The 84366-nt window shown below is 66.5% G+C and carries 73 protein-coding genes, 6 tRNA genes and 1 other RNA gene; 59 read left to right on the top strand and 21 right to left on the bottom strand.

Translation table 11 applies throughout. The features are described from left to right. Positions 1–46: 46 nt before the first annotated feature. The 7 genes from QMX82_RS06150 to QMX82_RS06120 form a co-directional block, all read right to left on the bottom strand. A complete protein-coding gene (locus QMX82_RS06150) occupies positions 47–598 on the bottom strand; it encodes an ATP-dependent Clp protease proteolytic subunit (RefSeq protein WP_133859313.1) in 552 nt (183 codons plus the stop codon). A 148-nt stretch (positions 599–746) separates the two neighbouring features. Continuing rightward, a complete protein-coding gene (locus tag QMX82_RS06145) occupies positions 747–1547 on the bottom strand; it encodes a universal stress protein (protein WP_133859312.1) in 801 nt (266 codons plus the stop codon). Between the two features lie 138 nt (positions 1548–1685). After that, positions 1686–2837 (bottom strand): acyl-CoA dehydrogenase family protein, encoded by a 1152-nt coding sequence (locus QMX82_RS06140; RefSeq protein WP_282281537.1) that lies wholly within the window; start codon positions 2835–2837, stop codon positions 1686–1688. A 10-nt stretch (positions 2838–2847) separates the two neighbouring features. Next, a complete protein-coding gene (locus QMX82_RS06135) occupies positions 2848–3900 on the bottom strand; it encodes an enoyl-CoA hydratase/isomerase family protein (RefSeq protein ID WP_282281536.1) in 1053 nt (350 codons plus the stop codon). After that, positions 3897–4793: a 3-hydroxyisobutyrate dehydrogenase gene (mmsB, locus tag QMX82_RS06130; RefSeq protein WP_282281535.1), complete on the bottom strand. Its 897-nt coding sequence runs from the start codon at positions 4791–4793 to the stop codon at positions 3897–3899. The genes QMX82_RS06135 and mmsB overlap by 4 nt, the downstream gene beginning before the upstream one ends. 13 nt (positions 4794–4806) lie before the next feature. Continuing rightward, on the bottom strand, positions 4807–6321 hold the full coding sequence (locus QMX82_RS06125; RefSeq protein ID WP_282281534.1) for a CoA-acylating methylmalonate-semialdehyde dehydrogenase: 1515 nt from the start codon (positions 6319–6321) through the stop codon (positions 4807–4809). Further along, the gene (locus QMX82_RS06120; protein ID WP_282281533.1) at positions 6318–8051 is read right to left on the bottom strand and encodes an AMP-binding protein; all 1734 of its coding nucleotides are present in this window, start codon (positions 8049–8051) and stop codon (positions 6318–6320) included. Before QMX82_RS06120 ends, QMX82_RS06125 begins: the two co-directional genes overlap by 4 nt. Before the next feature lie 208 nt (positions 8052–8259). Here QMX82_RS06120 and QMX82_RS06115 point away from each other — a divergent pair, with 208 nt between their 5' ends. Both QMX82_RS06115 and QMX82_RS06110 read left to right on the top strand, forming a co-directional pair. Next, a complete protein-coding gene (locus QMX82_RS06115; protein ID WP_187979071.1) occupies positions 8260–9216 on the top strand; it encodes a LysR family transcriptional regulator in 957 nt (318 codons plus the stop codon). A 98-nt stretch (positions 9217–9314) separates the two neighbouring features. Continuing rightward, complete coding sequence (locus tag QMX82_RS06110; protein ID WP_208694852.1) at positions 9315–9761, top strand: hypothetical protein; 447 nt, start codon at positions 9315–9317, stop codon at positions 9759–9761. Positions 9762–9786: 25 nt separating this feature from the next. Here the strand turns inward: QMX82_RS06110 and QMX82_RS06105 are convergent, their stop codons facing one another. Both QMX82_RS06105 and QMX82_RS06100 read right to left on the bottom strand, forming a co-directional pair. Further along, a complete protein-coding gene (locus tag QMX82_RS06105) occupies positions 9787–10737 on the bottom strand; it encodes a 2-hydroxyacid dehydrogenase (protein ID WP_208694853.1) in 951 nt (316 codons plus the stop codon). Positions 10738–10790: 53 nt separating this feature from the next. Next, complete coding sequence (locus QMX82_RS06100; RefSeq protein ID WP_133859304.1) at positions 10791–12098, bottom strand: Nramp family divalent metal transporter; 1308 nt, start codon at positions 12096–12098, stop codon at positions 10791–10793. Between the two features lie 281 nt (positions 12099–12379). On the opposite strand from QMX82_RS06100, the gene tig reads away from it, so the two are divergent. The 5 genes from tig (at position 12380) to QMX82_RS06075 (ending at position 20366) form a co-directional block, all read left to right on the top strand. After that, complete coding sequence (tig, locus tag QMX82_RS06095) at positions 12380–13690, top strand: trigger factor (RefSeq protein WP_282281532.1); 1311 nt, start codon at positions 12380–12382, stop codon at positions 13688–13690. Between the two features lie 90 nt (positions 13691–13780). Next, on the top strand, positions 13781–14422 hold the full coding sequence (clpP, locus tag QMX82_RS06090; RefSeq protein ID WP_007162222.1) for an ATP-dependent Clp endopeptidase proteolytic subunit ClpP: 642 nt from the start codon (positions 13781–13783) through the stop codon (positions 14420–14422). 109 nt (positions 14423–14531) lie between these two features. Beyond that, positions 14532–15812, top strand: coding sequence for an ATP-dependent Clp protease ATP-binding subunit ClpX (gene clpX, locus QMX82_RS06085; protein WP_133859302.1), 1281 nt, complete (start codon positions 14532–14534; stop codon positions 15810–15812). Between the two features lie 126 nt (positions 15813–15938). Continuing rightward, on the top strand, positions 15939–18335 hold the full coding sequence (gene lon / locus QMX82_RS06080; RefSeq protein WP_282281531.1) for an endopeptidase La: 2397 nt from the start codon (positions 15939–15941) through the stop codon (positions 18333–18335). A gap of 174 nt (positions 18336–18509) precedes the next feature. After that, positions 18510–20366 carry a SurA N-terminal domain-containing protein gene (locus tag QMX82_RS06075; protein WP_282281530.1) on the top strand — a complete coding sequence of 619 codons (1857 nt, stop codon included), beginning with the start codon at positions 18510–18512 and terminating at the stop codon, positions 20364–20366. Positions 20367–20470: 104 nt separating this feature from the next. Here QMX82_RS06075 and cysK read toward each other — a convergent pair whose 3' ends face one another. After that, positions 20471–21445 carry a cysteine synthase A gene (cysK, locus tag QMX82_RS06070; protein WP_187979077.1) on the bottom strand — a complete coding sequence of 325 codons (975 nt, stop codon included), beginning with the start codon at positions 21443–21445 and terminating at the stop codon, positions 20471–20473. A gap of 110 nt (positions 21446–21555) precedes the next feature. Here cysK and QMX82_RS06065 point away from each other — a divergent pair, with 110 nt between their 5' ends. Both QMX82_RS06065 and QMX82_RS06060 read left to right on the top strand, forming a co-directional pair. Beyond that, complete coding sequence (locus tag QMX82_RS06065) at positions 21556–22389, top strand: AAA family ATPase (protein WP_133859298.1); 834 nt, start codon at positions 21556–21558, stop codon at positions 22387–22389. An 8-nt stretch (positions 22390–22397) separates the two neighbouring features. Next, positions 22398–23585, top strand: coding sequence for a vWA domain-containing protein (locus QMX82_RS06060; protein ID WP_282281529.1), 1188 nt, complete (start codon positions 22398–22400; stop codon positions 23583–23585). 39 nt (positions 23586–23624) lie between these two features. On the opposite strand, the gene htpX is transcribed toward QMX82_RS06060, so the two are convergent. Together htpX and QMX82_RS06050 are read right to left on the bottom strand one after the other, a co-directional pair. Beyond that, on the bottom strand, positions 23625–24503 hold the full coding sequence (gene htpX, locus QMX82_RS06055; RefSeq protein WP_007162229.1) for a protease HtpX: 879 nt from the start codon (positions 24501–24503) through the stop codon (positions 23625–23627). Between the two features lie 193 nt (positions 24504–24696). Next, entirely contained in the window at positions 24697–25908 is a 1212-nt protein-coding gene (locus QMX82_RS06050; protein ID WP_133859296.1) for a pyridoxal phosphate-dependent aminotransferase, read from the bottom strand. A 155-nt stretch (positions 25909–26063) separates the two neighbouring features. Here QMX82_RS06050 and msrB point away from each other — a divergent pair, with 155 nt between their 5' ends. From msrB to QMX82_RS06030, 4 genes are all read left to right on the top strand, one after another. Beyond that, positions 26064–26465 (top strand): peptide-methionine (R)-S-oxide reductase MsrB, encoded by a 402-nt coding sequence (gene msrB / locus QMX82_RS06045; RefSeq protein WP_208690859.1) that lies wholly within the window; start codon positions 26064–26066, stop codon positions 26463–26465. Beyond that, entirely contained in the window at positions 26462–26947 is a 486-nt protein-coding gene (locus QMX82_RS06040; protein WP_208690860.1) for a glutathione peroxidase, read from the top strand. The genes msrB and QMX82_RS06040 overlap by 4 nt, the downstream gene beginning before the upstream one ends. Positions 26948–27052: 105 nt before the next feature. Beyond that, a complete protein-coding gene (locus QMX82_RS06035) occupies positions 27053–27940 on the top strand; it encodes an ATP-binding protein (protein WP_187979080.1) in 888 nt (295 codons plus the stop codon). Then, a complete protein-coding gene (locus QMX82_RS06030) occupies positions 27937–28425 on the top strand; it encodes a GAF domain-containing protein (protein ID WP_208690861.1) in 489 nt (162 codons plus the stop codon). The genes QMX82_RS06035 and QMX82_RS06030 overlap by 4 nt, the downstream gene beginning before the upstream one ends. Positions 28426–28450: 25 nt before the next feature. Here the strand turns inward: QMX82_RS06030 and QMX82_RS06025 are convergent, their stop codons facing one another. Beyond that, the gene (locus tag QMX82_RS06025; protein WP_252977105.1) at positions 28451–29218 is read right to left on the bottom strand and encodes a hypothetical protein; all 768 of its coding nucleotides are present in this window, start codon (positions 29216–29218) and stop codon (positions 28451–28453) included. A 171-nt stretch (positions 29219–29389) separates the two neighbouring features. Here QMX82_RS06025 and QMX82_RS06020 point away from each other — a divergent pair. The 6 genes from QMX82_RS06020 (at position 29390) to QMX82_RS05995 (ending at position 29987) form a co-directional block, all read left to right on the top strand. Continuing rightward, positions 29390–29465, top strand: a tRNA-Glu gene (locus QMX82_RS06020). Between the two features lie 6 nt (positions 29466–29471). After that, positions 29472–29547 (top strand) — tRNA-Gly (locus QMX82_RS06015). A 64-nt stretch (positions 29548–29611) separates the two neighbouring features. Next, positions 29612–29687 (top strand) — tRNA-Glu (locus QMX82_RS06010). Between the two features lie 4 nt (positions 29688–29691). Then, positions 29692–29767: transfer RNA gene (locus QMX82_RS06005), tRNA-Gly, on the top strand. 64 nt (positions 29768–29831) lie between these two features. Further along, positions 29832–29907 (top strand) — tRNA-Glu (locus QMX82_RS06000). Positions 29908–29911: 4 nt separating this feature from the next. Beyond that, positions 29912–29987, top strand: a tRNA-Gly gene (locus QMX82_RS05995). 91 nt (positions 29988–30078) lie between these two features. Here QMX82_RS05995 and QMX82_RS05990 read toward each other — a convergent pair. Next, complete coding sequence (locus QMX82_RS05990; protein WP_208690862.1) at positions 30079–31074, bottom strand: sulfate ABC transporter substrate-binding protein; 996 nt, start codon at positions 31072–31074, stop codon at positions 30079–30081. Positions 31075–31241: 167 nt separating this feature from the next. Here QMX82_RS05990 and smc point away from each other — a divergent pair, with 167 nt between their 5' ends. From smc to QMX82_RS05935, 11 genes are all read left to right on the top strand, one after another. After that, complete coding sequence (gene smc / locus QMX82_RS05985) at positions 31242–34727, top strand: chromosome segregation protein SMC (protein ID WP_282281528.1); 3486 nt, start codon at positions 31242–31244, stop codon at positions 34725–34727. A 205-nt stretch (positions 34728–34932) separates the two neighbouring features. Continuing rightward, on the top strand, positions 34933–35820 hold the full coding sequence (gene zipA / locus QMX82_RS05980; RefSeq protein ID WP_282281527.1) for a cell division protein ZipA: 888 nt from the start codon (positions 34933–34935) through the stop codon (positions 35818–35820). Positions 35821–35934: 114 nt separating this feature from the next. Further along, complete coding sequence (ligA, locus tag QMX82_RS05975) at positions 35935–38319, top strand: NAD-dependent DNA ligase LigA (RefSeq protein ID WP_282281526.1); 2385 nt, start codon at positions 35935–35937, stop codon at positions 38317–38319. 286 nt (positions 38320–38605) lie between these two features. Next, positions 38606–38702: signal recognition particle sRNA small type (ffs, locus tag QMX82_RS05970), an RNA gene on the top strand. A 170-nt stretch (positions 38703–38872) separates the two neighbouring features. After that, the gene (locus QMX82_RS05965) at positions 38873–39154 is read left to right on the top strand and encodes a hypothetical protein (protein WP_208690866.1); all 282 of its coding nucleotides are present in this window, start codon (positions 38873–38875) and stop codon (positions 39152–39154) included. A gap of 178 nt (positions 39155–39332) precedes the next feature. After that, entirely contained in the window at positions 39333–41324 is a 1992-nt protein-coding gene (dnaX, locus tag QMX82_RS05960; RefSeq protein WP_282281525.1) for a DNA polymerase III subunit gamma/tau, read from the top strand. A 33-nt stretch (positions 41325–41357) separates the two neighbouring features. After that, positions 41358–41684, top strand: coding sequence for a YbaB/EbfC family nucleoid-associated protein (locus tag QMX82_RS05955; protein ID WP_007162246.1), 327 nt, complete (start codon positions 41358–41360; stop codon positions 41682–41684). 62 nt (positions 41685–41746) lie between these two features. Further along, positions 41747–42346, top strand: a complete 600-nt coding sequence (gene recR / locus QMX82_RS05950) for a recombination mediator RecR (protein WP_133859285.1) — start codon at positions 41747–41749, stop codon at positions 42344–42346. A 98-nt stretch (positions 42347–42444) separates the two neighbouring features. Then, positions 42445–42954, top strand: a complete 510-nt coding sequence (locus tag QMX82_RS05945) for a sigma-70 family RNA polymerase sigma factor (protein ID WP_133859284.1) — start codon at positions 42445–42447, stop codon at positions 42952–42954. Then, positions 42951–43883, top strand: a complete 933-nt coding sequence (locus tag QMX82_RS05940) for a DUF4880 domain-containing protein (RefSeq protein ID WP_282281524.1) — start codon at positions 42951–42953, stop codon at positions 43881–43883. Before QMX82_RS05945 ends, QMX82_RS05940 begins: the two co-directional genes overlap by 4 nt. Before the next feature lie 77 nt (positions 43884–43960). Further along, positions 43961–46378 carry a TonB-dependent siderophore receptor gene (locus tag QMX82_RS05935; protein WP_282281523.1) on the top strand — a complete coding sequence of 806 codons (2418 nt, stop codon included), beginning with the start codon at positions 43961–43963 and terminating at the stop codon, positions 46376–46378. Positions 46379–46422: 44 nt separating this feature from the next. Here QMX82_RS05935 and fnr read toward each other — a convergent pair whose 3' ends face one another. Together fnr and hemN are read right to left on the bottom strand one after the other, a co-directional pair. Continuing rightward, entirely contained in the window at positions 46423–47154 is a 732-nt protein-coding gene (gene fnr, locus QMX82_RS05930; protein WP_007162251.1) for a fumarate/nitrate reduction transcriptional regulator Fnr, read from the bottom strand. Positions 47155–47217: 63 nt separating this feature from the next. After that, positions 47218–48600 (bottom strand): oxygen-independent coproporphyrinogen III oxidase, encoded by a 1383-nt coding sequence (gene hemN / locus QMX82_RS05925; RefSeq protein WP_208690872.1) that lies wholly within the window; start codon positions 48598–48600, stop codon positions 47218–47220. 112 nt (positions 48601–48712) lie between these two features. On the opposite strand from hemN, the gene QMX82_RS05920 reads away from it, so the two are divergent. Then, positions 48713–49360: an alpha/beta family hydrolase gene (locus tag QMX82_RS05920; RefSeq protein WP_282281522.1), complete on the top strand. Its 648-nt coding sequence runs from the start codon at positions 48713–48715 to the stop codon at positions 49358–49360. Here QMX82_RS05920 and QMX82_RS05915 read toward each other — a convergent pair. Beyond that, positions 49357–50925, bottom strand: a complete 1569-nt coding sequence (locus tag QMX82_RS05915) for a rhodanese-related sulfurtransferase (RefSeq protein WP_282281521.1) — start codon at positions 50923–50925, stop codon at positions 49357–49359. The genes QMX82_RS05920 and QMX82_RS05915 overlap by 4 nt on opposite strands. Continuing rightward, positions 50922–51524 carry a cysteine dioxygenase gene (locus QMX82_RS05910; RefSeq protein ID WP_282281520.1) on the bottom strand — a complete coding sequence of 201 codons (603 nt, stop codon included), beginning with the start codon at positions 51522–51524 and terminating at the stop codon, positions 50922–50924. Before QMX82_RS05910 ends, QMX82_RS05915 begins: the two co-directional genes overlap by 4 nt. A 251-nt stretch (positions 51525–51775) precedes the next feature. On the opposite strand from QMX82_RS05910, the gene QMX82_RS05905 reads away from it, so the two are divergent. The 7 genes from QMX82_RS05905 (at position 51776) to QMX82_RS05875 (ending at position 58353) form a co-directional block, all read left to right on the top strand. Further along, on the top strand, positions 51776–52555 hold the full coding sequence (locus QMX82_RS05905) for a class II aldolase/adducin family protein (protein WP_282281519.1): 780 nt from the start codon (positions 51776–51778) through the stop codon (positions 52553–52555). Beyond that, a complete protein-coding gene (locus QMX82_RS05900) occupies positions 52552–53505 on the top strand; it encodes an ABC transporter substrate-binding protein (protein ID WP_133859276.1) in 954 nt (317 codons plus the stop codon). Before QMX82_RS05905 ends, QMX82_RS05900 begins: the two co-directional genes overlap by 4 nt. Before the next feature lie 5 nt (positions 53506–53510). Next, positions 53511–54476: an ABC transporter substrate-binding protein gene (locus QMX82_RS05895; protein WP_282281538.1), complete on the top strand. Its 966-nt coding sequence runs from the start codon at positions 53511–53513 to the stop codon at positions 54474–54476. Between the two features lie 205 nt (positions 54477–54681). Beyond that, on the top strand, positions 54682–55710 hold the full coding sequence (locus tag QMX82_RS05890) for an ABC transporter substrate-binding protein (RefSeq protein ID WP_282281518.1): 1029 nt from the start codon (positions 54682–54684) through the stop codon (positions 55708–55710). 63 nt (positions 55711–55773) lie between these two features. Beyond that, complete coding sequence (locus tag QMX82_RS05885) at positions 55774–56616, top strand: MetQ/NlpA family ABC transporter substrate-binding protein (protein WP_282281517.1); 843 nt, start codon at positions 55774–55776, stop codon at positions 56614–56616. Next, positions 56613–57707: a methionine ABC transporter ATP-binding protein gene (locus QMX82_RS05880; protein ID WP_282281516.1), complete on the top strand. Its 1095-nt coding sequence runs from the start codon at positions 56613–56615 to the stop codon at positions 57705–57707. The genes QMX82_RS05885 and QMX82_RS05880 overlap by 4 nt, the downstream gene beginning before the upstream one ends. Further along, entirely contained in the window at positions 57700–58353 is a 654-nt protein-coding gene (locus QMX82_RS05875; protein ID WP_044342295.1) for a methionine ABC transporter permease, read from the top strand. Before QMX82_RS05880 ends, QMX82_RS05875 begins: the two co-directional genes overlap by 8 nt. Here QMX82_RS05875 and QMX82_RS05870 read toward each other — a convergent pair. Beyond that, entirely contained in the window at positions 58350–59363 is a 1014-nt protein-coding gene (locus QMX82_RS05870; protein ID WP_282281515.1) for a GntR family transcriptional regulator, read from the bottom strand. The two genes, QMX82_RS05875 and QMX82_RS05870, sit on opposite strands and share 4 nt — an antisense overlap. A 285-nt stretch (positions 59364–59648) precedes the next feature. Here QMX82_RS05870 and QMX82_RS05865 point away from each other — a divergent pair, with 285 nt between their 5' ends. The 10 genes from QMX82_RS05865 (at position 59649) to QMX82_RS05820 (ending at position 69448) form a co-directional block, all read left to right on the top strand. After that, positions 59649–61004 (top strand): amidase, encoded by a 1356-nt coding sequence (locus QMX82_RS05865; protein WP_282281514.1) that lies wholly within the window; start codon positions 59649–59651, stop codon positions 61002–61004. 73 nt (positions 61005–61077) lie between these two features. Then, a complete protein-coding gene (locus QMX82_RS05860) occupies positions 61078–61959 on the top strand; it encodes a polysaccharide deacetylase family protein (protein WP_133859270.1) in 882 nt (293 codons plus the stop codon). 25 nt (positions 61960–61984) lie between these two features. Further along, on the top strand, positions 61985–63343 hold the full coding sequence (locus tag QMX82_RS05855; RefSeq protein ID WP_133859269.1) for an MFS transporter: 1359 nt from the start codon (positions 61985–61987) through the stop codon (positions 63341–63343). A gap of 11 nt (positions 63344–63354) precedes the next feature. Then, on the top strand, positions 63355–64125 hold the full coding sequence (locus tag QMX82_RS05850; protein ID WP_282281513.1) for an SDR family NAD(P)-dependent oxidoreductase: 771 nt from the start codon (positions 63355–63357) through the stop codon (positions 64123–64125). Positions 64126–64135: 10 nt separating this feature from the next. Next, on the top strand, positions 64136–64885 hold the full coding sequence (locus tag QMX82_RS05845; protein ID WP_133859267.1) for an SDR family NAD(P)-dependent oxidoreductase: 750 nt from the start codon (positions 64136–64138) through the stop codon (positions 64883–64885). Positions 64886–64894: 9 nt separating this feature from the next. Next, the gene (locus QMX82_RS05840) at positions 64895–65194 is read left to right on the top strand and encodes a hypothetical protein (protein WP_158897133.1); all 300 of its coding nucleotides are present in this window, start codon (positions 64895–64897) and stop codon (positions 65192–65194) included. Further along, positions 65191–66180, top strand: coding sequence for a CobW family GTP-binding protein (locus tag QMX82_RS05835; protein WP_282281512.1), 990 nt, complete (start codon positions 65191–65193; stop codon positions 66178–66180). Before QMX82_RS05840 ends, QMX82_RS05835 begins: the two co-directional genes overlap by 4 nt. Further along, positions 66177–67361, top strand: a complete 1185-nt coding sequence (locus QMX82_RS05830; protein ID WP_133859264.1) for an ABC transporter substrate-binding protein — start codon at positions 66177–66179, stop codon at positions 67359–67361. The genes QMX82_RS05835 and QMX82_RS05830 overlap by 4 nt, the downstream gene beginning before the upstream one ends. A gap of 226 nt (positions 67362–67587) precedes the next feature. Beyond that, positions 67588–68679, top strand: a complete 1092-nt coding sequence (gene sfnG, locus QMX82_RS05825; protein ID WP_133859263.1) for a dimethylsulfone monooxygenase SfnG — start codon at positions 67588–67590, stop codon at positions 68677–68679. 166 nt (positions 68680–68845) lie between these two features. Further along, positions 68846–69448 (top strand): class I SAM-dependent methyltransferase, encoded by a 603-nt coding sequence (locus QMX82_RS05820; RefSeq protein ID WP_208690889.1) that lies wholly within the window; start codon positions 68846–68848, stop codon positions 69446–69448. A 24-nt stretch (positions 69449–69472) separates the two neighbouring features. Here QMX82_RS05820 and QMX82_RS05815 read toward each other — a convergent pair whose 3' ends face one another. Together QMX82_RS05815 and QMX82_RS05810 are read right to left on the bottom strand one after the other, a co-directional pair. After that, the gene (locus QMX82_RS05815; protein ID WP_282281511.1) at positions 69473–70258 is read right to left on the bottom strand and encodes a MetQ/NlpA family ABC transporter substrate-binding protein; all 786 of its coding nucleotides are present in this window, start codon (positions 70256–70258) and stop codon (positions 69473–69475) included. Beyond that, positions 70255–71643 carry an LLM class flavin-dependent oxidoreductase gene (locus QMX82_RS05810; RefSeq protein WP_282281510.1) on the bottom strand — a complete coding sequence of 463 codons (1389 nt, stop codon included), beginning with the start codon at positions 71641–71643 and terminating at the stop codon, positions 70255–70257. Before QMX82_RS05810 ends, QMX82_RS05815 begins: the two co-directional genes overlap by 4 nt. Positions 71644–71976: 333 nt before the next feature. Here QMX82_RS05810 and QMX82_RS05805 point away from each other — a divergent pair, with 333 nt between their 5' ends. The 11 genes from QMX82_RS05805 (at position 71977) to QMX82_RS05755 (ending at position 84241) form a co-directional block, all read left to right on the top strand. Beyond that, entirely contained in the window at positions 71977–72714 is a 738-nt protein-coding gene (locus tag QMX82_RS05805) for an ABC transporter substrate-binding protein (protein ID WP_208690892.1), read from the top strand. A gap of 162 nt (positions 72715–72876) precedes the next feature. Continuing rightward, positions 72877–73560: a TerC family protein gene (locus tag QMX82_RS05800; protein ID WP_133859258.1), complete on the top strand. Its 684-nt coding sequence runs from the start codon at positions 72877–72879 to the stop codon at positions 73558–73560. 165 nt (positions 73561–73725) lie between these two features. After that, positions 73726–74736 (top strand): ABC transporter substrate-binding protein, encoded by a 1011-nt coding sequence (locus tag QMX82_RS05795; protein WP_442969374.1) that lies wholly within the window; start codon positions 73726–73728, stop codon positions 74734–74736. Positions 74737–74762: 26 nt separating this feature from the next. Continuing rightward, positions 74763–75644 carry a TauD/TfdA dioxygenase family protein gene (locus QMX82_RS05790; RefSeq protein WP_282281508.1) on the top strand — a complete coding sequence of 294 codons (882 nt, stop codon included), beginning with the start codon at positions 74763–74765 and terminating at the stop codon, positions 75642–75644. Between the two features lie 158 nt (positions 75645–75802). After that, positions 75803–76684 carry an ABC transporter ATP-binding protein gene (locus QMX82_RS05785; protein WP_273807014.1) on the top strand — a complete coding sequence of 294 codons (882 nt, stop codon included), beginning with the start codon at positions 75803–75805 and terminating at the stop codon, positions 76682–76684. A 15-nt stretch (positions 76685–76699) separates the two neighbouring features. Then, positions 76700–77566: an ABC transporter permease gene (locus tag QMX82_RS05780; protein ID WP_282281507.1), complete on the top strand. Its 867-nt coding sequence runs from the start codon at positions 76700–76702 to the stop codon at positions 77564–77566. Between the two features lie 1049 nt (positions 77567–78615). Continuing rightward, a complete protein-coding gene (locus QMX82_RS05775; RefSeq protein ID WP_133859253.1) occupies positions 78616–79704 on the top strand; it encodes an LLM class flavin-dependent oxidoreductase in 1089 nt (362 codons plus the stop codon). A 70-nt stretch (positions 79705–79774) separates the two neighbouring features. After that, a complete protein-coding gene (locus tag QMX82_RS05770) occupies positions 79775–80722 on the top strand; it encodes an ABC transporter substrate-binding protein (protein WP_282281506.1) in 948 nt (315 codons plus the stop codon). Then, positions 80719–82044, top strand: a complete 1326-nt coding sequence (locus tag QMX82_RS05765; RefSeq protein ID WP_282281505.1) for an LLM class flavin-dependent oxidoreductase — start codon at positions 80719–80721, stop codon at positions 82042–82044. Before QMX82_RS05770 ends, QMX82_RS05765 begins: the two co-directional genes overlap by 4 nt. Then, on the top strand, positions 82045–83226 hold the full coding sequence (locus tag QMX82_RS05760; protein ID WP_282281504.1) for an acyl-CoA dehydrogenase family protein: 1182 nt from the start codon (positions 82045–82047) through the stop codon (positions 83224–83226). A 121-nt stretch (positions 83227–83347) separates the two neighbouring features. Beyond that, the gene (locus tag QMX82_RS05755) at positions 83348–84241 is read left to right on the top strand and encodes a LysR family transcriptional regulator (protein ID WP_282281503.1); all 894 of its coding nucleotides are present in this window, start codon (positions 83348–83350) and stop codon (positions 84239–84241) included. Positions 84242–84366 lie beyond the last annotated feature (125 nt).

The raw sequence follows: 84366 nt of genomic DNA, 5'->3' as shown, positions 1-84366 counted from the left end.
ATAAAAAACCCGGTGGCCGTGGGCCACCGGGTTTTTTATTGCCCGCTTAAAGGTGGATGAAGGTGGTGACCTCGTCCGGCTGCACTCGGCACTCGTCCACCGCATGGATCACCCCGGTGGTCAGGGCCGCTTCCGGACTCAGCAGCCGGGCGTTGGCCTTGAGGCAGCTGTAGATGTCCAGGGCTTCGGCGGCACCGGCCGTACGCTCGGCGACGATGCCGGCGTAGAGGTCCAGGTCGTAGTCCAGGCACATGGCGTATTCCGCCATGCGCGCATGGTCCACCGAGTTGTTCAGGTTCCAGTAGAAGGAATGGTAGAGGAACTTGCTGTGGCGACTGGCGGTGCGGTGTTCGCCGGCCAGGAAGAGGATGTTGCCCATGGATTCGACCGTGCCCAGGTTGTGGGTATGCACCGGCAGCGGCAGGGACAGCAGGAAGTTGTACATCGTGAAGCCGTAGCTGCAATCGCCGCCCATGGTGGCGATCTTCAGCAGAATCCGCGAGGCATCCTGCTGGACCGCCTGGGAGCACTGGGCGATCAGCTGGCCGCAACTGGTGGAATTGATGGGACCGGTGAAATGGATGACATGGGTGCTCATGGGACCTACCGACGCGCCGGGGAGCCCGGCGGAGGGCGGGGCTCTATGAGAGTTGCTTCGGCGACTTTCGGACGGGCTTGAGCGCGGAGGTCGGCTGGCCGACGAAGCGCGTCCCGGACGGATGGACTGTGCCTTGTAGCAACCAGGATCAGCGCAGCAGCAGCATAGGCACTTCGGTCTTGTGCAGCAGCTGGGTGGTGCGACTGCCGCGCAGGAAGCGCCAGACCGAGGAGTGGCTGTAGGCACCCATGATCAGCAGGTCGGCCCGGCGTTCGTCGAGGTGGCGGGGGACGATGCGCTCCACGTCGCCATGGGCGACGGTGGTGTCGACCCGGCACCCGGCGCTGCGCAGCAGCAGCGCCAGGTCTTCCAGGCGCTTGCGCAGGATCGGATCGTCTTCGCCGACCCGCAGCAGGGTGCCGCTCATGCCGGTCAGCAGCGGACTGCGCGCCAGCGCCAGGATGCCCTGGTGGGTGGCTTCCCGGCCGTCATAGGCGATGGTGAACTGGCGCGGCGGCTTGAAGGGGCCCGAGCAGATCAGGATCGGCCGGTGCACGGCGCGTACCACGGCTTCCAGCTGGCTGCCGATGCCGCTGTCCCCGGAGCGCTCGCCGCGCTTGCCAATCACCAGCAGGCGGGTATCCCCTTCGAGGGTCTTGAGCGTATCCACCAGTCCCTCGGGGCGGCGCAGGATCTGCGGTGCCGAGGTCAGGCCCTGCTGGAGGAGGCGCTGGCGGGCATTGAGCAGCAGCGCCTTGGCCATGCCGGCACCGACATCGTCGTCCAGATAGACCGGCGCGCCATTGGCGACCTTCTTGCCGCTACTGGCCGACTCCTGCACATGCAGCAGGGTGACGGGCGCATCCAGGCGTCGCGACAACCAGGCGGTGTGGTCGCAGACGCTTTCGGCGTGGGGGGATCCATCGATGCAGGCGAGCAGGGAGGCCATAACGGTATTCCTTGGCAAGACCGGGACCAGACACGATCCCTGTCCGGAGCGTAGCACCCGCCCGACACTGTCCAGATGACGCCTGGATGTCATCTTCGGCTTTTGCTGGACAGGTCACGGCCGTCATCCCGTACGCCCTCACATTTCGTAGCGATCGAGTTCCCGGGTGATCAGCAGGCGCTGGATTTCACTGGAGCCTTCGTAGATCTGGGTGATGCGGATATCGCGGTAGTACTGCTCCACCGGATAGTCCTCCAGGTAACCATAGCCGCCATGGATCTGGATGGCCTTGGAGCACACCCATTCGCCCGTCTCGGTGGCGAACAGCTTGGCCTGGGAGGCTTCGCTCAGGCACGGCTGGCCAGCCGTGCGCAGCCGCGCGGCGTGCAGGATCAGCAGTCGCGCGGCGTTCAGGCGGGTATGCATGTCGGCCAGCATGTTGGCGATGCTCTGGTGCTGGATGATGGCCTTGTCGAACTGGATGCGCTCGCGGGCATAGCCCAGCGCCGCCTCGAAGGCCGCGCGGGCGATGCCCAGAGCCTGGGCAGCGATGCCGATGCGACCGCCCTCCAGATTGGAGAGCGCGATGGCCAGGCCCTTGCCGCGTTCGCCCAGCAGGTTGGCCGCCGGGATGCGGCAGTTGTCCAGGGTGACCGCGCAGGTGTCGGAGGCGCGCAGGCCCATCTTGTGCTCGGTGCGCTCGACGCGAAAGCCGGGGGTGTCGGTGGGTACCAGAAAGGCCGACAGGCCCTTCTTGCCCAGTTCCGGATCGGTCACCGCGAAAACGATGGCCAGGCCCGCGCGGCGCCCGTTGCTGACGAATTGCTTGCTGCCATTGAGCACCCAGCTGTCGCCGTCGAGTACCGCGCGGGTGCGCAGGTTATGCGCCTCGGAGCCGGCCTGGGGTTCGGTCAGGCAGAAGCAGCCGATGACCTTGCCGGCGGCCAGGTCGGGCAGCCAGTGATCCTGCTGCGCGGCGTTGCCGTAGCGCAGCAGCGGGCCGCAGCCCACCGAGCTGTGGATGCTCATCAGGGCGCCAAGGCTGCCGTCGCCGGCGGAGATCTCTTCCACGGCCAGGGCATAGGCGACGTAATCCAGGTAGGTGCCGCCCCATTGCTCGGGCACCACCATGCCTAGCAGGCCCAGCTCACCCAGCTGGGCGACCACGGCGTCGTCGATCCACTCGGCCTTTTCCCAGGCGCGGGCGTGGGGCGCGACCTCGCGGCGGGCGAAGTCGCGTGCCAGGTCGCGGATCATGCGTTGTTCTTCGGTGAGTTCGATGTCGTGCATGGAGCCTCCCTCAGGAATGGCGAAAGTCGGAGAAAAAGGCCGCGACGCGACGGGGGTCCAGATCCTGCCAGCGGGCCGGATTCCAATGTGGCGTGCGGTCCTTGTCCACCAGCATGGCGCGCACCCCTTCGATGATCTCGCCCTTCTCGAACCAGCGGCGATCCAGGTGCAGCTCCAGGGCGAAGCACTGCTCCAGGGACAGCCCACCGCCCTGGCGCAACAGCTCCAGGGCGGTGGCGACCGCCAGCGGTGAACGAGCGTCCAGGGTGGCAAGAGTTTCCTGCGCCCAGTCGCGATAGGCAGGGCGCTGCTCCGCCTGCAGGCCGCTGCGCAACTCTTCGACGGTGGCCGCCGCGAAGTGCTCGGCGATGGCCGGGCGCAGCTCGGTCAGGCGCGCGACGTCGGCCGGCGCCGCGGCGAACTCCTGCAGCAGCGCGGCCAGATCGGTCGGGCCCTGGGCGGTGGCCGCCTCCAGGCGCCGGAGCAGGTCGTCGTTCGCCGCTTCTGGAATGAAGACATCGGCCAGGCCGGCGGCCAGGGCGTCGGCCGGGCCGATCTGCACCCCGGTCAGGCCCAGATAGAGACCCAGCTGGTCGGGCAGGCGTGGCAGGAAGTGACTGGCGCCGACGTCGGGGAAATAGCCGATGGCGGTTTCCGGCATGGCCATCCGGGTGCGCTCGCTGACGATCCGCAGCCGCGCCGCCTGCACCAGGCCCATGCCGCCGCCCAGCACCAGCCCATGGGCCAGCGCCAGGATGGGCTTGGGATAGCGGTGCAGCGCCAGGTCGAGGGCGTATTCCTCGGTGAAGAAGCTCAGGTGCAGGTCGTCGCCGCGCTGGTAGCTGTCGTACAGCGCCCGGACGTCGCCACCGGCGCAGAAGGCCTTGGGTCCGTTGCCGCGCAGCACGATCACCCGCACGGCCGGGTCCTGCTCCCAGTCGCGCAGCGCCCCGTGCAGGGCGCGCACCATCTGCAGATCCAGGGCATTGAGCCCGGTCGGGCGATCAAGGGTCAGATAGCCGACCCCGCCGCGTCTTTCCAACAGCACCTTGGCGTCGCTCATGCACCGTCCTCGTCCAGGTAGTCCTGGATGATGGCCGAGAAATCCAGGCTGCCGCCACCCGCGCGGCTGAATCTCTGATAGAGCTGCTGCGCGACCGCTCCAAGGATCACCGGCTGGCGCACGGCACGCGCCGCCTCGGTGGCCAGGCCCAGGTCCTTGAGCATGAGCTCGGCGGCGAAGCCGCCCTGGTAGCCGCGCGAGGCCGGCGCCTGGGGCAGCACGTCCGGATAGGGGTTGTTGACCTCCGAACTCCAGCAGCGCCCGCTGCTGGTATTGATCACCCCGGCCAGGGTCTTGGCGTCCATGCCCAGGCGGGTACCCAGGGCCATGGCCTCGGCCACCCCGATCATGGAGATGCCCAGCAGCAGATTGTTGGCGACCTTGGCCACCTGGCCGTTGCCACTGGCGCCGCAGTGCACCAGGTTGCGACCCATGGCGGCCAGCAGCGGCTGGGCACGCTGGAAGCCCGCCTCGCTGCCGCCGACCATGAAGGTGAGGGTGCCGGCCGCGGCGCCGCCGGTGCCGCCGGAGACCGGGGCGTCCAGCACTTCCAGGCCGCGCTCGGCGGCGGCGCTGGCCACCGCCCGGGCGCTGAGCGGATCGATGGTGGAGGAATCGATCAGCAGGGTGCCCGGGCGGGCCCGGGCGATCAGCCCGTCGTCACCGAGATAGACCGTCTTTACATGGGCGGCCGCGGGCAGCATGGTGATGATCACTTCCGCGCCACTTTCCGCCACGGCGGTAGGCGAGGCGGCAACCTCGGCCCCTTCGGCGCGCAGCGCTTCCAGCGCGGCGGTGGAGAGGTCGAAGACGGTCAGCTGATGACCGGCCTTGAGCAGGTTGCGGGCCATGGGCGCGCCCATGTTGCCCAGTCCCAGAAATCCAAGATGCATGCTGGCGTCTCCCTTACTTGAGGGTGATGGTGGTGTTGACGACCCCGGCGCTGCCGACGTCCTGCTCGTCGGGCCAGCGCGTGGTGATGGTCTTGGTCTGGGTATAGAAGAGCACCGCCTGCTTGCCATAGGGCCCCAGGTCACCCAGCTTGGAGGCGCGCGAGCCGCTGAAGGAGAACAGCGGTACCGGTACCGGGATGGGCACGTTGATGCCGACCTGGCCGACGTCGATGTCTTCCTGGAAGCGCCGCGCCGCGGCGCCGGAGCGCGTGAAGAGGGCAACGCCGTTGCCGTTGGGGTTGGCGTTGATCAGGGCGATGGCCTCGTCGAGGGTGGCGGCGTGCATCACGCAGAGCACCGGTCCGAACAGTTCTTCGCGGTACAGGGTCATGTCGGTGGTCACCCCGGAAAACAGCGTCGGGCCGACGAAGTTGCCCTTCTCGTAGCGCTCGACCTGGATGTTGCGGCCGTCCAGCTCCAGGGTCGCGCCCTCGCTCAGCCCGCGCTCGATCAGGCCGCTGACCCGATCCAGGGCCTGGCAGGAGATCAGCGGGCCGACGTCGGTGCCGTGCTCGTGACCCGCACCCACCTTGAGGCTGCGCGCCTTGGTCACCAGGTCCGGCACCCAGCTGTTGGCCTCGCCCACCAGCACCACCACCGAGACCGCCATGCAGCGCTGACCCGCCGCCCCGAAGGCGGCGCCCACCAGATTGGCCAGGGTCTGCTCGCGGGGCGCGTCGGGCATCACCACCGCATGGTTCTTGGCGCCCATCATGCACTGCACGCGTTTGCCGGCTTCGCTGGCGCGGCGATAGACGTGGGTGCCGACACGGGTCGAGCCGACAAAGGACAGCGCCTTGATGTCCGTGTGATCGCAGAGGGCGTCCACCACCGCCGGTCCGCCATGGACCACGTTGAGCACCCCGGGCGGCACCCCGGCTTCCAGCGCCAGCTCGGCCAGGCGCATGGTCACCAGCGGATCCTGCTCCGAAGGCTTGAGGACGAAGGTGTTGCCGCAGGCGATGGCCATGGGAAACATCCACAGCGGAATCATCGCCGGGAAGTTGAAGGGGGTGATGCCGGCGCAGACGCCCAGGGGTTGCAGCAGGGTATAGGTGTCCACTCCGCTGGCGACGTTGTTGGCCAGCTCGCCCAGCTGCAGATTGCCGATGGCCGCGGCGTGCTCCACCACCTCCAGGCCACGGAAGACATCGCCCTCGGCATCGGCCAGGGTCTTGCCCTGTTCGGCGGTGAGCAAGGCGGCCAATTCGCTCATGTGCTCGCGGATCAGCTGCTGGTAGCGCAGGAAGATGCGCGCCCGCGCGCCGATGGGCGTCTTGCGCCAGGTGGCGAAGGCCGCCTTGGCACTGGCCACGGCGCGCTGCACCTCCTCGGCGGTGGCGAAGGGTACCCGCGCCAGCACTTCCTGGGTCGCCGGATTGATTACCTCGCGGCCTTCGCGGCTGGTGGAGGCGACGAATTGGCCGTCGATCAGCAGCGGCACGTCTTTGATGGCGGTCTGGGTCATGACAGGGATTCCTGAGCGGTGGCCGGGGTGGCCGGGGCAGGTTGAGCGGCGAAGTCTTCTTCGGCGTAGTCGTGGACATCGGGGGTGCCGCTGGCGCGGCGCTGGGCCTCGCCGAGGCGCAATTCGATGCGGCGGATCTTGCCGGACAGGGTCTTGGGCAGTTCGCTGACGAATTGCAGGCGCCGCACCCGCTTGTAGGGCGACAGGCAGCCACGGGCGAAACCGAGCAGCTCCCGCGCGAGCGCGGGCGAAGGCGCCTGGTCGGCGGCGAGGATGACGAAGGCCTTGGGTACATTGAGGCGCAGGGGATCGGGGCTCGGTACCACCGCCACCTCCATCACCGCCGGATGCTCGATCAGGGCGCTCTCCAGTTCGAAGGGGCTGATGCGGTAGTCCGCCGACTTGAAGACGTCATCGGCGCGGCCAACGAAGGTGATGTAGCCATCGGCGTCGCGCACCGCGGTATCGCCGGTGCGGTAGTGACCGTCGCGCATCACCTCGGCGGTCTTTTCCGGACTGTCTTCGTAGCCCAGCATCAGCCCGGCCGGCCGCGGTTGCAGGGACAGGGCCACCTCGCCGTCGTCGCCCGGTCGGCCATCGGCATCCAGCAAGTCGACGTGGCACCCGGGCAGCGGACGACCCATGGAGCCCGGCTTGAGCGACTGTCCGGGGGTGTTGCCCACCAGCGCGGTGGTTTCCGACTGGCCGAAGCCGTCTCTCAGGGTCAGCCCCCAGGCCGCCTGCAGGCTGTCGATGATCTCGGGATTGAGCGGCTCGCCCGCGCCGACCAGCTCGCGCAGGTCGAGTCGATCGCGATAGGCGGCGAGGTCCTCCTGGATCAGCATCCGCCATACCGTGGGCGGCGCGCAGAGGCTGGTGACCGGATAGTGCGCGAGCACCTCCAGCAGCGCCTGGGGCTTGAAGCGCGGCACGTCATGGATGAACACGCAGGCACCGGCGTTCCAGGGCGCGAAGACGCAACTCCAGGCATGCTTGGCCCAGCCGGGGGAGGAGATGTTGAGGTGCACATCGCCGGGTTGCAGACCGATCCAGTAGAGCGTGGACAGGTGCCCGACTGGATAGCTGCTGTGGCTGTGCAAAACCAACTTGGGCCGCGAGGTGGTCCCCGAGGTGAAATAGAGCAGCAGCGGATCCGTCGCGAGGGTAGGGCCGTCCGGCAGGAAATCGCTGGCACAGGCGCCCGGCGCATAGGGCTGCCAGCCGGCCACCGACGCCCCGACGCAGATACGGGTAAGGTCGGGATCCAGACTGGCGCAGCGCTCCGTATGGGCGCTGCCCACCACCAGGTGGGCGATACGCCCGCGCTGCACGCGATCCTGCAGATCCGCATCGCTGAGCAGGGTGGTGGCGGGCACCACCACGGCGCCCAGCTTGAAGGCGCCGAGCAGCGTCTCCCACAGCGCCACCTCATTGCCCAGCATCACCAGGATGCGTTCGCCGCGACGAACACCCCGGGCACGCAGGAAATTGGCGGTGCGATTCGACGCCTGGCGCAGCTCGGCGAAGCTGTAGCGCTCCTCCCGGCCTTCGGCATCCAGCCGCCACAGCGCCGGACCGCTATGCTCCTCGGCCAGGCGATCGAAATGGTCCAGCGCCCAGTTGAAGTGTTCCAGCTCCGGCCAGCGGAAATCGCGGACGGCCGTGGCGTAGTCGGTGCGATGGCGCAGCAGGAAGTCGCGTGCTTCACGGAAGGCGTCGCCGGCGGTCATGGGCGATCCCCCGCGGCCGGCAGGGGCGGGAAGGAAGGGCAGCGTCCGGCCTGGCGCCGGGATGGGGCGTGCGGGTGGGTCATGGTGGTCTGCTCTTTATTGTTGTTGGCTGGCAGAGATTCGCGCCGTCACCGCTCGTGACGCGACCTGGTAAGCAGTATAGTTCCGGCAAAAGTCCCCTGGCTTCCGACAAAAACGCCCGACCGATATGCAGAAATCCAATAACCCGGCGGGACGTCTCGACTGGGACGATCTCAGATTCTTCCTCGAAGTGGCGCGCACCCAGAAGGCCAGCGCCGCGGCCCGGCGGCTGGGGGTGGACTACACCACCGTCTCGCGGCGGATCGCCGCCCTGGAAAAGGCGCTGGGAGCGCTGCTGTTCGAGAAGTCGCGCAGCACCGGTTTCAGCCTCACCATGGAGGGACAGCGCCTGCTGGTGCACGCGGAAACCCTGGAAAGCACCCTGCAGACCGCCTGCGAGCAGATCTCCGACACCCGACTGGCGCCGTCCGGCCAGGTGCGCATCGGCGCCACCGAAGGCTTCGGCAGCTACTTCGTCGCGCCCCAGCTGAGTTTCTTCCAGGATCGTTATCCCGGCATCACCCTGGAGGTGCTGCCGGTGCCGCACTTCGTCAACCTGTCGCGTCGCGAAGCCGACATCGCCATCACCCTGGAGCGCCCCGAGCGCGGGCCCTATGTCTGCCGCAAGCTGTGCGACTACCGCCTGCGGCTCTATGCCACCGCCGACTACCTGGCCAGCCATCCGCCCGTCACGCAGCTGGCGGACCTGCAGCGCCACAGATTCATCACCTATGTCGACGATCTCGCCTTCAGCCCTGAACTGCTCTATCTGGAGCGGATCCTGCCCGAGGCCAGCAGCGGCCTGCGCAGTACCAGCGTGATCGCCCAGTACCAGGCGGCCCTGTGCGGGCACGCCCTGGCCATCCTGCCGTGCTTCGTCGCCGAGCCCGATCCGCGGCTGGTGGCGCTGTTGCCGGAGCAGATCCAGATCACCCGGCAATTCTGGCTCTATTACCGCGAAGACCTGCGCCGCCTGCGACGCATCACCCTGGTGACCGACTATCTGCGCGCCTGCACCGACGCCAATCGGGGCTTCCTGCTCGGTGAAACCCGCGCCCCGGTGCTGGGCTGGCCGGCATCCTGAAGCCCGTCGCCAATCGCTGCGGCACCCCGGGACCCGGCTGGGGTCTCAGAGCTGTCGGTCGTCCGTCGACGGCCTCCAGTGAACAGATGGGAACGGCAATGGAACGATATCAGGCATTGAGTCAGGCGCTGAGCAAGGCGGCCGAGCGGGAAGAAGCCTATTGGCAGGGACTGGAGCGCCGCCTGCATGAATTGCCGGACTGCTTCACCCGCTACCTGGGGCTCACCCCGGCCGATCAGGTGGATGCCGGCCTGGGCCTGGAAAAGCGCGTCGATGGCAATATCGTGCGCGAACTGGAGGTCTATGCCCGCTATGACCTCACGGTGATCATCGATGACCTCGCCGGCACTCCCCAGACCTTCGCCATCGGCCTGTCCCTCTTCTATACCAACGACCATTTCGTGCTGAAAGAGCGCGATGGCGAGTTCTCCGTCACCCTCGAACCCCAGGACGATCCCGATCGCTTCTGGGCCGAAGGCTGCCGCGAGATCTACGACTCCCTGGCCCGACGCATCCGCGGCAAGACCCTGCCGGCCATCGAGTAGCATGCCGGCCGGCAGGTGATTGCGGTCAGACCGGCGTGACCAGGCGACCCTCGGCGAAATAGCGCTCCACGTTGGCCAGCACCAGGTCGGCCATGGCCTGGCGGGTCTCGTGGGTACCGCTGCCGAGGTGCGGGGTGAGGACCACGTTGTCCAGTGTCAGCAACTCGGCGGGCACCGCCGGCTCCTCGGCGAAGACATCCAGGCCGGCGCCACCCAGGCTGCCGGCCTGCAAGGCGGCCACCAGGGCGGGTTCATCCACCACGCTGCCGCGGGCGATGTTGATGAGATAGCCACGCGGTCCCAGGGCGGCCAGGATTCGCGCATCGATCAGTCCATCGGTGGCCGGTCCGCCGGGCAGCGACAGGACCAGGAAATCCGCTGCCTTGGCCAGGTCTTCCAGCTCGGCGTGATAGCGATAGGGGATGTCCGCTTGCTGCTGGCGACCGTGGTAGGCCACCTCCATGCCGAAGGCCTCGACCCGGCGGGCGACGCTCTTGCCGATATTGCCCAGGCCGACGATGCCGCAGGTCTTGCCGGCCAGGCGCGAGGTCAGCGGAAACTTGCCCTGCTGCCAGTCGCCGCGACGCACGAAGCGATCCGCGGCGCTGATGCCCCGCGCCACATCGATCAGCAGGGCGAAGGCGGTGTCGGCGACGCAGTCGTCCAGCACGCCCGGGGTATTGCTCACGACCACGCCCAGATCCCGGGCGGCGGCGATGTCGATGCTGTCGTAGCCCACCCCGAAACTGAACACCGCCTTCAGGCCAGGCAGGGCGCTCATCAGCTCGCGCGTCGCGCCATGCACCCCGGAGGTGACCAGAGCCACCACGTCCTGACCACGCGCGGCGAGCAGGGCGGACGGGTCGGGTGCTTCCCAGAGCCGCAGCACCTCATGGCGTGAAGTGAGGGCGTCCTGCAGGGCAGGCAGCAGCGGACCCACCTGCAGCAGCAATTGACGTTCGTTCTGTTCAGGCATCTCTAGACTCCTTGAAGAAAGCGGGGGCGGCGGATCCGCCCCGAAACGGCGGCTCAGCCGAGCAACTGCAGGCCCAACTGGATCGCGACCCAGATCGCCAGCAGGGTGGCGAAGCCCAGCGCCAGATTCTCGAACCAGTTGTTGCGGTACTTGTCGCCCAGCAGCGACTTCTGGTTGGACATGATCAGCAGCCCCAGGGAGATCACCGGCAGGCCGACGATGTTGAGGGCATTCACGCCGATGGTCAGGGTCACGAAGTCGGGCATGCCCGGCAGCGACCATACCAGCGGCGTCACCAGGATGAAGAGCAGGAACCACCTGTGCGCCGGGTCCTTGTGAAAGGTCTTGCCATAGCGTTCACGGCGTTCCGGACGGATGTGCTGCAGGGCATCGGTGATCAGCATGGGGAAGGCCGTGGTCTTGCCCACCACGCTGGCGAACAGGGTGGCGAAGACCCCGGTGAAGAAGATCAGCCAGCCGCCGGTGCCGAAGAACAGCTCCAGGGCCGCGCCCAGGTCGCTCAGGGTATTCACCTGCAGGCCATTGGGTCTGAGGATCTCCACCCCGACCACCCAGATGGCCAGATTGATGATGATGCCGACCACCACCGCGAAGAGCAGGTCGTTGCGCTGCATGCGCTTGTGTTCCGGGCCGGTCCAGCCCTTTTCCTTCATCACATAGGGATGCACGAAGTTGGCGATGGAGCCGGCCACGGCGCCTATGACCGAAACCGCCACCAGCAGGGCGCCATGCACGCCTTCGTCCGCCGGGATGCTGAAGCCGATGGTGCCGCGCAGGATGCCGCCCAGGTCCGGCCCCGACATCACCGCCAGGGTGATGAAGGCCAGGGTCATGACCGCCAGCAACACCTTCATCACCCCTTCGATCAGCGCATAGAAGTTGCGACCCACCAGCAGCCAGACCGCGATCACTACCGCCACCGAGCAGAGCAGCGGCTGGTCGAGGTGGAGCAGGGTGGCCAGGGCTTCGCCGGCGCCCTTGAGCATGTAGGCATTGGTCAGGTGCCCCATGATCAGCGCGTAGCCGAGCATGAACCAGGCGAACACCGGGTGCAGCTGGGCATAGCCTTCGAGGATCGACATGCCGCGGTTATTGCACAGCTGGAAGCGGGCGATGATGTTGACGATGAGAAAGCGCAGCAGCAGGGACACCGCCAGCACCCACATCATGGCGTAGCCGTAGTTGGCCCCTGCCACCGAGGAGGTGATGAGGTCCCCGGCGCCCAGCCAGGACAGCACCGCAATGACGCCAGGGCCCAGCAGCTTCGCCAGGCGGCGCAGGCCGGAGCTCTGCTCCTTGCTCTCGGGTATGGATTTCTCGACGGAACCAGATTGGTCCATTAGGGCGGTTCTCCTAACGATTGTTGTTGTTGTGAATAGGGCCGGAGGCGGCCTTTTCGTTAGCTTGCCCTTCAGGGTTTAGCACTACATACGACGTCGTACAACTCAAGGCGGGCAACAAAATGTTGCTTTCGATCCGCTCGGTCGGGCTCGCTGCGGGAGCCTCCGGGCGCGGCGCGGGATCAAGCCAGGTGACTTCCCCTGAGACTGTCTCTAGAATGGTCGCCCTTGATTCTGGGGGGTCGGAGTGCCGGCCTGTTTCTGTGCCACGAGGAATATCCATGCAAGTTTCCGTTGAAAACACCTCTGCTCTCGAGCGTCGCATGACCATTGGCGTGCCGGCCGAGCGTATTGAAACCGAAGTGAACAAGCGTCTGCAGCAGACTGCACGGCGTGCCAAGGTTCCCGGTTTCCGCCCGGGCAAGGTACCCATGAGCGTCATCCGCCAGCGCTACGAAGCCTCGGCTCGTCAGGAAGCCTTGGGTGATCTCATTCAGGAAACCTTCTACGAAGCCGTTGTCGAGCAGAAGCTCAACCCGGCCGGCGCACCCGCCGTCGAACCCAAGGTGTTCGAAAAGGGCAAGGACCTGGAATACGTTGCCACCTTCGAAGTTTTCCCCGAGTTCGAAGTCAAGGGCCTGGACGGCATCGAGATCGAGCGTCAGGACGCAAGCGTCGAAGACGCCGACATCGACAAGATGCTCGACGTGCTGCGCAAGCAGGGCACCCGTTATGAAGCCGTTGACCGCGCTGCTGCCAACGATGACCAGCTCACCCTGGACTTCGTCGGTACCCAGGACGGCGAAGCCTTCGCCGGTGGTTCCGCCGAAGGCACCAAGCTGGTGTTGGGCTCGGGTCGCATGATCCCCGGTTTCGAAGACGGCCTGGTCGGCGCCAAGGCGGGTGACGAGCGTGTGCTCGACCTGACCTTCCCCGAGGACTACCAGAACCTGGATCTGGCCGGCAAGGCCGCCCAGTTCAAGATCACCGTCAAGGAAGTGGCCGCTCCCGAGCTGCCCGAACTGAACGAAGCCTTCTTCAAGCAGTTCGGCGTGGAAGAGACCACCGTCGAAGGTTTCCGCGCCGAAGTGCGCAAGAACATGGATCGCGAGCTGCGCCAGGCCCTCAAGACCAAGGTCAAGAACCAGGTCATGGACGGTCTGCTGGCCGCCAACCAGATCGACGTCCCGGCTGCCCTGATCAGCAACGAAGTGGATCGTCTGCGTGTACAGGCCGTCCAGCAGTTCGGTGGCAACATCCAGCCCGAGCAACTGCCGGCCGAGCTGTTCAGCGAGCAGGCCAAGCGCCGCGTGCTGCTGGGTCTGATCATCGCCGAGATGGTCAAGCAGTTCGAGCTCAAGCCCGATGACGCCCGCGTTCGCGAGCTGATCGAGGAAATGGCTGCGGCCTATCAGGAGCCCGAGCAGGTAGTGAAGTGGTACTACCATAACGAGCAGCAGCTGAACGAAGTGCGTTCGGTTGTACTGGAAGAACAAGTCGTGGATACTGTCCTCAAGCAGGCAAAAGTCACCGACAAGCAGGTCTCCTACGAGGACGCGGTCAAACCGGCCGAGGCTCCGCAAGCAGCCTGATCTGCCTCCAGTTGCTAGTTCACATAAGCCAGCCTCGTGCTGGCTTATGTGTTTTTGACAGGTCATCCAGATAGGGAGCTAGTGCAGGACATGTCCCGCAATTCATACATGCAATCCATGCCCGATATTCAAGCCGCTGGCGGTCTGGTACCCATGGTGGTGGAGCAATCCGCCCGGGGCGAGCGCGCCTACGACATCTACTCCCGGCTGCTCAAGGAGCGGGTCATCTTCCTGGTGGGTCAGGTCGAGGACTACATGGCCAACCTGGTCGTCGCCCAGTTGCTGTTCCTGGAAGCGGAGAATCCTGACAAGGACATCCACCTCTATATCAACAGCCCGGGTGGTTCGGTGACCGCTGGCATGTCGATCTACGACACCATGCAGTTCATCAAGCCCGACGTTTCCACGATCTGCATCGGCCAGGCCTGCAGCATGGGCGCCCTGCTGCTGGCTGGTGGCGCCGCCGAGAAGCGCTTCTGCCTGCCGCACTCGCGGATGATGATTCACCAGCCCCTGGGCGGTTTCCAGGGTCAGGCGTCGGACATCGAAATTCACGCCCGTGAAATTCTGACCATCCGCGAGCGTCTGAACAAGGTGCTGGCGCATCACACCGGTCAGCCCATGGACGTGATCGCCCGCGATACCGACCGTGACAACTTCATGAGTGGCCCCGAAGCCGTTGCCTACGGCCTGATCGACAAGGTCCTCGAGAAGCGCAACATCCCCGCCTGACCCCGCCTCGACCACCTGCCCAGGCGCCGTCGTTTGGGCAGGTAGGCTTGAAAAACCGTGCAATAGGCTCCATCTTGTTGATGTAAGCACATTCCATTGGATCGATCGAATGACAGATACGCGCAATAGCGACGATAACGGCAAGCTGCTTTACTGCTCCTTCTGCGGCAAGAGTCAGCACGAAGTACGTAAATTGATCGCTGGACCCTCCGTCTTCATCTGCGACGAATGCGTCGACCTGTGCAATGACATCATCCGCGAGGAAGTCCAGGAAGCTCAGGCCGAAAGCAATGCGCACAAGCTGCCAGCGCCGAAGGAAATCAGCGCTATCCTCGACCAGTATGTCATTGGTCAGCAGCGTGCCAAGCGGGTCCTCGCCGTTGCCGTCTACAACCACTACAAGCGTCTGAATCAGCGCGAGAAGAAAGACGACGTCGAACTGGGCAAGAGCAACATCCTGCTCATCGGTCCGACCGGTTCGGGCAAGACCCTGTTGGCGGAAACGCTGGCGCGGCTGCTCAACGTACCTTTCACCATCGCCGATGCCACCACGCTGACCGAAGCCGGTTATGTGGGTGAGGACGTCGAGAACATCATTCAGAAGTTGCTGCAGAAGTGCGACTACGATGTGGAAAAGGCCCAGATGGGCATCGTCTATATCGACGAGATCGACAAGATCTCGCGCAAGTCCGATAACCCCTCCATTACCCGTGACGTCTCGGGTGAGGGTGTGCAGCAGGCCCTGCTGAAGCTGATCGAAGGTACCGTGGCGTCGGTTCCGCCCCAGGGTGGCCGCAAGCATCCCCAGCAGGAATTCCTGCAGGTCGATACTCGCAACATCCTGTTCATCTGCGGTGGCGCCTTCGCCGGCCTGGAAAAGGTCATCCAGAATCGTTCCACCAAGGGCGGCGGTATCGGCTTCAACGCCGAGGTGCGCAGCGTGGAGCTGGGCAAGAAGATCGGCGAATCCCTGCGTGACGCTGAGCCTGAGGATTTGGTCAAGTTCGGTCTGATTCCGGAGTTCGTCGGTCGTCTGCCGGTCATCGCGACCCTGGACGAGCTGGACGAGCCGGCGCTCATGCAGATCCTGACCGAGCCGAAGAACGCCCTGACCAAACAGTACGCCAAGCTGTTCGAGATGGAAGACGTGGATCTGGAATTCCGTCCCGACGCGCTCAAGGCGGTTGCCCGCAAGGCGCTGGAGCGCAAGACCGGTGCCCGGGGTCTGAGATCCATCCTCGAAGGCATCCTGCTCGAGACCATGTACGAGATTCCTTCGCAGAAGGAAGTCAGCAAGGTGGTCATCGACGAGAGTGTCATCGACGGGAGTTCCCAGCCGCTGCTCATCTACGAGAACAGCGAGCCCGCGAAGGCGGCGCCGGACGCGTGACAAAAGGGGCTTCGGCCCCTTTTTCATTTCAGCGACGGTTGTATTTTGCGGCGGCCAACCTCATGTTAGGAAAAACCGAGGCCTTAACCGCATCTGCGGCCGATTATTTGCCGAGACCCGTATCCCATGACTACGACGATAGAACTTCCCCTGCTGCCCCTACGTGACGTAGTGGTCTATCCCCACATGGTCATCCCATTGTTCGTCGGAAGGGAAAAGTCCGTCGAGGCCCTCGAGGCCGCCATGGCTGGCGACAAGCAGATCCTGCTGGTCGCGCAGAAGAATCCCGGCGATGACGATCCCGCCGCGGATGACATGTATCACATGGGTACGGTGGCAACCGTTCTCCAGCTACTCAAGCTGCCCGACGGCACCGTCAAGGTCCTGGTCGAAGGCGAGCAGCGTGGCCGTATCGAGTCCTTCGTTGAAAGCCAGGCCTATGCCCGTGCGCTGGTCACGCTGATCGAGGACAGCGAAGCCCCGGATCGTGAATCCGAGGTGTTTTCGCGCAGCCTGATGAGTCAGTTCGAGCAGTATGTGCAGCTCGGCAAGAAGGTCCCCGCCGAAGTGCTGTCCTCGCTCAATAGCATCGAGGATCCCAGCCGCCTGGTCGATACCATGGCCGCCCACATGGCGCTGAAGATCGAGCAGAAGCAGGAGATCCTCGAGATCACCGAACTGGGCGCGCGCGTCGAGCACGTGCTGGCCCTGCTGGATGCGGAAATCGACCTCCTGCAGGTGGAGAAGCGCATCCGCGGCCGCGTCAAGAAGCAGATGGAGCGCAGCCAGCGCGAGTACTATCTCAACGAACAGATGAAGGCCATCCAGAAAGAACTGGGTGACATCGACGAGGGACATAATGAGGTCGATGACCTCAAGCGTCGCATCGAAGCGGCTGGTCTGCCCAAGGATGCCCTGACCAAGGCCAATGCCGAGCTGAACAAGCTCAAGCAGATGTCGCCGATGTCGGCGGAAGCCACCGTGGTGCGCTCCTACATCGACTGGCTGGTGAATGTGCCGTGGCAGGCCGAGAGCAAGGTCCGCCTGGATCTGGCGCGCGCCGAGGAGGTCCTCGACAAGGACCACTACGGTCTCGAAGAGGTGAAGGAACGCATCCTCGAGTACCTCGCCGTGCAGAAGCGCGTTAAGAAGGTGCGCGGCCCGGTGCTGTGCCTGGTCGGCCCGCCCGGCGTGGGCAAGACTTCCCTGGCCGAGTCCATCGCTCGCTCCACTGGTCGCAAGTTCGTGCGCATGGCCCTGGGTGGCGTGCGCGACGAAGCCGAGATCCGCGGTCACCGTCGCACCTACATCGGCTCCATGCCGGGTCGCCTCATCCAGAAGATGACCAAGGTCGGGGTGCGCAATCCGCTGTTCCTGCTCGACGAAATCGACAAGATGGGCAACGACATGCGTGGCGATCCTGCCTCCGCATTGCTCGAGGTCCTGGATCCGGAGCAGAACCACACCTTCAACGACCATTACCTCGAAGTGGACTATGACCTGTCCGACGTGATGTTCGTCTGCACCGCCAACTCCATGAACATTCCTGCGCCGCTGCTGGACCGCATGGAAGTCATTCGCCTGCCGGGCTATACCGAGGCGGAAAAGGTCAACATCGCCATCCGCTACCTGATTCCCAAGCAGGTCAAGGCCAATGGCCTGAAGAAGGGCGAGGTGGAGTTCGATGAAGATGCCCTGCGCGACATCATCCGCTACTACACCCGCGAAGCGGGCGTTCGGAGCTTGGAACGGCAGGTCGCCAAGGTCTGCCGCAAGGTGGTCAAGCAGCACGCCCTGAGCAAGGAGCGTACGGCCAGCGTCACCGTGGACACCCTGGAGCACTGGCTGGGCGTGCGCAAGTTCCGCTACGGTCTCGCCGAGCAGCAGGATCAGATCGGCCAGGTGACCGGCCTGGCCTGGACCCAGGTGGGTGGCGAATTGCTGACCATCGAGTCCGCGGTCGTTCCCGGCAAGGGCCAGATGATCAAGACCGGCTCGCTGGGCGATGTGATGGCCGAGTCCATCACCGCGGCCCTGACCGTGGTCCGCAGCCGTGGCCGCAGCCTGGGTATTCCCAAGGACTTCCACGAGAAGCACGACATCCATATCCACGTTCCCGAAGGCGCGACGCCCAAGGACGGTCCGAGTGCCGGTATCGGCATGTGCACGGCGCTGGTCTCGGCGGCTACCCGGATTCCGGTACGGGCCGACGTGGCCATGACCGGCGAGATCACCCTGCGTGGTCAGGTCCTGGCGATTGGCGGGCTCAAGGAAAAGCTGCTCGCAGCCCACCGCGGCGGCATCCGTACCGTGATCATTCCGGAAGAAAACGTCCGGGATCTGCGGGACATTCCGGACAACATCAAGGCCGACTTGCAGATCAAGCCAGTCAAATGGATTGACGAGGTCTTGGAGGTTGCGCTGCAATACACGCCGGAGCCGCTTCCGGACGATGGTCCGGAGCTCGTCAGCAAGGACGAGAAGCGGGATCAGGAAGGCAAGGAGCGCGTCAGTACCCACTGACGGCGCACCTGGGCTTGATGGGCGGGCTGCCAGACAAGGTTGCTGGTGCTCCGCCGTCCTGCTGGATGCAAGGTCCTTGATCGACGAAAAGGCGCATCTCGAGATGCGCCTTTTCGCTATTTGCTATTCGACGATTTCGCCATGGCCGGTCCGGCCACAGCTCGTGGGGGGAACATGCTACAAAACATCAGGGACCGTTCGCAGGGATGGATTGCCAAAGTCATCATCGGATTCATCATCCTGCTGATGGCACTGACCGGCTTCGAAGCGATCATCCGCGCCACGGGTCACCAGGGCGCCGTCGCCTTGGTCAACGGCGACGAGATCAAGCAGACGGAGCTGGCCCAGGCCGTGGAAATGCAGCGTCGCCAGCTGCAGCAGCAATTGGGTCAGGGCTTCGATCCGTCCACTCTGGATGATCGTCTGCTGCGCGAGTCCGCGCTCAAGGCACTGATCGACAAGCAACTGCTGCTACAGAGCGCCAAAACCGATCGCTTCGCCTTCTCCGAGCAGGCGCTGGATCAGCTGATCCTCAATACCCCCGAATTCCAGACCGAAGGGCGTTTCGATCCTCAGCGCTTCGATCAGGCCGTTCGCCAGATGAACTACAACCGCCTGCAATTCCGCGATCTGCTGCGTGACGAGATGGTGATCGGTCAGCTGCGCGCCGGCATCGTCGGCAGCAACTTCGTCACCGACGCCGACATCGAAGCCTTCGCCGCGCTCGAACGTCAGACCCGTGATTTCGCCATGCGCACCGTCAAGGCCTCGCCGGCCGGCATCACGCCGACCCAGGACGAAGTCCAGGCCTACTACGACAGCCACAAGAACGCCTTCATGACGCCCGAACAGGTGGTCATCGATTACGTCGAGCTGAACAAGTCCGCCTTCCTGGCCAAGGCCAAGGTCGACGAAAGCCGCCTGCAGGCCGCCTACAAGTCCGAGATCGCCAACCTGTCGGAGCAGCGTGACGCTGCGCATATCCTCATCGAGGTCAACGACAAGCAGAACGACGACCAGGCCAAGGCCAAGATCCAGCAGATCCAGGAGCGCCTGAAGAAGGGTGAGGACTTCGCCAAGCTGGCCAAGGAGTTCTCCCAGGACCCCGGTTCGGCGGCCAACGGCGGTGACCTCGGCTTCGCCGGTCGCGGCGTCTATGACCCGGCCTTCGAAGAGGCCTTGTATGCCCTGGCACCCCAGCAGGTGTCGGCCCCGGTGCGCACCAGCTTTGGCTGGCACCTGATCAAGCTGCAGGGCGTGCAGGCACCGGAAGTACCCACCCTGGCCAGTGTCCGGCCGCGTCTGGAGCAGCAGCTCAAGGCGGAAGATGCCGACCGCCTGTTCGTGGAAGCGGGCCGCAAGCTGGAAAGCTCCGCCTATGAATCCTCCGACCTGAGCCAGCCGGCCCAGGAACTGGGTCTGCAGGTCAAGACCAGCGCTCCCTTCGGTCGTGAAGGAGGCGAGGGACTGACCGCCAACCGTCAGGTGATCGAGGCGGCCTTCAGCGAGGACGTTCTGCGCAACGGCGCCAACAGCACCGCGCTGCAGCTCGATCCGGAGACCCTGGTGGTGATCCGCGACAAGGAGCATCGCACGCCGCAGCTGCAACCCCTGGATGCGGTCAGGAAGGAGATCGTGACCCGCCTGACCCAGGAAAAGGCCGCAGCCGCAGCCAAGCAGGCTGGCGAAGAACAGCTCAAGACCCTGCAGGCAGGTGGCAAGGCCGCCGCGGGTGACTGGCGTACCGTCGAAGCCGCCACCCGCAACCAGGAGGGTGTCGATCCCCAGGTGTTGCAGGCAGCCTTCCGCATGGCCAAGCCGGAAGCCGACAAGCCGTCCTATGCCGGCATCAGCCTGCAGAACGGTGACTTCGTGCTGATCCGCCTGCAGGGCGTAGGGGTACCCAAGGAAGCCCTGAGCGCCGAGGACAAGGCGCTGTACCGCCGCTACCTCGCCTCGCGCGCCGGACAGGTCGATTTCGCCGCCTACCGTCGGGCCCTGGACGCCAAGGCCGAGATCAAGCATCTCTGATACGAAAAAAGCCCGGGAAACCGGGCTTTTTCTTGAGTGGTGACAAGGGGTTCGCTAGCTGGAGAGCAACCCAGCAATGGGGGAGGGCAGTTACCCCCAGGGTCCTACTGGACCAGGTCCTGCTCGTCGAACAGACCGTCGAAGAGCATCGTCGACAGGTAGCGCTCACCGGAATCCGGCAGGATGACCACGATGGTCTTGCCCTGCATCTCCGGCGTCTCGGCCAGTCGGACCGCCGCGGCCATGGCGGCGCCGCAGGAAATGCCGCAGAGAATGCCTTCCTCGCGCATCAGTCGCTGGGCCATCAGCTTGGCCTGCTCATCGCTCACCTGCTCGACGCGATCGACCATGGCAAGGTCCAGATTGCCGGGCACGAAGCCGGCGCCGATGCCCTGAATCTTGTGCGGGCTGGGTTTCACCTCGGCACCGGCGAGGGTCTGGCTGATGACCGGCGAAGTCTCCGGCTCGACGGCCACCGACAGGATCGGTTTGCCCTTGGTGTTCTTGATGAAGCGCGAGATACCGGTCAGGGTGCCGCCGGTACCCACGCCGGCCACCAGCACATCGATGGCGCCATCGGTGTCGTTCCAGATTTCGGGGCCGGTGGTCTTCTCGTGGATGGCCGGATTGGCCGGGTTGTCGAATTGCTGCGGCATGAAATAGCGAGCGGGCTCGCTCTCGGCGATTTCCCGGGCCTTTTCGATGGCGCCCTTCATACCCTTGGCCGGCTCGGTCAGCACCAGCTCCGCACCCAGCGCCTTGAGCACCTTGCGCCGCTCCAGGCTCATGGAAGCGGGCATGGTCAGCACCAGGCGGTAACCCCGGGCCGCGGCGACATAGGCCAGGCCGATCCCCGTATTGCCCGACGTCGGTTCCACCAGGCTCATGCCCGGCTTGAGCAGGCCCTTGGCTTCGGCGTCCCAGATCAGGTTGGCGCCGATGCGGCATTTGACCGAATAGCCCGGATTGCGTCCCTCGATCTTGGCGAGCAGGGTGACGCCCTTGGGGCCGAGACGATTGATGTAGACCAGCGGCGTATTGCCGATGGACTGGGCATTGTCAGCGAAGATACGGCTCATGACGGATCCTGTGCGGCGCGGAAAACTCGCAGCCTAGGCCTTGCGTCCGATGACGTCCAGCCCGGGCGCGGCATGCTATCGTCAGGCGAAACAGCTGCCGAGGATCAGTGATGGCCTTTCAGGGTACCGAGCGTTATGTGGCCACGGCCGAACTCAGTCTGGCGGTGAATGCGGCCATCCGGCTGGGGCGTCCGCTGCTGGTGAAGGGTGAGCCGGGTACCGGCAAGACGCTGCTGGCCGAGCAGGTGGCCCAGAGCCAGGGCGCGCGGCTGATCACCTGGCATGTGAAGTCCACCACCAAGGCGCAGCAGGGCCTCTATGAATACGACGCCGTGAGCCGCCTGCGCGATTCCCAGCTCGGCGATCCCCGGGTGCAGGAGGTGGCGAACTACATCAAGCCGGGCAAGCTGTGGGACGCCTTCACCGCCGAGGATCCAGTGGTGCTGCTGATCGACGAGATCGACAAGGCCGACATCGAATTTCCCAACGATCTGCTGCTGGAACTCGATCGCATGGAGTTCCACGTCTACGAGACCGGCGAGACCATCCGCGCCCAGCGACGCCCGATCATCATCATCACCTCCAACAACGAAAAGGAGTTGCCGGACGCCTTCCTGCGCCGCTGCTTCTTCCACTTTATCCGCTTTCCCGAGCGCGAAACCCTCGAACGCATCGTCCAGGTGCACTATCCCGATCTCCAGCAGCGTCTGGTCCAGGAGGCCCTGGATCTATTCCTTGACCTGCGCAGCGTGCCGGGGCTGAAGAAGAAACCGTCCACCTCGGAGCTGGTGGACTGGCTGGCGCTGCTGCTGGGCGATGAGGCGGCGCAGCGGGCACTGCATGGCGAGAGTGGTCTGCCGCCGCTGGCGGGCGCCCTGTTGAAGAACGAGCAGGATCTGCAGTTGCTCGAGCGCCAGGCCTTCATGCGTCGTCGGCGGAGCTGAGGAGAGGCATGTTCCTCGATTTCTTCACCCGACTCAGGGCGGCGGGCATCCCGGTGTCCCTGGGCGAACTGCTGGATCTGTATGCGGCCCTGGATGCGGCCCTGGATGCGGGCCTGGTGGTGGCCGATCCCGACGCCTTCTATCTGCTGGCCCGTGTGGTGCTGGTCAAGGACGAGCGCTTCTTCGACCGTTTCGATCAGGTCTATGCCGGCGAGCTGGCCAGGTCGGAGCGATCGGCGGATACCAAGGCGATTCCCGCGGACTGGCTGCGACTGGAGCTGCAGCGGCGGCTGTCCGAGGAGGATCGCCAGCGGCTTCAGGCGCTGGGTGGCCTCGATGAATTGCTCGCCACCCTGCAGCAGCGCCTCGCCGAACAGCGCGAGCGGCATGCCGGTGGCAACAAGTGGGTAGGCACGGGAGGCACCAGTCCCTTCGGCAGCGGTGGCTACAATCCCTTCGGCGTGCGCATCGGCGAGGCCGGTACTCGGCAGGGACAGGCGGCCAAGGTCTGGGAGCAGCGCGACTACCGTAACCTGGACGATCGCGCGCCGCTGGACCGCCGCAACCTGCAACTGGCCCTGCGCCGGCTCAGGCGCTTCGCCCGCCAGGGCGCGGCGGCGGAATTCGATCTGGAGGGTACCGTCGCGGCCACGGCACGCGAGGGTGGTCTGCTGGACGTCCGCTATCGACCGGAACGGCACAATGCGACCAAGCTGCTGCTGCTACTCGATGTCGGCGGCTCCATGGACCTGCATGTGCGCCTGTGCAGCGAATTGTTCAGCGCCTGTCGCCTGGAGTTTCGCCACCTGGAGTACTACTACTTCCACAATTGCGTCTATGAACGCGTCTGGCGTGACAATGCCCGGCGCCATGAGGAGGGGCTGAACACCGCCGAGCTGTTGCGCCGCTATGGCGCGGACTACCGCCTGGTGATCGTCGGCGACGCCAGCATGGGGCCCTACGAGATCACCCATCCAGGTGGCAGCGTCGAGCACTGGAACGAAGAGCCCGGTGCCCTGTGGATCCAGCGACTCTGCCAGCACTTCCCACGGGCGGCCTGGCTCAACCCCTATCCCCAGGAGGGCTGGGCCAGCAGTACCTCGATCCAGCTGCTGCGCGAACTCATGGCCCAGCGCATGTTTCCCCTGACCGGCGAGGGGCTAGGCGAGGCCATTCGATCCTTGACCCGCCCATGAAAAAACCCGGCCGAAGCCGGGTTTTTTCATCGCTCGCGCTTAGCGCTGACCGTAGCGGCGCAGGGCCTCGATGCGGTCTTCCAGCGGCGGGTGGCTCATCAGCAGACCGGCCAGGCCGTTCTTCAGCGAGCCGTTGATGCCGAAGGCGTTCAGGGTGTCGGGCATCTGCACCGGGATACCCTGCTCGGCACGCAGGCGCTGCAGGGCGCCAATCATGGCATTGGGGCCGGCCAGGCGCGCACCGGCTTCGTCGGCGCGGAATTCGCGTTTGCGCGAGAACCACATGACGATGATGCTGGCCAGGATGCCCAGCACCAGTTCGGCGACGATGGTGGTCACGAAGTAGGCGATGCCGTGGCCTTCCTCGTTCTTGAAGATGGCCTTGTCGACGAAGTTGCCGAAGATCCGCGCGAAGAACATCACGAAGGTGTTCACCACGCCCTGGATCAGCGCCAGGGTCACCATGTCGCCATTGGCGACGTGACCGATCTCGTGGGCCAGCACCGCGCGCACCTCTTCAGGGGAGAAGCGCTCCAGCAGGCCCTGGCTGACCGCGACGAGCGCGTCGTTGCGGTTCCAGCCGGTGGCGAAGGCGTTGGCCTCGTAGGCCGGGAAGATGCCGACCTCGGGGGTCTTGATGCCGGCTTCGCGGGCCAGCTCCTCGACGGTCTGCAGCAGCCACTGCTCATGGCGGGTCCGCGGCTGGCTGATGACCTCGGTGCGGGTGCTCATCTTCGCCATCCACTTGGAGATGAACAGCGAGACCAGCGAGCCGGCGAAACCGAACACGGCACAGAACACCAGCAGACTGCCATAGTTCTGACCGGTGTAGCGATCCACGCCAAGCACCTTCAAGGTGATGCTGGCAACGATCAGCACCGCCAGGTTGGTAGCCAGAAATAACAGAATGCGCATCATGGTGGGGTACAGCTCCTCACAGGTTTATCTGCCGGCTATATAAGGTTCGGCCCCGATCCATTCAACGTTTCCTCTATTGCAAACTGTGTCGTCGATGGTCTGGCCGGTCAGCCGATGACGGTCACGCAAGGGCCGGCGCTGGTTGACGCCGCGGGTGGCGCCAACCGATGAAAGACCCCGAAATGCTTTACCGCTACTGGGAGTAGCCACCGAGGAAGTTGCCGATGCGGCCGATGGCCTGCTCCAGGTCATCGACGCGGGGCAGGGTGACGACGCGGAAGTGATCGGGCCAGGGCCAGTTGAAGGCCGTGCCCTGGACCACCAGCAGCTTTTCCGAGAGCAGCAGGTCGAGAACGAATTTCTCGTCGTTGTGGATGGGGCAGACCTTGGGGTCGATCCGCGGGAAGGCGTAGAGCGCGCCCATCGGCTTCACGCAGCTGACCCCGGGAATGTCGTTGAGCAGCTCCCAGGTGCGATTGCGCTGTTCCAGCAGGCGGCCGTGCGGCAGCACCAGGTCGTTGATGCTCTGGTAGCCGCCCAGCGCGGTCTGGATCGCATGCTGCGCCGGCACGTTGGCGCACAGGCGCATGTTGGCGAGGATGTCGAGGCCTTCGATATAGCTGTGGGCGCGATGCTTGGGGCCCGAGACGATCAGCCAGCCCGAGCGGAAACCGGCGACGCGATAGGACTTGGACAGCCCGTTAAAGGTCAGGCACAGGACGTCCGGTGCCAGGGAGGCGGTGGAGATGTGCTGGGCTTCGTCGTAGAGGATCTTGTCGTAGATCTCGTCGGAGAACAGCACCAGGTTGTGCCGCCGCGCCAGTTCGACGATGCCTTCCAGCACCTCCTTGGAGTAGACCGCGCCGGTGGGGTTGTTCGGATTGATCAGCACCAGCGCCTTGGTGTTGCTGGTGATCTTGGCTTCCATGTCCGCCAGGTCGGGGAACCAGCCCGCCTGCTCGTCGCACAGGTAGTGCACCGGCTTGCCGCCGGCCAGGCTGACCGCGGCGGTCCACAGCGGATAGTCCGGCGCCGGGATCAGCACCTCGTCGTTGTTGTTGAGCAGCGCCTGCATGGCCATGACGATCAGTTCGGAGACGCCATTGCCCAGGTAGATGTCCTCGATGCCGACACCCTCGATGCGCTTCTGCTGGCAGTACTGCATCACCGCCTTGCGCGCGCTGAACAGACCCTTGGAGTCGCTGTAGCCCTGGGCGGTCGGCAGATTGCGGATGACGTCCTGCAGGATCTCCTCGGGCGCCTCGAAGCCGAAGGGTGCCGGATTGCCGATGTTGAGCTTCAGGATGCGGTGGCCTTCTTCTTCGAGGCGCTTGGCATGCTTGAGGACCGGGCCGCGGATGTCGTAGCAGACATTGGCGAGCTTGTTCGACTTGGAGACCTGCATGGGGAAATGAATCCTGGAAAAGGGCGAGAAAGACTCGGCGGGAACGGACGCCGACCGGCGCTTGGCAGCATCCGGGGGCGGATGCCAGACTGAGCGGGAATCATACGGCCGCATCGCCTGTTACAAAAGATGCGCCGGCATCCAGCGAGGTCATCATGGAAAAAGTACAGCGTAGCCCGGAAGACTGGCGTGAGCGCCTGACCGACGATCAGTTTCGCGTCTGTCGCCTGGCCGCGACCGAAAGACCCTACACCGGCGCCTACTGCAATACCAAGACGCCCGGCGTCTATCACTGCGCCTGCTGTGAGCTGGAACTGTTCGACTCCAGTACCAAGTTCGATTCCGGCTGCGGCTGGCCCAGCTATTACGCGCCCATCGCCGCCGAGGCGGTAAGGGAAAAGGAGGACTTCAGTCACGGCATGCACCGCGTCGAGGTGCTCTGCGCCCGTTGCGATGCGCACCTGGGACACGTCTTTCCCGACGGTCCGCCACCGACCGGCCTGCGCTACTGCATCAATTCGGTGGCCTTGCAGCTGCAACCCAGGGCCTCCGCGTGATCAAGGACCTTCTCAGCCTGCCGTTCGAAACGGCTGACGGCCAGCGGGCCTGCCTGGCCGACTGGCCGGCGCGGGCCTATCTGGTGGTCAATACCGCCAGTCGTTGCGGCTTCACCCGCCAGTACGATGGCCTCGAGCTGTTGCAGCAGCGCTATCTGGCCCAAGGGCTGCGGGTGATCGTCTTTCCCTGCAATCAGTTCGGCGGCCAGGAGCCCGGCAGCAATGCCGAGATCCAGACCTTCTGCCTGACCCGCTTCAACGTCAGCTTTCCAGTGATGGCCAAGCTCGACGTCAACGGCGACGGCGCCCATCCGCTGTTCGTCGCCCTCAAGCAGGCGGCCCCGGGCCTCCTGGGCGGCGCGATCCGCTGGAATTTCACCAAGTTTTTGGTCACCCCGGCGCAGGGGCGCGTGCAGCGCTTTGCGCCCATCACCCGGCCGTCGCAGCTGGAAAAGCACGTACGCCAGGCGCTGGCGTCCTAGCCCCTGGTTCGTCCGGCCTTTGTCTGGAAGGTGAAGGTCATACGATAATGCGCGGCCTGGCTGGCGGCTGGCCCGTTTCTCTTCTTGTCGTCAAGGATCATCCCTGTGAATGCCTCCCTAGAAGACTTTCTGCTCCACGCGCGGCAGGTGCTGGAGCGTCTCGAACCCCTGTTGCCCCATCGTCGCGAGCCGCTGGACTGGCAGCGCTGCTATGCCGCGCGCTGGCGCCGGGAAGGCCATGGCGGCTATTTGCAGCCGCTCGAGGTCAATCTGGAACTGCGCCTGGCCGATCTGCTGGGTATCGAGCGCCAGCGCGACCAGCTCGCCCGCAATACCCGGCAATTCGTGGCTGGACTGCCGGCCAACCACAGTTTGCTGTGGGGCGCGCGGGGCACCGGCAAGTCGTCGCTGATCCGGGCGTTACTGGCGGAATATGCCGGAGAGGGTCTGCGGCTGATCGAAATCGAACGTGACGATCTCGCCGATCTGCCCCGCGCCGTGGAGCAGCTCGCCGGTCAGCCGCAGCGCTTCGTGGTGTTCTGTGACGACCTTTCCTTCGATTCCGGCAGCGACGACTACCGGGTGCTCAAGAGCGTGCTGGATGGCTCCCTGGAGCAGGCGCCGGACAACGTGGTGCTCTATGCCACCTCCAACCGGCGTCATCTGGTGGCCGAGCGGCAGAGCGACAATGCCAACTGGGAGCACGTTGACGGCGAATTGCATCCGAGCGAGGCGGCCGAAGACAAGATCGCCCTGTCGGATCGCTTCGGTCTGTGGCTGTCCTTCTATCCCTTTACCCAGGATCACTATCTCGCCGTGGTGCGCCACTGGTGCGCGACCCTGGCCGGCAAGTCCGGCCTGCAGCTGGAGTGGTCCGAAGAAGCCGATCGCGAGGCCATCCGCTGGGCTTCCGGGCGCGGCAACCGCAATGGCCGCTGCGCCTATCAATTCGCCCGGCAATGGGTCGGGCTCAAACTGTTGGAGAAAGCATGACCGTAGAACTGACGGGCGTAGGGGCGGGACTCGAAGGCTACGCCATGCTGGCCGCCCAGGTGGAAGCCCTGCTGGCCGGTGAGCGCAATCTGGTGGCCAATGCCGCCCAGCTGTCGGCCTTCATCTATCAGGAGGTGCCGGACTTGAACTGGGCCGGCTTCTATTTCGTCGAGGATGGGGACCAGCTGCTGCTCGGGCCTTTCCAGGGCAAGGTGGCCTGCATGCGCATTCCCTTCAGCAAGGGCGTGTGCGGGGCCGCCGCCCGCGAGCGGCGTACCCAGCGCGTCGAGGATGTCCATGCCTTTCCCGGACATATCGCCTGTGACGCCGCTTCGCGCAGCGAGCTGGTGGTGCCGCTGGTCCATGGCGGTCGCCTGATCGGCGTACTGGATCTGGACAGTCCGCATCCGGGGCGCTTCAGCGCAGCGGATCAGGCCGGTATCGAAGCGCTGGTAGCGGCCTTTCTGGTCGCGACCGACTGCTGATCGCCGGAGGAGGGCAGGGAAGCCCTCACTCGTAGTCGTTCTTCTTGCGCCAACTGTCGTCCTTGAGCGTGTCCACGCTGTCCGACAGCTCGTTGGAGCTGCTGCTGGCCTGCTCGACCATTTCGCTCTGCTGGCGTTTCACCTGGGTGATCTGCTCTTCCAGATGGGCCAGCAACTCGGTATAGCGCTCGGGTTGCTGCTGCTTGCGAATCTGCATGATCGCCCGCTCGTACGACTGCCGCGCCTGGATGTAGTGCTCGCTCTTGATCTGCTGTTCGGCCTGGTAGCGGAAGAATTCCACATAGGTCGCCGTGAGCAGGTAGCGCATCTCGCCGACCCAGCGCTGCGCTTCCTGGCCGTCGAGAATGCCGATCTGGTTGGCATGGGCGACGAGTGCATGGAGCATTTCCAGATAACCGCGGACTTCCTTGACCCGCGCCTCGGTATGCACCGGCCGGGCAGCGTTAGCGACTTCGATGTCGTCGCCCTTGGCCAGGGCTTCTTCCAGTTCGGTCTTGCGTGCGGTGAGGCTGGCGGAAGGCGTCTGCAGGGCGGCGAGGCGGGCGATCAACCCCAGCTCGATGCGGTGAAACAGCTGCTTGAGCGCCGGGGTCATCAGCTGGCCGGGCAGGCTGCCGCCCAGCTGGGCGCAGCGCTTGATGCGGTCGGTGAGATCGGCGACCAGGCGCTGCTTTTCCAGGCGTCCCGCTTCGAGCTTCTGGTTGACGAAGGCGATCATGATCAACACGAGGATGCCAAGTCCCACTACCGCTGCAATCATCGTTGAGGACATGACCTTCTCCATGGTGCTTGCCCGCCGTTTGTCGTGCGAGCGAAGTCGTTGATTTGAAAAGTATTTAATCAGCTATTGACGCCCAGGGTAAGGCTCCCTAGAATGCGCGCACTCCCAACGGCGGCAAGCGCCAGCCGAGTGGTAGGTTAGGGTCCTCAGGGATTCTACCTGGTCCCCTTCGTCTAGTGGCCTAGGACACCGCCCTTTCACGGCGGTAACAGGGGTTCGAGTCCCCTAGGGGACGCCAAAAATTGCGGGAATAGCTCAGTTGGTAGAGCACGACCTTGCCAAGGTCGGGGTCGCGAGTTCGAGTCTCGTTTCCCGCTCCAAATACAATCCGGTTGCCCTCGGGCAGGCGGATGCAAGGTGAAAGGCCTTGCGGAAAGAGGTTTCGTCCCCTTCGTCTAGTGGCCTAGGACACCGCCCTTTCACGGCGGTAACAGGGGTTCGAGTCCCCTAGGGGACGCCATATTGCGGGAATAGCTCAGTTGGTAGAGCACGACCTTGCCAAGGTCGGGGTCGCGAGTTCGAGTCTCGTTTCCCGCTCCAAACACAATCTCACGGTTTCATGACAGTGGGATGCAAGGTGAAAGGCCTTGTGGAAAGAGGTTTCGTCCCCTTCGTCTAGTGGCCTAGGACACCGCCCTTTCACGGCGGTAACAGGGGTTCGAGTCCCCTAGGGGACGCCATATTGCGGGAATAGCTCAGTTGGTAGAGCACGACCTTGCCAAGGTCGGGGTCGCGAGTTCGAGTCTCGTTTCCCGCTCCAAACACACAAAAACACCGCCTCAGGGCGGTGTTTTTGTGTGCGCGTCTTTCCGGTCCGCCAGACGCCCGGCATCAGGCCGGGCGCGAGCCGCTCACTGGGGCGTATAGATCTGGTCGAAGACACCGCCATCGGCGAAGTGGGTCTTCTGGATGCCGCTCCAGGCACCGAATTCCTTCTGGGCATCGATCAGTTCGAGCTTGGGAAAGCGATCGCCGTACTGCGCCAGAATCTGGGCATTGCGCGGACGCAGGAAGTTGTCCGCGGCGATCTTCTGGCCTTCGTCGGACCAGAGATACCTGAGGTAGTCCTCGGCCTCGGCGCGGGTGCCCTTCTTGTCGACGACACTGTCGACCACGCTCACCGGCGGCTCGGCCTGTACCGAGATGCTCGGATAGACCACCTCGAAGCCGCCGCGACCGAATTCCCGCGCGATCATCTCGGCTTCGTTCTCGAAGGTCACCAGGACATCGCCCTGCTGGTTCTTCATGAAGGTGGTGGTGGCGGCGCGACCGCCGGTATCCAGGATGGGTACGTGCTTGAACAGCTCGGCAACGAAGCCGCGGGCCTTCTGCTCATCGCCACCGGGTTGGCGCAGGGCGTAGGTCCAGGCGGAAAGATAGGTGTAGCGACCATTCCCGGAGGTCTTGGGATTGGGCACGATCACCTGGACGCCGTCCTTGAGCAGATCGGACCAGTCATGGATGCCCTTGGGGTTGCCCTGGCGGACGATGAGCACCGTGGCCGAGGTGAAGGGTGCGCTGCGATCGGGCAGGCGGCTTTCCCAGTCCTTGGGCACCAGGCCGCGATCGGCGAGGGCCTGGATGTCGGTCGCCTGGTTCATGGTGATGACGTCGGCCTGCAGACCGTCGATGACCGCGCGCGCCTGCTTGCTGGAGCCGCCATGGGACATCTGGATCACCGGCGTTTCGCCGTGCTCGGCTTTCCAGTGCGCCTGGAAGGCCGGGTTGTAGTCCTTGTAGAAGTCACGCATCACGTCGTAGGAGACGTTGAGCAGCGGCGGGGCAGCCAGGATCTGGGGGCTGGCCGCCAGGGCGGCGGCGAGCAGGGTGAGGCGAAGGATCTGCATGGGGGCATCCTGCGAGTGGGGGTGCGGGACTATAGCCTGTCGTCCCGGCAGCGTGCAGAACGCCTGGAAATAAGCTCATGCGCGGCGACGGCAGTCGTGGTCGCCAGTGGTAGACTTTCACCCTTTCGCCTGCGGTTGGCACGGCGCGGTGGACAAGGGCTCCTGATATGCGGTTGAGGTCGATCAAGCTGGCGGGATTCAAATCCTTCGTCGATCCGACGACGGTGAATTTCCCGAGCAACATGGCAGCGGTGGTCGGCCCCAACGGTTGCGGCAAGTCGAACATCATCGACGCCGTGCGCTGGGTGATGGGCGAGAGTTCGGCCAAGAATCTGCGCGGCGAGTCGATGACCGACGTCATCTTCAACGGCTCCAACAGCCGTAAGCCGGTGTCCCAGGCCTCCATCGAACTGATCTTCGACAACTCCGACCACACCCTGGTGGGCGAGTACGCGAGCTACGCGGAAATCTCCATTCGCCGGCGGGTGACCCGCGAAGGCCAGAACACCTATTTCCTCAACGGCACCAAGTGCCGCCGGCGCGACATCACCGACATCTTCCTTGGTACCGGCCTCGGCCCGCGCAGCTATTCGATCATCGAGCAGGGAATGATCTCCAAGCTGATCGAGGCGCGTCCCGAGGATCTGCGGCACTACATCGAGGAGGCCGCCGGCATCTCCAAGTACAAGGAGCGGCGGCGCGAGACCGAGAATCGCATCCGCCGCACCCAGGAGAATCTCGCCCGCCTGACCGATCTGCGTGAAGAGCTGGAGCGTCAGCTGGAGCGGCTGCACCGTCAGGCACAGTCGGCCGAGCGCTTTCAGGCGTTCAGGCAGGAGGAGCGGCAACTCAGGGCGCAGTTGCAGGCGGTGCGCTGGCGCGAACTGGATGGTCGCGTCGAGCAGCGCGAAAAGGTGATCCGCGACCAGGAGACCGCGCTCGAGGCCCTGACTGCCGAGCAGCGACAAGCGGATGCCGGTATCGAGCGGCTGCGCGATGGTCATCACGAGCTGAGCGAAGCCTTCAACCTGGTGCAGGGTCGCTTCTACTCCCTGGGGGGTGACATCGCCCGCCTGGAGCAGACCATCCAGCATGGTCAGCAGCGCCAGCGGCAGTTGCAGGACGATCTGCGCGAAGCCGAACAGGCCCGCAGCGAAGCCGAGTCCCACCTGGAGCACGATCGGGTGCTGCTCGCCACCTTCGAAGAAGAGCTGGCGATGCTCGAACCCGAGGAAGAGGCGGCCCGGGAGCTGGGCGAGGAGGGCGGTGCCGCGCTGGAAGAGGCGGAGCTGGCGCTGGCGGACTGGCAGCAGCGCTGGGAGGCGCTCAGTGCGGCGAGCGTCGAGCCGCAGCGGGAGGCGGACGTGCAGCAGGCACGCATCCGCTCGCTGGAGCAGAGTCTGGAGCGCGGCACGGAGCGCCGGCGTCGACTGCGCGACGAGCGCACCCTGCTGGGCGAGGACGGTCCGTCCGAGCGCCTGGTCATGCTGGAAGAGCAGATCGCCGAAGACGAGTTGCTGCTGGAAGGCCTGGCCGAGCAGGAATTGCAGGTCGCCGAGGGCCTGCAGCGGCTGCGGGAAGAATTGCTGGGGCTGGCGGGCGAGCAGAGTCAGCGTCAGGTCGAATTGCAGCGGCTGGAAGGTCGCATCGCCTCGCTGGAGGCCCTGCAGCAGGCGGCCCTCGCTCCCGCAACCGGGGTAGCCCAGTGGCTCGCAGCCGAAGGGCTCGACCAGGCGCCGCAGCTGGCCGACGAGGTGCAGGTCACCCCGGGTTGGGAACTGGCCGTGGAAACCGTGCTGGGTAGCGATCTGCAGGCGGTCTGCCTGGATGATCTGGCGTCCCTGCGGCTCGACACCTTCGCCAGTGGCGCCCTGAACCTGGCGCTGCCCGGTTCGGTAGCGGTGGCGGTGGGTAGCCTGCTGGAGCAGGTGCAGGCACCGCGCGACTTGTCGCCCTGGCTGGGTCAGGTGCTGATCGCGAACAGTTACGACGAGGCGCTGGCGCGGCGGCCGGCCCTGGCCCCAGGGCAGAGTCTGATCACGCCGGAAGGCTACTGGGTCTCCCGGTATTTCCTGCGCGTGCGGCGTGCTCAGGCGGCCGAGGGCAGTGTCCTGGCCCGCGGACGCGAACTGGAAGAGTTGCAGGCACGGCGCCTGGAGTTGAGCGAGGCGCTCGCCCTCCAGGAAGAACGGCTGGAAGAGCGTCGCGCGGCCCAGCAGCGGCTGGAAGGCGAGCGTGAAGAGGCGCGGCGGCGCCAGCAGCAGGAGCAGCAGCGGCTGGCCGAATCCCGCGCCCAGCTGTCCGCGCAACAGGCAAGGGCTGAACAGTTGAGCATCCGTCGTCGGCAGCTGGAGGCCGAGCTCAAGGATGTCGAGCAGCAGCTGGCGCATGAACAGGAGGAGTTGGGCGAATGCCGGTTGCGCCTGCAGGACGCCCTCGACGCCATGGCCGTGGATACCGAGCAGCGCGCGCTATTGCAGGAACAGCGCGACCGTCATCGGCAGGCGGTGGAAGCGGCGCGCCAGCGCCAGCGCCAGGCGCAGGAACAACTGCATCAGCTGACGGTGCGGCTGACCACCCTGAGAGCCCAGCGTCAGTCGACCCTCCAGGCGCTGGAGCGGCTTGAGTTGCAGACCGCGCGCCTCGGCGAGCGCTGCGAGCAGCTCAATCTCAATCTGGAGGAAGGCGGCGAGCCCCTCGACGAATTACGCCTGCGCCTGGAAGAGTTGCTGGAGCGGCGCCTGCAGGTGGACGAGGAGCTGCGCACGGCGCGGCTGGCGCTGGAGGATGCCGATCGGGAGTTGCGTGATTTCGAGCGGCGGCGCCTGCAGGCGGAACAGCAGGCCACGCTGCTGCGCGGCCAGCTGGAGCAGCATCGCCTGGAGTGGCAGGGCCTGGCGACCCGGCGCAGTGGCTTCGCCGAGCAGCTGGCGGCCGACGGCTACGACCTGCCGACGGTGATCGTGACCCTGCCCGCGGAGGCCAGCGAAGCCGCCTGGGAAGAGCAGCTGGAGGCGGTTGCGGCGCGTATCGCCCGACTCGGGCCGATCAACCTCGCGGCCATCGACGAATATCAGCAGCAGGCCGAGCGCAAGACCTATCTGGATGCCCAGAACGCCGATCTGGTGGAGGCACTGGAGACCCTGGAAAGCGTCATCCGCAAGATCGATCGGGAAACCCGCAATCGCTTCAAGGACACCTTCGACCAGATCAATCATGGCCTGCAGGCCCTGTTCCCAAAAGTTTTCGGGGGTGGCAGCGCCTACCTGGAACTTACTGGGGAAGATTTACTCGATACCGGGGTTGCGATCATGGCGCGGCCGCCGGGCAAGAAGAACAGCACCATTCATTTGTTGTCGGGCGGCGAAAAGGCCCTGACGGCGCTGGCACTGGTCTTTGCCATCTTCCAGTTGAATCCGGCGCCGTTCTGCATGCTCGATGAAGTGGATGCACCCCTGGATGACGCCAACGTCGGTCGCTATGCGCGGCTGGTCAAGAGCATGTCGGAGAAGGTGCAGTTCATTTACATCACGCACAACAAGATCGCCATGGAGATGGCCGATCAGTTGCTGGGTGTGACCATGCACGAACCGGGCTGTTCACGGCTGGTGGCGGTGGATGTGGAAGAGGCGGTGGCCATGGTCGATGCCTAGTGCCCCACAGCCTCGCGGCTAGGCGGTGTAAAGTTGGCAGCAGTCGTGCTAGCTTATGGCCGCGCTAGCGGTAAGTGGAAAAAGCTAGGAAGAACACTGACTTGGCGTAGGTTTCGGAGGTTTTGGAAAGACCTCGCAAGCGTCGACTTTCCAAAGTTTCCCGACGGGTGTCGGTCCATTATTTTCACAGGGGTATGTCTTTTTCATGGATATGGGTCTGCGCGAGTGGCTGATCATCATCGGCGTCATCGTCATCGCCGGTATTCTGTTCGATGGTTGGCGTCGCATGAGCGGCAAGGGCAAGCTCAAGTTCAAACTTGACCAGTCGCTGAACAGCCATCCGGAACACGAGGACGAGGATCCGGAAATCGTTGGCCCGACACGGGTGATAGAGCCCAGGGAGCCCTCCCTGGATGATCCGGGCGAGCCGACGCCACCGCGCTCCACCCAGCGCAAACGCCGCGAAGAACCCAGTGCCGAAAGCTTCGACCTGTCCGCCAGCGATGAAAGCCTGGCAGGCCTGGCCGTCGATTCCGATGAAGTCGCCACCCGTGGTCGCGACAAGCCGCGCAAGGAAAAGCCACTGAGCAGCAAGGCGCCCGAGCGCGAGCCGGTCAGCGAGCCCGTAAGCACGAGCAGCAGTCAGGCCGCCATGGCGCCGGTGGACGAGGTGCTGGTGATCAACGTCATCTCCCGTGACGAGAAGGGCTTTTCCGGGCCGGCGCTGCTGCAGAGCATCCTGGAAAGCGGACTGCGCTTCGGCGACATGGATATCTTCCATCGTCACGAGAGCATGTCGGGCAATGGCGAGGTGCTGTTCTCCATGGCCAACGCCGTGCGTCCGGGCACCTTCGATCTGGATGCCATCGACGACTTCCATACCCCGGCGGTGAGCTTCTTCCTGGGTCTGCCCGGTCCGCGCCATCCCAAGCAGGCCTTCGACCTGATGGTGGCAGCGGCGCGCAAGCTGTCGTCCGAGCTCAATGGCGAGCTGAAGGACGAGCAGCGCAGCGTCATGACCGCCCAGACCATCGAGCACTATCGCCAGCGCATCGTCGATTTCGAACGCAAGAGCCTGATGCTCAAGCGCTGATCGCGCCGGAGCGAACCAAGAGCAGCCTCGGCTGCTCTTTTTGTTTGTGAGTTTTGCCGCGGCGCCCCGGGTGCCGCCAGGGCCACCCCTGGGTGGCGACAGTGAGAGACCGCCATGACCGACGCCCAAGATGCCGTCAGCCGGATCGCCGCCCTGCGCAGCGAGATCGACGCCCACAACTACCGCTACTACGTGCTGGACGAGCCGAGCGTGCCCGATGCCGAGTACGACCGGCTGTTCGGCGAACTCAAGGCGCTGGAGGCCGAGCATCCCGAGTTGGTGACACCCGACTCGCCCACCCAGAGGGTGAGTGGCTCGGCCCTGGCCGCCTTTGGCACCATTCGCCATGAAGTACCCATGCTCAGCCTGGGCAATGCCTTCGCCGACGAGAACCTGCAGGATTTCGACCGCAGCGTGGGCAAGCGCCTGCGTGAGGAATTCGGCGAGACCGACTTCGCCGGACCGGATTCCGGTGTCGAGTACACCTGCGAGCCCAAGCTCGATGGGCTGGCGGTCAGTCTGCTGTACGAGAACGGCCTGTTGACCCGCGGCGCCACCCGCGGCGACGGTACCACCGGCGAAGACATCACCACCAATGTGCGCACCATCCGCAACGTCCCGCTGCGCCTGCAGGGCGAAGGGTGGCCGGCGGTGCTGGAGGTGCGCGGCGAGGTGTTCATCTCCCGCGCCGGTTTCGAGACGCTCAATGCCCGGGCCATGGAGAGCGGCGGCAAGACCTTCGCCAATCCGCGCAATGCCGCGGCCGGCAGTCTGCGCCAGCTGGATTCGCGGATCACCGCCCAGCGGCCGCTGGAGTTCTGCTGCTACGGTTTCGGACGGGTCGAGGGCCGGGCGCTGCCGGACACCCAGTACGACATTCTCCAGCAGCTCCGGAAATGGGGCATCCCCATCAGTCGCGAGCTGCGCAAGGTGCAGGGCGCGGAAGGTTGTCGTGCCTACTACCAGGACATCGGCCAGCGCCGCGATGCCCTGGCCTACGAGATCGATGGCGTGGTCTACAAGGTCAATCGGCTCGACTGGCAGGGCGAGCTGGGTTTCCGCGCCCGGGAACCGCGCTGGGCGCTGGCGCACAAGTTTCCCGCCCGGGAAGAGCTGACCGAATTGCTCAATGTCGAATTCCAGGTGGGGCGTACCGGTGCCATCACCCCCGTGGCGCGACTCAAGCCGGTGCAGGTGGCAGGCGTCACCGTGACCAACGCCACCCTGCACAACATGGACGAGATCGCCCGGCTGGGCGTGATGATCGGCGACAGCGTGATCGTGCGCCGCGCCGGCGATGTCATCCCGCAGATCATGCAGGTGGTGCCGGAGCGGCGACCGGCGGATGCCCGGCCGGTGGCGATCCCCACGCAGTGCCCGGTGTGCGGCTCGGCGGTGGAGCGCACCCAGCTGATCAAGCGCGGCAAGGGCAGGGAGTCGGTCAGCGAAGGCGTGGTCTATCGCTGTGTCGGCCGCCTGGCCTGCCAGGCGCAACTCAAGCAGGCAATCATCCACTTCGCCTCGCGGCGTGCCATGGACATCGACGGCCTCGGCGATCGCATCGTCGAGCAACTGGTGGATCGCGACCTGGTGAAGTCGCCGGCCGATCTGTACACCCTGACCTACGAGCAGGTGGTCGCGCTGGAAGGCTTCGCCGAGGTGTCCAGTCGCAACCTGCTGGCGGCCATCGAAGCCAGCCGACAGCCGGCGCTGGCCCGCTTCATCTTCGCCCTCGGCATCCCCGAAGTGGGCGAAGAGACCGCCAAGCGCCTGGCACGCGCCCTGGGCAGTCTGCAGCGCATTCGCGAGGCGCTGCCGGAGGTGCTGGTCTATCTGCCGGACATCGGGCCGGAGGTGGCCTTCGAGATCCACAACTTCTTCCAGTCCGCGCACAACCGCGAGGTCCTGGAGGCGCTGCTGGCCAACGGCATCGCGCTGGCGGACGAGGGTGAGGTGCACGCCGAATTCTCCGGCTATGCCGCCTTCGCCGACTTCCTCGACCAGTTGCACATTCCCTCTCTGGGCAAGACCGGCGCCAAGACCCTGGCTGCTGCCTTTCCCAGCCTGGCGGCCCTGATCGAAGGCTCCCAGGACTGGCTGACCTTCAAGACCCTCGCGGGTCTCAACGAACGGGCCAAGCAGGGGCTGCGCGAGTACTTCGCCGAGGCGGACAACGTCGCCCGGGCGCTGGCCATCGAGGCCCAGCTCAAGGCCTTTGGCATGCACTGGGAAAGCACCCGGCAGGCCGTGCAGGGCCTGCCGTTCGCCGGCCAGACCTGGGTGCTCACCGGAACGCTGGAGGCCATGAGCCGCGACGAGGCCAAGGAACGCCTGGAGGGCCTGGGCGCCAAGGTCTCGGGTTCGGTCTCGGCCAAGACCGCCGTGGTGGTCGCCGGTCCGGGGGCGGGGTCCAAGCTGACCAAGGCGAACGAGCTGGGAGTGAAGGTGCTGGACGAGGACGCCTTCCTGCAGATCCTCGAGGCCCAGGACGTTCGCTAACGAGAGGAGCAAGCTCCGGTCGTGCGGACAATCCCTGCGGCCGAGGCGGCTCGTCTTCACTGGATCTGGTACGGGTGGTCCTATCCTGGGGTCGCCTTGCTCAATACCCTTGTCTGGCTATCGCGGGCAGCAGGTCGTAGGCGTTTGATCCGGAGCGGGACAGTTTTGCCGTTCCGGGTATCATCCGTTGTCCCTTGGCGAACCTAAGTCCTTGTATGGCTTGCAACTTCGCCCCAACCGCGTAGAATGATGCACCTCACCTCAGGGTGAGGCGTTATGGTGGCTCTGTCGGTCCCCCCGCAACGATCAACCGTGAACCCGGTCAGGCCCGGAAGGGAGCAGCCGCAGCGGTGATGTCGTGTGCCGGGGTGTGGCTGGCGGGGCCACCTCCATTTCTGCCCCCCGCTTTTCCCCTTCCTTTTTGTCTCGCCGCTCAGCGCTCCGCGAAGCACGCCACACGGCTTTCGTGACGAAATGCACTGTTCTGGTTCATGGCTCTATGCCATCATGCGCGCCGCACCATCATTACTGGACGAATGTCCAAGGATTCATCGTGAAGAACGGACTCGAAAGCGCAGGACGCGCCCTGAGCAATGGCCTCCATCCGTATCGCGTCGACTGCCGGCGCGACACCGAGGCGACGCTGGTCGCTCAGATCCACCATCCCTCCGAGCCCCTGCTGCTGATCAGGATCGACCTGACCAACGAGGAGGCGAACAACCCCTTCAAGATGAACGCCACCGTGAGCCGCCTGCGCGGCCAGCTGGATGCCCTGGCAGCCTATGTCTCCAGCGTTGTCCTGGCCGACGGCGAAGACCACTGCCGGCGCGCCTGAAACGGCTTTTTCACTGCCGCTTCCCCTCCTGATCGCTTGAAAATCCGCCTGGCTGCCTCCATCTGGGGAGGTAGCGGCAGTCCGCGTGGCGGCGTTCCGATGCCACGCTGCGGGATGCATTCGCCGCCCCTCTTCGTTAGCATGTGCTCCCCCCACGTCTTCTCCTGATCAGGTCTCGATGAGTTACCAGGTTCTTGCGCGCAAATGGCGCCCGCGGTCGTTCCGCGAAATGGTCGGCCAGACCCATGTGCTCAAGGCGCTGATCAATGCGCTGGATAACGAGCGGCTGCACCATGCCTATCTGTTCACCGGCACCCGCGGGGTGGGCAAGACCACCATCGCGCGGATCCTGGCCAAGTGCCTGAATTGCGAGACCGGCGTCAGCTCGACGCCATGCGGCAGCTGCTCGGTATGCCGCGAGATCGATGAAGGCCGCTTCGTCGACCTCATCGAGGTGGACGCCGCCAGTCGCACCAAGGTGGAAGACACCCGCGAGCTGCTGGAGAACGTGCAGTACGCGCCGTCCCGCGGTCGCTACAAGGTGTACCTCATCGACGAGGTGCACATGCTTTCCACCCACAGCTTCAACGCCCTGCTCAAGACGCTGGAAGAGCCACCGCCCCACGTCAAGTTTCTGCTCGCCACCACCGATCCGCAGAAGCTGCCGGTTACCATCCTCTCGCGCTGCCTGCAGTTCTCGCTGAAGAACATGCCGCCGGAGCGGGTCGTTGCCCACCTGCAGCAGGTGCTCGCCGCGGAAGGCATTCCCTTCGAGGACGATGCGCTCTGGCTGTTGGGTCGTGCGGCCGATGGCTCCATGCGCGATGCCATGAGCCTGACCGATCAGGCGATCGCCTTTGGCGAGGGCAAGGTGCTGGCCGCCGATGTGCGCGCCATGCTCGGGACCCTCGATCATGGCCAGGTCTACGACGTACTCCAGGCCTTGCTGGAAGGCGATGGTCGCGCAGTGCTGGACGCGGTTCGCCATCTGGCCGAGCAGGGCCCCGACTGGAGCGGGGTGCTGGCCGAGCTGCTCAATGTGCTGCATCGCGTGGCCATCGCCCAGGTGCTGCCCGATGCGGTGGACAACGGCCAGGGCGATCGCGAGCGGGTGCTGAGCCTGGCGCAGACGCTGCCGGCGGAGGATGTCCAGTACTACTACCAGCTGGGTCTGGTTGGCCGGCGCGATCTGCCGCTGGCACCGGAGCCGCGCCATGGCTTCGAGATGGTCCTGCTGCGCATGCTGGCCTTCCGGCCGGCTGGCGCGGCGATTACCGAGCGACCGGCACTAAAGACGACGGGAGCCAGCCCGGCCACGGCTGACTCCAACCCCCGTCCGGTGGCCGCGGCGGTTCCGGTGGCCTCAACGCCTGCCCCCAGGCCTCAGGCAGCCCCTGCGCCTGCTCCCGAGCCGTCACCTGCAAGCAATACCACCCCTGTGGAAGTGCCGGTCGATCTTCCCTGGGAGGAGTCTGGGCAAGCAGAGGTCAAGGCGGCAGCGGCGCCAGCCCCCGCATCGGTGACACAGGTCGCTGCGCCCGCCGCTCAGGCGGCGCCCAGCGCCGCGCCCACGCCACGGGTCGAGACGACGCCGGACGCCACGGTGATCGCCGAACTGCCGGCGGACACCGCTGGTGACGATCTGGATGGTGACGAAGAGCCGCCACCCGCCGAGGATTACTACGAGGTGGGGCTGGACGACTATCTCGACAGCCTCGGCGAGCCGACTGCCGAAGCGGTGGCCGCGGCGCCGGCGCCGGCGGTGCAACCGGCTACGGGCCTGGCAGCCGATTGGCAGGCGTTGTTCCCCGATCTCAAGCTGGGCGGACTGACCGCCAGCATCGCCGCCAACTGCACCCTGGTGGCCATGGACGGCGATCGCTGGCACCTGCACCTGGATCCGGCGCAGAGCGCCCTGTTCAATGCCAACCAGCAGCGCCGGCTCAACGATGCGCTGAACCAGCAGCAGGGACGCCCCATTACGCTCGAGGTCACCATCCAGACCCCCGAGCAGGAGACGCCCGCCCAGGCCGCCGCGCGGCGCCGGGCGGAGCGGCAGCGGCAGGCGGAGTTGTCGATCCAGGACGACCCGCTCATCCGCCAGATGATGCAACAGTTCGCCGCCACGGTGCGCGCGGGTACCATCGAGCCGGTCGACACCCAAGCCTGACCGGTTCTCCATTCATAGTTCGAGGTAGCAGACATGATGAAAGGTGGCATGGCCGGCCTGATGAAGCAGGCCCAGCAGATGCAGGAGAAGATGCAGAAGATGCAGGAAGAGCTGGCGAACGCCGAAGTGACCGGTCAATCCGGCGCCGGCCTGGTCAGCGTCGTCATGACCGGCCGACACGACGTCAAGCGCGTCAGCCTGGATGACAGCCTGATGCAGGAAGACAAGGAAATCCTCGAAGACCTGATCGCCGCCGCGGTGAACGACGCCGTGCGCAAGATCGAGCAGAACAGCCAGGACAAGATGTCCGGCATGACCTCCGGGATGCAGCTGCCGCCCGGCTTCAAGATGCCTTTCTAAGACGCTCCAGCTGCGGGTGTCCGTCGGGCACCCGTTTCTCCCGCCTTCCAGTACGGTAGTCCATGAGCTTCAGTCCCCTGATTCGCCAATTGATCGATGCGCTCCGGGTCCTACCCGGGGTCGGCCAGAAGTCCGCCCAGCGCATGGCCCTGCAACTGCTCGAACGCGAACGCCAGGGTGGCCAGCGCCTGGCCACTGCCCTCAGCGCCGCCATGGAAGGGGTCGGGTACTGCAAGCGCTGCCGCACCCTCAGCGAAGACGAGATCTGCGGCTTCTGCGCCGACAGCCGCCGTGATGACAGCATCCTCTGTGTGGTGGAAGGCCCCATGGATGTCTTTGCCGTGGAGCAGACCGGCTATCGCGGGCGCTACTTCGTGCTCAAGGGGCACCTGTCGCCCATCGACGGCCTGGGTCCGGACGCCATCGGCGTACCCGAGCTCGAACGGCGTGTCAGCGAGGGCGGTTTCCAGGAAATGATCATCGCCACCAACCCCACGGTGGAAGGCGAGGCGACCGCCTACTACATCGCCCAGCTGCTGGCGCCCAAGGGCCTGACCATTTCCCGCATCGCCCATGGCGTGCCCCTGGGTGGCGAACTGGACCTGGTCGACGGCGGCACTCTGACCCACGCCTTTGCCGGGCGCAAGCCGATAGCGCTCTAGCACTGCGCTGTCCCGTCGCTGCGAGACGGCGACAGGCCTGTATCTTGTGATCGAGAAGCATTATCATTATCGGAAGTCAGCTGCTTCCGAGGATGGTGATGCAGACGCTCGAGTCCGACCGGCACGGACATATCCGGACCCTCTACCTGGACCACCATGGCTGGCTGCGCGAGCGGCTGCAGCGGCGGCTGGGTTGCCTGGGGCAGGCGGCCGATCTGGCCCAGGACACCTTCGTGCGGCTGCTGGCTCGGGAAGCCGAGCTGGAACGCCTGCGTGAACCCCGTGCCTTCCTGGCGACCGTCGCCCAGGGCCTGCTGGCCAACCACTGGCGGCGCCAGGCCCTAGAGCGCGCCTATCTCGATGCCCTCGCCGCGCAACCGCAGGCCGTGCAGCCTTCGCCGGAAGCTCAGGCCCTGATCCTGGAAACCCTCACCGAACTCGATGCGCTGCTCGACCGCCTGCCCGGCCGGGTGCGCCAGGCCTTCTTGCTGGCGCAACTGGAGGGGCTCACCTATGGCGTCATCGCCGAGCGGCTGGGGGTATCGGAGCGGATGATCAAGAAGTACATGGCCCAGGCCATGCTGCACTGCCTGGAACTGGTGTCTTGAGCGCGCTGACCCCCGGTCGTGGCGGACCTCTGGAGGAAGCGGCGGTGTGGTTCGCCGAACTGGCGGCCGACGAGGTGGACCCCGTCATCGAGCGGGCCTGGGAACGCTGGTTGCAGGCGGATAGCCGCAACGCCGTGGCCTGGGCGCGGGTGGAGGAAATCAGTGCGCGCTTCACCGGTCTGCCTGCGTCCGGGCGAATGGCCCTGGCGCGGCGTGACTCCCTGGGACGGCGCCGGGCGCTCAAGGTGCTGGGATTGGCCCTGGGTGGTCTGGCGCTGGGCTGGGCGCGGCCGGACGACTGGCGGCTGGGGCAGGGCGCCGACCTGAGCACGGCGGTCGGCGAGATCCGTGCCTTCGACCTGGCCGCCGGGGTGCGCGTCTGGCTCAACACCGACAGCCAACTCGCGCGCGGGGCCACGGCGGATCACTGGCGCTTGCTGCGCGGCGAGGCGCTGTTCGAAAGCCGAGAGGGGACGGCTCCCAGGGTGCTGGAGGCGGCGCCAGGTCGGATGCGCTTCGGGGCGGGTTGCTGCGCGGTCCAGGCGCGTGACGAGGGATTGGAGGTGGCAGCCTATCGGGGGGCTCTGCAGCTGCTGCCACGCCAGGCGCGGCCCGAGAGCCTGGCGCAAGGGACCCGGGCGCTGATGACGGCTACCGCCATACAGCCGCTAGGCCCGGTCGATCCGGGGCGGCAACTCTGGCGCCAGGGGCGGCTGGTGGTCGACGACTGGTCGCTGGCGGCGCTGGTGGCGGAGCTGGGTCGCTATCGACCGGGCCTGCTGACCTGCACCGCCACGGTCGCCCAGTTGCGGGTGGTGGGGAGCTATCCCCTGGCGGATACCGACCGCGCGCTGGCGGCCCTGGCCGAGAGCCTGCCGGTACGGGTGGAACGGCGCCTGCCCTGGTGGGTGCAGATCGTGCCCGCCTGAAAAAATATGGCGCGGGTGGTTCCCCTTTTTCGCGCTCGCGGGGCTTAGGGGAAACGATCTCCGTTTCGAGGCCCTCCATGTATCGCGATACCCGTTTCACCCTGCATCCGCTGCGCCGCGCCCTGCGCGTCTTCGCCCTGGCCATGCCGCTGGGCATCACCGGCCTGGCCATGTCCCCGGGCCTGGTCCAGGCGGCGCCCCTGGCGCAGGAATACCGCATCGAGGCGGGCAGTCTGGCCACGGTGGTGAGTACCTTCGCCGCCCAGAGCGGCGTACTGCTGTCGGCGCCCGCCCAGGGGCTGGAAGGTCGGCGCAGTCCGGGGCTGCAGGGCCGCTACACACCGGCCGACGGCTTCCAGCAGATTCTCCAGGGCAGTGGCCTGCAGGCGGTGCGGCAGGCCGATGGCAGCTATCGCCTGGAGGCGGTGGCCGCGACCGGCGTGACCTCCCTGAGTGATACCACGGTGACTGGCTTCGCCCTGGGCAATGCCCTGGGCGAGACCGATGGCTACCTGGCGACCCATAGCGACGTGGCCACCAAGACCAGCAAGGGCCTGCTGGAAACCTCCCAGTCGGTCTCGGTGGTGACCCGCGAGCAGATCGATGACCAGGGTGCCAAGACCGTGCAGCAGGCCATGAGGTACACCCCGGGCATCTTCACCGGCCAGATCGGCGCCTCCAATCGTTACGACTACGTGGTGATGCGCGGCTTCGCCGACAACAGCGTCGACAATGTCTTTCTCGACGGCCTCAAGACCATGGGCGACAGCGGTACCTTCAGCTCGCTGCAGGTCGATCCCTATTTCCTCGAGCGCATCGACGTGGTGAAGGGCCCGGCGTCGGTGCTCTATGGCCGCAGCCTGCCGGGCGGTCTGGTGGCCCTGACCAGCAAGAAGCCGCTGTACCAGCCCTATCACCAGGTCCAGGCCACCCTGGGCAATCTCGGCCAGCATGGTGCCGGCTTCGATTTCGGCGGACCGCTGGACGAGGAGGGGCGCATCGCCTATCGCCTGGTGGGTCTGGCGCAGCACAGCGACACCCAGTTCGACCATGTGGAAGAAGAGCGTTACGCCCTGGCGCCCAGCCTGGCCATCGACCTGAGCGACGAAACCACCCTGACCCTGCAGGCCTATCTGCAAAAGGACCCGGATGGCGGCTACCACAGTGGTGTACCAGCCGAAGGCAGCCTCTATCGCCGCAATGGCCGCTACATCAGCAACCACTTTTTCGACGGCGAACCCGACCACGACAAATTCGAACGCACCCAGCAGATGGTCGGCTATCAGTTCGAGCACAGGTTCAATGACGTCTGGAGCGCGCGGCAGAACTTCCGCTACGCCAAGTCGCGGGTCGAGCTGGAGCAGGTCTATGGCTACGGCTATGTCGGCGACAGCAACCTGCTCAATCGCTATTACTCCGGCGGCCGCGAGAACCTGCACGCCTATACCCTGGACAACCTGGTGCAGGCGGACTTCGACTGGGCCGGCAGCCGCCATACCCTGCTCGCCGGACTGGATTACCAGCGTCGCTGGACCCATGTGGATTGGCCCAGCGGCACGGCGGATGCGCTGGATGCCTTCGCGCCGAACTACGGTGGCCAGGTGACTATTTCCCCCGGCAGCGAATACCGCCGCGAACTGCAGCAAACCGGCGTCTACCTGCAGGATCTCATCGAACTGGATCGCTGGCGCTTTTCCCTGGGTCTACGCCAGGACTGGGTGGAGATCGGCATCGAGGATCGCCTGGCGGGCACCCGCAGCAGCGCGCGCCGTGGCCAGGCCAGCGGCCGTGCCGGAGCGCTCTATCTGTTCGACAACGGCCTGGCGCCCTACCTGAGCTATTCCACCTCCTTCAATCCCAACGCCTACAACGACGCGGCGGGCAATCCCCTGGAGCCCACCGAGGGCAAGCAGTGGGAGCTGGGCCTGAAGTACCAGCCGCCGGGCAGCGCCAGCTTCTATACCGCCTCGCTGTTCCATATCACCCAGGAAAACGTGGCGACCAAGTTGCCCCAGGAGGACTTCTATTCCTCGGTGGGCGAGATCCGCTCCCGTGGCCTGGAGCTGGAAGGCCATCTGCAGCTGGCCGAGCGCCTCAAGCTGCTGGGTAGCTACACCTTCACCGACATCGAGTACACCCAGGCGCTGGACGGCACCCAGGGCAATACGCCGAACCAGGCGCCTCGGCACCAGGCGTCGCTGTGGGGTGAGTACGAGCTGGCCGGACCGCTGGCAGGGTTCAGCGTCGGCGCCGGCGCACGCTACGTGGGCACCAGTTGGGCGGACAAGGCCAACACACTCAAGGTGCCGGCCTACACCCTGGTGGACGCCATGCTCGCCTATGACTTCACCCGTCTGGGGTTGCCGGGGCTGACCGCGCGGGTCAATGCCAACAACCTCATGGGCAAGGACTATGTGGCGTCCTGCTACAGCCTGGACTTCTGCTATTTCGGGGAGGAGCGCAACGTGACCGCGACGGTCAGCTACAGCTTCTAGACGGGCCGGGCGCCTGTCGCTGACTGAGCGGCAGGCACCAGCCGTCAGCCTTCCAGCTGACCACCCGCGAGGGCGCAGAGGCGGGCGGAGTCGAGGATGCGTACTTCCTTGCCTTCGGCCGCCAGCACACCGCTCTGCTGGAAGCGGGTGAACACCCGCGACACGGTTTCCACTGCCAGGCCGAGGAAGTTGCCGATCTCGTTGCGCGACATGCTCAGGCGGAATTGCTGGGCGGAAAAGCCGCGGGCATGGAAGCGTGCGGAGAGATTGACCAGGAAGGTGGCGATGCGCTCGTCGGCACTCTTCTTCGACAGCAGCACCATCATCTGCTGGTCGTCGCGGATCTCCCGGCTCATCACCCGCAGCAGCTGGCGGCGCAGTTGCGGCAGCTGTTCGGAGAGTTCATCCAGGCGCTCGAAGGGGATCTCGCAGACGGTGGTGGTCTCCAGCGCCCGGGCCGAGACCGGATAGCGCTCGGTGTCCATGCCCGACAGGCCGACCAGTTCGCTGGGCAGGTGGAAGCCGGTGATCTGCTCCTCGCCGGCATCGCTCAGGCTGCTGGTGCGCAGGGCGCCGGAGCGCACCGCATAGACCGAGCCGAAGGTATCGCCCTGGCGGAACAGATGGTCACCCTTGGCCAGCGGCCGGCCGCGCTTGACGATCTGGTCTAGGGCGTCCAGGTCTTTCAGATCGAGCGACAGCGGCAGGCACAGCGATGCGAGGCTGCAATCCTTGCAATGGGCCTGGGCGTTGCGCAGCTTGAGGGGCTCGGTCATGGGGGAAGATCGCTTCTCGTCTGGTTCCAAAAGTCTAACTTTAGCAGTGGTGGCAGGCATGGGTCATATCACCCGGGAAAAGCGCTGCTTGTCATGGTCCGCCAGGTAGCGGTCGAACAGCATGCACAGGGCACGGATCAGCAGGCGGCCCGGCGCCAGCACCTGCAGGCCGCGGGCATCGAGACGGATCAGGCCGTCGGCGGCCATGGCCTCGAGGTGCGGCCAGGCATCGGCGAAGTACTGGCGGAAATCCAGTTCGCAGCTGCGCTCGATGGCGGCGAAATCCAGCTGGAAATGGCAGATCAGCTGGGCGATCACCGCGCCGCGGATGCGATCGTCCCGCGAGCGACGCAGGCCGCGGGCCACCGCCAGTTCGCCCTGGCCCAGGCGTTCTTGGTAGCGGGCGAGGTCGGGGGTGTTCTGGCAGAGCACCTCGCCCACCTGGCTGATGGCGGAGACGCCCAGGCCGAGCAGGTCGCAATGGCCGTGGGTGGTGTAGCCCTGGAAGTTGCGCTGCAGGGTGCCGTCTTCCTGGGCGATGGCCAGGTCATCGTCGGGCAGGGCGAAGTGATCCATGCCGATGTAGCGATAACCCGCGGCCAGCAGCTGTTCCACGGTGCGCTGCAGCATCTCCAGCTTGGCCGCGGGGTCCGGCAGTTCGCTGGCTTCGATGCGCCGCTGCGGCGGAAAGCGCTGCGGCAGATGGGCATAGTTGAACACCGACAGCCGATGCGGCTGCAGTTCCAGCACCCGCTCCACGGTGTGGGCGAAGCTGGCCGGGGTCTGCCGCGGCAGCCCGTAGATGAGGTCCAGGTTGATGGAGCGATAGTCGAGGGCGCGAGCGGCCTCCACCAGGGTGCGGGTGTCGTCGAAGGGCTGCAGGCGATTGATCGCCAGCTGCACCTGCAGGTCGAGGTCCTGGACGCCGAAACTGACGCGGTTGAAGCCCAGCTCGCGCAGCAGGCCCATGGTGCTCCAGTCGGCTTCGCGCGGATCGATCTCGATGGAGTAGTCGCCGCGGTCGTCGTCGGCCAGGGTGAAGTGGCGGCGCAGGTCGGCCATCAGCTCGCGCAGCTGCATGGGATTGAGAAAGGTCGGGGTGCCGCCGCCGAGGTGCAGTTGTTCCACCCGCTGCCCGCCATCCAGGTGCCGGCTGGTGAGGATCATCTCCTGGCGCAGGGCGTGGAGGTAGGCGGCGCTGCGGCTGCGGTCCTTGGTGATGACCTTGTTGCAGGCGCAGTAGTAGCAGATGTTGGCGCAGAAGGGCACGTGCAGGTAGAGCGACAGCGGGCGTCCGGCCTGGCGGCTCAGGCGCAGGGCGCCGAGCAGGTCGAAGGGGCCGATGCCGTCGTGGAATTGCACGGCGGTGGGGTAGGAGGTGTAGCGGGGGCCGGCGCGATCGTAACGGGCGATGAGGTCGGCGTCCCAGGCGAGGGCGGCTGTCATGCCGGGCTCCAGTGGTTTCGAGGTGCCCAGTGTGAGGGGCAGGCTCCGGGCTTTATTGATCCAGATCAATAAAGCCCGGGTTAAGCTCTGGCGTTTGGACGAGGAGTGGCCCATGGCAGACGAGTTGTACCTCGACAGCTTTCGCGAATGCCGACCCGCGGGTGAGCCCTTGGCGACCCTGTTGCTGGCCCATGGGGCGGGGGCTGGGATGGACAGCCCCTTCCTGCAGCAACTGGCCGAGGCGCTGGCCCGGCGCGAGATCCGGACCCTGAGATTCGACTTTCCCTACATGGCGCGAGCATGCGCCGAGGGCAAACGGCGCCCGCCGAATCCGGCCCCGGTCCTGCTGGAGCACTGGCGGGCCATAATCGCCACCTGGCGCGCGGCGGAAAGCGGACCGCTGTGGCTGGCGGGCAAGTCCATGGGCGGGCGGATGGCCAGTCTGCTGGCCGACGAACTGGGCGCGGCGGGCCTCATCTGCCTGGGCTATCCCTTTCACCCGGCGGGCAAGCCCGAACGGCTGCGCACCGACCACCTGGCGACCCTGGCAACACCGACGCTGATCGTCCAGGGCGAGCGGGATGCCTTGGGCTCGCGGGAGGAGGTGGCGGGCTATGCCCTGGCGCCAAGCATCGAGGTGCAGTGGCTCGCCACCGCGGACCATGATCTCAAGCCGCTCAAGCGCAGCGGCCTGAGCCATTCACAGGCGCTGATGGAGACGGCGGCCTGGGTGGCGGCCTTTGTGGGGACCAGCGGCTAGATGACCCGGAAGCCGCTGGTGCCATCCCGCCGCAACTGCTCGACCAGGCCGAATTCCCAGTCCAGGTAGGCCTGCATGGCCTCGCGCGGGGCGTCGGTGCCCTCGTAGGGGCGTCGGTAGCGATCGCGCCGGGTCGACAGCAGCCGCGTCTCGCCTTCTTCCACCGGCAGGCCGGCGGCCAGCCAGGCCGCGGTGCCGCCTTCCAGCAGCAGGACCGGCCGGTCGGTGGTGGCCTGGACGTCGAGGGCGGCGAAGGCGGCCAGTTGGCCACTGCCACAGGTGAAGACATAGCGCTCGGCCGGTGGCAGCACTGCCGGCAGATCGGCGCGCAGCACCCAGGCGGCGCCCGGGATGTGCCTCTGCACATAGTTGGCGCTGGCGGTGACATCCACCACCAGGGTGCCCGGCTCGGCCAGCCATTCCTGCAGCCGCGTCACCGAGATGCGCTCTACCGGCCCCGGCGTGGGCGCCGGTGCCTGCCAGGGGCCAGTGGCGCTCAGGGCGCCGGGCGGGATGGCGTCGACCACCGCCACCGTCCAGCCCATCTGTGCCAGCCAGGAGGCGCTCATGTTGGCGCGCACGCCGTCGTCGTCCACCAGCGCCAGGCGGGCGCCACGCACCGGGGCGCTGTGATCGGTCTCCTGGACCAGCTGGCCACCCGGTGTCGAGCGGGCGCCGGGCAGGTGGCCGGCGGCGAATTCCTCGGGGGTGCGCACATCGATCAGGTAGTTCGTGCGCTGGGCGTCGCTGAGCCAGGCTGCCAGTTCGCTGAAGGGCAGGCGGGCGACGCCGGCGCGATCGGCGACCTGGCGGGCGCGGGTCGCGGCGGTCGCCCGGGTCGCCGGACTCACCGCACCGAAGCGGCGTTGCTGGCCATGTTCCAGGGTCTGGCCGGCCAGGGTCCAGCCGATGGTGCCATTGCGCAGGGCGGCCACCGGATTGGGAATGCCGGCGTTGATCAGCGACTGGGCGCCGATCAGGCTGCGGGTACGGCCGGCGCAATTGACGATGACCCGGGTGCGCGGATCAGGTGCCAGCTCGGCCACCCGTAGCACCAGTTCGGCACCCGGCACGCTGACCCCGCCAGGAATGCTCATGGTCTGGTATTCCTCGAAACGGCGGGCGTCGAGGATCACCAGATCGGCGTCCTGATCCAGCAGCGCCCTGACCTCCTCGGCGGGCAGCGAAGGGGTATGGCGCCGGGCTTCCACCAGTTCGCCAAAGGCCTTGCTCGGCACGTTGACGTCGATGAAGAGTTCGCCGCCGCTGGCGCGCCAGCCCGCCAGGCCACCTTCGAGCAGGGCCACGTCGGTATAGCCCAGGGCGTGCAGGCGTTCGGCCGCGCGTTCCGCCAGACCCTCGCCATTGTCGTAAAGGGTAATGGCCACGTCGCGCCGCGGCAGCCGCGACCAGGCCTCCAGCTCCAGGCGCGACAACGGCAGATTGGCGGCCCACAACGGATGGCCGGCGGCAAAGGGGTCTTCCTCGCGGACGTCGAGCAGGGCGACCTCGGTGCCGGCGAGCAGGGCCTGGCGGATGTCCTCGGCGGTGCGGATGGCGGTCATGGTGTGGCGGTCTCCTGGGACAGGTCCCACAGGTTGGGCAGCTGGCGATTGGTGTAGCCGGAGATGAAGGGCTTTTCCTGGCCATCCGCGGCATAGACGGCGCGGCGCACGGCGCCGATGTTGCCGCCATAGACGTGGATGCTGATGGAGGTGCGGTCGGCATAGGCGTTGCTGACCTGGTGGATGTCACCCACCCGCGGCGAGACGGCTTCCACCTGGCCCGGCTCCAGGCGCACGGGCGCGCCTTCCGCCAGCAGGCGGCCGGCGGGATCGCGGATGAAGCCCTGGGCGATCTCGGCGCCGCGCAGCATGCCGATCAGGCCCCAGGTGCGGTGGTCATGCACGGGCGTGGCCTGGCCCGGACCCCAGACGAAACTCACCACCGAGAAGCGCTGGCGGGCATCGGCATGCAGCAGGTACTGGCTGTAGCGCTCGGGGCGGGGCAGGGCGCAGTCCTCGGGCAGCCAGTCGTCATGGCGCACCAGCTCGCCAAGCAGGGCGGCGCCGCGCTGCAGCAACTGAGCTTCGGCAGGGTGTTCGTCGACCAGGGTGGCGAGGTCATGCAGGAACAGGCGCAGGCGGTCGAGCATAGGGGGCATGGCGAGCTCCACGGAGAAGGCGGGTGGGCAATGATCGCCATTAAAGCAAGGTCAGGGCCCAGCGCCTTAGATCGATTGGTTCTGTGCTGAAAACAAGTTTTCGCATATTTGGCTATTTTGGTTATCCAGAATGCGCATATTAGGTTATGCGTAATCGATATTTCCGTCTCGGCGACTCACAACGTTAGGTTCTAAGCAGATCAGGGCAACGCCAGTTGCCCTGGCGCCTCTTCTGCTTTCGGAGCCGCTGCATGACCACCTTCCAGAACGCCCTCGCCAGCGTCCGCGCCCAGGTATCCGCCGCCGAATGGGAGGCGCGGGTCAAGCTCGCCGCCGCCTATCGCCTGGCTGCTCGCGAACGCTGGACCGACCATATCTACACCCACTTCTCGCTACGGGTGCCGGGCCCGGAGGCGCACTTCCTGATCAATCCCTTCGGCCAGACCTTCGACGAGATCACCGCCTCTTCGCTGGCAAAGGTGGACCTCGATGGCGAAATCGTCCTCGACCCCACCGGGCTCGGCATCAACCCGGCCGGCTACGTGATCCACAGCGCCATCCACCGTGCCCAGCCGGACCTCCATGCGGTGCTGCACACCCATACGGCCGCGGGCATCGGCGTCTCCGCTCAGCGCGGTGGGCTACTCATGCTTTCCCAGCACGCCATGAGGTTCTTCGGCCGCCTGGCCTATCATGGCTACGAGGGCGTGGCCCTGGATCTGGACGAGCAGAGTCGGCTGGTGGCCGACCTCGGGGCGCACCCGGCGATGATCCTCTGCAACCATGGGTTGCTGACCGTGGGCGCCAGTCTGGAAGAGGCCTTCTGGCACCTCTATTACCTGGAGCGTTCCTGCACGGCGCAGCTGGCGGCCCAGAGCGGCGGTGCCGAGCTGGTGATCGCCGCGGACGCCGTGGCGCAGAAGGTCAGCGACCTCATCCCCGGCAACCTGGCGCGCGGCGCTCATGTCCGCCACTGGGAGGCGGCGGTGCGCCAACTGGAGCGCCACGAGGGCCGGGAGTACGCGCAATGAAGCGCTTGCTTGCCACGCTGGGCCTGGCGCTGCTGCTGGGGCAGGCCCAGGCGGCGCCGGATCTCTCCGGGGTGACCCTGGTGCTGGGCGACCAGGCCCGCGGTCTGCGCGCCATGATGGAAGCCGCCGGCACCCTCGAAGGCGCGCCCTACCGCTATCGCTGGGCCAACTTCCAGGGCGCCGCGCCGCTGTTCGAGGCCCAGCGCGTCGGCGCGGTGGATACCTCCTACGCCGGGGACCTGCCGGTGCTGATGGCCGCGTCCGGCGGCGTGCCGCTCAAGCTGATCGCCACCAATGTCGGCTATCCCCAGGCCAATGGCCTGCTGGTACAGAAGGATTCGCCGATCCGTTCGGTCAGGGACCTCAAGGGGCGTACCGTGGTGGTGTCCTCGGCCAAGGGCAGCATCTCCCAGCATCTGCTGTATGCCGCCCTCGAAGAGGCTGGCGTCAGGCGCGACGAGGTGACGGTCAAGTTCGTGCTGCCCACCGATGCCAGCGCCGCCTTCAATGCCGGGCAGATCGACGCCTGGGCCACCTTCGATCCCTATCTCGGCATCGCCGAGCAGCACGGCGCCCGGCTGCTGCGCGATGGCCAGGGGCTGACCACCGCCCTGGGCTTTCTCACCGCCACGCCAGCGTCGCTGGAGGACCCGGCCAAGCGCGCCGCCATCGCCGATTTCGCCGGGCGCCTGGCCCAGGCGCGGGCCTGGGCGGTCGCCCATCCGCAGGACTATGCCCGGGTCTACGCCGAGCTGACGCGCCTGCCGGAAGGTGCCGCGGTGGCCATTTCCACCCGCACCTCCCGTGGCCTGCGTCCGGTGCAGCCAGCAGACGTCGCCGCGGTGCAGCAGGTGGCCGATCTCTTCAGCGAACTCCAGGTGCTGCCCAAGCCGGTCGACGTCGCCGCCCTGGCCGATGCCAGTGTCTTTACCCAGGAAGCCAAACCATGACCCTCATCCGCCGTACCCTGCTGGCGCTACCGCTGCTGCTCGCCGCCAGCGCGGCCCTGGCCGCCGAGACCCTGACCCTGCGCATCGCCGACCAGAAGGGCAACATGCGCGCCCAGCTGGAGGCGGCCGACGGCCTGCGCGACCTGCCGGGCTATCGCATCCAGTGGGCGGAATTTCCCGCCGCCGCGCCCCTCGCCGAGGCGCTCAATGCGGGCGTGGTGGATGCCGGCATCATCGGTGATGGCCCGCTGCTGTTCGCCCTGGCCGCCGGCGCGCCGGTCAAGGCCATCGCCGTGGACCAGTCCGATCCCTATGGCACGGCGGTGATCGTGTCGCGCGACTCGCCACTGCGGAGCGCGGCCGATCTCAAGGGCAAGCGCATCGCCACCGGGCGCGGCTCCATCGGCCATTACATCGCGCTCAAGGCGCTGGATTCCGTGGGCCTGACCGCCCGGGACGTGAGCTTTCGCTTCCTTGGTCCGGTGGACGCCAAGATGGCCCTGGCCAATGGCTCGGTGGATGCCTGGGCGACCTGGGAGCCCTATACCGCCCAGGCCGAGCAGGTCGACGGCGCCCGGGTGCTGGTCAGTGGTCGCGGACTCTGGGCGGGCAACAGCTTCCTGGCCGCCACCGATACGGCCCTGGCCGATCCGGCCCGGCGCGCGGCGCTGCAGGACTACCTCGAGCGTCTGGCCGCTGCCCAGCGCTGGGGCTACGCCCACCTCGACAGCTATGCCAGGACCCTGGCGCAGATCATCGGCTTTCCCGAGGCGGTGGCCCGGCTGCAATTCGAGCGCCGCCAGCTGCACTGGGAACCCATCGACCAGCAGGTGGTGGCCGACCAGCAGGCGGCGGCGGATTTCTATCATCGCGGCGGCCTGATACCGCAGCGCCTGGATACGCAGGGGACCTTCGCCGAGGGGTTCCGGGTGGCCAAGCCGGACGCGCCGCGGCAGGCGGCGCGGGAGTAGGGCGGGATGCAGGGTGGTGTTGGGCTTCGCTTCGCTCAGCGCCAACCTACGTCCGGCGGGGCGCCCTCTCTCTCTCTCTGGGAGAGGACTGGGGTGAGGGAAAGCCCACACGCCACTCGACCTATCCATATAACCCATCCTTATTTCAAAAACGCTGAACATCTTGATTAGGCTATAAGCCAATTCCATGGATGAGCGCACCCCGATGTCCCCACGTCTCCCCTTCACCCGTCGTCCCCTGGCCCTGGGGCTCGCGGCCAGCCTGCTCACCGGACTGGTCACCGCACCCCAGGCGGCTCAGGCCGAGGGCACCCTGCGCATCTCCGAACAATTCGGTGTGTCCTATGTGATCCTGCACGTGCTGCGTGACCAGCAACTGATCGAAAAGCACGGCAAGCAAGAGGGCGTCGACATCAAGGTCGACTGGATCAAGCTGTCCGGTGGCGCGGCCGTCAACGAGGCGGTGCTGTCGGGCGCGGTGGACGTCGGCTCCGCCGGGCTCGGGCCGCTGTTCACGCTCTGGGACCGCACCCATGGTCGGCAGAACGTCAAGGCCGTGGCTAGCCTGGGGGCCTTTCCCAATTACCTGGTCACCAACAATCCGCAGGTAAAGACCCTGGCCGACTTCACCGCCAAGGACCGCATCGCCGTGCCGGCGGTCAACGTCTCGGTGCAGTCGCGCTTCCTGCAGTACGCCGCCGCCCAGGCCTTCGGCGAGAAGAACTGGAATCGCCTGGATCCCCTGACCGTGGCGGTGCCGCATCCGGATGCCACCGCGGCGGTGATCTCCGGCGGTACCGAGATCAACAGCCACTTCGCCAATCCGCCGTTCCAGGAACAGGAACTGGCCAGCGGCAAGGTGCACAGGGTGCTCAGTTCCTATGACGTGCTCGGTGGGGCCGTCTCGCCCAATCTGGTGTTCGTCACCGAGAAATTCCGCCGGGACAATCCCAAGACCTACAAGGCCTTCCGTGAGGCCCTGGTCGAAGCCGGGCAGATCATCGAGAAGGACAAGGCCGCCGCCGCCCGGACCTACGTGAAAGTCGAGCATTCCCGCCTCGATCCGGCCCTGATCCAGCGGATCATCGAAAGCCCCGAGGTCAACTTCGACACGGCGCCGCAGAACACCCTGAAGCTGGCGGAATTCATGTACCGCATCGGCGCCATCCGCAACCAGCCCAGCGGCTGGCAGGACTATTTCTTCGTCGACGCGCCCGATCAGAAGGGTAGCTGATCCCTTTTCCCTTACGGGTTCCACCGGACCACCGGACGAGCCCTCGACATCTCGAGGTCTCCCATGGCTATTCCTCCGTTTTTCCTGCGCCTCGGGCTGCTCCTGGCGAGCACGACCCTGGTGCTGTCCGCCCAGGCCGCCGAGCCGCAGAAGATTCGCCTCGGCATCAACGACAGTCCGCAGAATGCCGCCCTGGAGCGCGCCGCCGAGGTGGCGCGGGAACGGGGCGTGGCGGTGGAAATCGTCGCCTTCAGCGACTGGAACACGCCGAATCTGGCGCTCGCCCACGGCGACATCGACGTCAACTACTTCCAGCATCAACCCTTCCTGGAAAACGCCAACGCCCAGAACGGCTACGGCCTGGTGCCCATCGCCTATGGCGTGGAAAACAAGGTCGGCCTCTATTCCAAACGCGTGAAAAGCTTTGCCGAGGTGCCGGACGGCGCCACCGTGGCGGTGGCCGACGATCCGGTCAACCAGGGCCGCGGGCTGCACCTCTATGCCCGCGCCGGCCTGATCCAGCTCAAGCCGGACACCGGGCCCAAGGCCAGCCTGCAGGACATCGTCGCCAATCCCCGCCAGCTGAAATTCATCGAACTGCCCGGTCCGCAACTGGCGCGGGTGCTGGACGACGTGACCCTGGCGCAGAGCTATCCCTCGCATATCCTCGCGGCCGGCACCACGGACCCCAACAGTGCGCTGCTGTTCAGCGACGACGAGGCCAGCGGCCATCTCTATGCCCTGAGGTTCGTGACCAGGCCGGACAAGGCCGATGACCCGGCGATCCGCACCTTCATCCAGGTGTTCCAGAACGATCCGCGGGTGCGCGAGGCCATCGCCCAGGCCTATGGCAATCCGCAGCTCTACAGCCTGGCCTGGCTGAACCGGCAGGAGGCCGCCCGATGAGCAACGCGCTGCTCAGCACCGCACCGGCGCAGCCGCCCGTCGAGCCCCAGGCCGCTCCCGCGCGCGACCATCTGCGCCTGAGCGGGGTGCAAAAGATCTACACCGGCGGTGCGCTGCCGGTGACCGCGCTGGCCGACATCGACCTCAGCATCGCCCGTGGCGAGATCTTCGGCATCATCGGTCGCAGTGGCGCCGGCAAGTCCAGCCTGATTCGCACCCTCAATCGCCTGGAAGACGTCAGCGCCGGCCAGGTACTGGTCGATGGCGTCGACCTCGGCACCCTGGAGGGCGACCGGCTGGTGGCGCTGCGACGGCGCATCGGCATGATCTTCCAGCACTTCAATCTGCTGGCCTCGCAGACGGTGCTGGAGAACCTGGCCTTGCCGCTCAAGGCCGCCGGTTTTCGTCGCGACGAGATCGAAGCCCGGGCCCGGGAATTGCTCGAGTTGGTCGGGCTGCAGGGCAAGGAGCAGGTCTATCCCTCGCGGCTGTCCGGTGGGCAGAAGCAGCGGGTGGGTATCGCTCGCGCGCTGATGCTCAAGCCCGAATTGCTGCTCTGCGACGAGGCCACCTCGGCGCTGGATCCGGAGACCACCCAGTCGATCCTGGCCTTGTTGCAGGACATCAATCGCCGCCTGGGGCTGACAATCGTGCTCATCACCCACGAGATGGCGGTGATTCGCCAGATCTGCGATCGGGTGGTGGTCCTGGAGCATGGCCGCATCGTCGAACAGGGCCCGGTGTGGCAGCTGTTCGGTGCGCCCCAGGCAGAAGCCACCCGGGCGCTGTTGGCCCCCCTGGCGGCCCAGCTGCCGGCGGATCTGGCCAGGCGGCTCGCTGCCACCCGGCAACCGGGCGCCCGGGCCGTGTTGGAGCTCAGCTACGACGGCCAGGGTGCGGAGCCTGACTTCCAGGCGCTGGGCCAGGCCCTCGGCGCACCGGTCGAGCTGCTGCATGGCGGTATCGACCGCATCCAGGGCCATGCCCTGGGTCGCCTGCTGGTGGCGACCGCGGCGCCGGAACGACGGCTGGCCAGCTTCCTGTCACAGACCGGGCTGTTCGCCCGGGCGGAGGTGCTGGGCTATGTCTGACTTCATGCTCAAGGCGCTGTGGAAGGCCTTTCTCGATACCCTGACCATGGTCAGTGTGTCCGCGGCCATCGTCTGGTTCGCCGGCATCGCCCTGGCGGTGGTGCTGGTCACCACCGGGCGCGGCGCCATCTTCGCCGCGCCCACCCTCAACCGGGTGCTGGGCACCCTGATCAACGCCTTTCGCGCCACGCCCTTCATCATCCTGCTGGTGGCCCTGATCCCGCTGACGCGGCTGATCACCGGGACCACCATCGGCGTCTGGGCGGCGGTGGTGCCCATCACCCTCAGCGCCACGCCGTTCTTCGCCCGCATCGCCGAGGTCAGCCTGCGCGAGGTCGGCGGTGGGGTGATCGAAGCGGCCCAGGCACTGGGCTGCGAACGGCGGCACATCGTCTTCAATGTGCTCCTGCCGGAGGCGCTGCCCGGCATCATCGGCGGCTTCACCGTGACCCTGGTGGCCATGATCGGCGCCTCGGCCATGGCCGGCGCCATAGGTGCAGGGGGGCTCGGCGACCTGGCGATCCGCTATGGCTACCAGCGCTACGACACCCAGGTGATGGCCGTGGTGATCGCCATCCTGGTGGTGCTGGTGTGCGGCATCCAGTTCATCGGCGACCGCTACGTGCGGCACCTGCGGGCGCGCTAGCTGAGGCGCTCCAGATAGGTCGGCAATTCCGGGTCGGGCAGCACCGAGAGCACCTTGAGGCGCTGCAGGGTGCGGTCCCGACCGCGCAGCAGGTGATTGCGTAACTGGCTGGCGGCCGAGTCGGGACTGCCCACCAGCAGGGATTCAAGCACCAGGCGATGCTCCACCAGCACCGCCTCGTCCAGCGGGGTGCCGAGGGACTGGTGGAAGATGCGCGAGACATTCAGCGGACTCTGGCTGTGGGCGATCAGCTGGGCCAGCTTGCGATTGCGCAGGCCGGCCAGGCAGCGCCCATGCAGATCCGCCTCGATGCGCTCCACCGCGATCCAGGAGGTGGGGGCAGGGTGGGCAGCCAGCTGCTCCAGTCGTTCGAGCATCGCCAGCAGCTCGCCGCGCGCCAGCCCCGGCGCCGTCTGCAACAGCGCCTCGGGTTCCAGCAGGGCGCGGATCTCGTAGTCGTCGCGGATGGCCTGGGCGGTGAGCGGACCGGCCAGCCACTGGCCATAGGGTTCCTTTTCCATCAGGCCACGATCGCGCAGGCGCATCAGGGCTTCGCGCACCACGGCGCGACTGACGCCCAGGTGATCGGCCGCCTGCTGCTCGTCCAGGCGGAAATGGCCGAAGAGCAGGGCGTGGCTGACACAGGCGGCGATCTCGTCGCCGACCCGTTCGCCCAGGGAGCGCGTATCGATCAGTTCGTCACCGCTGTCCAGCCCGAGCAACTGGCGGGTCAGCGGCTGGCGCTGCGGCTCGCCCGCGGTGCCGGCCGGATCGATCAGATAACCACGCCCTTCGAAGCGGCGGATCAGGCCTTCCTCCTGCAACAGCGTCAGCGCCTGGCGCACCGGTACCCGACTAGTGCCGAACAGCTGTGCCAGCGGCGCCTCGACCAGGACCAGCCCCGGCACCGCGCGACCGGCCAGGATGGCTTCGCGCAGCGCATTGCGGATCATCGCGTAGCGCGCGGCGGTACGACTGTCATCGAGGGGGGCGGGGACTGCTGCCGACATCGGGGGCCTTCCGGAAACGAGATGAGAATTGTGGCACAGGCCTGCGGCCTTTCGCGCGTTACCGCCGGGGTCAGGTGCACGCACGGTAACGGGGCAGGCGTTACGGTTCTGCACAAAGATGGATCTATTTAATTTAAGTACATTTTATTGACCGCGGGTGAAGAAAGGATCGAGCGACCGCTAAGCGCTGGCTTTGCGATTAAGTAGCAGCCTTTTTCTCAAGCTGGCACAAAGCCTGCTCTATCAAACGTACCAAATTATAAAATGTACGTTTAAGGAGCAGCCATGGATTCTGCCCACGCCCTGTCCCTGGATGCGGTCGGTCTCGGCGAGGCCTATGCCGCCGGTACCCTCGATCCGGTCGCGGTCTTCGAGGCGGCGCTGGCACGCGCGCAGGCATCCTCGGCCGTATTCATCAGCCTGACCGCCGCGCGTGGACGCGCCGAAGCCCTGGCCGCGCGCGAGCGCTGGCAGACTGGGCAGCCGCGTTCGCCGCTGGATGGCGTGCCGCTGGCCTGGAAGGACCTGTTCGACCTGCAGGGCGAGGTCACTACCTGCGGCGCCGAGCTGCGCCGCCTGGCGCCACCGGCGGCCACCGACGCCGAGCTGGTGCAGCGCCTGAGCCGGGCCGGGCTGGTCAGCCTGGGCAAGGTCAATCTCAGCGAGTTCGCCTATTCCGGCGTGGGATCGAATCCCCATTTCGGCACGCCTGCCAATCCCCGGACGCAGGGTGAGGTGCGCATACCTGGCGGCTCCTCCTCGGGGTCGGCGGTGGCTGTCGCCGCCGGCATCGTGCCCCTGGCCCTCGGTACCGACACCGCCGGTTCGGTGCGCCTGCCGGCCGCGCTTAATGGGCTGGTGGGTTATCGCCCCAGCCTGGGGCGCTATCCGGCGACCGGCATCTTTCCGTTGGCCGCATCCTATGACGTGCCGGGTCCGCTGGCGCGCAGCCTGCGCGATGTGCAGTGCCTGGATCGCCTGCTGACAGGCGCAGCCGCCCGACCGCTGCCGGCGCTGACGGCGTTGCGCGTGGTGCTGGACCTGAGCGTGCTGGACGACGCCCGGGTGGAGCCGGCGGTGCGGGCCAATCTGCTGGCCGCCGCCGAGCGGCTGACCCGCGCCGGGGTGCGCGTGGAGCGCCGCGCCCGCACGGTCTTTGCCGAGGCCCTGGAATTTCTCGCCGCAGAAGGTTGGCCAGGGGCCTTGGAAGCCTTCGCCCTGCACCGCGAGGTGCTCGACGGTCCCGCGGCCGCACGCCTGGACCCACGGGTACGGCAGCGCCTGGAGCGGGCACGGGCCTTGCCCGATGGCCATCAGGCCGTTCTGCATGAACGCCGCGATCAGCTGCGAAAGCGCTTTGCCGCCGAATTCGCCGAGGCGCTGCTGTTGGTGCCGACGGTGAGCCGCGTGGCACCGCTGCTGGCTCCTCTGGAAGCCGGCACAGACCTCTTCGCAGCCACCAATCTGGAGCTGCTGCGCCTGACCATGGCCGGCAGCCTGCTCGGCGCGCCGGGTGTCTCGCTACCCAGCGGCCGCGATGCCCAGGGCCTGCCCACCGGCCTGTTGCTGGTGGCCCCCGCCGCCACGGACGAGCGCCTGCTCGATGCCGCCACGGCCGTGGAAGCCCTGGTCAGCGCCTGATTTCAAGTGGCGGTGGCGGGGGCCCGGCTCCGTCATCGACCTGGGTTTCTTCCGGGTACTGGAGAATGCAACGATGGCCAAAGAAATCTTCGTTTCCATCGGCGTCGACGTCGACGCGGTGGCGGGCTGGCTCGGTTCCTATGGCGGCGAGGATTCGCCCGATGACATCTCCCGCGGCCTGTTCGCCGGCGAGGTGGGGTCGCCCCGGCTGCTCAAGCTGTTCGAGCGCTACGGCCTCAAGACCACCTGGTTCATTCCGGGCCATTCGGTGGAGACCTTTCCCGAGCAGATGCAGGCGGTGGCCGCGGCAGGCCACGAGATCGGCATCCATGGTTACAGCCACGAGAATCCCATCGCCATGACCCCCGAGCAGGAGGAGGCGGTGCTGGACAGGTCCATCGAGCTGATTACCGCGCTGGCCGGCAAGCGCCCCACCGGTTATGTCGCGCCCTGGTGGGAATTCAGCCGGGTGACCAACGAGCTGCTGCTGAAGAAGGGCATCAAGTACGACCACAGCCTGATGCACAACGACTTCAGTCCCTACTACGTGAGGGTCGGCGACAACTGGACCAAGATCGACTACAGCCAGCAGCCCGAGAGCTGGATGAAGCCGCTGGTGCGCGGCCAGGAAACTGATCTGGTGGAGATCCCGGCCAACTGGTACCTCGACGACCTGCCGCCGATGATGTTCATCAAGAAGGCGCCCAACAGCCATGGCTTCGTCAATCCACGCCACCTCGAAGAGATGTGGCGCGACCAGTTCGACTGGGTCTATCGCGAGATGGACTACGCCGTCTTCCCCATCACCATCCACCCCGATGTCTCGGGGCGGCCGCAGGTGCTGCTGATGCTCGAACGCCTGATCGAGCATATCCAGGGTCACGCCGGGGTGCGCTTCGCCACCATGGACGAGATCGCCGACGACTTCCTGCGGCGCCAGCCGCGCCAGCGCTAAGCGCCCAGCCCACAGGTACAGGATCATGACCCTCCCTGCCGCCCCTTCGCTCCACCCGGAAACCGCCACGGCTGCCTGGAAACCGCAGCCGCTGTCTTCCGGTGATGTCCGCTACGCCACCTGGATCGCCTTCTTCGCCTGGGTGTTCGCCGTCTACGACTTCATCCTCTTCGGCACCCTGTTGCCGGTGATGGGTGGGCACTTCAACTGGAGCGAAGCCGAGCAGGCCGAACTCGCCACCTGGGTAGCCCTGGGTGGAGCCATCATCGCCTTCGCCATCGGCCCGCTGGTGGACCGGATCGGTCGCCGCGGCGGCATCATCGTCACCATCGGCGGCACGGCCGTGTGCTCGGCGCTGACCGCGCTGTGCGCCGGCATGGGCAAGGTGCCGCTGGTGCTGGTGCGTTCGGTGGCCGGCCTGGGCTACGCGGAGGAGGGGGTCAACGCCACCTACCTGACCGAGGTCTATGCGGCCTCCGACGATCCGCGGCTGATCCGCCGCCGGGGCTTCATCTACAGCCTGGTGCAGAGTGGCTGGCCGATCGGTGCGCTGATCGCCGCGGGGCTCACCGCCTTGCTGCTGCCGCACATCGGCTGGCAGGGCTGCTTCGTGTTCGCCGCCGTGCCGGCCTTCGTCATCGCCGTGCTGGCGCGCAAGCTCAAGGAAAGCCCGCAATTCCAGGTGCACGCCCGCATCCAGCGCCTGCGCCGTGAAGGCCAGGAACAGGACGCCCGCAGCCTGGCCCGTGAATACGGCGTGGACTACGAAGAGCACGCCAAGGCCGGCGTGGCCATGGCCTTCAAGGGCCAGGCCCTGCGCCCGACCCTGGTATTGAGCCTGGCCATCCTGCTCAACTGGTCGGCGATCCAGGTGTTCAGCGTGCTGGGGACCTCGGTGATCGTCAGCGTGCACAAGCTCAGCTTCGAGAACTCGCTGTGGATCCTGGTGCTGTCCAACGCCGTCGGCTTCATCGGCTACCTGTTCCATGGCTGGCTGGGCGATCGCATCGGTCGGCGCAACACCGTGGCCCTCGGCTGGATGTGTGGCGGCGTGGCCTTCTTCGCCATGCTGCAGGCGCCCAGCCAGCTGGTACCGGTGGTAGCGCTCTACAGCCTGGGGCTGTTCTTTCTCACCGGACCCTACTCGGCCATGTTGTTCTTCATGGGCGAAAGCTTTCCCACCAGCATTCGCGCCACCGGTGGCGCCATCGTCCACGCCATGGGACCGATCGGCGCCATCCTCGCCGGCCTCGGCATCACCAGCGTGCTCGGTAGCGGTGGCCAGTGGCACAGCGCCGCGCTGTGGTTCGGTGCCCTGCCGTGCTTTCTCTCCGGCCTGGTGATGTGGACCGCGCGCCACGTCGAACCCACCAGCCTCAAATGACAGGAGCCCCCATGACAGCTCATACCTCTCCCGTCGCCCTGATCACCGGTGCCGCCAGCGGCATCGGCCAGGCCCTGGCCGTGGCCTATGCCCAGCGGGGCGTGCGGGTGGTCGGCGGCTACTACCCGGGCGATCCCCATGACCCCGAAGACACCCGGCGGCTGGTAGCCGCCGCGGGTGGCGAGTGCCTGCTCGAACCCCTGGACGTAAGCGACAGCGCCTCGGTGGATGCCCTTGCCGATGCCGCCCTGGCGCACTTCGGCCGCCTCGACTATGCCGTGGCCAACGCCGGGCTTCTGCGCGCCGCACCGCTGCTGGAGATGAGCGACGCGCGTTGGCACGAGATGCTCGACGTCGACCTCACCGGCGTCATGCGCACCTTTCGCGCCGCCGCGCGGCACCTGGGGGAGGGTGGTGCCCTGGTGGCCATCTCCTCCATCGCCGGCGGCGTCTATGGCTGGCAGGACCATGCCCATTACGCCGCCGCCAAGGCCGGGGTGCCGGGACTGTGTCGCTCGCTGGCCGTCGAACTGGCGTCGCGTGGCATCCGCTGCAACGCGGTGATTCCCGGTCTGATCGAGACGCCGCAATCGCTGGACGCCAAGAACTCCCTGGGTCCGGAAGGCCTGGCCAAGGCCGCCCGCAGCATTCCCCTGGGGCGGGTCGGCCGGCCCGACGAGGTGGCGGCGCTGGTGCGGTTCCTGACCAGTACCGAAGCCAGCTACATCACCGGCCAGAGTCTGATCGTCGATGGCGGTCTCACCGTCCGCTGGCCCGATTGAGGAGAAGAGCATGTTCGAGCTGACAGACCGCCGCGCCCTGGTGACCGGCGCGGCCAGCGGGATCGGCGCCGCCATCGCCCGCAGCTATGCCGCTGCGGGGGCGCGCCTGGTGCTGGCCGACCGCGACGCCGAGCGGCTGGCGCGGGTGGCCGCGGAATGCCGGGCCCTGGGCGCGTCGGTGACGGAGACCGTCGCCGACGTTGGCCAGCCGGATGGCGCCCGAGCCGGAGTGGACGCCTGCGTGGCGGCTTACGGCGGCATCGACATCCTGGTCAACAATGCCGGGATGCTGACCCAGGCGCCCTGCGTCGACCTGACCCTGGAACAGTGGAACGACATGCTGCGCGTCGACCTCACCAGCGTCTTTCTCGCCAGCCAGCGCGCCCTGCCGCACATGCAGGCGCAGCGCTGGGGCCGCATCATCAACGTCGCTTCCCAGCTCGGCATCAAGGGCGGCGCCGAGCTCTGCCACTATGCGGCGGCCAAGGCCGGGGTGATCGGCTTCACCAAGTCGCTGGCGCTGGAGGTGGGCCGCGACAACGTGCTGGTCAACGCCATCGCCCCCGGGCCCATCGAGACCCCGCTGGTGGACGGCATCAGCGCCGACTGGAAGGCGGCCAAGGCCCGCGAATTGCCGCTGGGCCGCTTCGGTCGCGCGGAGGAGGTGGCGCCGGTGGCGCTGCTGCTGGCCAGCGATCCGGGTGGCAATCTCTTCGTCGGCCAGACCCTGGGTCCCAATTCCGGCGACGTCATGCCCTAGGAGGTAGCCATGTGCGGACTGTGCGGCCTGCTCGGCCCGGATCTCCACTGGAGCGATCCGCTGGGCGATGACCTGCCCCGGCGGCGCGAGCGCCTGCGTCGGGTCGCCGCCATCAACCGGGTGGTGGCGCCGTTCCGGCTGACCGTGAGCGACGTCCAGGGCGCCTCCTACCTGATCCAGGGCCCGACCGGGCGCCAGGCCCTGGCCGAGGGCCTGGACGACCTCTGGCGCCAGGCCGAGGCGGTGCTGGGGCGACCGCTCGATCCCCTGGATCCACGGGTACTGGCGCCGCTGGAGTTGGCGCCATGAGCCTTGCCGTCAATGTCATCACCGGCTTTCTCGGCAGCGGCAAGACCACCCTGCTGCGGCGCCTGCTGGCCCAGGAAGCCCTGGGCGAGACGGCGCTGCTGATCAACGAATTCGGCGAGGTCGGCATCGACCACCTGCTGGTGGAAGAGGTGGCTCCGGACACCGTGCTGCTGCCCAGCGGCTGCGTCTGCTGCTCGGTGCGCGGCGATCTCAAGGCGGCGCTGCTGACCCTGCACGGTCGGCGCAGCCGCGGCGAGATTCCGGCCTTCCGCCGGGTCCTGCTGGAGACCACCGGCCTGGCCGACCCGGGGCCGATCCTGGCCACCCTCAATCTCGATCCCCAGTTGCGCGGCCGCTTCCACCTGGGCTTGCTGGTGACCGTGGTGGACGCCGAGCACGCCGCGCTCCAGGAAGGGCTGCACCCGGAGTGGCTCAACCAGGTCACCGCGGCCGACCGGCTGCTGCTGAGCAAGGCCGACCGGGTCGCGCCTGCCGTGCTGGAGCGGCTGGACCGGCAGCTGGCCCAGCTCAATCCCACCGCCACCCGGGCCCTGGCGGCTTCCGTGGTTAGCGGCGATGACCTGCTGCTGGGCGAGGGCCTGCGCGCCGCCGATCCGGCGGCCGAGGTCGGCCGCTGGCGACTGTTCGCCGAGGTCGCCGAAGGCCGCCACGGCAGCGCCGAGGTCTGCTGCCTGGAGTTCGACCGGCCGCTGGACTGGATGGCCTTCGGGGTGTGGCTGTCGATGCTGCTAAGATGCCACGGGCAACGCATCCTGCGAGTCAAGGGCATCCTCGACGTGATCGACGCCAGCCAACCCATCGTCATCCATGGCGTGCAGCACAGCCTGCATCCACCGGTGCACCTGCCGGCCTGGTCGGCGGGCGAACGCCGCTCGCGCCTGGTGTTCATCGTCCGTGACCTGGACACCGCGCTGCTCAGGCGCTCCTTCGCCGCCTTCATGGGTGGCCTGGGCCGGGCCGCATGAGCACGCCGCTGACCCTGAGGGTGCTGGGCACCTCGGTGACCCTGCTCGAACCCATCCGCCAGCGGGCGGAGGCGGAGCTGGGCATCCGCCTGGTCTACCAGATCCATGACGTCCAGACCGCCCAGCGCATCGCGGTGCTGGAGCCGGACAGCTACGACCTCTATGACCAGTGGTTCCACAACGTCGACTTCGTCTGGCCGGCGCGGGCGATCCAGCCCATCGACATCCGCCGCATCGCGCTCTGGGAAGAGATCAACGACCTGCCCAAGCGCGGCCGGCTGCATGCCACCGATCGCCTGGCGCCCGGCTGCCGGCCGTGCGACCGCCTCTATGTGCAGCACGACGGCAGCCTCGGTGGCCAGCCCAGTGAACGCATCAGCATGCTGCCGCTGACCCACAACGCCGACAGCTTCGCCTATCGTCCGGAAAGCCTGCCTGCCGCCCTGGCGGGTCAGCAGGAGAGCTGGGCCTGGCTGATCGACGAAGGCTGGTGTGGCCACAGCGCCCTGCAGAGCGACGCCGCCATCGGCGCCCTGGACGCCGCCCTGGCGATCCAGGCCGCCGGTCTCGCCCGTTTCGACGACATCGGCAATCTGCGCCTGGAGGAGATCGACCGCCTGGCCGAACTGCTGGTGGAGCGCCAGCGCCATCGGCATTTCGCGGCGTTCTGGTCCGACGACCGCAGCGCCGGCGAGCTGACCCTGGCCGCCGGGGTGGACATCCAGAGTCTCTGGTCGCCCATGCTCATGGCCCTGCACCGGGCGGGGGTGGATTATCGGGTGGCGGTCCCGCGCGAGGGCTACCGCGCCTGGTTCGGCGGCCTGTCGCTGTCGCGCTGCGCGGAGGGGCGGGTGCGCGATGCCGCCTATGCCTACCTCAACTGGTGGCTGGCCGGCTGGCCCGGGGCGGTGATGGCGCGCCAGGGGTTCTATATCGCCAATCCGGTGCGGGCGCGGGATCACCTTAGCGCCGCCGAGTGGGACTTCTGGTACGGCGGCCTGCCGGCCCGTGAAGAACTCGCCGGCAGCGACGGCCTGCCGCTGATCGAAGTGGGCCAGCGTCGCGAAGGCGGCTCCTATGCCGAACGCATGAGCCATATCGGTGTGTGGAATTCGGTGATGGACGAGCACAACTATCTGGTGCGGCGCTGGAGCGAATTCCTGCGCACCACGGCCGCCTGAGGCGACGTCCTCTAGGCGAGAACAGCTCGCCAGACGCCTTGCTGCGCTGTTGCCCAGGCGACAGCAGCTGGACAGCTGCCCTTGGCGCCACACCTGAAATTGTCTTGCATCTGTTCGCAAGTTATTGATGTAAAACGATTTTTTGAATTGGTTCGGTTCTTGATAGAAGGCTCAGGGTCACTGTTTCGCTCGTCCTCGCGGCGAGCCCAACCCGGAGAGCCTTTGCATGTCGCAGAACCCCGTCAAATTCGCCTATTGGGTCCCCAACGTCAGCGGCGGCCTGGTGGTCAGCACCATCGAGCAGCGCACCCACTGGGGCATCGACTACAACCGCACGCTGGCCCAGCTCGCCGAGCGGGCCGGCTTCGACTACGCCCTGACGCAGATCCGTTTCACTGCCGGCTACGGCGCCGAATACCAGCATGAATCGGTGGCCTTCAGCCATGCGCTGCTGGCCGCCACCGAGCGGCTCAAGGTGATTGCCGCCATCCTGCCCGGCCCCTGGAATCCGGCGCTGGCCGCCAAGCAGCTGGCGACCATCGACCAGCTCACCAATGGCCGGGTCGCCATCAACCTGGTCTCCGGCTGGTTCAAGGGTGAGTTCCACGGCATCGGTGAGCCCTGGCTGGAGCACGACGAACGCTATCGGCGTTCCGAGGAATTCATCCGCGCCCTCAAGGGCATCTGGACCCAGGACAACTTCAGCTTCGCCGGCGACTTCTATCGCTTCCGCGACTACACCCTGAAACCCAAGCCGCTGCAGCAGCCCCATCCAGAGATCTTCCAGGGTGGCAGCTCGCGGGCCGCGCGGGACATGGCGGCGCGGGTCTCCGACTGGTACTTCACCAACGGCGGCACCCGCGAGGAGATTCGCGCCCAGGTGCAGGACCTGCGCGCCAAGGCCGCGGCGGAGGGGCGTGAGGTCAAGGTCGGGGTGAATGCCTTCATCATCGCGCGCGACACCGAGGCCGAGGCGCGCGAGGTGTTGCGGGAGATCGTGGCCAAGGCCAACCCGGAGGCGGTCAAGGCCTTTGGCGATGCGGCGCGCCAGGCTGGTGCTGCCAGCCCAGAAGGCAAGGGCAACTGGGCCGACTCCAGCTTCGAGGATCTGGTGCAGTACAACGACGGCTTCAAGCCGAACCTGATCGGCACGCCCGAGCAGGTCGCCGAGCGCATCGTGGCCCTCAAGGCCGAGGGCGTGGACCTGGTGCTGGCCGGTTTCCTGCACTTCCAGGAAGAGGTGGAGTACTTCGGCCAGCGGGTGCTGCCCCTGGTGCGCGACCTCGAAGCCCGGGCTGCGGCCCAGGCGGCGGCCTAGGCTGAGGCTCACCGGGGTCGCGGCTGGCATAAGTCCAGCGCGACCCGGCTGAGCCAGCCGAATCGAGGCCAGGCCAGACCAGGAAAGCTGCCAAGAGCGAGAGGCAGGGCCGGAAGCCGGCGGCTGGGTGGGCTAAGCTCCCAAGAATTACCAGGGAGCCCACGCCATGAACAAGACCTCCTACAACGCCATCGCCGACACCTTTCGCCAGGCCCGTGTCAGCCTCAGGGACGACGAGCGTCGCTACCTGGAGGTGCTCCTGGAAAAGCTCGAACCCGGCGCCACCCTGCTCGATCTGGGCTGCGGCACCGGCACCCCGGTGGCCGCCGCCATCCTCGCCCAGGGGCATCGCGTGCTGGGGGTCGACCAGGCGGCCGCCATGCTGGCCCATGCGCGGCGGGAATTTCCCAAGCAGCGCTGGATCGAGGCGCGGCTGGAAACCTATGCCTGCGCCGAACGGTACCAGGGCGCGCTGCTGTGGGATTCGCTGTTCCATCTGGAGCGCCGCTGGCACGCGACGCTCCTGGCGCGAGTGATCGCCGGGCTCCCGCAAGGGGGACGGTTGATGCTGACGGCGGGCGGCTCGGCGGCGGATGCCTTCGTCGATACCATGTTCGACCAGCCGTTCTTCTACGACTCCCATCCGCCCGAGGAGCTGCGCGCCCTGCTGCTGTCGCAGGGCGTGCGCATCCTCATCGAGGAATTCATGGACCTGCCCGACGGGGGGCGAAATAGGGGACGCTGTGCCTTCGTCGTGGAAAAGCTCTGACGCTCCAAGAGAACGAGGCGACGATCAGTCCTTCCAGCCCGGCTGGTAGAGGCTGCCGTGGGCCTGGTCCAGGGCGGCGCGGACCTTGGGCGAATGCTGGTAGAGGTCGATCAGCTTGGCCAGGCGCGGATCGTCCTTGTTGTCCGGGCGGGCGACGAACTGGATGACGTACTCCGGGTGGTCGAGGCCATCGAAAAGCAGGGCCTGGTTGGGATCGAGGGTCTTGGCCAGGCGCAGGTAGTGCGGATAACCCTGGGCCACGTCCACGTCGTCCAGCGAACGGGCCAGCTGCACAGCCTCCAGTTCGACGATCTGGAGGTCGCGCGGATTGCCGGTGATGTCCGCCAGGGTGGCGTGGTAGCCGACGCCGGGCCTCAAGGTGATGAAGCCGGCCTTTTCCAGCAGCAACAGGCCACGGCCGCCGTTGATGGCATCGTTGGCGATGGCCACCCGCGCGCCCTTGGGGACTTCCGCCAGGGTGCGGTACTTCTTCGAGTAGAGCCCGACGTTGTTGATGATCCCCGGCGCCACCGCCACCAGGTCATAGCCCGCGGTGCGCTTGGCGTTCTCCAGGAAGGGGATGTGCTGGTAGTAGTTGGCGTCGATGTCGTGGTTGGCGAGGCTGGTGTTGGGGGCGATCCAGTCGCTGAATTCGACGATCTCGACGTCCACCCCGGCGGCCCTGGCCTCCTGCACCGCCACTTCCAGCGGCGGGGCGAAGGCGGCGGTGGTGCCGATCTTGAGAGGCGCGGCCAGGGCTGCGGTGCTGCAGAGGCCGAGGGCGAAGAGCAGGGGTCTGAGGCGGGTCATGGGGTGTCCTTCAGGGGGCAGTCCTGGCGGAAACGGCTGCCGAAATGGCGGGTGTCGAGGTGGTCGCCGCGGCCGAACAGCTTGTGTCTGAAGCTGCCCTCGGCATAGGCGGTCTTGTAGCGACCCCGACTCTGCAACTCCGGGATCACCAGGTCGATGAAGTCGCCGTAGCACTCGGGGGTGACGGTGCGCGCCAGGTTGAAGCCATCCAGCCCGGTTTCGTCGATCCAGCCGAGCAGGGCATCGGCCACCTGCCCGGGATCGCCGACCAGGGCGGTGTAGCGGCCACCGAGGGCGTGCTGCTCCAGCAGCTTGCGGCGGGTCCAGCCGGCGTCCTTGGCGACCAGGCGCTTGAGCGCCGACTCGATGGCCTCGGTCCGTTGCGGGCGGATGGGTTCGTCCAGGCCATAGGCAGCCAGGTCGATGCCCACGGAGGTGGCATGGTGGGCGACGCCGGCCTCGGCGCTGGCATAAGTAAGGTATTCGGCGTGCTTGTCGCGGGCTTCGGCGGCGGTGGGGGCGACGATTACCGTGAGACCCATGAACAGCTTGACGTCATCCGCGCGGCGGCCGGCGGCCACTGCCGCGCCCCGCACCCGCTCGACCTGGGCGCGAGTGGCGGCCTGGTCCTGCCCGGAGATGAACACGCACTCGGCATGGCGCCCGGCAAAGGCCAGGCCGCGATCCGAGGAGCCGGCCTGGAACAGCACCGGAGTGCGTTGCCGCGAGGGCTCGCAGAGGTGATAGCCCTCGACGTCGAAGAATTCGCCGTGGTGCACGACCTTGCGTACCCGCTCGGGGCGGGCATAGATCCGTTGGACGCGATCGCGGATCACCGCATCGTCGGCCCAGCTGCCTTCGAGCAGCTTGTAGAGCACTTCCAGGTATTCGTCGGCCTGGTCGTAGCGGCGGTCGTGGGCGATCTGCCGGTCCAGGCCCATGGCGCGGGCGGCGCTGTCCAGGTAGCCGGTGACGATGTTCCAGCCGACGCGGCCTTCGCTCAGGTGATCCAGGGTGGAAAGGCGGCGGGCGAAGGGGTAGGGCAGCTCGTAGGTGAGGTTGGCGGTGAGGCCGAAACCCAGGTGCCGGGTGCTGGCGGCCATGGCCGAGACCAGCAGGAAGGGATCGTTGACCGGCAACTGGATGGATTCGCGCAGGGTCAGGTCGACATTGCCGCCATAGACGTCGTAGACGCCCAGGATGTCGGCGATGAACAGCCCGTCGAACAGCCCGCGTTCCAGCAACTGGGCCAGCTCGGTCCAGTAGCCGAGGGTGTGGTAGCGGCTGGAGGTGTCACGCGGGTGGGTCCAGAGACCGTGGTTGATGTGGCCCACGGTGTTCATGTTGAAGGCGTTGAGCAGCACCTGCTTGGCGGGGGCGGTCATGGGGCGGGCGCCCCCGTGGGGAGAAGAGTCCGGAGCACGGCCATGGGATCCTCGGGTTCAAGGCGAAAGGAGAGATCCGGTGGTCCGGTGGTTATACGTTAGCTGGGCGATGCTTCCTTGTTTAAATAGCCATTAGGCATAACGATAGGACAAGGACCCGTTTGCCCGGAACGGTCGCGCCGCCGTGTCTCGCTGCGTCTGGATAGGCGGCGCGTCGCAATAGCCGAATGTCGGCGTGCAAAGTGCCGGCATGGGGACCACTATGAGACCGCTGCGACGACGGTGCTTCAGCGCCGGTAGCGGGGCAGCAGACTCGACCTCAAGGAGCTTCCCATGACCCCATCCGCAGCGGTATTGGCCGAACTGGCCCCCCAGGGCGTTCTCCGGACCGCGATCAACTATGGCAATCCAGTGCTGGCGCAACGCGGGGCCGATGGTGAGCCGGCCGGCGTCTCGGTGGCCCTGGCCCGGGCGCTGGCCGAGCGCCTGGGCGTGCCGGTGCAGTTCACGACCCACGACGCCGCCGGCAAGGTCTTTGCCGCGCTGCAGGAAGACGCCTGGGACCTGGCCTTTCTCGCCATCGAACCGGTGCGGGCGGCGCAGATCGCCTTTAGCGAACCCTATGTCATCATCGAGGGCACCTATCTGCTGCGCGCGGACGATCCGGCCCAGGGCGTCGCCGAACTGGACCAGACCGGGCGCCGCATCGCCGTGGGACAGGGCGCAGCCTATGACCTCTATCTCAGTCGCACCCTGACCCAGGCGGGGCTGGTGCGAGCGCCGACCTCGCCGGCGGCCATCGACTGGTTCGTCGAGCAGCGCCTGGACGCCGCCGCCGGGGTCCGCCAGCCTCTGGAAGCCTACGCGGCGGCTCATCCGGGCTACCGCGTGTTGGCCGACAGTTTCACCGAGATCCGCCAAGCCATGGCCGTGCCCAAGGGGCGCGTTGCCGCGGCGGCCTTCGTGCAAGGCTTTCTCGATGAGCAACTGGGCAGTGGCCTGGTCGCCCGCGAGCTGGCGGCCAGCGGTCAGGGCGACGTGCGGATCGGCGCGCCGTCGACCAGTGGCTGAAGCGATCTCTCGGCGCCAGACGGAATCGATCCGCGGCGCCGTTTCGTCGGCTGGATGACAGCTTGGGGCGCTATTCTTGGCGCCGCCGCAGGAACTGGATGAAATCATCGACGTCCCCTGCTGCCAAATGCCTGTCCCAGCACCTTAGCTTCGAGGTCGATCTTGCTTGCCACCCTGTCCGATCCTGCCTTTCTCACCGGTCTCCTGCAGATCGTCATCATCGATATCCTGCTCGGCGGCGACAACGCCGTGGTGATCGCCCTGGCCTGTCGGCGGTTGCCGGATGCGCAACGGCGCAAGGCCATCCTCGGCGGCGTCGCCGGCGCCGTGATCCTGCGTATCCTGCTGCTGTTCGTCGCCAGCTATGTGCTGGGCTGGCCGCTGCTCAAGGTGGTCGGTGGCGTGCTGCTGCTGTGGATCGGCATCAAGTTGCTGACGCCCGAAGAGGACGAGGCCAACGTCAAGGCCGGTACCACCCTGGGCCAGGCCATCTGGATCATCATGGTGGCCGACGTGGTGATGAGCCTGGACAACGTCATCGCCGTGGCGGGCGCCGCCCAGGGGCACCTGGGTCTGGCCATCGCCGGCGTGCTCATCAGCATCCCCATCATCATCTTTGGCAGCCAGCTCATCCTGAAGCTCATGGAAAAGTATCGCTGGCTGGTGGTGGCCGGCGCGGCGCTGCTCGGCTGGATCGCCGGCAAACTGATCGCCAGCGACGAACTGCTACAGGGCTGGCTGGGCTTTGCCGATGTGCACTGGGTGCCCTATGTGGCCGGGGCGATCGGGGCGGCCTTCGTGCTGGCGGTGGGTCAGCTACTGGCACGGCGCGCGGTCACCGCCTGAGTGTCGCCAGCTGCTCTGGAGCTGCTAAACGGAAGTTCCCAAGTGACGGCGTAACCCGCGTCTGCGCCGTCACTGCATATCGTTAGTCAAATTCCGTCTTTACCAAAAGTTATAACAGCTCATTAGCCTATAACGCTTTCGGGTAGCCAGTCGGCACGGAGCGGGATGATGAGCAGGGTAGGGAAGGGCTTGGCGGTTATCGCCGCCGTGGTCGGCGCTCTTGGGTTCGTCGGTAGCGCCGCCGCCGAGGGCAGGATCAGCATTGCCCAGCAATTCGGCATCGGCTATCTGATCCTCGACGTGGTACGCGACCGGCAACTGATCGAAAAGCACGGCAAGGCCGCCGGCCTGGACATCCAGGTGGACTGGAACAGCATCTCCGGCGCCACCGCCATGAACGAGGCGCTGCTGGCCGGCGCGCTGGACGTGGTCTCCGCCGGCGTACCTCCGATGCTGACCGTCTGGGATCGCACCCGCGGCCGGCAGAACGTCAAGGCCATCGCCGCCCTGGGCGCCATGCCCAACTACCTGTTGAGCAATCGCGCCGAGGTCAGGTCGATCAGGGACCTGACCGACCAGGACCGCATCGCCGTGCCGGCGGCAGGCGTGGGCTTCCAGTCGCGCACCCTGCAGATCGAGACGGCCAAGGTCTTCGGCGACGCCCAGTTCAAGAAATTCGATGCCATCAGCGTGAGTCTGCCGCACCCCGATGCCAGTGCCGCCCTGATGGCGGGCGGCGCCGAGATCACTACCCATTTCTCCAGCCCGCCGTTCCAGTACCAGGCGCTGGAGAATCCCCGAGTCCATCGCATCCTCAGCAGCTACGACGTCCTCGGCGGTCCGGGCACCTTCAACGTGCTCTACACCACCGAGAAATTCCACGACGAGAATCCCCAGACCTACCGCGCCTTCTACGGCGCCCTGGTAGAGGCTGCCGCCTTCATCCGCGCCAACAAGGCCGCCGCGGCCGAGGCGTACATCCGGGTGGAGAACTCCAAGCTGCCGCTGGCCTTGGTGCAGCGCATCGTCGAGGACCCGGAGATCGACTTCACCGTCGAGCCCCAGCGGACCTTCGTCTACGCCCAGAAGCTGCACGAGCTGGGCGTGCTGAAACACCAGGCTGCCGCCTGGCAGGACTATTTCTTCCCCGAAGCCCACGAGCGTCCCGGCAGCTGAGCTGGACCACCAAGGAGAACACTCCCATGACCCTCGCCTCTCCACGTCCGGCCGCCGGCCAGGCCTTCGAGATCCGTCCCTTCGGCAACCTGGGGGCCGAGATCCTCGGCATCGATCTGGCCCAGCCGCTCGATGCCGACGACTTCGCCCGCGTCCATCGCGCCCACCTGGACCACCATGTGGTGGTATTCCGCGACCAGCGCATCTCCCCCGCGGAGCAGATCGCCTTCAGCCGCCGCTTCGGCGAGTTGCAGATCCATGTCCTCAAGCAATTCCACCTGGCCGGCCATCCGGAGATCCTCATCGTCTCAAACATCGTCGAAGACGGCCAGCCCATCGGCCTCGGCGATGCCGGCAAGTTCTGGCACTCGGATCTCTCCTACAAGGAGCTGCCGAGCCTGGGTTCCATGCTGCATGCCCAGGAGTTGCCGGAGGAGGGCGGCGATACCCTCTTCGCCAACATGCACCTGGCCTACGACACCCTGCCGGCGGCGCTGAAGCGCCAGGTCGAGGGTCTCCAGGCCGAGCATTCCTATACCGCGACCTATGCCAAACCCAAGTTCGAGGGTAACTGGCGGCCGACCCTGACCGCCGCGCAACTGGCCGAGGTCAAGGCGGTGGTGCATCCGGTGGTGCGCACCCATCCGGAAAACGGCCGCAAGGCCCTGTTCGTCAGCGAGGGCTTCACCACCCACATCGTCGGCCTGCCGGAAGACGAGAGTCGCGAGCTGCTGGCCGAGCTGCATGCCCACAGCGTCAAGCCCGAGCACCTCTATCGCCACCAGTGGCAACCCCACGACCTGGTGTTCTGGGACAACCGCTCGCTGCTGCACCTGGCGGCCGGCTGCCCCAATCATCTGCGGCGCAAGCTGTATCGCACGACCATCCAGGGCGATGCACCTTTTTGAAAGCTTGCTCAAAGTCTGCTGCGCGTCGGCCAAACCGCGTTGAAAAGCCCGTCGGAATGCTCATTTACCACACGTAAATTCCGCTTCCTCCGGCCTTTTCGCCTCGTTTGGCTCTAGCTCGCAAAACTTTGAGCAACCTTTAAATACCGGAGACGACCATGAATGCCCCTCTCGCTTCCCGTCCGCACCTGACCCTGGCGCAGACCCAGCCGCTGCTGCAGGTGCAGGATCTCGACCTCGAATACCGCACCCGCGAGCGCCGGGTGCGGGCTACCCACCAGGTATCCTTCGAGGTGCATGGCGCCGACCGTTTCGTGCTGCTCGGCCCGTCCGGCTGCGGCAAGTCCAGTCTGCTCAAGTCGGTGGCGGGTTTTCTGCCGCCGCTGCACGGCGAGATCCGCCTGGATGGCCAGCCGATCAAGGGGCCGGGACCGGATAGGATCGTGGTGTTCCAGGAATTCGACCAGTTGCCGCCGTGGAAGACGGTGCTGGAGAACACCATGTTCCCGCTGCTCGCCAGTCGCCAGGCCAGTCGTGGCGAGGCGCGCGAGCGGGCACTGCATTACCTCGACAAGGTCGGCCTGACGCGCTTCGTCGATGCCTATCCGCATCATCTTTCCGGCGGCATGAAGCAGCGGGTGGCCATCGCCCGCGCCCTGGCCATGCAGCCCAAGATCCTGCTGATGGACGAACCCTTCGCTGCGCTGGATGCCCTGACCCGGCGCAAGATGCAGGAAGAATTGCTGGCGCTCTGGGACGAGGTGCGCTTCACCCTGCTGTTCGTCACCCACTCCATCGAAGAGGCGCTGGTGGTGGGCAATCGCATCCTGCTGCTGTCGCCCCATCCGGGCCGGGTCCGCGCGGAGCTCAACTGCCACCAGTTCGGCCTCGAAGACTTCGGCGGCGCCGAATTCCAGAGTACCGCGCTGCGCATCCACAACCTGCTGTTCCCCGACGACGTTCAGACCCTGCCACCGGAGGTCGCCGACGAGCGCCTGCGCCTGCAGCAGGCCATCGTCCAGGGCCGCATTTCCTACTAGTTTCGAGGTAGACCCATGACTCGACAGCCCCCGGTGCGGGCCGAATACCAACGCGACCTCGCGCCCCTCGACGACTTGCCGCTGGCGATCGAACTGCCCCTGGTGACGCGCCTGTGGAGCCAGGCCTGGCTACGCAAGCTGGTGATCCTGGCGATCCTGATGCTGGCCTGGGAAGTGGCCGCCCGCTGGCAGGGCAACGACCTGCTGCTGCCCAGTTTCCTGCAGACCGCCGCGGCCTTCTGGGATGGACTGGTGACCGGCGAGTTGCCGGCCAAGGTCGCCATTTCCCTCGGCACCCTGCTCAAGGGCTATCTGCTGGGCGTGGTCCTGGCCCTGGCGTTGAGCGCCCTGGCCGTGTCCACCCAGTTCGGTCGCGACCTGCTCGGCACCCTGACCTCGATGTTCAATCCGCTGCCGGCCATCGCCCTGCTGCCCCTGGCGCTGCTCTGGTTCGGCCTGGGCGAGAACAGCCTGGTGTTCGTGCTGGTGCATTCGGTGCTCTGGCCCATGGCGCTCAACACCTACTCGGGCTTTCTCGGCGTCTCCGACACCCTGCGCATGGCGGGGCGCAACTACGGCCTCAAGGGGCTGAGGTACGTCGGGCTGATCCTCATCCCGGCGGCGCTGCCGGCCATCGTCTCGGGCCTGAAGATCGGCTGGGCTTTCGCCTGGCGCACCCTGATCGCCGCCGAGCTGGTATTCGGTGCCTCCAGCGGCAAGGGCGGCCTGGGCTGGTACATCTTCCAGAATCGCAACGAGCTCTACACCGACCGTGTCTTCGCCGGTCTCGCCGCGGTGATCATCATCGGCCTGCTGGTGGAGGGCCTGGTGTTCGCCACCCTGGAACGGCTGACGGTGAAGAAGTGGGGCATGCAGCGGTAGGGTTTTCCCCGGCCTGTTGGGCTTCGCTGCGCTCAACCCAACCTACGGGATAGCACCGTAGGTTGGGTTGAGACGGCTCCACCGTTGAAGGGCAACAGACCACCGGATCTGCCCCGGGACCAACACTTCTCAACGTTAGCTCGGACCGCCCCCTCTCCCCCTGGGAGAGGGCTGGGGTGAGGGCGCCCTTCGCAGCGAACTCCACCAGTGGAAAGGGCTGCGCCGTTTTCCACGTTACGGTGCTCAGCCCAACCTAGGGAACACTCTGTAGGTTGGGCTGAGACGGCTCTTCCGTCGAAGCCCAACAATGCACGGGCTTTGGCCGGGAAGCAGCGGATCTAGACCTTCGCTAGGACCACTCCCTCTCCCCCTGGGAGAGGGCTGGGGTGAGGGCGCCATTCGCAGCGAACTCCCCCAGCGGAAAAGGCTGCGCCGTTTTCCACGCTACGGTGCTCAGCCCAACCTGGGGAACACGCTGTAGGTTGGGCTGAGACGGCTCTTCCGTCGAAGCCCAACAATGCACGGGCTTTGGCCGGGAAGCAGCGGATCTAGACCCTCGCTTTGACCGCCCCCTCTCCCCCTGGGAGAGGGCTGGGGTGAGGGTGCCCTTCGCAGCGAACTCCCCCAGCGGAAAAGGCTGCGCCGTTTTCCACGCTACGGTGCTCAGCCCCACCTAGGGAACACCCTGTAGGTTGGGTTGAGACGGCTCTTCCGTCGAAGCCCAACAATGCACGGGCTTTGGCCGGGAAGCAGCGGATCTAGACTCTCGCTTGGTCCGCCCCCTCTCCCCCTGGGAGAGGGTTGGGGTGAGGGCGCCCCCGCACCCGGTCCTCCAGTGGATAAGGCTGCGCCGTTTTCCACGCTACAGCACCACCGCGGTCACGATATAAAGCCCTGAGCTATCTGCATTAAATGCGCAAGATAAATAAAACTCGAATTAGGATATGCGTATAAGGAATTTCCTTCTTATGCCCTGGCTGCCTAAGGTGAACCCGAGCCAACGTCTTCCCGGAAGGCGTCCCCTTTACCTCGGCACGGGATTCACCACCATGAGCGTTCAGTTCCTCGGCATGATCGGCCATCGCCTCACCTCGGAGATCATCGCCCCCTCCGGTCCCATCTTCGACAAGGGCTATGTCACCCGCTTCGCCCAGGCCCACGAGCAGGCCGGCTTCGATCGCATCCTGGTGGGCTACTGGTCCGATCAGCCCGACGGCTTCCTGGTCACCGCCCTGGCCGGGCAGGCGACGCAGACGCTCAAGTTCCTGCTGGCCCACCGGCCCGGTTTCGTCGCCCCGACCCTGGCGGCGCGCAAGCTGGCGACCCTCGACCATCTGCTCGACGGCCGCCTGGCGGTGCACATCATCAGCGGCGGCAGCGACGGCGAGCAGCGCAAGGACGGTGACTGGCTCGATCATGACCAGCGCTACGCCCGCACCGAGGAATTCCTCGACGTGGTGCGCCAGGAGTGGACCAGCACCCAGCCCTTCGACCACGAGGGCGAGCACTACCGGGTGGCGAATGGCTTCTCCGCCATCAAGCCGCTGCAGCAGCCGAGCCTGCCGGTCTATTTCGGCGGCTCCTCGCCAGCCGCCCTGCGGGTGGCCGGCAAGCACGCCGATGTCTTCGCGCTCTGGGGGGAGTCCCTGGCCCAGACCCGCGAGACCATCGCGGCGGTCCGCGCCGAGGCGGCGCGCCATGGCCGCACCCCCCGCTTCAACGTCTCCTTCCGGGTGATCCTCGGCGATACCGAGGACGCTGCCTGGGCCAAGGCCGAGGCCATTCGCCAACAGGCCAGGGCGCGCCTGGCCGCAGAAGGCGCCGTGCATCCGGCCAAGCCGGAAGCGGTCGGGGCCCAGCGCCTGCGCGATACCGTGGCCCTGGGCGATCGCGTGGATCGCCGACTCTGGACCGGTATCGCCGCCCTGGTCGGTGGCGGGCACAACTCCACCGCCCTGGTGGGCACCGCCGAGCAGGTGGCGGATGCCTTGCTGGACTACTACGACCTGGGCGTGGACAGCTTCCTGATCCGCGGCTTCGATCCGCTCAACGACGCTGTCGAATACGGTCGCGAGCTGATCCCCCTGACGCGTGAGAAGGTCGCCGCGCGCCTGGCCGGCGCCCGTCGCACCGGCTGAAGTCTGCTGACCCACCCACCGCGCGACCGTACCCACGGAGCGCTCCCGATACCTTCGAGGAGACGCCTTCGTGATCAAGGGATTGCTATTCGCCGCCGGCCTGCTGGCCGGCACCTCCGCCAGCCTGGCCCAGGCGGTCACCCTCACCATCGGTGACCAGTTCTACTACAGCAGTACCCTGCTGGAGCAGGCCGGCGAGCTTAAGGATCTGCCGTACCAGATCCAGTGGAAGAGATTCAACGCCGGGGGGCCGGTGGTGGAAGCGCTCAATGTCGGCTCCATCGACCTGGGCATCGTCGGCGACACCCCGGTGATCGCCCTGGCCGCGCGCGGGGGACCGGTCAAGGTGGTGGCGGTGACCCGCAACCGCCCCGACGGCACCGCCATCGTGGTCGGCAAGGATTCGCCGATCAAGACGGTGGCGGACCTGGCCGGCAAGCGCGTGGCCATCTGGAAGGGCTCCTGGAGCCAGCAACTGGTCTATTCGGCGCTGGAACAGGCCGGACTGCCCAGCGACGCCCCGCGCTACAGCTACCTGATGCCCACCGAGGCCGTGGCCGCCCTGAGCCAGGGCACCCTGGACGCCACCGCCACCTGGGAGCCCTATGTCAGCATGGTGGAACGCCAGGGCGGACGGGTGCTGGTCACCGCCAAGGACCTGATGCCAGCGCCGGTCTATGTGGTGGCCAACACCCAGCACCTGGAGGAGAACCGCGCCGCCATCGGCGATTTCGTCGCCCGCCTGCAACGCGCCCGTAGCTGGGCGCGGGACCACGTCGACGTCTATGCCCAGGCCTGGGCCAGGCGCAACAACTCCGATCCGGCCATCGCCGAACGCTGGTTCCGGCGCGACGCCACCTGGGTCGAACCAATCAGCGCCCAGACCCTGAGCGATGGCCAGAAGACCGCCGACTTCCTGGTCAAGGCCGGGGTGCTGCCGCAGCCCTATGACGTCAAGTCGCTCTATGACCAGAGTTTCAATCGCTACCTGCGAGCGCCCCGGGAGGCCAGCCGATGAGTCGCCACCTGCACCTCGCCGGCTTCCTGCTGGCCGGTCCCGTCGTCCATAGCCACGCCGTCTGGCGCCACCCCGAGACCCAGGGTGATTTCCTCGACCCGGCCTACTACGTCCGCGCGGCCAAGGCGCTGGAGGAGGGGCTGTTCGACTTCCTGTTCTTCGCCGACCGCCTGGCCGTGGGCGACCAGCTCGGCGGCTCACGGGAGACCGCCCTGCGCCTGGGCGCCCAGGACGCTACCCGACTCGATCCGCTGCCGCTGTTGTCCTATTTGGTGGCTCACACCCGCCACCTCGGGCTGGGTTGCACCCGCTCCACCACCTACTATGAACCCGCCCATGTCGCCCGGGCCTTCGCCACCCTGGATCACCTGTCCCGCGGGCGCGCCGCCTGGAACATCGTCACCTCGATGAACGACAGCGAGGGCCGGCTGTTCGGCAAGGCGCGCCACCTGGAACACGACCTGCGCTACGACCGCGCCGACGAATTCGTCGAGGTGGCCGTCAAGCTGTGGCGCAGTTGGGGACCCGCGGCGCTGCGCCTGGATCGGGACGCCGGCGTGCTGGCCGATCCCGCGCAGGTGGGCGCCCTCGATCACCAGGGCGACTGGTTCCGCGTGGAAGGCCCGCTCAATATTCCGCGCAGTCCTCAGGGGCGCCCGGTGCTGATCCAGGCCGGTTCCAGCGGCCGCGGCCGGCGCTTCGGCGCGCGCTGGGCCGAGGCCATCTTCACCATCCAGCCGAATCTCGCCGCCATGCGCGCCTTTCGCGACGACGTCCGCCGCCAGGTGCTGGAGCAGGGACGGTCGCCGGATAGCTGCAAGATCCTTACCTCGGTCATGCCCTTCATCGGCGGCAGCGAAGCCGAGGCGCGCGCCAAGCAGGAAAGACACAACGCCCTGGCGCAACCGGAGGTGGGGCTGATCACCCTCTGCTCACAGCTCAATATCGACCTGTCGCGCTTCACCCTGGACACCACCCTGGGCGAGGTGGCCGAAGTCGGCGACCTGCCGCCGGCCGCTGCCGAGAAGCTGCTGGCGCTGGGGCAGCGCATCACGCTGGCCGAACTGGGTCGCAGCTACGCCGCCAGCGTCCGGGTGCCGCAGCTGGTGGGTACCGCTGCCCAGATCGCCGACCAGTTGGCCGAGTGGTTCGAGGCCGGCGGCTGCGACGGCTTCGTGATTTCCCCCGGTTACCTGCCGGGTTCCTTCGTCGAATTCAGCGAGAGCGTGGTGCCGCATTTGCAGCGTCGCGGGCTGTTCCGGCGCCAGTACCAGGGTTCGACCCTGAGAGATCACCTGGGCCTCGGCCCCCTGGAGGACTAGATGAGCACGATCGAGGATGTCGCTGGCTGGCTGACACTGGCCCGCGAGATCGGCGCGGAATTCGCCGCGAGGGTGGTGGCCGACGAACGCGAGCGCATTCGTCCCGACGCCCAGCTGCAACGACTCAAGGACAGCGGCCTGACCAACCTGGTCATACCCGTGCGGCTCGGGGGTGCCGGCCAGCCCTGGTCGCTGGCCATGCGGGTGCTGCGCGAGATCGCCGCCGGCGACGGCTCGGTCGGCCTGCTCTTTGGCTATCACCTGCTCAATACCGTGAACCTGCGCCGCGAACCCCAGCCGCGGCGCGATCGGCTGCTGGCGGAGATCGCCGAGGGACGGCTGTGGCTGGCCGGGGTGGTCAATCCACGCGACGACGACATCCTCGCCACGCCGAGCCCTGGCGGCGGTTTTCGCCTGACCGGGCGCAAGGGCTTCTGCAGCGGCGCCGCCTTTGCCGATCGACTCACCATCAGTGCCCGTGACCGGGAGAGCGGTGCACGCCTGATGGTCACCCTGCCGGCGGACCGGCCCGGATTAGCCTACGCCGGTGACTGGGACCATTTCGGCGTGGCCCGCAGCGACAGCGGCAGCTTCACCCTTGACGACGTCTGGGCCAGCGCGGAGGAGGTCCAGGTCTGCGACCTGGAAGACGCTGGCGATTTCGCCGCGGTCATCCGCACCCCGGTCAACCAGTCGGCCTTCACCCAGTACTACCTGGGCGCCGCCCAGGGCGCGCTGCGCGAGGCGCGGCGCTATCTGCATGCAGAAGCGCGACCCTGGGTGCATTCCCTGGCCGCCAGCGCCAGCGAGGACCCACTGGTGCTGGGCCAGATGGGCGAACTCTGGATCGCCCTACAGGGCGCCGTGGCCCTCGCCGACGTGGCGGCACGGCGGGTGGATGACCTGCTCGAGGCCGATGCCACCTTTACCGCCGACCTGCGCGGCGAGACGGCCATCGCCGTGGCCAGCGCCAAGGTGCTGGCTGCCCGTACCGCCCTGGACGTCACCACCCGGGTATTCGATGCCCTGGGTGCCCGCGCCACCCACAACCGCCTCGGTCTGGATCGCTTCTGGCGCGATGTGCGCACCCACAGCCTGCACGACCCCCTGGCCTACAAGGTGCTGGAGGTCGGGCGCTATGCGGTCAGTGGTGAGTACCCCGCTATCCGCGCCTATACCTGACTAAAGCCGGCCTGCTCTGGATTCACCCATTGTCTGGCGCAACGCTGAACCCAAAACAGGCGAGGGGGCTTGCGTTATGCTTGAGGCGCATGTCCAGCAACGGGAAGTCAGACGCCTCCTCATGAAGACCGACGATATCGCAGCCTTTGTCGCGGTGCTCCGCAGCGGTTCCCTCAACGCCGCTGCCCTGTCCTTGGGACTTACCCAGCCAGCCATCACCCGCCGGCTGCAGAGCCTGGAACAGGATCTGGGTATCGAGTTGCTCGACCGCCACACCAAGCCACTCAAGCCGACGCGCCTGGGTCAGGAGGTCTACGGCCACTGCCGCGCCATCCTGCGCGAGATGGACGCCCTGCGCGAACGGGTGGCGGGCGATGCCCCGCCGTCCGGGCTGTTGCGCCTGGGCGTGCCCCAGACCCTGGGCGATGCGCTGTTGCTGCAGGCGGTACGGGAGATCCGCGCCCGCTATCCGGCGTTGCGCCCCCAGGTGGCGACGGGCTGGGGCAGTGTGCTGGTCAGCCGTATCGAGCATGGCGAGCTGGACGGCGCCCTGGTGCTGTTTCCGGCCAACAAGGTGTTTCCCGACAACGTCGAGGCCCAGGCCTTGGGCACCATGCCGCTGCAGGTGGTCTGCGCCCGCGACCAGGCGCCGGCAAAGGGGCAGCGGCTGGCCGAAATCCAGGGCCAGGGCTGGGTACTCAACCCCGACGGCTGTGGCTTTCGCGCCAGCCTGCAACGGACCCTGGCCGAGCAGGGCCAGGCGCTGCGCATCAACTTGGAAACCTATGGCACCGAACTCCAGCTCGGCCTGGTGGCGGACGGCCAGGGCCTTGGCCTGGTCCCGGCACCGCTGCTGGCCCACAGCGCCCACCGCGAACGCCTGGCGGTGATCCCGCTGAAGGACTTCAAGCCGGAAATCCAGCTGTGGCTGATCCACCCGCGCTTTCTCGGACCGCTGCAGGAGGTGGTTGAGGGGTTTGGGCGAGAGGCGTGTCAGCTGTTGGCAGCCTCCTGACAGCAGAACGCCCGGCAGCCAGGCTGCCGGGCGTCCGTTGAAGCCGGCTCAGGCCGCCGGCTTCGCCAGGAACTCCCGCAGCACGTAGTGCAGGATGCCACCGGCCTTGAAGTAGTTCACCTCGT

Source organism: Pseudomonas sp. PS02302 (assembly GCF_029959585.1).
GTDB classification, from domain to species: Bacteria; Pseudomonadota; Gammaproteobacteria; order Pseudomonadales; family Pseudomonadaceae; genus Chryseomonas; species Chryseomonas aestiva.
Note: the sequence above shows the minus strand (reverse complement) of the source record. Positions and strands in the feature narration are given on the sequence as shown.

Excerpts from the sequence above, each read along its gene's own strand:
- QMX82_RS06100 (WP_133859304.1), bottom strand. The coding sequence starts at position 12,098 with ATGGACCAATCTGGTTCCGTCGAGAAATCCATACCCGAGAGCAAGGAG.
- QMX82_RS05885 (WP_282281517.1), top strand. The coding sequence starts at position 55,774 with ATGGCTATTCCTCCGTTTTTCCTGCGCCTCGGGCTGCTCCTGGCGAGC.
- zipA (WP_282281527.1), top strand. The coding sequence starts at position 34,933 with ATGGATATGGGTCTGCGCGAGTGGCTGATCATCATCGGCGTCATCGTC.
- QMX82_RS05830 (WP_133859264.1), top strand. The coding sequence starts at position 66,177 with ATGAGCACGCCGCTGACCCTGAGGGTGCTGGGCACCTCGGTGACCCTG.
- QMX82_RS06120 (WP_282281533.1), bottom strand. The coding sequence starts at position 8,051 with ATGACCGCCGGCGACGCCTTCCGTGAAGCACGCGACTTCCTGCTGCGC.
- QMX82_RS06110 (WP_208694852.1), top strand. The coding sequence starts at position 9,315 with ATGGAACGATATCAGGCATTGAGTCAGGCGCTGAGCAAGGCGGCCGAG.
- QMX82_RS05835 (WP_282281512.1), top strand. The coding sequence starts at position 65,191 with ATGAGCCTTGCCGTCAATGTCATCACCGGCTTTCTCGGCAGCGGCAAG.
- dnaX (WP_282281525.1), top strand. The coding sequence starts at position 39,333 with ATGAGTTACCAGGTTCTTGCGCGCAAATGGCGCCCGCGGTCGTTCCGC.
- QMX82_RS05780 (WP_282281507.1), top strand. The coding sequence starts at position 76,700 with ATGACTCGACAGCCCCCGGTGCGGGCCGAATACCAACGCGACCTCGCG.
- QMX82_RS05860 (WP_133859270.1), top strand. The coding sequence starts at position 61,078 with ATGGCCAAAGAAATCTTCGTTTCCATCGGCGTCGACGTCGACGCGGTG.
- QMX82_RS06150 (WP_133859313.1), bottom strand. The coding sequence starts at position 598 with ATGAGCACCCATGTCATCCATTTCACCGGTCCCATCAATTCCACCAGT.
- sfnG (WP_133859263.1), top strand. The coding sequence starts at position 67,588 with ATGTCGCAGAACCCCGTCAAATTCGCCTATTGGGTCCCCAACGTCAGC.
- QMX82_RS05880 (WP_282281516.1), top strand. The coding sequence starts at position 56,613 with ATGAGCAACGCGCTGCTCAGCACCGCACCGGCGCAGCCGCCCGTCGAG.
- QMX82_RS05955 (WP_007162246.1), top strand. The coding sequence starts at position 41,358 with ATGATGAAAGGTGGCATGGCCGGCCTGATGAAGCAGGCCCAGCAGATG.
- mmsB (WP_282281535.1), bottom strand. The coding sequence starts at position 4,793 with ATGCATCTTGGATTTCTGGGACTGGGCAACATGGGCGCGCCCATGGCC.
- QMX82_RS05865 (WP_282281514.1), top strand. The coding sequence starts at position 59,649 with ATGGATTCTGCCCACGCCCTGTCCCTGGATGCGGTCGGTCTCGGCGAG.
- QMX82_RS06065 (WP_133859298.1), top strand. The coding sequence starts at position 21,556 with ATGGCCTTTCAGGGTACCGAGCGTTATGTGGCCACGGCCGAACTCAGT.
- QMX82_RS06105 (WP_208694853.1), bottom strand. The coding sequence starts at position 10,737 with ATGCCTGAACAGAACGAACGTCAATTGCTGCTGCAGGTGGGTCCGCTG.
- QMX82_RS05775 (WP_133859253.1), top strand. The coding sequence starts at position 78,616 with ATGAGCGTTCAGTTCCTCGGCATGATCGGCCATCGCCTCACCTCGGAG.
- QMX82_RS06025 (WP_252977105.1), bottom strand. The coding sequence starts at position 29,218 with ATGTCCTCAACGATGATTGCAGCGGTAGTGGGACTTGGCATCCTCGTG.
- QMX82_RS05945 (WP_133859284.1), top strand. The coding sequence starts at position 42,445 with ATGCAGACGCTCGAGTCCGACCGGCACGGACATATCCGGACCCTCTAC.
- QMX82_RS05935 (WP_282281523.1), top strand. The coding sequence starts at position 43,961 with ATGTATCGCGATACCCGTTTCACCCTGCATCCGCTGCGCCGCGCCCTG.
- QMX82_RS05840 (WP_158897133.1), top strand. The coding sequence starts at position 64,895 with ATGTGCGGACTGTGCGGCCTGCTCGGCCCGGATCTCCACTGGAGCGAT.
- QMX82_RS05900 (WP_133859276.1), top strand. The coding sequence starts at position 52,552 with ATGAAGCGCTTGCTTGCCACGCTGGGCCTGGCGCTGCTGCTGGGGCAG.
- QMX82_RS05815 (WP_282281511.1), bottom strand. The coding sequence starts at position 70,258 with ATGACCCGCCTCAGACCCCTGCTCTTCGCCCTCGGCCTCTGCAGCACC.
- clpP (WP_007162222.1), top strand. The coding sequence starts at position 13,781 with ATGTCCCGCAATTCATACATGCAATCCATGCCCGATATTCAAGCCGCT.
- tig (WP_282281532.1), top strand. The coding sequence starts at position 12,380 with ATGCAAGTTTCCGTTGAAAACACCTCTGCTCTCGAGCGTCGCATGACC.
- QMX82_RS06030 (WP_208690861.1), top strand. The coding sequence starts at position 27,937 with ATGACCGTAGAACTGACGGGCGTAGGGGCGGGACTCGAAGGCTACGCC.
- hemN (WP_208690872.1), bottom strand. The coding sequence starts at position 48,600 with ATGACAGCCGCCCTCGCCTGGGACGCCGACCTCATCGCCCGTTACGAT.
- QMX82_RS05760 (WP_282281504.1), top strand. The coding sequence starts at position 82,045 with ATGAGCACGATCGAGGATGTCGCTGGCTGGCTGACACTGGCCCGCGAG.
- QMX82_RS06125 (WP_282281534.1), bottom strand. The coding sequence starts at position 6,321 with ATGACCCAGACCGCCATCAAAGACGTGCCGCTGCTGATCGACGGCCAA.
- QMX82_RS05765 (WP_282281505.1), top strand. The coding sequence starts at position 80,719 with ATGAGTCGCCACCTGCACCTCGCCGGCTTCCTGCTGGCCGGTCCCGTC.
- QMX82_RS05990 (WP_208690862.1), bottom strand. The coding sequence starts at position 31,074 with ATGCAGATCCTTCGCCTCACCCTGCTCGCCGCCGCCCTGGCGGCCAGC.
- lon (WP_282281531.1), top strand. The coding sequence starts at position 15,939 with ATGACTACGACGATAGAACTTCCCCTGCTGCCCCTACGTGACGTAGTG.
- QMX82_RS05785 (WP_273807014.1), top strand. The coding sequence starts at position 75,803 with ATGAATGCCCCTCTCGCTTCCCGTCCGCACCTGACCCTGGCGCAGACC.
- QMX82_RS05755 (WP_282281503.1), top strand. The coding sequence starts at position 83,348 with ATGAAGACCGACGATATCGCAGCCTTTGTCGCGGTGCTCCGCAGCGGT.
- clpX (WP_133859302.1), top strand. The coding sequence starts at position 14,532 with ATGACAGATACGCGCAATAGCGACGATAACGGCAAGCTGCTTTACTGC.
- QMX82_RS06075 (WP_282281530.1), top strand. The coding sequence starts at position 18,510 with ATGCTACAAAACATCAGGGACCGTTCGCAGGGATGGATTGCCAAAGTC.
- QMX82_RS06060 (WP_282281529.1), top strand. The coding sequence starts at position 22,398 with ATGTTCCTCGATTTCTTCACCCGACTCAGGGCGGCGGGCATCCCGGTG.
- QMX82_RS05795 (WP_442969374.1), top strand. The coding sequence starts at position 73,726 with ATGATGAGCAGGGTAGGGAAGGGCTTGGCGGTTATCGCCGCCGTGGTC.
- QMX82_RS05870 (WP_282281515.1), bottom strand. The coding sequence starts at position 59,363 with ATGTCGGCAGCAGTCCCCGCCCCCCTCGATGACAGTCGTACCGCCGCG.
- QMX82_RS05915 (WP_282281521.1), bottom strand. The coding sequence starts at position 50,925 with ATGACCGCCATCCGCACCGCCGAGGACATCCGCCAGGCCCTGCTCGCC.
- QMX82_RS06135 (WP_282281536.1), bottom strand. The coding sequence starts at position 3,900 with ATGAGCGACGCCAAGGTGCTGTTGGAAAGACGCGGCGGGGTCGGCTAT.
- QMX82_RS05890 (WP_282281518.1), top strand. The coding sequence starts at position 54,682 with ATGTCCCCACGTCTCCCCTTCACCCGTCGTCCCCTGGCCCTGGGGCTC.
- QMX82_RS05820 (WP_208690889.1), top strand. The coding sequence starts at position 68,846 with ATGAACAAGACCTCCTACAACGCCATCGCCGACACCTTTCGCCAGGCC.
- QMX82_RS05805 (WP_208690892.1), top strand. The coding sequence starts at position 71,977 with ATGACCCCATCCGCAGCGGTATTGGCCGAACTGGCCCCCCAGGGCGTT.
- QMX82_RS05905 (WP_282281519.1), top strand. The coding sequence starts at position 51,776 with ATGACCACCTTCCAGAACGCCCTCGCCAGCGTCCGCGCCCAGGTATCC.
- QMX82_RS05810 (WP_282281510.1), bottom strand. The coding sequence starts at position 71,643 with ATGACCGCCCCCGCCAAGCAGGTGCTGCTCAACGCCTTCAACATGAAC.
- QMX82_RS05845 (WP_133859267.1), top strand. The coding sequence starts at position 64,136 with ATGTTCGAGCTGACAGACCGCCGCGCCCTGGTGACCGGCGCGGCCAGC.
- fnr (WP_007162251.1), bottom strand. The coding sequence starts at position 47,154 with ATGACCGAGCCCCTCAAGCTGCGCAACGCCCAGGCCCATTGCAAGGAT.
- QMX82_RS05920 (WP_282281522.1), top strand. The coding sequence starts at position 48,713 with ATGGCAGACGAGTTGTACCTCGACAGCTTTCGCGAATGCCGACCCGCG.
- QMX82_RS05855 (WP_133859269.1), top strand. The coding sequence starts at position 61,985 with ATGACCCTCCCTGCCGCCCCTTCGCTCCACCCGGAAACCGCCACGGCT.
- QMX82_RS06140 (WP_282281537.1), bottom strand. The coding sequence starts at position 2,837 with ATGCACGACATCGAACTCACCGAAGAACAACGCATGATCCGCGACCTG.
- recR (WP_133859285.1), top strand. The coding sequence starts at position 41,747 with ATGAGCTTCAGTCCCCTGATTCGCCAATTGATCGATGCGCTCCGGGTC.
- htpX (WP_007162229.1), bottom strand. The coding sequence starts at position 24,503 with ATGATGCGCATTCTGTTATTTCTGGCTACCAACCTGGCGGTGCTGATC.
- msrB (WP_208690859.1), top strand. The coding sequence starts at position 26,064 with ATGGAAAAAGTACAGCGTAGCCCGGAAGACTGGCGTGAGCGCCTGACC.
- QMX82_RS05910 (WP_282281520.1), bottom strand. The coding sequence starts at position 51,524 with ATGCCCCCTATGCTCGACCGCCTGCGCCTGTTCCTGCATGACCTCGCC.
- smc (WP_282281528.1), top strand. The coding sequence starts at position 31,242 with ATGCGGTTGAGGTCGATCAAGCTGGCGGGATTCAAATCCTTCGTCGAT.
- QMX82_RS06115 (WP_187979071.1), top strand. The coding sequence starts at position 8,260 with ATGCAGAAATCCAATAACCCGGCGGGACGTCTCGACTGGGACGATCTC.
- QMX82_RS06050 (WP_133859296.1), bottom strand. The coding sequence starts at position 25,908 with ATGCAGGTCTCCAAGTCGAACAAGCTCGCCAATGTCTGCTACGACATC.
- cysK (WP_187979077.1), bottom strand. The coding sequence starts at position 21,445 with ATGAGCCGTATCTTCGCTGACAATGCCCAGTCCATCGGCAATACGCCG.
- QMX82_RS06145 (WP_133859312.1), bottom strand. The coding sequence starts at position 1,547 with ATGGCCTCCCTGCTCGCCTGCATCGATGGATCCCCCCACGCCGAAAGC.
- QMX82_RS05850 (WP_282281513.1), top strand. The coding sequence starts at position 63,355 with ATGACAGCTCATACCTCTCCCGTCGCCCTGATCACCGGTGCCGCCAGC.
- QMX82_RS05790 (WP_282281508.1), top strand. The coding sequence starts at position 74,763 with ATGACCCTCGCCTCTCCACGTCCGGCCGCCGGCCAGGCCTTCGAGATC.
- QMX82_RS05875 (WP_044342295.1), top strand. The coding sequence starts at position 57,700 with ATGTCTGACTTCATGCTCAAGGCGCTGTGGAAGGCCTTTCTCGATACC.
- ligA (WP_282281526.1), top strand. The coding sequence starts at position 35,935 with ATGACCGACGCCCAAGATGCCGTCAGCCGGATCGCCGCCCTGCGCAGC.